Source organism: Leifsonia virtsii (genome assembly GCF_030433675.1).
In the GTDB taxonomy this organism is placed as follows: domain Bacteria; phylum Actinomycetota; class Actinomycetes; order Actinomycetales; family Microbacteriaceae; genus Leifsonia; species Leifsonia virtsii.
Genome location: NZ_JAROCB010000002.1, coordinates 1 through 113,178, shown reverse-complemented (window position 1 = coordinate 113,178; position 113,178 = coordinate 1). Strand labels below are relative to the sequence as shown.

Annotated in this window: 104 protein-coding genes, 1 tRNA gene and 1 pseudogene; 32 read left to right on the top strand and 74 right to left on the bottom strand. The window is 69.3% G+C overall.

Annotation, left to right across the window (positions count from 1 at the left end):
• Positions 1-64: 64 nt before the first annotated feature.
• The 5 genes from P5G59_RS06520 (at position 65) to P5G59_RS06500 (ending at position 5,190) form a co-directional block, all read left to right on the top strand.
• On the top strand, positions 65-826 hold the full coding sequence (locus tag P5G59_RS06520) for an SDR family oxidoreductase (RefSeq protein ID WP_301217141.1): 762 nt from the start codon (positions 65-67) through the stop codon (positions 824-826).
• Positions 827-836: 10 nt separating this feature from the next.
• A complete protein-coding gene (locus P5G59_RS06515; RefSeq protein WP_301217139.1) occupies positions 837-1,730 on the top strand; it encodes an RNA polymerase sigma-70 factor in 894 nt (297 codons plus the stop codon).
• A gap of 82 nt (positions 1,731-1,812) precedes the next feature.
• Positions 1,813-3,183 (top strand): NAD(P)/FAD-dependent oxidoreductase, encoded by a 1,371-nt coding sequence (locus P5G59_RS06510; RefSeq protein ID WP_301218780.1) that lies wholly within the window; start codon positions 1,813-1,815, stop codon positions 3,181-3,183.
• Positions 3,180-4,832, top strand: a complete 1,653-nt coding sequence (gene qcrB, locus P5G59_RS06505; RefSeq protein WP_301217137.1) for a cytochrome bc1 complex cytochrome b subunit — start codon at positions 3,180-3,182, stop codon at positions 4,830-4,832. The genes P5G59_RS06510 and qcrB overlap by 4 nt, the downstream gene beginning before the upstream one ends.
• The gene (locus P5G59_RS06500) at positions 4,795-5,190 is read left to right on the top strand and encodes a sigma-70 family RNA polymerase sigma factor family protein (RefSeq protein WP_301217136.1); all 396 of its coding nucleotides are present in this window, start codon (positions 4,795-4,797) and stop codon (positions 5,188-5,190) included. The genes qcrB and P5G59_RS06500 overlap by 38 nt, the downstream gene beginning before the upstream one ends.
• Positions 5,191-5,266: 76 nt before the next feature.
• Here P5G59_RS06500 and P5G59_RS06495 read toward each other — a convergent pair whose 3' ends face one another.
• From P5G59_RS06495 to P5G59_RS06475, 5 genes are read right to left on the bottom strand one after another with little or no spacing between them, the layout of a single operon-like run.
• A complete protein-coding gene (locus P5G59_RS06495) occupies positions 5,267-6,025 on the bottom strand; it encodes an SDR family NAD(P)-dependent oxidoreductase (protein WP_301217135.1) in 759 nt (252 codons plus the stop codon).
• Positions 6,016-7,191 carry an ATP-NAD kinase family protein gene (locus P5G59_RS06490; protein WP_301217134.1) on the bottom strand — a complete coding sequence of 392 codons (1,176 nt, stop codon included), beginning with the start codon at positions 7,189-7,191 and terminating at the stop codon, positions 6,016-6,018. The genes P5G59_RS06495 and P5G59_RS06490 overlap by 10 nt, the downstream gene beginning before the upstream one ends.
• On the bottom strand, positions 7,175-8,791 hold the full coding sequence (gene gcvPB, locus P5G59_RS06485; protein ID WP_301217133.1) for an aminomethyl-transferring glycine dehydrogenase subunit GcvPB: 1,617 nt from the start codon (positions 8,789-8,791) through the stop codon (positions 7,175-7,177). The genes P5G59_RS06490 and gcvPB overlap by 17 nt, the downstream gene beginning before the upstream one ends.
• Entirely contained in the window at positions 8,788-10,176 is a 1,389-nt protein-coding gene (gene gcvPA, locus P5G59_RS06480) for an aminomethyl-transferring glycine dehydrogenase subunit GcvPA (protein WP_301217132.1), read from the bottom strand. The genes gcvPB and gcvPA overlap by 4 nt, the downstream gene beginning before the upstream one ends.
• Entirely contained in the window at positions 10,173-12,215 is a 2,043-nt protein-coding gene (locus tag P5G59_RS06475) for a beta-galactosidase (protein ID WP_301217131.1), read from the bottom strand. The genes gcvPA and P5G59_RS06475 overlap by 4 nt, the downstream gene beginning before the upstream one ends.
• 151 nt (positions 12,216-12,366) lie before the next feature.
• Between P5G59_RS06475 and P5G59_RS06470 the strand changes: the two genes are divergently transcribed.
• Positions 12,367-13,026, top strand: a complete 660-nt coding sequence (locus P5G59_RS06470; RefSeq protein ID WP_301217130.1) for a GntR family transcriptional regulator — start codon at positions 12,367-12,369, stop codon at positions 13,024-13,026.
• Between the two features lie 10 nt (positions 13,027-13,036).
• On the opposite strand, the gene P5G59_RS06465 is transcribed toward P5G59_RS06470, so the two are convergent.
• From P5G59_RS06465 to P5G59_RS06405, 13 genes are all read right to left on the bottom strand, one after another.
• Positions 13,037-14,668, bottom strand: coding sequence for an amylo-alpha-1,6-glucosidase (locus P5G59_RS06465; RefSeq protein WP_301217129.1), 1,632 nt, complete (start codon positions 14,666-14,668; stop codon positions 13,037-13,039).
• Positions 14,665-15,579: a carbohydrate ABC transporter permease gene (locus P5G59_RS06460; RefSeq protein ID WP_301217128.1), complete on the bottom strand. Its 915-nt coding sequence runs from the start codon at positions 15,577-15,579 to the stop codon at positions 14,665-14,667. The genes P5G59_RS06465 and P5G59_RS06460 overlap by 4 nt, the downstream gene beginning before the upstream one ends.
• Entirely contained in the window at positions 15,576-16,541 is a 966-nt protein-coding gene (locus P5G59_RS06455; protein ID WP_301217127.1) for a carbohydrate ABC transporter permease, read from the bottom strand. Before P5G59_RS06455 ends, P5G59_RS06460 begins: the two co-directional genes overlap by 4 nt.
• Positions 16,542-16,551: 10 nt before the next feature.
• Positions 16,552-17,850, bottom strand: a complete 1,299-nt coding sequence (locus P5G59_RS06450; RefSeq protein ID WP_301217126.1) for an ABC transporter substrate-binding protein — start codon at positions 17,848-17,850, stop codon at positions 16,552-16,554.
• 110 nt (positions 17,851-17,960) lie between these two features.
• Positions 17,961-19,199 (bottom strand): RNA polymerase sigma factor, encoded by a 1,239-nt coding sequence (locus P5G59_RS06445; RefSeq protein ID WP_301217125.1) that lies wholly within the window; start codon positions 19,197-19,199, stop codon positions 17,961-17,963.
• A complete protein-coding gene (locus P5G59_RS06440) occupies positions 19,199-19,522 on the bottom strand; it encodes a YciI family protein (RefSeq protein ID WP_301217124.1) in 324 nt (107 codons plus the stop codon). The genes P5G59_RS06445 and P5G59_RS06440 overlap by 1 nt, the downstream gene beginning before the upstream one ends.
• Before the next feature lie 17 nt (positions 19,523-19,539).
• The gene (locus P5G59_RS06435) at positions 19,540-20,163 is read right to left on the bottom strand and encodes a dihydrofolate reductase family protein (RefSeq protein ID WP_301217123.1); all 624 of its coding nucleotides are present in this window, start codon (positions 20,161-20,163) and stop codon (positions 19,540-19,542) included.
• A 172-nt stretch (positions 20,164-20,335) separates the two neighbouring features.
• Positions 20,336-20,509 carry a CsbD family protein gene (locus tag P5G59_RS06430; protein WP_175336944.1) on the bottom strand — a complete coding sequence of 58 codons (174 nt, stop codon included), beginning with the start codon at positions 20,507-20,509 and terminating at the stop codon, positions 20,336-20,338.
• Between the two features lie 44 nt (positions 20,510-20,553).
• Positions 20,554-21,183 carry a hypothetical protein gene (locus P5G59_RS06425; protein ID WP_301217122.1) on the bottom strand — a complete coding sequence of 210 codons (630 nt, stop codon included), beginning with the start codon at positions 21,181-21,183 and terminating at the stop codon, positions 20,554-20,556.
• Positions 21,180-21,752: a hypothetical protein gene (locus tag P5G59_RS06420; RefSeq protein ID WP_301217120.1), complete on the bottom strand. Its 573-nt coding sequence runs from the start codon at positions 21,750-21,752 to the stop codon at positions 21,180-21,182. Before P5G59_RS06420 ends, P5G59_RS06425 begins: the two co-directional genes overlap by 4 nt.
• Positions 21,749-22,066: a hypothetical protein gene (locus P5G59_RS06415; protein ID WP_301217119.1), complete on the bottom strand. Its 318-nt coding sequence runs from the start codon at positions 22,064-22,066 to the stop codon at positions 21,749-21,751. The genes P5G59_RS06420 and P5G59_RS06415 overlap by 4 nt, the downstream gene beginning before the upstream one ends.
• Positions 22,063-22,254, bottom strand: coding sequence for a hypothetical protein (locus P5G59_RS06410; protein ID WP_301217117.1), 192 nt, complete (start codon positions 22,252-22,254; stop codon positions 22,063-22,065). The genes P5G59_RS06415 and P5G59_RS06410 overlap by 4 nt, the downstream gene beginning before the upstream one ends.
• Positions 22,251-22,670: an Asp23/Gls24 family envelope stress response protein gene (locus P5G59_RS06405; protein WP_301217115.1), complete on the bottom strand. Its 420-nt coding sequence runs from the start codon at positions 22,668-22,670 to the stop codon at positions 22,251-22,253. Before P5G59_RS06405 ends, P5G59_RS06410 begins: the two co-directional genes overlap by 4 nt.
• 202 nt (positions 22,671-22,872) lie before the next feature.
• Here P5G59_RS06405 and P5G59_RS06400 point away from each other — a divergent pair, with 202 nt between their 5' ends.
• From P5G59_RS06400 to P5G59_RS06385, 4 genes are all read left to right on the top strand, one after another.
• Positions 22,873-23,436: an RNA polymerase sigma factor gene (locus P5G59_RS06400; protein WP_301217113.1), complete on the top strand. Its 564-nt coding sequence runs from the start codon at positions 22,873-22,875 to the stop codon at positions 23,434-23,436.
• Positions 23,433-24,029: an Asp23/Gls24 family envelope stress response protein gene (locus P5G59_RS06395; protein ID WP_301217111.1), complete on the top strand. Its 597-nt coding sequence runs from the start codon at positions 23,433-23,435 to the stop codon at positions 24,027-24,029. The genes P5G59_RS06400 and P5G59_RS06395 overlap by 4 nt, the downstream gene beginning before the upstream one ends.
• Positions 24,026-24,346: a hypothetical protein gene (locus tag P5G59_RS06390; protein ID WP_301217109.1), complete on the top strand. Its 321-nt coding sequence runs from the start codon at positions 24,026-24,028 to the stop codon at positions 24,344-24,346. Before P5G59_RS06395 ends, P5G59_RS06390 begins: the two co-directional genes overlap by 4 nt.
• Before the next feature lie 190 nt (positions 24,347-24,536).
• Positions 24,537-25,565 carry a TerC/Alx family metal homeostasis membrane protein gene (locus tag P5G59_RS06385; RefSeq protein WP_301217107.1) on the top strand — a complete coding sequence of 343 codons (1,029 nt, stop codon included), beginning with the start codon at positions 24,537-24,539 and terminating at the stop codon, positions 25,563-25,565.
• On the opposite strand, the gene P5G59_RS06380 is transcribed toward P5G59_RS06385, so the two are convergent.
• Positions 25,537-26,871, bottom strand: a complete 1,335-nt coding sequence (locus P5G59_RS06380; protein ID WP_301217105.1) for a low temperature requirement protein A — start codon at positions 26,869-26,871, stop codon at positions 25,537-25,539. The genes P5G59_RS06385 and P5G59_RS06380 overlap by 29 nt on opposite strands.
• Before the next feature lie 71 nt (positions 26,872-26,942).
• Complete coding sequence (locus tag P5G59_RS06375) at positions 26,943-27,818, bottom strand: LysR family transcriptional regulator (RefSeq protein ID WP_301217103.1); 876 nt, start codon at positions 27,816-27,818, stop codon at positions 26,943-26,945.
• Between the two features lie 78 nt (positions 27,819-27,896).
• Here P5G59_RS06375 and P5G59_RS06370 point away from each other — a divergent pair, with 78 nt between their 5' ends.
• On the top strand, positions 27,897-29,132 hold the full coding sequence (locus P5G59_RS06370) for an MFS transporter (RefSeq protein WP_301217102.1): 1,236 nt from the start codon (positions 27,897-27,899) through the stop codon (positions 29,130-29,132).
• A gap of 70 nt (positions 29,133-29,202) precedes the next feature.
• Here P5G59_RS06370 and P5G59_RS06365 read toward each other — a convergent pair whose 3' ends face one another.
• The 6 genes from P5G59_RS06365 to P5G59_RS06340 form a co-directional block, all read right to left on the bottom strand.
• Positions 29,203-30,225, bottom strand: coding sequence for a BtrH N-terminal domain-containing protein (locus tag P5G59_RS06365; RefSeq protein WP_301217100.1), 1,023 nt, complete (start codon positions 30,223-30,225; stop codon positions 29,203-29,205).
• Positions 30,222-30,746, bottom strand: coding sequence for a PadR family transcriptional regulator (locus P5G59_RS06360; protein ID WP_301217099.1), 525 nt, complete (start codon positions 30,744-30,746; stop codon positions 30,222-30,224). Before P5G59_RS06360 ends, P5G59_RS06365 begins: the two co-directional genes overlap by 4 nt.
• Positions 30,747-30,839: 93 nt before the next feature.
• Positions 30,840-32,357, bottom strand: a complete 1,518-nt coding sequence (araA, locus tag P5G59_RS06355) for an L-arabinose isomerase (RefSeq protein WP_301217098.1) — start codon at positions 32,355-32,357, stop codon at positions 30,840-30,842.
• Positions 32,357-33,055, bottom strand: coding sequence for an L-ribulose-5-phosphate 4-epimerase (locus P5G59_RS06350; protein ID WP_301217097.1), 699 nt, complete (start codon positions 33,053-33,055; stop codon positions 32,357-32,359). Before P5G59_RS06350 ends, araA begins: the two co-directional genes overlap by 1 nt.
• Positions 33,052-34,707: a xylulokinase gene (locus tag P5G59_RS06345; RefSeq protein WP_301217095.1), complete on the bottom strand. Its 1,656-nt coding sequence runs from the start codon at positions 34,705-34,707 to the stop codon at positions 33,052-33,054. The genes P5G59_RS06350 and P5G59_RS06345 overlap by 4 nt, the downstream gene beginning before the upstream one ends.
• Before the next feature lie 108 nt (positions 34,708-34,815).
• Positions 34,816-35,814, bottom strand: a complete 999-nt coding sequence (locus tag P5G59_RS06340; RefSeq protein ID WP_301217093.1) for a LacI family DNA-binding transcriptional regulator — start codon at positions 35,812-35,814, stop codon at positions 34,816-34,818.
• Between the two features lie 132 nt (positions 35,815-35,946).
• On the opposite strand from P5G59_RS06340, the gene P5G59_RS06335 reads away from it, so the two are divergent.
• Entirely contained in the window at positions 35,947-36,636 is a 690-nt protein-coding gene (locus tag P5G59_RS06335) for an SDR family oxidoreductase (RefSeq protein ID WP_301217091.1), read from the top strand.
• Positions 36,637-36,716: 80 nt separating this feature from the next.
• On the opposite strand, the gene P5G59_RS06330 is transcribed toward P5G59_RS06335, so the two are convergent.
• Entirely contained in the window at positions 36,717-36,839 is a 123-nt protein-coding gene (locus P5G59_RS06330) for a hypothetical protein (protein ID WP_301217089.1), read from the bottom strand.
• Positions 36,840-37,018: 179 nt separating this feature from the next.
• Between P5G59_RS06330 and P5G59_RS06325 the strand changes: the two genes are divergently transcribed.
• Together P5G59_RS06325 and P5G59_RS06320 are read left to right on the top strand one after the other, a co-directional pair.
• Positions 37,019-38,308 (top strand): APC family permease, encoded by a 1,290-nt coding sequence (locus tag P5G59_RS06325; protein WP_301217087.1) that lies wholly within the window; start codon positions 37,019-37,021, stop codon positions 38,306-38,308.
• Positions 38,305-38,667 carry a UBP-type zinc finger domain-containing protein gene (locus P5G59_RS06320; protein WP_301217085.1) on the top strand — a complete coding sequence of 121 codons (363 nt, stop codon included), beginning with the start codon at positions 38,305-38,307 and terminating at the stop codon, positions 38,665-38,667. Before P5G59_RS06325 ends, P5G59_RS06320 begins: the two co-directional genes overlap by 4 nt.
• Before the next feature lie 87 nt (positions 38,668-38,754).
• Here P5G59_RS06320 and P5G59_RS06315 read toward each other — a convergent pair whose 3' ends face one another.
• Genes P5G59_RS06315 through P5G59_RS06295 form a run of 5 tightly spaced genes read right to left on the bottom strand, consistent with a single transcriptional unit; the run spans position 38,755 to position 45,382 of the window.
• Positions 38,755-40,179, bottom strand: a complete 1,425-nt coding sequence (locus P5G59_RS06315; protein WP_301217083.1) for an NtaA/DmoA family FMN-dependent monooxygenase — start codon at positions 40,177-40,179, stop codon at positions 38,755-38,757.
• On the bottom strand, positions 40,176-41,885 hold the full coding sequence (locus P5G59_RS06310) for a dipeptide ABC transporter ATP-binding protein (RefSeq protein WP_301217082.1): 1,710 nt from the start codon (positions 41,883-41,885) through the stop codon (positions 40,176-40,178). The genes P5G59_RS06315 and P5G59_RS06310 overlap by 4 nt, the downstream gene beginning before the upstream one ends.
• Positions 41,885-42,754 carry an ABC transporter permease gene (locus tag P5G59_RS06305; protein ID WP_301217081.1) on the bottom strand — a complete coding sequence of 290 codons (870 nt, stop codon included), beginning with the start codon at positions 42,752-42,754 and terminating at the stop codon, positions 41,885-41,887. Before P5G59_RS06305 ends, P5G59_RS06310 begins: the two co-directional genes overlap by 1 nt.
• Complete coding sequence (locus tag P5G59_RS06300; protein ID WP_301217080.1) at positions 42,751-43,764, bottom strand: ABC transporter permease; 1,014 nt, start codon at positions 43,762-43,764, stop codon at positions 42,751-42,753. Before P5G59_RS06300 ends, P5G59_RS06305 begins: the two co-directional genes overlap by 4 nt.
• Positions 43,742-45,382: an ABC transporter substrate-binding protein gene (locus tag P5G59_RS06295; protein WP_301217079.1), complete on the bottom strand. Its 1,641-nt coding sequence runs from the start codon at positions 45,380-45,382 to the stop codon at positions 43,742-43,744. The genes P5G59_RS06300 and P5G59_RS06295 overlap by 23 nt, the downstream gene beginning before the upstream one ends.
• Before the next feature lie 296 nt (positions 45,383-45,678).
• Between P5G59_RS06295 and P5G59_RS06290 the strand changes: the two genes are divergently transcribed.
• Both P5G59_RS06290 and P5G59_RS06285 read left to right on the top strand, forming a co-directional pair.
• Entirely contained in the window at positions 45,679-46,914 is a 1,236-nt protein-coding gene (locus tag P5G59_RS06290; RefSeq protein ID WP_301217078.1) for a DNA polymerase domain-containing protein, read from the top strand.
• Positions 46,911-47,435 carry a DUF2127 domain-containing protein gene (locus tag P5G59_RS06285; RefSeq protein ID WP_301217077.1) on the top strand — a complete coding sequence of 175 codons (525 nt, stop codon included), beginning with the start codon at positions 46,911-46,913 and terminating at the stop codon, positions 47,433-47,435. Before P5G59_RS06290 ends, P5G59_RS06285 begins: the two co-directional genes overlap by 4 nt.
• A 9-nt stretch (positions 47,436-47,444) precedes the next feature.
• On the opposite strand, the gene P5G59_RS06280 is transcribed toward P5G59_RS06285, so the two are convergent.
• The 4 genes from P5G59_RS06280 to P5G59_RS06265 all read right to left on the bottom strand — a co-directional run bounded on the left by P5G59_RS06280 (position 47,445) and on the right by P5G59_RS06265 (position 52,531).
• On the bottom strand, positions 47,445-48,587 hold the full coding sequence (locus P5G59_RS06280) for an epoxide hydrolase family protein (protein ID WP_301217076.1): 1,143 nt from the start codon (positions 48,585-48,587) through the stop codon (positions 47,445-47,447).
• A gap of 119 nt (positions 48,588-48,706) precedes the next feature.
• Complete coding sequence (locus P5G59_RS06275; RefSeq protein WP_301217075.1) at positions 48,707-49,939, bottom strand: ATP-binding protein; 1,233 nt, start codon at positions 49,937-49,939, stop codon at positions 48,707-48,709.
• Between the two features lie 73 nt (positions 49,940-50,012).
• Positions 50,013-50,519: a hypothetical protein gene (locus tag P5G59_RS06270; RefSeq protein ID WP_301217074.1), complete on the bottom strand. Its 507-nt coding sequence runs from the start codon at positions 50,517-50,519 to the stop codon at positions 50,013-50,015.
• Between the two features lie 35 nt (positions 50,520-50,554).
• A complete protein-coding gene (locus P5G59_RS06265; RefSeq protein WP_301217073.1) occupies positions 50,555-52,531 on the bottom strand; it encodes a bifunctional lysylphosphatidylglycerol flippase/synthetase MprF in 1,977 nt (658 codons plus the stop codon).
• Positions 52,532-52,693: 162 nt separating this feature from the next.
• Between P5G59_RS06265 and P5G59_RS06260 the strand changes: the two genes are divergently transcribed.
• The 3 genes from P5G59_RS06260 (at position 52,694) to P5G59_RS06250 (ending at position 55,923) form a co-directional block, all read left to right on the top strand.
• On the top strand, positions 52,694-53,356 hold the full coding sequence (locus P5G59_RS06260) for a response regulator (RefSeq protein ID WP_301217072.1): 663 nt from the start codon (positions 52,694-52,696) through the stop codon (positions 53,354-53,356).
• Positions 53,353-54,468 (top strand): sensor histidine kinase, encoded by a 1,116-nt coding sequence (locus P5G59_RS06255; RefSeq protein WP_301217071.1) that lies wholly within the window; start codon positions 53,353-53,355, stop codon positions 54,466-54,468. Before P5G59_RS06260 ends, P5G59_RS06255 begins: the two co-directional genes overlap by 4 nt.
• Positions 54,469-54,624: 156 nt before the next feature.
• Entirely contained in the window at positions 54,625-55,923 is a 1,299-nt protein-coding gene (locus P5G59_RS06250; RefSeq protein WP_301217070.1) for an alpha/beta hydrolase, read from the top strand.
• Positions 55,924-55,928: 5 nt separating this feature from the next.
• On the opposite strand, the gene P5G59_RS06245 is transcribed toward P5G59_RS06250, so the two are convergent.
• The 3 genes from P5G59_RS06245 to P5G59_RS06235 all read right to left on the bottom strand — a co-directional run bounded on the left by P5G59_RS06245 (position 55,929) and on the right by P5G59_RS06235 (position 62,309).
• Positions 55,929-56,375 carry a MarR family winged helix-turn-helix transcriptional regulator gene (locus tag P5G59_RS06245; protein WP_301217069.1) on the bottom strand — a complete coding sequence of 149 codons (447 nt, stop codon included), beginning with the start codon at positions 56,373-56,375 and terminating at the stop codon, positions 55,929-55,931.
• Between the two features lies 1 nt (position 56,376).
• Positions 56,377-57,135: an SDR family NAD(P)-dependent oxidoreductase gene (locus tag P5G59_RS06240; protein ID WP_301217068.1), complete on the bottom strand. Its 759-nt coding sequence runs from the start codon at positions 57,133-57,135 to the stop codon at positions 56,377-56,379.
• Between the two features lie 122 nt (positions 57,136-57,257).
• A complete protein-coding gene (locus tag P5G59_RS06235; RefSeq protein ID WP_301217067.1) occupies positions 57,258-62,309 on the bottom strand; it encodes a beta strand repeat-containing protein in 5,052 nt (1,683 codons plus the stop codon).
• 340 nt (positions 62,310-62,649) lie between these two features.
• On the opposite strand from P5G59_RS06235, the gene P5G59_RS06230 reads away from it, so the two are divergent.
• Positions 62,650-64,125: a helix-turn-helix transcriptional regulator gene (locus tag P5G59_RS06230; RefSeq protein ID WP_301217066.1), complete on the top strand. Its 1,476-nt coding sequence runs from the start codon at positions 62,650-62,652 to the stop codon at positions 64,123-64,125.
• An 8-nt stretch (positions 64,126-64,133) separates the two neighbouring features.
• Here P5G59_RS06230 and P5G59_RS06225 read toward each other — a convergent pair whose 3' ends face one another.
• From P5G59_RS06225 to P5G59_RS06200, 6 genes are all read right to left on the bottom strand, one after another.
• A complete protein-coding gene (locus tag P5G59_RS06225) occupies positions 64,134-65,399 on the bottom strand; it encodes a sodium:proton exchanger (RefSeq protein ID WP_301217065.1) in 1,266 nt (421 codons plus the stop codon).
• 260 nt (positions 65,400-65,659) lie between these two features.
• Complete coding sequence (locus tag P5G59_RS06220; RefSeq protein ID WP_301217064.1) at positions 65,660-66,268, bottom strand: cation efflux transmembrane domain-containing protein; 609 nt, start codon at positions 66,266-66,268, stop codon at positions 65,660-65,662.
• Complete coding sequence (locus tag P5G59_RS06215; protein WP_301217063.1) at positions 66,265-67,296, bottom strand: cation diffusion facilitator family transporter; 1,032 nt, start codon at positions 67,294-67,296, stop codon at positions 66,265-66,267. The genes P5G59_RS06220 and P5G59_RS06215 overlap by 4 nt, the downstream gene beginning before the upstream one ends.
• Positions 67,293-67,673: an ArsR/SmtB family transcription factor gene (locus tag P5G59_RS06210; RefSeq protein WP_175336977.1), complete on the bottom strand. Its 381-nt coding sequence runs from the start codon at positions 67,671-67,673 to the stop codon at positions 67,293-67,295. The genes P5G59_RS06215 and P5G59_RS06210 overlap by 4 nt, the downstream gene beginning before the upstream one ends.
• Before the next feature lie 30 nt (positions 67,674-67,703).
• Positions 67,704-68,507: an alpha/beta hydrolase gene (locus P5G59_RS06205; RefSeq protein WP_301217062.1), complete on the bottom strand. Its 804-nt coding sequence runs from the start codon at positions 68,505-68,507 to the stop codon at positions 67,704-67,706.
• Positions 68,508-68,560: 53 nt separating this feature from the next.
• Positions 68,561-69,355 carry an SDR family NAD(P)-dependent oxidoreductase gene (locus P5G59_RS06200; RefSeq protein WP_301217061.1) on the bottom strand — a complete coding sequence of 265 codons (795 nt, stop codon included), beginning with the start codon at positions 69,353-69,355 and terminating at the stop codon, positions 68,561-68,563.
• A gap of 266 nt (positions 69,356-69,621) precedes the next feature.
• On the opposite strand from P5G59_RS06200, the gene P5G59_RS06195 reads away from it, so the two are divergent.
• A complete protein-coding gene (locus tag P5G59_RS06195; protein WP_301217060.1) occupies positions 69,622-70,074 on the top strand; it encodes a hypothetical protein in 453 nt (150 codons plus the stop codon).
• Between the two features lie 4 nt (positions 70,075-70,078).
• Here P5G59_RS06195 and P5G59_RS06190 read toward each other — a convergent pair whose 3' ends face one another.
• A complete protein-coding gene (locus P5G59_RS06190) occupies positions 70,079-70,801 on the bottom strand; it encodes a TetR/AcrR family transcriptional regulator (protein ID WP_301217059.1) in 723 nt (240 codons plus the stop codon).
• 140 nt (positions 70,802-70,941) lie between these two features.
• Here P5G59_RS06190 and P5G59_RS06185 point away from each other — a divergent pair, with 140 nt between their 5' ends.
• On the top strand, positions 70,942-72,444 hold the full coding sequence (locus tag P5G59_RS06185) for an MFS transporter (RefSeq protein ID WP_301217058.1): 1,503 nt from the start codon (positions 70,942-70,944) through the stop codon (positions 72,442-72,444).
• Here the strand turns inward: P5G59_RS06185 and P5G59_RS06180 are convergent.
• Positions 72,417-73,199: a hypothetical protein gene (locus P5G59_RS06180; RefSeq protein WP_301217057.1), complete on the bottom strand. Its 783-nt coding sequence runs from the start codon at positions 73,197-73,199 to the stop codon at positions 72,417-72,419. The two genes, P5G59_RS06185 and P5G59_RS06180, sit on opposite strands and share 28 nt — an antisense overlap.
• A gap of 59 nt (positions 73,200-73,258) precedes the next feature.
• On the opposite strand from P5G59_RS06180, the gene P5G59_RS06175 reads away from it, so the two are divergent.
• The gene (locus tag P5G59_RS06175; protein WP_301217056.1) at positions 73,259-73,747 is read left to right on the top strand and encodes a hypothetical protein; all 489 of its coding nucleotides are present in this window, start codon (positions 73,259-73,261) and stop codon (positions 73,745-73,747) included.
• Here the strand turns inward: P5G59_RS06175 and P5G59_RS06170 are convergent.
• The 13 genes and pseudogenes from P5G59_RS06170 to P5G59_RS06110 form a co-directional block, all read right to left on the bottom strand.
• Positions 73,744-75,195 (bottom strand): alpha/beta hydrolase, encoded by a 1,452-nt coding sequence (locus P5G59_RS06170; RefSeq protein WP_301217055.1) that lies wholly within the window; start codon positions 75,193-75,195, stop codon positions 73,744-73,746. The genes P5G59_RS06175 and P5G59_RS06170 overlap by 4 nt on opposite strands.
• Positions 75,123-77,963: an HAD-IC family P-type ATPase gene (locus tag P5G59_RS06165; protein ID WP_301217054.1), complete on the bottom strand. Its 2,841-nt coding sequence runs from the start codon at positions 77,961-77,963 to the stop codon at positions 75,123-75,125. Before P5G59_RS06165 ends, P5G59_RS06170 begins: the two co-directional genes overlap by 73 nt.
• Before the next feature lie 126 nt (positions 77,964-78,089).
• Positions 78,090-78,383 (bottom strand): putative quinol monooxygenase, encoded by a 294-nt coding sequence (locus P5G59_RS06160; protein ID WP_301217053.1) that lies wholly within the window; start codon positions 78,381-78,383, stop codon positions 78,090-78,092.
• 472 nt (positions 78,384-78,855) lie between these two features.
• Positions 78,856-79,710 (bottom strand): Ntn hydrolase family protein, encoded by an 855-nt coding sequence (locus P5G59_RS06155; protein ID WP_301217052.1) that lies wholly within the window; start codon positions 79,708-79,710, stop codon positions 78,856-78,858.
• A 1,114-nt stretch (positions 79,711-80,824) separates the two neighbouring features.
• On the bottom strand, positions 80,825-81,472 hold the full coding sequence (locus tag P5G59_RS06150; protein WP_301217051.1) for a DUF4145 domain-containing protein: 648 nt from the start codon (positions 81,470-81,472) through the stop codon (positions 80,825-80,827).
• A gap of 184 nt (positions 81,473-81,656) precedes the next feature.
• The gene (locus P5G59_RS06145) at positions 81,657-82,379 is read right to left on the bottom strand and encodes a hypothetical protein (protein ID WP_301217050.1); all 723 of its coding nucleotides are present in this window, start codon (positions 82,377-82,379) and stop codon (positions 81,657-81,659) included.
• Entirely contained in the window at positions 82,376-82,789 is a 414-nt protein-coding gene (locus P5G59_RS06140; RefSeq protein WP_301217049.1) for a hypothetical protein, read from the bottom strand. The genes P5G59_RS06145 and P5G59_RS06140 overlap by 4 nt, the downstream gene beginning before the upstream one ends.
• Positions 82,790-83,207: 418 nt before the next feature.
• Entirely contained in the window at positions 83,208-83,831 is a 624-nt protein-coding gene (locus tag P5G59_RS06135; RefSeq protein WP_301217048.1) for a hypothetical protein, read from the bottom strand.
• A 229-nt stretch (positions 83,832-84,060) separates the two neighbouring features.
• Positions 84,061-84,150: transfer RNA gene (locus P5G59_RS06130), tRNA-Ser, on the bottom strand.
• 382 nt (positions 84,151-84,532) lie between these two features.
• Positions 84,533-85,752, bottom strand: a pseudogene (locus P5G59_RS06125) (integrase core domain-containing protein).
• A gap of 129 nt (positions 85,753-85,881) precedes the next feature.
• Entirely contained in the window at positions 85,882-86,829 is a 948-nt protein-coding gene (locus tag P5G59_RS06120; protein ID WP_301217046.1) for an IS481 family transposase, read from the bottom strand.
• Between the two features lie 251 nt (positions 86,830-87,080).
• Entirely contained in the window at positions 87,081-87,494 is a 414-nt protein-coding gene (locus tag P5G59_RS06115; RefSeq protein ID WP_301217044.1) for a PAS domain-containing protein, read from the bottom strand.
• Positions 87,495-87,496: 2 nt separating this feature from the next.
• Entirely contained in the window at positions 87,497-87,709 is a 213-nt protein-coding gene (locus tag P5G59_RS06110) for a ketopantoate reductase family protein (protein WP_301217043.1), read from the bottom strand.
• A 378-nt stretch (positions 87,710-88,087) separates the two neighbouring features.
• On the opposite strand from P5G59_RS06110, the gene P5G59_RS06105 reads away from it, so the two are divergent.
• Positions 88,088-88,909 (top strand): pyruvate, water dikinase regulatory protein, encoded by an 822-nt coding sequence (locus tag P5G59_RS06105; protein ID WP_301217041.1) that lies wholly within the window; start codon positions 88,088-88,090, stop codon positions 88,907-88,909.
• Between the two features lie 20 nt (positions 88,910-88,929).
• Positions 88,930-91,308, top strand: coding sequence for a phosphoenolpyruvate synthase (gene ppsA / locus P5G59_RS06100; RefSeq protein WP_301217039.1), 2,379 nt, complete (start codon positions 88,930-88,932; stop codon positions 91,306-91,308).
• A 72-nt stretch (positions 91,309-91,380) separates the two neighbouring features.
• Here ppsA and P5G59_RS06095 read toward each other — a convergent pair whose 3' ends face one another.
• The 4 genes from P5G59_RS06095 to P5G59_RS06080 all read right to left on the bottom strand — a co-directional run bounded on the left by P5G59_RS06095 (position 91,381) and on the right by P5G59_RS06080 (position 93,471).
• Complete coding sequence (locus P5G59_RS06095; protein ID WP_301217037.1) at positions 91,381-91,671, bottom strand: MDR/zinc-dependent alcohol dehydrogenase-like family protein; 291 nt, start codon at positions 91,669-91,671, stop codon at positions 91,381-91,383.
• Between the two features lie 543 nt (positions 91,672-92,214).
• On the bottom strand, positions 92,215-92,634 hold the full coding sequence (locus P5G59_RS06090; protein WP_301217035.1) for a PAS domain-containing protein: 420 nt from the start codon (positions 92,632-92,634) through the stop codon (positions 92,215-92,217).
• A 120-nt stretch (positions 92,635-92,754) separates the two neighbouring features.
• Positions 92,755-93,084 carry a hypothetical protein gene (locus P5G59_RS06085; RefSeq protein ID WP_301217033.1) on the bottom strand — a complete coding sequence of 110 codons (330 nt, stop codon included), beginning with the start codon at positions 93,082-93,084 and terminating at the stop codon, positions 92,755-92,757.
• A 102-nt stretch (positions 93,085-93,186) separates the two neighbouring features.
• A complete protein-coding gene (locus tag P5G59_RS06080; protein WP_301217031.1) occupies positions 93,187-93,471 on the bottom strand; it encodes a winged helix-turn-helix transcriptional regulator in 285 nt (94 codons plus the stop codon).
• Positions 93,472-93,737: 266 nt separating this feature from the next.
• On the opposite strand from P5G59_RS06080, the gene P5G59_RS06075 reads away from it, so the two are divergent.
• A complete protein-coding gene (locus P5G59_RS06075; RefSeq protein WP_301217029.1) occupies positions 93,738-95,432 on the top strand; it encodes a helix-turn-helix domain-containing protein in 1,695 nt (564 codons plus the stop codon).
• A gap of 6 nt (positions 95,433-95,438) precedes the next feature.
• On the opposite strand, the gene P5G59_RS06070 is transcribed toward P5G59_RS06075, so the two are convergent.
• The 10 genes from P5G59_RS06070 to P5G59_RS06025 all read right to left on the bottom strand — a co-directional run bounded on the left by P5G59_RS06070 (position 95,439) and on the right by P5G59_RS06025 (position 106,796).
• A complete protein-coding gene (locus P5G59_RS06070) occupies positions 95,439-97,115 on the bottom strand; it encodes a diflavin oxidoreductase (RefSeq protein ID WP_301217028.1) in 1,677 nt (558 codons plus the stop codon).
• Positions 97,112-98,482 carry an aldehyde dehydrogenase family protein gene (locus P5G59_RS06065; RefSeq protein WP_301217027.1) on the bottom strand — a complete coding sequence of 457 codons (1,371 nt, stop codon included), beginning with the start codon at positions 98,480-98,482 and terminating at the stop codon, positions 97,112-97,114. The genes P5G59_RS06070 and P5G59_RS06065 overlap by 4 nt, the downstream gene beginning before the upstream one ends.
• A 149-nt stretch (positions 98,483-98,631) precedes the next feature.
• The gene (locus P5G59_RS06060; protein ID WP_301217026.1) at positions 98,632-99,777 is read right to left on the bottom strand and encodes an NAD(P)/FAD-dependent oxidoreductase; all 1,146 of its coding nucleotides are present in this window, start codon (positions 99,775-99,777) and stop codon (positions 98,632-98,634) included.
• On the bottom strand, positions 99,774-99,983 hold the full coding sequence (locus tag P5G59_RS06055) for a ferredoxin (protein WP_301217025.1): 210 nt from the start codon (positions 99,981-99,983) through the stop codon (positions 99,774-99,776). The genes P5G59_RS06060 and P5G59_RS06055 overlap by 4 nt, the downstream gene beginning before the upstream one ends.
• Position 99,984: 1 nt before the next feature.
• On the bottom strand, positions 99,985-101,160 hold the full coding sequence (locus P5G59_RS06050) for a cytochrome P450 (RefSeq protein WP_301217024.1): 1,176 nt from the start codon (positions 101,158-101,160) through the stop codon (positions 99,985-99,987).
• Positions 101,153-101,872, bottom strand: a complete 720-nt coding sequence (locus tag P5G59_RS06045) for a gamma-glutamyl-gamma-aminobutyrate hydrolase family protein (RefSeq protein ID WP_301217023.1) — start codon at positions 101,870-101,872, stop codon at positions 101,153-101,155. Before P5G59_RS06045 ends, P5G59_RS06050 begins: the two co-directional genes overlap by 8 nt.
• Entirely contained in the window at positions 101,872-102,636 is a 765-nt protein-coding gene (locus P5G59_RS06040) for an SDR family NAD(P)-dependent oxidoreductase (protein ID WP_301217022.1), read from the bottom strand. The genes P5G59_RS06045 and P5G59_RS06040 overlap by 1 nt, the downstream gene beginning before the upstream one ends.
• A gap of 31 nt (positions 102,637-102,667) precedes the next feature.
• Complete coding sequence (locus P5G59_RS06035) at positions 102,668-104,056, bottom strand: glutamine synthetase family protein (protein ID WP_301217021.1); 1,389 nt, start codon at positions 104,054-104,056, stop codon at positions 102,668-102,670.
• 213 nt (positions 104,057-104,269) lie between these two features.
• Positions 104,270-105,856 (bottom strand): APC family permease, encoded by a 1,587-nt coding sequence (locus P5G59_RS06030; protein WP_301217020.1) that lies wholly within the window; start codon positions 105,854-105,856, stop codon positions 104,270-104,272.
• A gap of 133 nt (positions 105,857-105,989) precedes the next feature.
• A complete protein-coding gene (locus P5G59_RS06025; RefSeq protein ID WP_301217019.1) occupies positions 105,990-106,796 on the bottom strand; it encodes a type 1 glutamine amidotransferase in 807 nt (268 codons plus the stop codon).
• 133 nt (positions 106,797-106,929) lie between these two features.
• On the opposite strand from P5G59_RS06025, the gene P5G59_RS06020 reads away from it, so the two are divergent.
• The 6 genes from P5G59_RS06020 (at position 106,930) to P5G59_RS05995 (ending at position 112,783) form a co-directional block, all read left to right on the top strand.
• The gene (locus tag P5G59_RS06020) at positions 106,930-108,042 is read left to right on the top strand and encodes a Zn-dependent alcohol dehydrogenase (RefSeq protein ID WP_301217018.1); all 1,113 of its coding nucleotides are present in this window, start codon (positions 106,930-106,932) and stop codon (positions 108,040-108,042) included.
• On the top strand, positions 108,039-109,502 hold the full coding sequence (locus P5G59_RS06015) for an aldehyde dehydrogenase family protein (RefSeq protein WP_301217017.1): 1,464 nt from the start codon (positions 108,039-108,041) through the stop codon (positions 109,500-109,502). Before P5G59_RS06020 ends, P5G59_RS06015 begins: the two co-directional genes overlap by 4 nt.
• A gap of 45 nt (positions 109,503-109,547) precedes the next feature.
• The gene (gene ald / locus P5G59_RS06010; protein WP_301217016.1) at positions 109,548-110,666 is read left to right on the top strand and encodes an alanine dehydrogenase; all 1,119 of its coding nucleotides are present in this window, start codon (positions 109,548-109,550) and stop codon (positions 110,664-110,666) included.
• Positions 110,667-110,737: 71 nt separating this feature from the next.
• Complete coding sequence (locus tag P5G59_RS06005; RefSeq protein WP_301217015.1) at positions 110,738-111,235, top strand: HtaA domain-containing protein; 498 nt, start codon at positions 110,738-110,740, stop codon at positions 111,233-111,235.
• Positions 111,232-111,987, top strand: coding sequence for an aminotransferase class III-fold pyridoxal phosphate-dependent enzyme (locus tag P5G59_RS06000; protein WP_301217014.1), 756 nt, complete (start codon positions 111,232-111,234; stop codon positions 111,985-111,987). The genes P5G59_RS06005 and P5G59_RS06000 overlap by 4 nt, the downstream gene beginning before the upstream one ends.
• A gap of 127 nt (positions 111,988-112,114) precedes the next feature.
• Positions 112,115-112,783: an ArdC-like ssDNA-binding domain-containing protein gene (locus tag P5G59_RS05995; protein WP_301217013.1), complete on the top strand. Its 669-nt coding sequence runs from the start codon at positions 112,115-112,117 to the stop codon at positions 112,781-112,783.
• Positions 112,784-113,178: the final 395 nt, after the last annotated feature.

Genomic DNA, 113,178 nt, shown 5'->3' with positions numbered 1-113,178 from the left:
CGCGGGGCTCTCCGGTCAGAGCTGATGTGCGCGTGGATCGTCCGCGCGCGGAACGGAGGATCGCATGAAGATCGTCGTCATCGGCGGGACCGGCCTGATCGGCCGGAGGGCCGTCGAGCTGCTGCAGCAGGCCGGCCACGAGGTGCTCGCCGCCTCGCCGTCGACCGGGGTCGACGCCGTCACCGGCCACGGCCTGGCCGGCGCGCTGCGCGGGGCCGACGTGGTCGTCGACGTTCCGAACGCGCCGTCGTTCGCGGACGACGCGGTGCGGGAGTTCTTCGAGCGCTCAGCCACCAACCTCGTCGCCGCAGAGAAGGAGGCCGGCGTGCGGCACCACGTCGTCCTGTCGATCGTCGGAGCCGACCGGATGCCCGACATCGGGTACATGCGGGCCAAGGTGCTCCAGGAGGGCATCGTCCGGGAGTCCGGTGTGCCGTTCACGATCGTGCGGGCCACGCAGTTCTTCGAGTTCATCGGCGCCCTGGCCGACGGTGCGACGCGGGACGGCACGGCCGTGCTCTCCGACGTGCTCATGCAGCCGATCGCGGCCGCCGACGTCTCCGCTGCGCTGGCGGAGGTCGCGGTCGCCGAGCCGCTGAACGACGTCGTCGAGGTGGCCGGTCCGGAGCAGCTGCGGCTCGACGACCTCGCCCGACGCCTGTTCGCCGCCCGCGGGGACAGCCGGGGGGTGCGCACCGACCCGTCGGCCGGCTACTACGGCGGGACGGTCGACGACCGCTCCCTCACCCCCGGCAACGACCCGCGGGTCACGCGCCAGCAGTACGGGAGCACGACGTACTCCCGCTGGCTGGAGCAGGACCGGTAGCATTCGGCCGATGCCGGGACGCGCTCCAGAGCACGAGGACCTCGACACCGCCGCGACCGAGTTCGCGGCGGTGCGTCCCCGCCTGTTCGGGATCGCGTACCGGATGCTCGGCACGGTGGCCGACGCCGAGGACATCGTGCAGGACACCTGGGAGCGCTGGCAGCGCACCGACCGCTCCGTGGTGCGCGAGCCCGCCGCGTTCCTCGCGACCACGGCGACGCGGCTCGCCATCAACCACGCGACGTCGGCCCGCGCCCGCCGCGAGAGCTACGTCGGTCCGTGGCTGCCGGAGCCGGTCGACACGAGCGCCGACCCGGCACTGGGAGCGGAGCGCGGAGAGGCGCTCGAGTTCGCCGTGCTCGTGCTGCTGGAGAAGCTGACGCCGACGGAACGCGCCGCCTACGTGCTGCGGGAGGCGTTCGACTACCCCTACGCGCAGATCGCGGAGGTGGTGCAGGGGTCTGAGGCGTCCGCCCGGCAGCTGGTCAGCCGCGCCCGCAAGCACCTCGCCGAGGAGCGCGACGTGCACGAGGTCGGCCACACCGAGCAGCGCAGGATGCTCGACGCCTTCCTCGAGGCCGCGCAGTCCGGCGACATCGCCGAGCTGGAGAAGCTGTTCGCGGCCGACATCGTCAGCTACTCGGACGGCGGCGGCCTCGCCCGCGCGTCCCGCATCCCGGTGTTCACCCGGGAGACCGTGGCGAAGTACGTGCACGCCTTCCACACCCGGTTCTGGGACGGGACGGTGCACGTCGTCGAAGCGAACGGCGCTCCGGCCGCGGTGCTCGTCCGCGACGGCGCCGTCGTGGCGTTCATCGCGCTCGACGTGACCGAGGCCGGCATCCGCCGGCTGCAGTGGGTGCTCAACCCGGAGAAGCTGGAGCGCCTGCCCGTCCCCGCCTGAATCCCGCCGACCTGTCACATTCCGAGGCGCTGTCTTGTCTTAGCTGATGAGAGCACCTTTCGGTGAGACAGGAGGCAGCACGATGCGCCGGATCCTCGTGGTGGGCGGCGGCTATGCCGGGTTCTACACGGCCTGGAACCTGGAGAAGAAGCTCAGGAGGGACGAGGCCGAGATCGTCGTCGTCGACCCGCGCCCGTACATGACCTACCAGCCGTTCCTGCCGGAGGTCGCGGCCGGCTCCATCGAGGCCAGGCACGCCGCCGTCGCGCTGCGCAGCCACCTGAAACGGGCCCGTCTCATCCACGCGTCCGTCACCCGCATCGACCACGCCTCGAAGACCGTCACCGTCGCCCCGGAGGACGGCGAGCCGTTCGACCTCGGCTACGACATTGTCGTGGTGACCGCGGGCGCCGTGACGCGCACGTTCCCGATCCCCGGGGTGAAGGAGCACGCGATCGGCATGAAGCATGTGGAGGAGGCGGTGGCGATCCGCGACCGCCTGCTGGACGCGTTCGACCGTGCCTCCGTGCTGCCTCCGGGACCGGAGCGCACGCGCGTGCTGACCGTCGCATTCGTCGGCGGCGGCTTCTCGGGCGTCGAAGGCTTCGGCGAGACGCTGTCGCTCGCGACCGCTCTGCTCCGGCAGTATCCCGAGTTGCGCTTCTCGGACCTGTCGTTCCACCTGATCGAGGCGCGCGACCGCATCCTGCCCGAGGTCACCGACGGACCGGGCCGCTGGGTCGTGCGGTCGCTGGAGCAGCGCGGCGCGCACATCCACCTGGACACCCAGCTGGTGTCGGCTGAGGGCGGCCATCTGGTGCTGTCGACAGGCGAGAAGTTCGACGCGCACACCATCGTCTGGACGGCCGGCAACGGCGCCAACCCGGTCGTCGCGCGCAACACCGACCTGCCGGTGACGTCCCGCGGCTCGGTGATGGTGCGGGCGGACCTGCGGGTGGGGACGCCGGAGGATGTCGTCCCGGACGCGTGGGCGGCCGGCGACGACGCCGCCGTGCCCGACCTGGCGTCGCCGATCGCGGGAGCGGTCACCGTGCCGAACGCACAGCACGCGGTCCGCCAGGGGCGCCTGCTGGCGAAGAACATCGTCGCGACGCTGCGCGGGCGCGAGCCGAAGGACTACGTGCACCACAGCCTCGGCGTGGTCGCGACCCTCGGGCTCGGCAAGGGCATCTTCCAGTGGAAGGGCATCGTCATCACCGGGTTCCTCGCGTGGGTGATGCATCGCGGCTACCACGTGCTCGCCATCCCGACGTGGGAGCGGAAGGTGCGGGTGCTGCTGGTGTGGGCGACCGCCGTGCTCTTCGGACGCGACATCGTGTCGCTGCTGTCGGTGCAGCATCCGCGGCGCGCGTTCGTCGGCGGGGAGGCGCCGCGGGCGATGCACAAGGCGGTGCCCGAGGCGCAGCGCGAGCCGGCCGGGAGCGTGCGATGAGCGTCGACCGGAGGCCGCGGCCCTCGTTCACCGCGCGCGCCTCGCGCCTGCTCGCGAACACGGCGGCCGGCCGGCGCGCGGCGGCCCTGACCGCCGAGCTGCGGACGCGACGTGTGCCGCTGCACTGGACGAACCTGTTCGGCGTGGTCGCGCTCGCCTCCGTCGTCGTACTGTTCGCCACCGGGTTCCTGCTGATGTTCTGGTACACGCCATCGGGGACGCGGGTCGTCTACGACGGCCCGTATCTGCCGCTCGCCGGAGCGGAGATGTCGAAGGCGCTGCGGTCGACGCTCGCGATCTCGTTCGAGGTGCCCGGCGGTCTGCTCCTCCGGCAGGCGCACCACTGGGCGGGGCTGCTGCTGCCCGCGGCGCTGCTCCTGCAGCTGGCGGTCACCTTCTTCACCGGCGCGTTCCGCCGTCCGCGCCGGCTGTCGTGGCTGCTGCTTTTCGGGCTCGGCCTGACGGCGCTGCTCGGCGGCTGGAGCGGGTACGCCCTCCCCGACGACATGCTCTCGGGCACGGGCCTGCGGATCGTGGAGGGCATCGTCCTCGGCATCCCGGTGGTCGGGACCTGGCTGTCGGCGCTGCTGTTCGGCGGCGAGTTCCCCGGCCGGATCATCGAGAACCTGTACCCGATCCACGTCGCGGTCGTGCCGGTGCTGCTCGTGCTGCTGCTCGCCGCGCGCTGGCGGAGCGCCTACGTGAACCGGCCGGCGCAGTTCGCCGGCCCCGGGCGGACCGAGGAACGCATCGTCGGCGTGCCCGTGCTGCCGAACCTGGCCGCGCGGGCAGGCGGCCTGTTCGCCATCGTGACGGCGGCCATCCTGCTCGTCGGCGCGACGGTGACGATCAGCCCGGTCTGGCTGTACGGTCCGTCGTCGCCCGGCGACGCCTCCGCCGGCAGCCAGCCGGACTGGTACACCGGGTTCCTCGACGGCGCGCTGCGGCTCATCCCGCCGGGGTGGGAGGTGGAATGGCTGGGGCGCACCTGGACGCTCGCCGTCCTCGTCCCGCTGGCCGTCGTCGGCCTGTTCCTGCTCGCTGTCGCGGTCTACCCGTTCGTCGAGGAGTGGATCACCGGCGACCACCGCGACCACCACCTGCTCGACCGGCCGAGGAACGAGCCGACCCGGACCGGCATCGGCGTGGCCGGGCTCCTCTTCTACGGCGTGCTCTGGGGAGCGGCCAGCGCCGACCTCGTCGCCACGCACTTCCACGTGGCCGTCGAGTCGGTCGTCGCCGCCTACCAGGTGCTCGCCGTCGCCGGTCCCCCGCTCGCGTTCTGGGTGACCCGCCGGGTCTGCCTCGCGCTGCGGAAGCGCGACCGCGACATCCTGCTGCACGGCTACGAGACGGGCCGGATCGTGCGGCTGCCCGGCGGCGAGTACGTCGAGCTGCATGCCCGGGTGGATACGGACGAGCAGGTCAGGCTCGCGGGCCCTGCCGCCGCGCATCCCGCTGACGCCCGGCCCGATCAGGACGGCCGGCTGCGGCTCTCCGAACGGCTGAGGGCGGCGCTGTCGAGGGTGTACTTCGAGGACCGGCTGGAGCCGGTGCCGCCCGGGGAGCAGCGGGAGGAACACGACGGCCAGGTCGGCGGAGGGCGGACGGATGAGGCGATCGCGCAGGAGCGGGCGGGCGCGGCGTGAGGCGGAGACGGGTCCGCTCGCGGCGCTGGTCGCCGCGTTCCGCGACGCGTACCTCTCCGGCGACCCGGTCCGCCTGGGGCTCCTGCTGGCGCCCCAGGTGCAGGTCGTCGTGGACTCCGGTGGCGTCGCCGGCCGCGCGCACGGCCCGGCCGACGGCGTCACCGCGGCGCTGACGCTCCTCGCGGTCACGCTCGGCGCACCGGACGGCCTGCGCCTCGACGCGTGCTCGGTCAACGGCCGCCCCGGCCTGCGGGCCTCGCGAGCAGGCGTCCCCGTCGCGGTGATCGCCCTCGATGGCCGCACGTGCGTCGACCGTGCCTGGCTGGTCACCAACCCCGACAAGCTCCGCCACTGGTGACCGCGGCGCGCGATTCGTCACGAACGGCGGGGATTCGTCACGAATCGCGTCGATTCGTGACGAGTCGCGACGGCCGTCAGGCGATGCCGCCGCCGTCGACCACGAGCGCCGAGCCCGTGACGTAGGAGGACTCGTCGCTCGCAAGCCAGACGACGGCCGCCGCGATCTCGGTCGGCTGCCCCATCCGGCGCAGCGGTCGGTCTGCGGCCTCCGCGAGGAACGACCCGGTCTCCTGACCGAGCTGCCGGGCTTCGTCGCGCAGCATGCCCGTGTCCACATCCCCCGGGTTCACCGAGTTCACGCGGATGCCCTGCGGCCCGTGGTCGATCGCCAGCGCCCTGGTCATGTTCACGACCGCGCCCTTCGACGCGCAGTACGAGATGGCCTGGCCGCCGCCCTTGAGGCCCCAGCCGCTGCCCGTGTTGATGATGGATCCGGCGCCCGCCTCGGCCATGACCGGCACCACGTGCTTGCACATGAGGAAGATGCCGCGCACGTTCACGCCGAACACGCGGTCCCACTCCTCGACTGTCGTCTCCACCGCGGTCGTGCGCCGGATGATGCCCGCGTTGTTGAAGGCGACGTCGATGCCGCCGAACGCCTCGACTGTTGCGGCGACGGCCGCCTGGACGTCCGGCTCGGACGACACGTCGGCCGCGATGGCGATCGCCTCGCCGCCGGCCGCGCGGATCTCGTCGGCGACGGCCTCCGCCGCCTCCTGCTGCAGGTCGACGACGGCGACGCGCGCGCCCTCGGCGGCGAAGGCGAGAGAGGTGGCACGGCCGATGCCGCCGGCCCCTCCCGTGACGATGGCGGTTCTGCCGGCTAGACGCATTCGGATGCTCCTTCTCTGGGGGCCGCCGCGGTGGCGACGGCAGTGACAGGGTAGATGCTCGACGTCGCGGGACCGGTGACCACGGTCACGTGGCCGGCCAGCCGCGCGTCGAGCGCAGGGTCGCCGGTGTCGACCAGCAGGGGCCGGCCGGCGAGGTCGATGAGCTTCTGCTCGGTGGCGACGACGAGCAGGGGATGCTCGCCCAGCGCCGCGAGCACGCGCGCGGAGAGCTGCTGGTTGCCGCGGCCGAGCAGGAAGCCCTGGCCGCCGATCACGGTCACGACCGCCCGAGCCGGACGGGCGACCACGGCGTCGTACGCCTGCTGCTCGGTGACGTCGCGCGCGAGCAGGCGGCCGTCCTGGACGACGTCCACGCCGAGCGGAGTGGTGTCGAGTCCGAGGAGGCGGCCGAGCGCGCGCGTCGTGCCGCCCGGACCGAGGAGGTAGCGGACGCCCGGCTCCATGCGCGCGGCAGCGCCTGCGGCGGCGCGCTGGACGGCCTCGCCTTCGGTCGCGGGCGTCGCCGCCTTGCGGGCCTGCGTGCGTCCGGCGGCGACCGGGACGGGCACGATGGCGAAGAGCCGCGGGTCGGGCCGACCCGCGCGCAGCAGCGACTCGTCGAGGTCGAGCACCTCGGCGTCCGCCGTCGGCACCGGCCGGCCGGACATCCACTCGGCGGCGAGCGCACCGGCCGCGGCGGCCCCGACGGCGAAGCAGGCCGAGTACATCTTGACGCCCGCCGGGATGCCGAGCACCGGTGTGCCCGACGGCACGCCGCGCGCGACGTCGCGTGCCGTGCCGTCGCCGCCCGCGAACAGCACGAGCGAGGCGCCCGCGGCACGCACCGCGGCCGCGGCCCGTGCAGTGTCGTCCGGGGTGGACGGCTGCGAGGGCCGGTGGACGACGCGCGGTGTGAGCCCGGCGGCGAGCACCGCGTCCTCTCCCATCGCCCCGGCGGCGGTGAGCACGGCGGCGCCGGGATGCGCTGCCGCGACCACCAGCAGCGCCTCGGCCGCGCGCTGTCCCGACCGCGGACGGGAACCGCGCCGCAGCGCCTCCCGCTGCACGTCCGCCCCGTCGCTCCCGGCGAGGCCGGCGGGGCCGCCGACGCCCGCGAACGGGTTCACGACGAGACCGAGCGTCACCGGGTCACGCCGCTTCCTCATCGGAGGCCGACGCCGACGCGACGCCGGACGCTGCACTCTCGCCGAAGTACTTCCGCCGGTACGCGCGCCACGTCACCGCCCAGCGCTCCGGGTCGTCGAGGTCGTCGTGGTGGGTGTGGTGCACAGTCTGGTTGTGCGGTGCGGTGCGGACGACCTCCGGGGTCTCCCGCGCCTCGCGCGCCACCTCGGCCAGCACGTCGGCGTACTCGTCCAGTTCGGCCTTGGAGTAGGACTCCGTCGGCTCCAGCGTGAACGGCTGCGGCACCACGTACGGGTGGTGGCTGGTCCAGTAGTGCATCCCGAAGTCCGCGGCGCGGACACCGATCTCCTCCGAGCTGATGCCGGTCTCCTCGAACAGCTGCTGCCACGAGTAGCGCACCTGCTCGATCCGGCGGCGACCCGTCGCGTACGGGGCGCTCGCTCCGGGGATGGAGAGGATGCGCTTCATCAGGTAGTTGTTGTTCAGCACCGCGGTCTCCGCCACCGCGCGCAGGCCAGGGGCGCCGAGGGCCCGGATCCACGCGTACGTGCGGACGATGTTCGGCACCACGCCGTAGAACGGCGCGACCGAGCCGATCGACTGCGGCCGGTCGGCGTCGAGCACGAAGCGGTCGCCGACCTTCTCGACCACGGGGCCGGGCAGGAACGGCACCAGCGCCTCCGACACCGCGTTCGCCCCGGAGCCGGGGCCGCCGCAGCCGTGCGGCGTACCGAACGTCTTGTGCAGGTTGAAGTGGCAGACGTCGAACCCGGCGTCGCGCGCCCGGGTGATGCCGAGGATGCCGTTAGCGTTCGCCTGGTCGTACGACGCCAGAGCGCCGACGGCGTGCGCGGCCTCCACCCACTCGCGGATGCGCGGGTTGTAGATGCCGGTGTCCTCCGGGTTGGTGACCATGATCGCCGCGGTGCGCGGCGACAGGGCGGCGCGCAGCGCATCCAGGTCGGGGTAGCCGTCGGCGTCGGGGAAGATCGTGATGACCTTGTAGCCGGCCATCTTCGCGGCGGCGGCGTTCGACGGGTGCGAGAAGATCGTGGTGATCACCTCGTCGCGCTGCTCGCCCTCCCCGCGGGACGCATGGTAGGCGCGGATCATGGAGATGTTGGCCCAGATCGCCTCCGACCCCCCGCCGGTCTGCAGGGAGACCCGGCTCATGCCGGAGATCTCGGCGAGCATCCGCTCGGTGCGCCAGATGATCTCCAGCACGCCCTGTGCAGAGTCCTGATCCTGCAGCGGGTGCAGCTCCGAGAGGTCCGGGGTACGCACGATCGTCTCGTTCACCTTCGGGGCGTACTTCATGGTGCACGTGCCCTGGCCGACGTCGACATTCAGGTCGGCGCCGAGATTCTCCTGGCTGAGGCGCAGGTAGTGCTTGAGCACACGCATCTGGCCGACCTCGGGCAGAGCCGGCGGGGCCTCGCGACGGAGGGTGCCGGGCAGCGCGGCGACGACGTCGCCGACCAGGGCGCGCACCCCCTCCTCCGCACGCGACGGCAGCACGCCACGCTCGCCGGGGGTGTGCAGCTCGAACACGATCGGCTCGTCCCACCGTGCCTGGTGGAACCGCCGGAGGGCGGGCTTCTCAGCGATCGGCAGGCTCACGCGGTCTTCTCCTTCTCAGCGTTCGCGAGCGCGGCGGCGAACGCCGCGGCGAGGTCGTCGATGTCGGTCTGGGTGTTCTGCTCGGTGACGCACACGAGCAGACGGTGGTCGTCGAGCGCGAGCCCGGGCTCGAAGCCGTCGAGGCGCAACGCCGTCACGAGCGCCGGAGCGGTGAGGGAGGCGGCCGACAGGTCGAGCACGAACTCCCGGATGTGCACGGCGCCGTCGGCGTCGGCCACGCCCGGCAGCGCGGTGAGCGTGCGCCGCGCGTACTCGGTGCGCGCGAGCAGCGTCTCCCCCAGCTCGGCCATGCCCTGCGGGCCCATCAGCGCGAGGTAGACGCCGGCGGCGATACCCCACAGCGCTGCCGCGGTGCCCACCCACTCCTTGCCCTCCTCGCGCAGCGCGAAGGAGGTGCGGTCGTAGGCGACGTCGCCGAAGCCGTACTCGCCGGGGACGTCCGTCGACGCGAGCCCGAACAGACGGGAGGGCAGCTCCATGACGAGCCGCGGGTCGTCGGCGACGGCGATGAAACCGGCGTGGGCGCCGCCGAACCACGGGTGCAGGCCGAGCGACTGGATGTCGCCGTGCACGATGTCCGCGCCGAGGTCCGCGGGCGACGCGATCACGCCGAGGGTGATCGGGTCGGTGCCGACGACGAGCAGGGCGCCTGCCCGGTGCGCGGCCTCCGCGAGCTGCGGGAGGCGGGTCTCGAGCGCGCCGTGGAAGCTCGGCGACTCGACCCAGACGGCCGCGGTTCGCTCTCCGATGTGCGCGAGCGCCGCGTCCACGTCCGCCTCCGCGCCGGCGCCGGGCACGACCGTCAGGTCGGCGATCGGGCGGAGGTAGTCGCGCACCTTCGACAGCTTGTCTGGGTGGACGTCGCTGACCAGGACGATGCCGCGCCGACCGGTGATGCGGGTCGCCATCGCGAGCGACGTCGCCGCAGCCTGATAGCCGTCGTAGGTCGGGACGTTGACGACGTCCAGGTTCAGCAGCTCGCCCATCAGCGACTGGTACTGGAACAGCGCCTGGAAGCGGCCGTGGTCCTCGTACGGCTCTCCCGCGTACGCGGTGAGGAACTCGCTGCGGTTGATGATCTCGTCCACCACGGCCGGAACCGCGTGCAGATAGGTGCCGGCGCCCAGGAACAGTCGCCCGGGGTCGACCGCGCGGTTGCGCCGCAGCAGACCGCCGACGTGGCGCACCAGCTCCTGCTCGGCGATCAGCGGCTCGGGCAGGTCGAGGTCGCGGCCGAGGCGCAGGTCGGCGGGGATGTCCGCGTAGAACTCGTCGACGCTCTCCGCGCCCACCGCTTCCAGCATCGCCTGCCGCGACGCCGGCGCCGTGTTCGGCACGTAGGGATGGATGAAGGGGTCGGTCATGCTTGCCTCTCGTTCGCGTGCTGTGCGGGATGCTCGATCACGGCCGCGCCGAACGAGCCGAGCGCCAGGCCCGCCCCGGCGTCCGCGCCGGTGACCAGGTCGATGCCGCCCGGGATGCGCGGGGCCGTCCGGGCCTCGCGGCCGTGGTTGAGCACGAAGGTGAAGTCGGTGGTGCCGTCGGTCCGGGTGACGACCTCGAGCGCGGTGTCCGGAACCCGGAGCGGGAGACCGGCGGCAGTGAGGACGGCGGAGAGCACGGCGCGCATCCCCTCTTCATCGAGACCGGCCGCGAGGTACCAGGCGGAGCCGGCGCCGTGGGCGCGGCGGGTGAGCGCAGGCATCCCGGCGAGGTCGCCATCGGCGAAGCGGGCGAGGATCTCGGTGCCGTCGTGCGGCTCGATCCACTCGCCCCAGACCCGGGTGGAGTGCACGCGCCCGGCGAGCTCGACCGTGCGGTGGCCGTCTGCGGGAAGCGGCCACCACTCGTCGACCTCGACGCCGAGCAGGTCGCGCAGCGGCCCCGGCGCGCCTCCCTCGTGCACCTGCTCGCGGTGGTCCACGACGCCGGAGAACGGCCCGACGACGAGCTGCCCGCCGCCCTCGACGAACGCGGCGAGCGCCTCGGCCTGCTCGACGGTCGCGGCGTACAGGTTGGGGACGAGCACCACGCGGTGGTCGCCGAAGGGCCCGCCCGCGCGCGCGACGTCGACCGGCTGGCCCAGGGCGAACGCGGCGGCGTGCCAGGCGCGGGCCTCGGTGAGCCAGTCGAGGCGCTGCGAGGGCATGGACTCGGTCTGGGTCACGCCCCACCAGGCGTCCCAGTCGGCGACCAGGGCGACGGACGAGCGCACCCGCGTCCCGCGCACGGGCTCGAGCTTCTTCAGCTCCGCGCCGAACGCCTTCGTCTCGCGGAAGGTGCGGCTGCGCTCCCCGCGGTGGCCGAGCATCGCCGAGTGGAACTTCTCCGGGCCGAACTTCGCCTGGCGCCACTGGAAGAACATCACGCCGTCGGAGCCGTGCGCGATCGCCTGCAGGCTGCCGAGACGCATCTGCCCCGGCGCCTTGGGGACGTTCACGTCGCGCCAGCTGACGGCGCTCGGCGCCTGCTCGAGGAGGAGCCAGGGCCTGCCGTCCTTGAGGCTGCGCATCAGCCCGTAGTTGAGCGCGGCCCCGACGTGCGCGGACGGGTCGGCCGGGTCGGGGTAGGCGTCGTCGGTGACGACGTCCTCCGCCGCGGCGAAGTCCCAGTAGTCGAGCTCCCGGAACAGGCTCATGAAGTTGGTGGTGACCGGGATTTCGGGCGTGACCTCGCGCAGCACCTCCACCTCCGCCTGGAAGAGCTCGAGCAGCGCGTCGGACGAGAAGCGCTCGAAGTCGACCAGCTGCGCCGGGTTGATCGGCCCCGTCGCGGTGCGCGGTGGCTCGATCTGCTCGAAGCCGAGGTAGTTCTGGCCCCAGCAGCTGGTGCCCCACGCTTCGTTGAGCCCCGCGATGTCGCCGTAGCGGCCCTCCAGCCAGCGGCGGAAGTGGCGGGCGGACTCCGGGCACCAGCAGCGCGCGACGTGGTCGCCGTACTCGTTGGACACATGCCACAGCGCGAGGGCGGGATGCTCGCCGTAGCGCTCCGCGAGCGCGCGGGTCAGGCGCAGCGCCGCCCCCCGGAACACCGGGGAGCTCGGGCAGTACGACTGCCGCGATCCGAACTCCAGTCGCACGCCGTCCGCGTTCCACGGCAGGACCTCGGGATGCTCACGCACGAGCCACGCCGGCGGCGTCGCCGTGGCGGTGGCCAGGTCGACCTTGATGCCGTTCTCCCAGAGCAGGTCGACGATGCGGTCGAGACCTCCGAAGTCCCACACACCGGGTTCCGGCTCGAGCAGGGGCCAGGAGAAGACCGGCAGTGTGACCAGGTTGACCCCCGCCTCCACCATGAGCCGCACATCCTCGGCCCAGACCGCCTCCGGCCACTGGTCGGGGTTGTAGTCGCCGCCGTAGGCGAGCGCGTCGAGCCGGATGCTGCGCGGCGCGGGGATCGTCATCGGTCTCCTCGGTGTCGGTCGTCGTGCGAACGTCGACGGTTGTCTTCAGACCCTGTCGACTGTATTCTGTATACAGTAACGCTATGGCGTTCGCCAGCCGGGGTCAACCCCTAAGCTGGCCAAGCGCGGTCCGGCTGGAGGGGTTTCCGATATGGCGATTGAGCGCAAGAACCTGCGTTCCCAGGTGCGCGAAGAGCTGATCGCGCGCATGCGCGCAGGCGCGGTGCGGCCGGGCGAGAGCATCAACGAGGTGCAGCTCGCGGCCGAGCTCGGCGTCAGCCGCACGCCGCTCCGCGAGGCCCTCATCGCCCTCGAGAGCGAAGGCCAGATCGAGAGCGAGAACGGCAAGGGCTTCCGCTTCGTGCCCCTCAGCGCGCAGGAGTTCGAGGAGCTCTGCCCGATCATCGTCACCCTCGAAGGCCTGGCGCTCGACCTCACCCCCGTCGACGAGCTCGCCGCCCTCGGCGAGCGCCTCGCATCGCTGGCCGCCGCCTTCACCGACGACCTGGCCGAGCACGCGGTCGTCAACCGCAAGGACGACGAGTGGCACAACCTCATGCTGAGCGCGTGCCCCAACCACACGCTTCTGGAGCAGATCACCCAGGTGCGCAGCGCCATCCACCGCTACGAGTCGCTGCTGGTCGGCGACGACGTGCTGGTGGAGCGCTCGGCCGAGGAGCACTCGGCCATCGCCGAGCACCTCATCCACCGCGACGTGCCGGCCGCGAAGGCCGCCCTCGCGGCGAACTGGACCAACGGCATGCGCCGCCTCCTCGCCGACGCCGGCATCAAGTGGGAGCGCTTGAGCTAGCACCCGTCGGTCAGGCCGAGGCCCGCACGGCGAGGTCGACGAAGAGGGCGGCGGACCAGCCGAACGCGGTCGTCGCGGTTCGCGCCTTTCGGCCGGTCGTCGGCGTGAAGTACTCGTGCGGACCGCCGGCGTGGATGACGAGGCGCAGCGTCTGCTCGACGAGCTCGCGCGCTCGGGCCGGCTGACCGGAGACGGCGAGACCCTCGGCGAGCAGCGCGTTGACGTTCACCCACACCGGGCCGCGCCACATCCGCTCCTCCGAGAAGGACGGGTCACGGCGCGCGACCGTCGGGACGGCCCACGGGGTGGCGAAGCGGTCGGGGTCGTCGAGTGCGGCGAGGATGCCGGCGACGTACCGGCCCGGAAGCCTCCCGGTCAGCAGCGGGAGCAGCGAGACAGCCGTCTCCGCATCCACCGGCACGCCGGCGCCGGAGGACCGGAAGTACCCCGCCTCCTCGTCCCACATCCGCTCCAGCAGCTCCAGAGTGCGGGCGGACCGGGCCGCGTGCCGTGCCGCCGCGTCCTCGTCGCCGATCTCCCTGGCGCGGGCCGCGAGGAGGTCGTCCTGCAGGATCAGGTATGCGGCCAGGTCCGGCGACGCGACCGGCAGCTCTGCGTCGAAGACGGGGCTGTCGTCGAGGCCCGACGAGTACGGGTGGCCGTACTCGGGCATCCCGTCGCCGTCGAGATCCGAGTGGGCGAACCACCACTCCTGGCTGCGCGCGACCGTCTTCCACGCCGCGTCGAACCAGGCGGGGTCGTCCACCAGGCCCTCCAGCCGACGCAGCGCCCAGGCGGCGAGCGGCGGTTTGGTGAGCGGGATGGGCGCGGACGGGTCGGCGATGGCGGAGCCCGCCCGGCGCAGGTTCTCGCGGTCGCCCGGCGGGAGGTCGTCGCTCGAGGCCAGCACGCCCTCGTCGTGCACGACGTCCGGAAGCTGCCCGTCGGCGGTCGGGAAGGCGAAGGCGAGCTCCAGCTGTTCCCGCGCCAGCTCCGGGTCCCCGTGGCGCAGGCCCGCGGCGATGAAGTACGCATCCCACTGCCAGAGACCGACGTACCCGATCTTCGACGGCACGACGGCGCGGGCGCCACGGCCGGGCAGCGAGACGATGTTGGCGCCGAGCACCCACCAGCAGAAGGCGGTCATGTCGGCGAGGTCGTCGCGCACCACGGGGGTGCGGGCGAACCACTCGTCCCAGACCCGGGCCGTCTCCGCCAGGGCAGAACCGTGCTCCGCGGCCGGGATGCGGGTGACGCCGTCCGGGGAGAGACGCACCGCACCGTCGGCCGACGACACGCGCACCGGGGGCCCGTCGACGGGTTCGACCTCCGCCTCCCAGTCCCCCTCTCCGCCCAGCGTCAGCGCATCGGGCCCGTCGAAGGTCAGCGCGACGCCCGCGGCGCCGAACTCGATGCGGTCCGGACGGACGACCGAGACCGGCGCGAGCGAACCGTCGGCCCCGCGGACCCGCAGCGCGCGCACGACCACGCACTCGTCGAGGGGGCGCTCGTACTCGGCGCGACGCACGGTCAGCGCGTCGCCGTCGCGGAGCACGAGGATGCGCGAGCCCGGCAGCGTGAAGGGCGCGGCCACGAGGTCCAGGAAGCGCGAGACCCGCGACGCCGGCGACCGGCCGCTCACCGGCCGCCCAGCCCGGACGCCGCCATGCTGCCGATGATGCGGCGCTGGCCGATCACGAAGGCGATGAGCATCGGGATGGTCGCGATCGCCGACGCCGCCATAATCAGCCCGTAGTTCACCGACCCGAACTGGCCGCGGAAGCTCTGCAGCAGCAGCGGCACGGTGAACAGCTCCTGCGAGTTGAGGATGACGAGCGGCAGGAGGAAGTTGTTCCAGGTGCTGAGCGCGACGATGATCGCGAGCGCACCGAGACCCGGACGGAGGTTCGGCAGGATGACGCTCCAGAAGATCCGCCAGCGACCGGCGCCGTCGACGATCGCCGCCTCCTCCAGCTCCTTCGGCAGCGACAGCACGAACTGGCGCATCAGGAACACCGCGAACGGGTTCGCGAGCGCCGCCGGCACGATCAGCGCCAGGTGGGAGTCGACCCATCCCAGTCTCGCCATCAGGAAGTAGAAGGGGATGAGGGTCACCTGCATCGGGATCATCTGCGTCGCCAGGAACAGGACGAAGAGCACCCTGCTGCCGCGGAACGGGATGCGCGCGAACGCGTACCCGGCCATCGCGGCCGTCACGAGCGTGCCGACGACGACGAGTACGGCGATGTAGATGGTGTTCCAGTACGCGTTGCCGAACGGGACGTCGTTCCAGGCGTCCGCATAGTTCTGCAGCGTGAACGGCTGCGGCCACAGCGAGAGCGGGTCGTTCAGCAGCTGGGGCAGCGTCTTGAACGAGGTCAGCAGCATCCAGAGGAAGGGGAAGACCATCAGGATGCCGCCGGCGAGCAGCGCCAGGTGCAGGATCGTCGTGCGCACGCGGGTCGTGCCGCGACCGGTGCGCGGCGGACGAACGGGTGCGGCTGCTCCTGCCGGGCCAGGTGCTGTGCGGGAGGGAGCGGGGGCGGCGGTCATGCTGCACCATCCTCGTAGTGGACGAACTTCTTCTGGGCGGCGAACTGGATGCCGGTGATGACCAGCGTGATGATCAGCAGGATGATCGAGGCCGCGCTCGCCGGCCCGAACTGGAACTTCCCGAAGCCGAGATCGTAGATGTGGTAGACGATCGTGCGGGTGGCGTTGTCCGGTCCCGCGTTCGCCGTGAGGATGAAGACGGTGTCGAAGGTCTGCAGCGAGCTGATGAACGCGATGACCGTCGAGAAGAAGATGATCGGCGACAGCAGCGGCAGCCGCACCCGGAAGAACAGGGTGAACGCCCCGGCGCCGTCGAGCCGCGCCGCCTCGATGACCGACGGCGAGATGTTCTGCAGGCCCGCGAGGAAGATGATGACGTTCAGGCCGACCGACGACCAGATGGTCACGATGCAGACGGCGATCAGCGCCAGATGCGGGTCGCCCAGCCAGTCCGGCGGCGCGATGTGGAAGACGTTCGCGATGAAGCCGCTGAGCACGCCGTCCTTGCGGAGGAGCTGCTGCCAGATCATGGCGACGGCGACGGAGGAGGTCACGACCGGCGCGAAGAAGAGGACGAGGTACAGCGTCCGCGTCTTCAGCCGCTCGAGCGCGACCGCCAGCACGACGGCGAGGCCGAGGCCGACCGGGACGGTGATCAGCGCGATCAGCAGGGTGTTGACGATCGAGCGTCCGAAGAGCGGGTCGGAGAGCTCTGTGCGGAAATTGTCGAAGCCGATCCAGCTCAGATCGTTGAGGCCGTCCCACTTCGCGAACGCCAGCACCAGGCTGGCGATGAACGGCACGACGACGAACAGCGTCATGCCGAGCAGCTGCGGTCCGACGAAGACGTAGCCCCAGCGGCGGTCGCGACGCCGCCAGGCGGACTCCTTGCGGAGCCCGCCCGGCGGCGCGGGGACGACCTCGGCCTCAGCGGCGACGGTTGCTTCCCCTAGTGCAGTCACGCGTGCCGCCTCACTTGCCGCCGGTCTTGTCGGCGATCATCTTGGCGACCTCGTCGAGCGTCTCCTTCGTGGACGCCTTGCCCTGGTAGAGCGCGAGCATCTTGTCGCTGATGTCGCTCGACAGACCGGGGACGGCCGCCTCGCTGGCGTAGTCCTCGAAGCCGATGTCGCGCATCTCCAGCAGCGTCTTGGCGTGCTCCGGGTAGCCGTCGAGCACCACCTTGTCGGCGCCCTTGATCGACGGCACGGCGTTGCCGCCGCCCTGCAGTCGCTGGGTCTGGCCCTCGGCGGAGAGGAAGTTCGTCCAGAACGTGAACGCGGCGTCCTTGTTCTTCGTCTTGGCGTTGATGGCGAGGTAGCTCACCGCGACACCGGTCGGCGCCGCCTTGCCCGACGGCGTCGGCCACGGGGCCACGTCGTAGTTCTCGGGGTCGCCGGCGGCCTTGACGGTGCCGATCGTGTAGCGGCCCTGGACGAAGAAGCCCGCCTTGTGCGTGACGAAGACGCTGTCCGCGCCTGCGCCCTCCGGGAGGGTGTCGGCGACGACGAAAGTGCCGTTCTGGAAGTTCTTGGCCAGCACATCCATCGCCTTGACGCTCGTCTGGTCGGTGTTCGCGACGAACGTGCCCGACTCGTCGAAGGCCTTCCCGCCCTGCGACGAGATCCAGCTGTAGTGGGTGCTCCAGTAGTTCCAGAACATGGAGCCGGTCAGGCCCGCCTTGTGCAGCTTCTCGTTCATGTCGAGGAAGGCGTCGGTCGTCCACTTGCCCTCGGCGGCGAGGGTCGCGGGGTCGTCGGTGACCCCGGCCTTCTTCAGCGCCGCCTTGTCGTACCAGAGCGCGTCAGGGTTGGAGTCGTTGGGCGCCGCGTAGTACTCGTCGCCCTTTTTGGTGGCTCCGAACAGGCCCTGCGCGAAGTCGTCGGGCTTGGTCTTGCTCGCCGACGACTCCATGAGCGAGGTCAGCGGCAGCAGGGCCTTCGAGTTGACGAACTGGCCGATCTTGTCGTCGCCGATGTAGAACACGTCCGGTGCCGTGCCGGAGGCGAGCTGCGCGAGGAGCTTCGTGTGGTAATCCCCGTAGTCGGCGACCGGCTGGAGCACGACCTTGATGTCGGGATGCTCCTTCATGAACTTCTGGTCGAATTCCTTGTAGCGGGTGAGCTCCTCCGGGGTGCCCCAGGTGGACCAGACGACGGTCTTGGTGCCGGAACCGCCTCCCGAGCCGGAGCAGGCCGCCATGCTGAGCGCGAGTGCGGCGGCCGCCGTGATGGCCAGCGCCCTTCTCACCGTTGAGTCGACGCGAGACATGAGTACCTCGATCCTTGAAGTGTCTCTGCTGTGTGGGTGGGTCTGTATTCTGTATACAGTAGGCAGACGCAGAGCGCAACAGCCGGGCACCGATCGCGGTGGGGGGAGTGTCAGCCGAGCCCGTCGCGCCGCCGCGCGAGAGCCGCAGCCTCGGCCGTGTTCCCCGAGAGGGCGATCGCGCGGGCGTATGCCTCCCGCGCCTCCGCCGTCCGGCCGAGCCGGCGGAGCAGGTCGGCCCGCGTCGCATGGAACGCGTGGTAGCCGTCGAGGTCGGCCGAAAGCGCCTCCACCTCGGCCAGCGCGACCTCCGGGCCTTCGAGCTCCGCGACCGCGATGGCCCGGTTCAGCCGCACGACGGGCGACGGGTCGATGGAGGCCAGCCGGTCGTACAGGGACACGATCTGCGACCAGTCGGTGTCCGCCATCGTCGGCGCCGAGGTGTGCACCGCGCCGATCGCGGCGAGCACCTGGTAGCGGCCGGGACGCGCACCCGCCCTGGCCGCGGCCAGGCGCTCCCGCACCAGGGCATGGCCCTCCGCGATCATCTCCGCGTCCCAGGCGCCGCGATCCTGGTCGGCGAGCGCGACCAGTTCGCCGTCCGACGAGACGCGGCCGGTCCTGCGCGCCTCGGTGAGCAGCATCAGGGCGAGCAGGCCGGTCGTCTCGCCGTCGTCGGGCAGCAGCCCGTGCACCAGGCGGGTGAGCCGGATGGCCTCCTCCGTCAGCTCGCCGCGCACCGGGTCCGTGTCCGGCCCGCTCGCCAGGTAGCCCTCGTTGAACACGAGGTACAGCACCGCCAGCACGCCGGACAGGCGCGCGGGCAGGTCGTCGGCCGAGGGCACACGGTACGGGATGCGCGCCGCTGCGATCTTCGCCTTCGCGCGCGTGATCCGCCGGCCCATGGCGGCCTCCTGCACGAAGAACGCCCGCGCGATCTCCGCGACGGTCAGACCGGCGACCAGGCGCAGGGTCAGCGCCACCCGCGCGGGCATCGCGAGCGCCGGGTGGCAGCAGGTGAACACCAGCCGCAGCCGGTCGTCGTCGACCGCGCCGACCGGCTCCGCAGGCTCGTCGTCGAGCACCAGCAGCGCCTCCCTGTGCTTGTCCGCCCGCCTGCTCTCGCGGCGGAGGCGGTCGATCGCCTTGCGGTTCGCCGTCGTCGTCAGCCACGCGCCGGGGTTGGGCGGCACGCCGTCGACGCGCCACCGCTCCACGGCGACGGCGAACGCCTCGGCCGCCGACTCCTCCGCGATGTCCAGGTCGCCGAAGCGCCGGGCGAGGGAGGCCACCACCCTGGCCCACTCCTCGTGGTGCGCCCAGGTGATCGCCCTCTCGACCGCCTCCCGCATCACAGGAACGGACGCACCTCCACCTTGCGGTTGCAGGCGCGGGAGCCCTCGGTCGCCAGGGCGAGGGCGACGTCCAGGTCGGGGGCTTCGATGATCCAGAAGCCGGCGAGGAACTCCTTCGACTCGACGAACGGTCCGTCGGTGATGAGCGGCTCGTCGCCGCGGTTGTCGATCACGGTGGCAGTGTCGGGCATGCCGAGGCCGCCCGCGAACACCCAGTAGCCCTCGGTCTGCAGGCGGTCGTTGAAGACGTCGATCGCGGCCTGCTCCTCCGGGACGGCGAGGCTGGGCCGGTCGTGGATGACGGACAGCAGATACTGCATCGGTCGATCATCCCGCATCATCGTGCCGCCGGGTACTGCGGACGGCCGTTCGGACGGAACACCTGGATGGTGACGCCCTTGCTGTCGACGTGCGAGTCGAGCAGCTCCAGCGCGATGTCCGGGCCGTCCTGCGGGAACAACCGGGTGCCCTGGCCGAGGATGACCGGCACGACCAGCAGCTCGAGCTCGTCGACGAGCCCGTTCGCCAGCAGCCAGCGGACCAGGGCGCCGCTCCCGTGCACCTGCAGCTCGCCGCCCGGCTGCGCCTTGAGCTCTGCGACGGCCGTCGCGAGGTCGCCGGAGAGGACGGTCGTCCCCTCCCACCGCGGCGAGGTGAGCGTCGTCGACGCGACGTACTTGGGGCGGGTGTTGAGGGGACGCCAGACGGACTCCCACCCGCGGACCTGGTCCGCGTCCCACGACCCCCACGAGCCGGCGAACACGTCGTAGGTGTGCCGGCCGAAGAGGAAGGCGTCGGCGCGCTCGTAGGTCTCGTTGATGTGGGCATGTGTGGATGCGTCGCCCAGCCCGAGCGCCCACCCGCCGCGGTCGAACCCGCTCCTGCGGTCCTCCTCCGTGGCTCCGCCGTTGCCCTGCATGACGCCGTCCAGCGTGACCTGGGTGACCGTCCTGAGCTTCATGTCGTCGTCCTCTCGTCGTGAGCCGCCCCGTCCGGGCGACCTCTCACCCCTGCTACGAACGCGACCGTTCCGATCCGACACCGTGGACGAAAAAAATCCGCGGCGAGTGGCGACACCTTGTCACCACTCGCCGCGGATAGGCACGATTAGTCACGAATCGAGCCCGGGGACGTCACTTCTTGAAGATGTCCTTGACGTCCTCGCCCAGGTTCTTGGTCTTGGCGGCGGCCTGGTCGGCCTTGCCCTCCGCGACCTTCTGGTCGTCGTCGGTCAGCTTGCCGATGGCCTCCTCGGCCTTGCCCTTCAGCTCCTGGGCGGTGTTCTTGATCTTGTCGGCAGCGCTCATGGCTGTCTCCTTTCTGTGGGGTTTTCGTTCGGTGTTTCGGGAGTTCACGAAGGCCGGGCGGCCCCCGTGGACGTTTCGATGCGGACGGCGGGGCGCAGGCGTGCGCGGAAGCCGCCGATCAGCTGGGTGAAGACGGGGAGCCGGATGCCGAGCGCCGTGTCGAGCAGCCCGACGGCCTCCTCCACCGCGTCCGCCACGATCCGCGGCGACGCTCCGCGGCGGCAGCGGACGGTCAGCCGGAGCGCCGGCTCGCGCCGCACGCGGTAGGCGCTCACGTCGACGCCGGCGACGCCGGGGACGGACTGGAGCCGGTCCCGCAGCAGCGCGGACGCCACGTCGGCGGCGACCTCGGTCGAGCCGTCGTCTCCGGCGGCGGTCACCACGGTGGAGGTCGAGCCGCGGCCCGCGCGGAGCACGAGTACGGCAAGCAGCACCACGAACACCACCGCGATGGCCAGTGCACCGACGGCTGCCAGGCTGAGGCTGGTCGAGGGCCAGAGCGGCCGGCCGAACGCGGCGTCGAGCGCGGGCACGACGGAGTGCGAGACCGAGGTCCACTGCTCACGTGCCGCCGGCGAGACGAGGAGGAGCACAGCCAGCCCGGAGGCCAGCAGGCACCCGATGCCCACCAGGGCGAGCAGCAGTCGGTTCACGACGCGGTTCGTGTCGTTCACGATCCCACCTTTCCGTTCGGGTCGACGAGCACGCCGAGCCGGATCGCCCGGCCGGCGCCCGCCTGGGCGAACTCCTCCGTCACGGCGTCGCGCACGCCGTCCCGGTCGACCCTGCGGCCGCTGACCGGGACGATGCGCACGACACCGCTGCGGCGGCCGAGGGACACGGTGACCGCATCCGGGGAGACCTCCGCCGTGCGGGCGGCGCGCCGGGCGAGCGCGGACGCGAGCATGTCGTCGTCCGCGACGATGGCGACCCGGTCGCCCGCGAGCACCCGCCGCGGGCGCCGCCCCGGGAGGCCGGCCAGCAGCACGAGCCACAGGCCGACCAGTCCGGAGAGCACAGCGGTCGCGAGAAGGAAGGTGGCCCCCGCGTCGGGGGCTGAGGCGAGGGCCACCAGCTGGGAGCGGGGCGACAGCAGCAGCGGGCGACGGCCCAGCAGCTGCAGCACGCCCTCCACGGAGAGCCAGGTCACGACGAGCGCGACGGCGACGGCCGTCGCCGAAGCGGCGACCGTGCGAGGCGAGTGCGTCTCGCGGCGCAGGATGCGCTTCTCGATCCGGTTCATCGGACCCTCCTCTCCGTGATGACCGCGCCGGTGGCGCGGAGGTCGACCCGGGCGACGTCGAGCCCGGTGAGCTCGGCGAGCCGAGCCCGGATGTGCCCGCCCGCGGCCGCCAGCCGATCGACCAGCGGGACGACGTCGGGCGACCCGAGCGGGGCGAGCGCGACCGGCGCGGTGACCCGGACGCCGAGGGCGCCGGACTCGTCCCGCACGCGGACCGACACCTCTCGGTAGCCGACCCGCAGCTCGTCCGCGGCGACCGCCCGGGCCAGGTGCTCGAGCGCGATGCCCGCGAACCGGTCCCGACCGGCGGTCATGACGACGAGCGCCGGCCGCGCAGGGCGTCGGCCACGCGGGCCAGGTCGACCTCGCCGCCGATCACCCGGGCGACCAGCCAGCCGACCAGGGCCGCGGCGGCCACGCCGACGAACACCCAGAAGCCGAAGGCCGCCCAGACGATGGCGAGACCGCCGCCGACGAGGACTCCGAAGCGCGCCGTGGTCACTGGACCCGCGCCTCCTGCTCGTTGTCGTCGTCGCTCGGCACGTGGACGTCGTTGATGGTGACGTTGACCTCGGTCACCTCGAGCCCGACGATCCGCTCGATCGCCTGGACGATGGAGGCGCGCACGTCGGAGGCCACCTTCTGCAGCGAGACGGGGTACTCGGCGACGATGGTGACGTCCGCCGCGACCTGCTTCTCGCCCACCTCGACGCTGATGCCCTGACCCAGGTCGGTGGCGTTGATCGCCTCGCGCAGCGCGCCGAGGGCGCGGGCCGCTCCGCCGCCGAGCGCGTAGACGCCGGGGACCTCGCGGGCCGCGATGCCGGCGACCTTGGCGACGACCGCGTCGTTGATGACGGTCTTGCCGAGCGCGGTCTCCGTGGGGGCCGAGCTGGTGGTTGCGGTGGTGTTGGCCATGTCGTGTCCTTCCGATCCGTTGGGCGGCCCGGTGGTGGGTCGCACTACTGTGACGGATCGACGGATCGGTTCGTCACGCCCGGAACCTGTGAGAATGCTCAATCAGCTAGCCAGGCTATTTACTTACCCTTCTAGCAGAATTCCGTCTACAATCAAGTGCCTGGCTGCTCTATGGCCTCACAGCTCGACGGAAGGGGGCCGCGTGACACGCATCGGCCTCGAGGCGCTGCAAGATGCCGCCGACGAGACCCTCGCCGGGCGCGCCGCCGACGGCGACACCGTCGCGTTCGAGGTGCTGGTGCGCCGCCACGGCCCGCTGATGCGTGCCTACGCCGCCCGCATGCTCGGTTCGACCTACGAGTCCGACGACGCAGTCCAGGAGACCTTCCTCACGGCCTGGAACCGGTTGCCGGAGCTGCAGGACGGCTCCACCGTGAAGGCCTGGCTCATGCGCATCCTGAGCCGCCGGTGCATCGACCGCATCCGCGCCAGGCGCGAGCACGACGATGTGACCGAGCTCGACGCCCCGGGCCCCGCCGACGAGGACCCCGGCCACATCGCCGAGGTGCGCACGGCGAACCAGGCCCTCGCCAGAGAACTCGACCGCCTTCCCGAACTGCAGAGGAGATGCTGGGTGCTCCGCGAAGTGGGACAGTACAGTTACGACGAGATCGCGCAGGAGCTCGACATCCCGGTGTCGACGGTCCGCGGCCAGCTCGCGCGCGGCAGGCGGAGACTGCTCGAGGCGATGGAGGACTGGCGATGACCGACCCGATCCTCCCCGGCGACGACCTGGTCGACGGCCACACGCTCGATGAGCTGAGCGACTATCTGGCGCGCGGCCGCACGCCGGCCGACCCGAGCATCGACGACTCCCCCGAGTGCCGCGCCGCCCTCGACGCGCTCGAGCAGCTGAGCCGCACCACGCGTGCAGCCCTCGAAGCGGAGGCCGCGCAGTCGCCCCTCGACGACGGCTGGGTGGGCAGGATCCTCGACGGGATCCGGCTCGACGTGCAGTCCGGAAGGCGGGTCCGCCTGGCGCACAGCGACCCGGGCGCCGACCTCGCCCTGACCGAGGGAGCCGTCCGCGCCCTCGTGCGCGGCGTCGGCGACGCGGTGGACGGCGTCATCGTCGGGCGCTGCCGGCTCGACGGCGACGTGGAGACCCCCGGCTCGCCGATCGCGGTGCACATCGACATCTCGGTGCGCTACGGCGACCCGCTCGCCCAGGTCGCGGCCCGGGTGCGCGAGCTGGTCGCCTCCGAGCTGGCCCGCCACGCGGAGCTGACCATCGCCTCCGTCGACGTGACGGTGACGGACGTGCGCGACCGCAGCGCACAGGACGGAGGACGGGCATGAGCACGAGCGACGCCGACACCACGACGGCCCTCGCGGGCGTTGTGGCCGCAGTGCCGGGGGTGGCCAGGCTGTACCCGTCGGGCGGCGTCCTTGGCCAGGTGTCCGCGGCCCTGACCTCCGCCATCACCGGTGGGCCCGCGGGAGGCGACATCGCCGTCGACGGCGGCCGCATCGCCATCCGCATCGGCGTCGGGCCGGAGCGCCCCGCGGCCGCGGTCTGCCGCGACGTCTACGCGGCGGCGCGCGTGTGGGCCGCCGCGAGCGGGATGCCGGACGCCGTCATCGAGGTGACCGCTGCCTCGGTCGAGCCCGCTTAGGGCGGATTGCCAGCCTCCCTCGCGCACTTCTCGGTAGGCTCGTGACAGCAAGGGGAGTACTCCCGCCGGCAGTGAGCCCGTCATTACGGATGCGCCATCGCATCCCGGGCCACTGGTCCCGTAGCCGAGTCCATCGGCCGGGGCGGAGGAGACCTTGGGCAGACGTTCCGCCTACCCCCTTGGAGTCCCGGTGCAGGTCACCCCGCTCATCTGGATCATCACCATCGCTGTGACGATCGCCTTCTTCGTCTACGAGTTCTTCGCCCACGTCCGCAAGCCGCACGAGCCGACGATCGGCGAGTCGGCGCGCTGGTCCGCGTTCTACATCGGCCTTGCGCTGCTCTTCGGCGTCGGGATCGGGATGGTGTCGGGCTGGGACTTCGGCGGCCAGTACTTCGCCGGCTACCTGACCGAGAAGGTGCTCTCGGTCGACAACCTGTTCGTGTTCCTGCTGCTGATGTCGGCCTTCGCCGTGCCGAAGGCGTACCAGCAGAAGGTGCTGATGATCGGCATCATCATCGCGCTGGTGCTGCGCGGCGCGTTCATCGCCGTCGGCGCGACGCTGATCGAGAACTTCTCCTGGGTGTTCTACCTCTTCGGTGCGCTGCTGCTGTTCCTGGCCTGGCGGCAGGCGTTCGCGTCGCATGACTCGGACCCAGCCGACAACCGGTTCATGCGCTTCCTGCGCCGTCACCTCGCCGTCACCGACGAGTACCACGGCGACCGCCTGACGGTCAGGAAGGACGGCCGCCGCTTCGTCACGCCGATGCTGCTGACGATCGTCGCGATCAGCCTGATCGACGTCGTCTTCGCGGTGGACTCCATCCCGGCGATCTACGGCCTGACCAGCGAGGCGTACATCGTCTTCACGGCCAACGCCTTCGCGCTGATGGGTCTCCGCCAGCTGTTCTTCCTCATCGGCGGCCTGCTGCAGCGTCTGGTCTACCTGACGCAGGGGCTCGCCGTGATCCTCGCGTTCATCGGCGTGAAGCTCGTCTTCCACGCGCTGCACGTCAACGAGCTGCCGTTCATCAACGGCGGCCACCCGGTCGAGTGGATCCCCGAGATCCCGACCTGGTTCTCGCTGACGTTCATCGGCGCCGTGATCGTGGTCGCCGCGGTCGCCAGCCTGGCGAAGACCAGGGGCGGCCGGGCGGGCGTCGCGGCGGAGGAGGCCGCCGACGCCGAGCTCACGAAGGACGCGCCTCCGGCGCACTGAGCGGTGGCCGCCCCTCGCCGTTCCGCCAGGCGCGGAGGGTGTGCCGGAAGCCCACCAGCTCGTGCCCGACGACCTCCACGACGGCGCCGAGGGCGACCAGCCCGATGACGACGCTCAGCGCGGTCAGCTCGCCGGGCTCCTCCAGGTCGATCGGCTCACCGGGATGGGTGAGCGCGCCGACCACGACGGCCACGGCGAGAGGCGCCAGGGTCACCAGCAGAAGCGGCAGGTGCGTGAGGTCGAACGAGCGCAGCAGCACGCTCCAGATCAGGAAGATCAGGACGATCGTGGTCGCCAACGGCACCGCGAGCGCCAGTGCGACGCCCAGCAACGACACGCCCCCGCCCTGCACGGCGATCGTGGTCAGGTGGAGGCCGGCGCCGATCGCCGCGATGGAGCCGAACAGGGCGAGGTGCGCGTACCGCCAGCCGAATGCGCGCTCCGGCCGCCGCTCCAGCACCAGCCGCGACGGGACGAGGAAGTACGTCCACCACACGGCCGCTGCCATCACGAGACCGCTCGACGCGATGAGCACGGCCTCCGGCGTCCATCCCTCCTCCACCGTGAGTGCGCCGACCGCGGAGGTGGTGGCGGCGATCACCTCGCCGATCGTGATGATCGTCAGCAGCGCGAACCGCTCGGCCAGATGCCCGGCGTTCCACGGCGAGAACCCGTACCGGCGGGTGGCGACGACCGGCGCCACCATCTCGGACAGCGCGATGACGACGAGGGCCGTCACCGTGACGCCGGTCGGCAGCGGGACGAGCGCGGTCAGCAGCCACAGCACCTGCGCGACCCAGATGATCAGCACGTACGAGAGGGCGTTCCTGCGGTGGTCCGGGTCCTCCCGCGCGGCGCGGATCCAGAGCAGGATCTGCGGGACCCGCATGATGACGTAGCCGATCACCATCAGCAGGTTATTCGGGCTCTCGCCGTGGGCGGCGCGCTCGAAGCTGACCGGGAGGCCGTAGGTCAGCACGATCACGCCGATCATCTGCACGATCGTCGCCAGCCGGAACAGCACGTCGTCGTTGCCGTAGGCCGACGCGAACCAGGTGAAGTTGAGCCACGCCCAGCTGACCGCCCAGATCGCGAACGCGTACGCGCCGAGGGCCGGGCCGACGTCGCCGTGGGCGAGCTGCTCCGCGAGCTGATCGGATGCTGCGGCGAACGCCACGACGTAGGTCAGGTCGTAGAGGAGCTCCAGCGGCGTGGTGGTGCGCCCGCGCTCGTGCGGGTCGCGCCCCCGCATCGGGCGGATGCGGTGGCGGAGCTCGTGCCGCAGCTCGTCGGTGAGGTCGGTCATCCGCTGCTCCTGCCTACTGTGGTGTGCGCGAGAGTCTCGCGCATCCGGCGGCGGGAGGGAAGCTTCCCGGCTCAGACGGAGCCGACGCGCTCGCTCAGCAGCTGCAGCATCGCCTCGGCCGCCCGGCCGGGCCGCTCCCGCGCGATGGCGCTGAGCCTCCACTCGATGGTGGGCCGCAGCGGCAGCACCACGGCGCCGTCGGCTGGGATGATCGTCAACTCGGGGAGGGCGGCGACGCCGAGACCGGACGCCACGAACCGCGGGATCTCGCCCAGGTCGGCGAGCTCGGTCGGCACCCGCCGGGTCAGTCCGAGGGCTGCGAAGGCGCGGTCGAGGGCGACCCTGTTGCCGAAGCCGGCGCGCGCATCCACCCACGGCTCCGACGCGAGGTCGGCGAGCGACACCGAAGACCGCCGGGCGAGTGGATGCGCCTCGGGCAGCACGGCACGGAACGGCGAGTCGGTCAGGTGCTGCACGACCAGGTCGGGCACCACGTCGGGGAGGCCGTGGAAGGCGATGTCGAGCCGGCCCTGCCGCACGTCCTCGATCAGGCCGGTCGATCCGCTCGGCGACGGGCCGAGCCGCAGGTCGACCCCGGGGTGCCTGCGGTGGAACTCGCCCATGATGCCGGGCAGGTCGACGCGCGTGAGGTTGGTGAAGATGCCGACCCGGACCGTGCCGCGGAGGGGGCCCTCCCGGTCGGCGAGGTCGCGCATCCGCTCGACCGACCGCAGGGATGCCCGCGCCTCGGCCAGTACGGCCTCGCCGACGTCGGTGAGGCGGACGCCGTGGGCGTCGCGCTCGAACAGTGCGGTGCCGAGCTCGCGCTCCAGGCTGCGGATGCCGGCCGAGACGGTCGACTGGGCGGCGTACACGCGTTCGGCGGCGCGCGTGAAGTTCAGCTCGTCGGCGACGGCGACGAAGTACTCCAGCTGCCGGGTGTCCATGCGGCAATCGTATCCATCGATGCTCAGCATCGGCTATTTCCGTTGGACTCGATTGCGGGTCCGGCGCATCATCGGAGCATGACCAGCACGCTCGACTCCCGTCGCATCTCCCGGCCGACCGACCGTCGCCCGTTCCGGCTCCGCCATGGCGCCGGCTTCTGGGTGATCGCGGCGGCGTTCCTCGCGGTGATGGCATTCTCCACCGTCCCGACCCCGCTGTACGCGTTCTACCAGGCGCGCGACGGCTTCCCGACCTGGGTCGTCACCGTCATCTTCGCCGCGTACGCCGTCGGCGTGATCGCGAGCCTGTTCCTGATCGGCCACCTCAGCGACTGGGCCGGGCGCCGCAGGATGGTGCTCATCGCGGTGCTGCTGGAGATAGTGTCCGCAGCCCTGTTCCTGGTCTGGAACGACGTCGCCGGACTCATCGTCGCCCGCACGATCTCGGGGATCGGCGTCGGCGCGCTGACGGCCAGCGCGACGGCACACCTCAGCGAGCTGCGGGCGGTGGCGCGGCCGCAGGAGGGTCCGCGGCTGGCCGGGACGGTGTCGACCGTCGTCAACACGGGCGGACTGGCTCTCGGTCCGCTGATCGGCGGCGCGTTCGCCCAGTTCCTGCCGGCGCCGCTGCTGCTGCCGTACGCGGTCTTCCTCGTGGTGCTCGCCGTGGCGGCGGTCGCGGTCGCGCTCGTGCCCGAGACGGTCGAGCGCGCGGAGGAGCGGCCCGCCTACCGGCCGCAGCGGATCTCGCTTCCGGCGTCGGCACGCGGCGCCTTCTCGGCCGCGGCCGTGGCCGCCTTCGCCGGCTTCGCCGTCTTCGGCCTCTTCACCTCGCTCGCGCCGAGCGTGCTGGCCGGGACGCTGCACCAGACCTCGCACCTGCTCGCGGGCTTCGTGCCCTTCGCGGTGTTCGCGGCCTCCGCACTGTCGCAGGTCGTGTTCGGACGACTCTCGACACGGTCGCAGCTGGTGCTCGCCCTCGTGCTGATGCTGGTCGGCCTCGCCGGGCTCGCCACCGGGGTGCTGATCGCGTCCCTCGCCGTCTTCCTCGTCAGCGGGGTGCTCGCCGGGGCAGGCGTCGGCCTCCAGTTCCGGTCGGCCATCGCGGTCGCCGCTTCGCTGGCGGCGCCGGAGCGGCGCGGCGAGGTGCTCGCGGCGATCTTCCTCATCGCCTACATCGGGCTGGCCCTGCCGGTGCTGCTGGTCGGCGTCGCGCTCATCCTGTGGCCGCTGGTCCCGGTGCTCGTAGTGTTCGTCGCCGCCGTCGCGGTCCTCTCCATCCCCGCCGGCCTCCGAATGCTCCGCCGCGCCTAGTTCCCCGCTGAGGTGCTCGTCGTTGCGCCCGACACGCCGTCGGGGCGCGCAACGACGAGCACCTCGCGGGTCAGGAGGCGAGTGAGCGCAGGGTGGACATGGCGTCGGTCTCGATCGCGGCGATGTCCTTCAGGCGGCGGCCGGCCTCGGCCAGGGGCTCCGGGTCGCCGGCCCTCCCTGCTGCGTCGATCAGGGCGGCCACGCGCGTCCAGAGCACGGCGGACTCGGCGTAGCCGTCTCGACCCTCGGCGATGCGCCTGGTGATGTCCTCCGGCAGTCCGAGCCCGACGCACTCGGCCAGGAAGTCGCGGTAGAGGTTCCGGAACAGCGCACCACCGGTGCCCGCGCGCTCCATGAGCATGGCGATGGTGGGCAGATCGCTCGCAGGATCAGCGACCCGCTCGAACCAGCCGGGCACCCGCTTCGCCGCGGTCAGGATGCCACGGTTTCCGATGTTCGCGATCGGAGGGGTCAGAAACGCCTCGGCGCAGTCCGCGATCGCCGCCGCCACCAGCTCGGGCACGCGGTCGCGCACATCCTGCGCCGGTTCGGGAAGCGCGACCGTGAACGAGCGGTTCCTCGCCGACATCGGTCCGCGCGCCGAGCGGGCGGTCGCCAGGCTCCCCAGGCTGGTCGAGACGGCACCGCCCTGCTGAGCGGTATCCACAAGGTAGGCGCGCTCGTCGTCGTAGCCGTACATCGCCACGACGTGACCGGCGAAGTGGACGCGCGAGCCGAAGTACTCCAGGTCGTGGCTGTCGAGCTGCAGGCCGACGGGCACACCGCTGCCGAGGGCCGAACGGACCTCCTCCCAGGCCTTCCGCTCCGAGGCCGTCTCGGAGACGTGCAGCTCCAGGCCCAACCGTGCGGCCAGGTTGGTGGTCAGCTCGAACGGCCTGACGCGTCCGCCGAGGAAGGGCAGCTCCTGCTGCTTCGAGTCCCAGTAGAGGAAGGACAGCCCGCCGCCGAGCCCGAACAGCATCGGCTCGGAGAGCTCCAGTCCGCGGTGCGCGAGCAGCACCCCGAGCGCGGTCGTCTCGCAGTGCGGCCCGCCCCCGGTCGGGAGCCCGTCGATCATCGTCGTGTGCGTCATGCAGGCACCTCGACCCGCTCCAGGAGCCACGACCTTTCCGCCTCCAGGAGACTGAGCGAGTACGAGAACACCTCGCGAGCCGCGGGCGGAAGCGGCGCCTGGGCGCGTTCCGCCTGCACGACGTCGTCGATGCGGGCCTCGATCTGCGCGAGCCTCGACCGCAGCGCCTCGTCATACACCCCAGCCGGGATCAGGGGGAGGTTGGCGAGCCCGACGAGGAACGGATGCGGCACCGGGCTCGCCTCCCGGACGAACGTCAGGGTCTGCTCGGCGGCGACGCGGCGTCCCTCGTCGGTCGCGCGGAACACCCGGCGCGACTTCGCGGCACCGGCGTGATCCTCCGCGGCGGCGGCGAGACCGCGGCCCTCGAGCTTGCCCAGCAGGTAGTAGATGGACGAGAAGCCGATGTCCGTCCAGCGCCGGATGCCGCGTCGTTCGATCACGCGCTCCAGGTCGTACCCGTGCCGCGGCTCCTCCACCAGGAGCCCGAGCACCGTCAACTCCGCAGCTGTCAGCGTCATGCCGGTTACTCTAGCACTAGAGTAACCGGCACGAACTGCACGTCGTGGTCGCTAATCCAGCGTGATAGCGACCACGACGTGCAACTCGGTGGGCTACAGGCCGCGGGCGAGGCGGTAGTAGGCGGCGTTCGACTCGAGGTCGCGGCGGAAGCCGCGCAGCGTGGTCTCGTCGTCGATCACGAGGAGCTCCGTGCGGAGCATGCGGGCGAAGTCCTCGAACACCTCGACGCCGACCGCGGTGCTCATCACGGTGTGGTGTGCGGCGCCCGCCTCCAGCCACGCCGTCGCCGACGTGGTGAAGTCGGGGGCCGGCTTCCACACGGCGCGGCCCACGGGGAGCTTCGGCAGCGGAGCGGTCGGCTCGACGACCTCGACCACGTTGGCGACCAGACGGAACCGGTCGCGCACATCCGACAGGGCCACGACGACGGCAGGGCCGGGGTCGGCGCTGAAGACCAGGCGCACCGGGTCGTCCTTGCCGCCGATGCCGAGCGGGTGCACCTCGAGCGTCGGATGCGCGGAGGTCAGCGACGGGCTCACCTCGAGCATGTGCGCGCCGAGGATGCGCTCGTCACCGGGCGTCAGGTCGTACGTGTAGTCCTCCATGAGGGATGCCCCGCCCGGCAGGCCCGCCCCCATCACGTTCGCCGCGCGCACCAGGATCGCGGTCTTCCAGTCGCCCTCCGCGCCGAAGCCGTAGCCCTCGGCCATCAGCCGCTGGACGGCGAGGCCGGGCAGCTGCTTGAGCGCGCCGAGGTCTTCGAAACTGGTGGTGAACGCACCGAAGCCGCCCTCCTCCAGGAACGACCGCAGCCCCAGCTCGATGGCCGCGCCGTCGCGCAGCGAGCCGTGGCGGTCGCCGCCGCGGCGGAGCTCGGGCACGACGTCGTAGAGGTCCTCGTACTCGGCGACCAGCGCGTCCACGTCGGACGCCGACGCCGCTGCCACCGCCTCGGCCAGCTCGTTCACGCCCCAGGTGTTCACCTGTACGCCGAAGACGTGCTCCGCCTCCGTCTTGTCACCCTCGGTGACGGCGACGAAGCGCATGTTGTCGCCGAAACGGGCCAGCTTCAGGGTGCGGGTGGCCGCGTGACCGGCCGCCGCCCGCATCCACGTGCCGACGCGCGAGGAGACCGCCGGATTCGAGACGTGTCCCGCCACCGTGGTTCGCGGGACGCCGAGCCGGGTGAGGATGTACCCGAACTCCCGATCGCCGTGCGCGGCCTGGTTGAGGTTCATGAAGTCGAAGTCGATGTCTGCCCATGGCAGCTCGACATTGGCCTGGGTGTGCAGGTGCAGCAGCGGCTTCTGCAGGGCGTCGAGTCCGGCGATCCACATCTTGGCGGGGCTGAAGGTGTGCATCCACGCGATCAGGCCGATCACGGCGTCTTCGGCGTTGGCCTCGAGCACGGTGCGGCGGATGGCGTCGGAGTCGGTCAGGACCGGCTTCCAGACGATCCGGACCGGGACGTCGGGAGCCGCGCCGAGCTCGTCGGCGATGGCGCGCGACTGCTCGGCGACCTGCGCGAGGGTCTCCGGGCCGTACAGGTGCTGGCTCCCGGTGAGGAACCAGACCTCGTACACGTCGAGGGAGGTGGTGAGCTTCGGCATCAGCGGAGGGATCCTTCCGGGTTCTGTCCGTACACGTTCTGGTAGCGGTCGAAGAGGCTGTCGATGGCGTCCTGCGGGATGGGGACGATCTCGCCGCCCTGGCGGGCGATGTGCATGGTGCGGGCGACGTCCTCGGCCATGACGGCGGCCTTCACGGCATCCCGCGCGTCGCGGCCGATGGTGAAGACGCCGTGGTTCTGCATGAGCACGGCCCGGCTGCGGTGGCCGGTCAGCGTCTGCACGATGCCGCGGCCGATCGAGTCGTCGCCGATGATGGCGAAGGGACCCACCGGGATGTCGCCGCCGAACTCGTCGGCCATCGCGGTGATGGCGCACGGGATGGGCTCAGCGCGGGCGGCCCACGCGGTCGCGTACGTGGAGTGCGTGTGGACGACTCCGCCCACCTCCGGCATGTTGCGGTACACGTAGGCGTGCGCGGCGGTGTCGGACGACGGCGACCGCTCCGAGCCCAGCGACCCGGGGACGACCTCGCCGTCGAGGGTGCACAGGATCATGTTCTCCGGTGCGAGGTCGTCGTAGTCGACGCCGCTCGGCTTGATGACGAAGAGGTCCTCGCCCGGGACGCGGCCGGAGACGTTGCCGCCGGTCCAGACGACCAGGCCGTAGCGGACCAGCTCGGCGTGCAGGGCGGCGACGCGCTCGCGCACGGCGCGGACGGCGGCGGATTCGGCGGTCACGGGGTGGCTCCTTCTGTGGCGGGGGCGGATGCGTCGGGCAGCGCGGTCACGGCCGCGCGCTCCACCGCGAGGCCGTCGCGGTAGCGGTCGACGTAGGAGGCGAACCCGGCGACGTCGGCCGGGTCGGGCTCCGCCGTGTCGAAGACGACCGAGCGGAAGACCCGGTCGCCCAGGTACGCGTCGAGGCCGGAGTCGTCGCCGCCGGAGCGGGCCCGGCTGAACGCCGCGAGCACGGCGATGCCCCAGGCCCCTCCCTCCGAGGCGGTCGCCGCCACCGAGACGGGGGCGTCCAGCGCGCCGGCGAGCAGGCGCTGCGCCACTCCGGCAGTGCGGAAAACGCCGCCGTGGGCGAGCAGCCGGTCGACCGCGACGCCCTCGTCGGCGAGCACGCGCATCCCGAGCGCCAGAGTCGCGAAGACCCCGTTGACCTGCGCGCGCATGACGTTGGCCAGGGTGAAGCGGCTGCCCGGGGTGCGGACGGTCAGCGGGCGGCCCTCGGAGAGCCCGGCGATCGGCTCGCCGGCGAGGTGGTTGTAGGCGAGGACGCCGCCGGCGTCGGCGTCGCCCTCCAGCGCCTCGCGGAGCAGCGTCTCGAACACCGCGTCCGGGTCGGCCGGGCGTCCCGACGCCTCCGCGAAGCGGGAGAACAGCCCGGCGAACGCGGCCAGCTCGCTGGCGCCGTTGTTGCAGTGGACCATCGCCACCGGGTCGCCGGCGGGCGTCGTGACGACGTCGAGCTCCTCGTGCACCGCGCCGAGCGGGCGCTCCAGCACGACCATGGCGAAGATGCTGGTGCCGGCGCTGACGTTGCCCGTGCGCGGCGCGACCGAGGCGGTCGCGACCATCCCGGTGCCGGCGTCGCCCTCCGGCGGGCAGGCGAGGGCGCCCGGCTGCAGCGCACCGGTCGGATCGAGCAGCGCGGCGCCCTCGGCGGTCAGCTCCCCCGCCGCGTCGCCGGCGACGAGGACCTCGGGCAGCAGGTCGAGCAGGGGCGGGATGCGGCCGGCGGCGAGTCCGTCGTACCGGGCGACCAGCTCGGCGTCGTAGCCGGCGGTGCTGGCGTCGATCGGGAACATCCCGGACGCGTCGCCGACCCCGAGCACGCGGCGGCCGGTCAGCCGCCAGTGCACGTACCCTGCGAGGGTAGTGACGAAGCGGATGTCGGGAACGTGCGGCTCGGCGCTCAGTACGGCCTGGTGCAGGTGCGCGATCGACCAGCGCAGCGGGATGTTGACCCCGAGCAGCTCGGTGAGCTCGCGCGCCGCCTCGCCGGTGTCGGTGTTCCGCCAGGTGCGGAACGGGACGAGCAGGCCGCCGTCGGCGTCGAACGCGAGGTAGCCGTGCATCATCGCCGAGACGCCGAAGGACCCGATGGTCGAAGGAGTCACGCCGTGCTGCTGCCGGGCGTCGGCGGCGAGGTCGGCGTAGGCGGCGGCGAGGCCGGTCCAGACGTCGTCGATGGCGTAGGTCCAGCGGCGGTCGACGTAGGCGTTCTCCCACTCGTGGGAGCCGACGGCGAGCACGCGGGACGGGTCGTCGGCATCCACCAGGCAGGCCTTGATGCGGGTCGAGCCGAGCTCGATGCCGAGCGCGGTGCGCCCGGCGGCGATCGCGTCGCGCGCGCCGGGGTCGGGTGCGGCGGGGGGCGTCACGGTGGCATCCACTCCTTCGTGTGACCGGTCACATTGTGTGCTGCGAGCATACGTCAGGGGCGGGAGGTCGCGCCAGTCGGGGCCCTGCGCATCGTCGCCGTCCAGCGCTCAGGACGACTCGCGCACCACCAGCACCGGCGCCACCGGCTCCTCGAACGCGAGGTCGCCGCCCTCGATCAACGCCACGAGCCGGGCGACGCAGCGGCGGCCCAGCTCGGCGAACTCCTGCCGCACGGTCGTCAGCGGCGGCGCGAAGAACGCGGCCTCCGGGATGTCGTCGAACCCGACCACGGCGAGGTCGCCCGGCACGTCGCGGCCGGCGAGCCTGGCCGCATGCAGCACGCCGAGCGCGAGCTGGTCGTTGGACGCGAACACGGCCGTGATGGACGCATCGGCCACCAGCTCGGCGCCGATCTCGGCGCCGGACGCGGCCGTCCAGTCGCCCTCCCGCGACACGACCGCGTCGGCGCCCGCGGCCTCCATCTCCGCCAGGAAGCCCTCGCGCCTCGCCCGCGCCTCCGACCAGTCGCCGGGACCGGCGAGGTGCGCGATACGGCGGTGGCCGCGCTCGAGCAGGTGGCGCGTCGCCAGGCGCGCTCCGCGCAGCTGGTCGACGAAGACGCCCTCGTCGGCGGCATCCCCTGCTCCGTGCAGGGTGACCGACGGGACCGTCAGGGCCAGGTGCGCCATCGCATCCTGGACCCGCTGCTGCGGAGCGATCACCACGACCCCCTCGACGGCCTGCGCGCGCAGGTGGTCGAGCGCGGCGCCGAGGTCGAACGGCTCGAGGGAGGCGGCGTGCGCCACGGTCACGGCGTAGCCGACCTCGCGCGCGGCGTCCTCCACCGCGTCGATGCTCGAGGCCGGGCCGAAGAGCGAGGAGGCGGACGACGCGAGCACGCCGATCGTGCGCGACCGCGCGGTGGTCAGCATCCGGGCGGCGCGGTTGGGCCGGAAGTCGAGCTCCTCCATCGCCGCCAGCACCCGGGCGCGGGTCTCCGGGCGGATGCTCGCGTGGTCGTTGAGCACCCGCGACACCGTCTGCCGGGACACGCCGGCCGCCGCCGCGACCTCCCGCACGCCCGGCGCGCGTCCCTCTGCCTGCACATCCACACCCTAGGGCACGCCGCGTGGGGCCCCGGCCGTGCGCGATTCGTGCCGAATGAGCGTTATTCGCGCCGAATAGCGCTCATTCGGCACGAATCACGGCCGTCCGACGCGGGCGCGTAGGGTCGAGGGATGGACAGACCCGTTGCCCTCGTGACCGGAGCCTCGCGCGGGATCGGCCGCGCGATCGCCGCCGACCTCGGCCGGACGCACCACATCCTGGTCGGCGGACGCGACGCCGACACCGTGGCCGCGGTCGTCGCCGAGCTGCCGTCGGCCGAGCCGTACGTGGCCGACCTCGTCGCCGACCTGACCGGCGAGACCCTCCCGCCGCTGCCCGACCGGCTCGACGTGCTCGTGCACTCGGCAGGGGTGGAGGACGGCGGCACCATCGCCGAGACCGACGCGGCGACCTGGGAGCACGTCTTCGCGGCCAACGTCTTCGCCGTCGCGGTACTCACCCGCTGCGCGCTCCCCGCGCTGCGCGCCGCGGGCGGTCTGGTGGTGGCGATCAACAGCGGCTCCGGGCTGGCGAGCGGCCAAGGCGGCGGGGTCTACGCCGGCTCGAAGTTCGCCCTCCGCGCCCTCACCGACGCCCTGCGCGAGGAGGAGCGGCCGAACGGCGTGCGCGTCACCAGCATCCACCCCGGCCGCGTGGACACCGACATGCAGCGCGCCCTCGTCGCCCGGGAGGGCCACGACTACGACGCCCGTTACACGATCACCCCCGAGATGGTCGCCGCCACGGTGCGCACCGCCGTCGACCTCCCGCCGACCGGCACCATCGAGTCCCTCAGCGTGCGCCCCTTCCACCGCCGCTGACGCCCTCCACCCACCATCGAGTACACGAAGACTGCACGCCCGGAGACCGGAAACGTGCAGTCTTCGCGTACTCGATGGGGTTACTTGTGCTCGTCGGGGCCGCCGCCCGAGACGGTGTCCTCGCCGGGCTCGGGGGCGCTGCCGTCCGAGCCGGAGCCGTCGGGCAGCTCATCGGCGTCGGGGCGGTCCTTCTCGTCGCTCATGCGTGTTCCTTCCGTTCTGTCCTGACCGCGCGGACGGTACGCCGTCGCGCCGCGCCCGTCCAGGGCGGTCGACGCGACACGTCTTCGTCACCGCGCTGCCTTACACTGCGACCGGCGAGCAGCAGCATCCCCCGCTGCTCCATCGCGAGACGACGACACGGAAGAAGGCCCACGAACCCGTGACCACGGCATCACCGACCCCGGACGGCGCGCTCGCACGGCGCCTCGGCCTCGGCGACGCGATCGCGATCGGCCTCGGCTCGATGATCGGCGCGGGCGTCTTCTCGGCGTTCTCGCCCGCAGCCGCGGCGGCCGGCGCCGGCCTGCTGATCGGACTGCTGGTCGCCGGCTTCATCGCCTTCTGCAACGCGACCTCGTCGGCGCAGCTCGCCGCACAGTACCCGACCTCGGGCGGGACGTACGTGTACGGCCGAGAGCGGCTGGGCGAGTGGCCGGGGTTCTTCGCCGGCTGGTCGTTCGTGATCGGCAAGACCGCGAGCTCCGCGGCCATGGCCCTGACCTTTGCGACGTATGCCGTGCCCGGGCCGTGGGTGAAGCCGGTGGCGGTGATCGCCGTCGCCGCGCTCACCGTGGTCAACACGCTCGGCGTCACGCGCACCGCGCTGCTGACGCGCATCCTGGTCGCCGTCTCGCTGGTCGCGCTGACCGTGGCCGTCGTCGTCGGGTTCACGCACACCGCGGCGAGCGCCGGGGAGCCGGGACCGGCCGTGAGCGCGTACGGCGTGCTGCAGTCGGCGGGGTTCCTGTTCTTCGCGTTCGCCGGCTACGCGCGCGTGGCGACGATGGGCGAGGAGGTGGTGGATCCGGCCCGCACCATCCCGCGAGCGATCACGACCGCGCTCTCGATCACGCTCGTCGTGTACGCCCTCGTCGCCCTATCGGCGCTGCACGCGATCGGCGCCGCCGGGCTCGCCCAGGTCGCCGCGCCCCTGACCGCGGTCGCGGACACCTCCGGCACCGCGTGGCCGGGCGGCGTCATCCGGGTCGGCGCGGCGGCGGCCGCCCTCGGTGCGCTGCTCGCCATGATCGCCGGAATCGGACGCACCAGCCTCGCGATGGCGCGCAACCGCGACATCCCGGGGTGGTTCTCGGCCGTGCACCCGCGATTCCGGGTGCCGTACCGGGCCGAACTGGTGCTCGGACTCGTCGTCTGCGTGCTCGTCGCCGTCACCGACCTGCGCGCCGCGATCGGCTTCTCGTCGTTCGGCGTGCTGCTCTACTACCTCATCGCGAACCTCTCCGCGTGGACGCAGGACCGCGCGCACCGGCGCTACCCGCGCGTCCTCGCCGTGGCCGGCGCGATCGGCTGCGTCGTGCTGGTGGCGACGCTGCCGCCCGGCGCGATCGGGGCCGGGGTCGTGGTGGTCGCCGTCGGGATCGGCTACCGTTTCGTGCGACTGCGGTTCGCCGCCCGCGCGACCGGAGGAGGGCACGGAGGAGAAGGATGAGCGCGCAGCAGGTGGAGGGGATCGACCCGAGCGTCCCGCCGTCGGGTCCAGGATGCGTCGAGTGCGGCCGGACGGGCAGCTGGTGGGTGCACCTGCGGCGCTGCGCGGAGTGCGGCCACGTCGGCTGCTGCGACGACTCCCTGAACACGCACGCGACCAAGCACGCCGCGGCGACCGGGCATCCGCTCATCCAGAGCTTCGAGCCGGGCGAGGACTGGTACTGGGACTACCGCACGCAGGCCTTCGCCACCGGTCCCGAGCTCGCCGCGCCGCACAGCCACCCCCTCGACCAGACCGTCCCTGGCCCGGCCGACCGCGTGCCGCGCGATTGGCAGCGCCTGCTGCAGGAGCGGGCCTAGCGTCCCAACCGCGACTGCGGCCGTTCGGAACATCTGCGGCTGCGCGCGCAGGCGCAGACGTTCCAAACGGCCGCAGTCGCGGGCGGGTCAGAACGAGGCGGCGTGCTCGAAGTCGAGGCGGAGGGGTTCCACTGGGGCGTCGAGGTTCGCCCCGCCCCGGTACCGCGCGCCGATGTGCCGCTCGGGCAGGCGGCTGCGGCCGGCGCCGAAGAGCCGCTCACGCAGTGTGCCCGAGACCTCGCCCTCCTGCGGCAGGCGGCCGCGGCGACGCAGCTCCGGGACGACCAGCTCGGCGAAGTCGCGGGCCGTATCGAACGAGTGGTATTGGCGTAGGTTGATGCCGTCGAGGCCGTCCTCGTCGAGCCAGCGCTCGATCTCGTCGGCGACCGTCTTCGGGTCTCCGACCACGAGGAAGCGCTCGTCTCGGCCCTGCTTGATGAAGTCGAGCGCGGCGCCGACGGTCGTGTCGAGCGGCAGGTAGGGCACCTTCGACGCGGGGAAGTCGGCGCGGGCGAGCGCCTCCCGCACGGTGATGTCGCGCGGGAACGCGGTCAGGTCGACCGGCAGGCTGCTGTGCGCGAGGATGCCGTCGAGACTGGCGTGCTCGCGGTAGAGCCGCCACTTGTCCTCGGCCTCCTCCTGCGTGCGCCCGACGATCACCCCGGCCATGGCGATGAACCGGATGTCGTCGCGCTCCCGGCCGTGCCGCTCTGCCGCATCCCGCATCCCGTCGGCGTTGCGGCGGAACTCGTCGCTCGTGCGGCCTCCGGTGAAGACAACCTCCGCGTGCCGGCCGGCGAACTCGATGCCCGCGGGCGACCCGGTCGCTTGGAACAGGGTGGGCGTGCGCTGCACCGACGGGTGGACGATGTGGGGACCTGCGACGCGGAACCGCTCTCCGACGTGGTCGATGTACCGCACCTTCGACGGGTCGGTGAAGACGCCGGACGCGCGGTCGGCGACCACGGCGTCGTCGTCCCACGACCCCTCCCACAGCTTGTAGAGCACGTCGAGGTACTCGTCGGCGTAGCGGTAGCGGACGTCGTGCGGAACCTCCCCGTCGAGGCCGAAGTTGCGCGCGGCGTTCGGCAGGTACGAGGTCACGATGTTCCAGCCGATGCGGCCCTTGGTGAGGTGGTCGAGCGTGGACATGCGCCGGGCGAACGCGAACGGCGGCTCGTAGGTCGTCGAGAAGGTGACGCCGAAGCCGAGCCGCTCGGTGACCGCGGCCATGGCGGGCACGAGCAGCAGCGGGTCGAGGTTCGGGCTCTGCAGTCCCTCCCTCAGCGCGGTCTCCGGTCCGCCGCGGAACACGTCGTACGCCCCGATCACGTCGGCCAGGAAGATGCCGTCGAAGCCGCCGTCCTCCAGCAGCTGCGCCAGCTCCAGCCAGTAGTCGAGGTCGGCGAACCGCTCCCGGTTGTTGCCGGGCAGTGGCCACAACCCGTGCGTGATGTGGCTCACGCAGGCCATCTCGAACAGGTTGACGAACAGCTGCTTCGGCTCGCTCATGCGGCGGTCTCGCTTTCGGGGGTGGATGCGGCCGCGACGGCCCGCGGGTCGAACTCCGGGATGGCGGCGATCAGGGCACGAGTATAGGCGTGCTGCGGGCGCTCGAACACGTCCTGCGGCGTCCCCTCCTCGACCACCACGCCGTCCTTCATCACGAGCACGCGGTCGCTGAGGTGGCTGATCACACCGAGGTCGTGGGAGATGAAGAGATAGGCGACGCCCGACTCCCGTTGCAGTACGGCGAGCAGGTCGAGGATCTGCGCCTGGATGGTGACATCCAGCGCCGACACGGCCTCATCGAGCACGATCACGTCGGGGCGGGGCGCGAGCGCCCGGGCGATGGCAACCCGCTGCCGCTGACCGCCGGAGAGCGTCAGCGGGAACCGCGGCAGCACGCTCTCGGGCAGGCCGACCTGCGCGAGCAGCCCGACGATGCGCGCACGGCGATCGCCGGGTGTCGCGAAACGCTCGGAACGGAGGGCATCGCTCAGGATGCGCTCCACCGTCCAGCGCGGGTCGAAGGAGCTGAGCGGGTCCTGGTAGACGACGGCGATGCGGCTGCGCAGCTCACGCCGGCGCGCCTCCGGCAGCGGAGCCCACGGCCGGTCGAGCAGGGTCACGGCGCCGCCGTCGAGCGACTCGAGCCCGAGCGCGAGGCGCGCTGTCGTGCTCTTGCCCGATCCGGACTCGCCGACGATGCCCAGCGTCTCGCCCGCCCGGAGGTCGAAGGAGACGTGGTCGACCGCGGTGGTCACGGTCCCGTCGGAGGTGTGGAACCGCTTCACCAGGTCCGTCGCGGTGAGCACGACCGCGCCGGGCTCGGGCTTCGCGGGCAGCGCGGCGGCTCCCGGGGTGAGCGCGTGCCCGCGGGTGGACTCGCTCGGCACCGCGGCGATCAGCGCCCGGGTGTACTCGTGCTGCGGGTCGCCGAGCACCTGTGCGGCCGTGCCCTGCTCCAGCACCTCGCCGCCGCGCATGACCAGGATCTGGTCGGCCAGCCGGGCGACGACGGACAGGTCGTGGCTGATGAGCACGACCGAGGCGCCGCGCTCCTTCATCCGCTCCAGCTGGTCGAGCACCTGCGCCTGCACGGTGACGTCGAGGGCGGTGGTGGGCTCGTCGGCGATCACGATGTCCGGATCGAGCGCGATCGCCGAGGCGATCAGGGCGCGCTGGCGCAGGCCGCCGGAGAGCTGGTCGGGACGCTGCTTCGCCCGCACCGCGGGGAACGGGACGCCGACGCGCGCAAGCAGGTCGAGCACGCGCTCGCGGCGCGCCTTCCTGTCGCCCCAGCCGTGCAGGCGCAGCGCCTCCTCGATCTCGCGGCCGACAGGCCGCAGCGGGTCGAGCGAGACCAGCGCGTCCTGGAGCACGAAGCCGAGGTCGCGCCCGCGGATTCGTTTCCACTGCCGCGCTGTGAAGCCGCGGACGTCCTCGTGGTGGATGCTCAGCTCGTCCGCCTGCACGGTCGCCGACCGCCCGGCGAGCCCGACGAGCGAGCGCGCCGTGACCGACTTGCCCGACCCGGACTCGCCGACGATCGCCACGCACTCCCCCGGCCGCAGGTCGAAGCTCACGCCGTGGACCACGGGACGCTGCACGCCGTCCACCCGGAATGACGTGCGCAGGTTGCGGACGCGCAGGCGCGTCGCCGGCCAGTCCAGCTGCTCCACGATCCCGTCGGCGTCGCGTTCGACGATGCTCATCACCGCTCTCCCTTCTCCAGGCGCGCCTGGATGTGCCGGCCGATGGTCGTCGCGGCGAGAGCCACGGCGACGATCACGAGTCCGGGGATGACGACCAGCCACCAGGCGGTCGTCAGGTACTGCCGGCCGGCGTCGAGCAGCGCTCCCCACTCCGACGCGGGCGGCGCGACGCCGAGCCCGAGGAACGACAGGCTCGACGCCCACACGATCGACTGCCCGATCGACAGCGCGAACACCGCGACCAGCGGGCGCAGGGCGTTCGGCAGGATGTGGGCGCGAACGATCCGCCAGCGCGAGTGCCCGAGCGCGGTCGCGGCCTCGACGTAGCCCGAGTCGCGCGCGCCGAGGATCTGCCCGCGGATCATGCGGGCGTAGCCGGGCGCCGTCCCGATCCCGACCGCGAGCACCTGCGTCGCCGCGCTGGGCCCGGCGATCGCGATGAGCAGCAGGGCGAGCAGCAGCGCCGGGAAGGCGAACAGGATCTCCACGAACCGGTCGATCACGACGGCCACCGGCTTGACGCCCAGCGCGGCGAGCGTGCCCAGGATGAGCGCGAGGCCGACGCCGACCGCCGCCGCGCCGAGCCCGATCGTGAGCGAGTCGCGGGCGCCCCAGACGACGCGCGTGTAGAGGTCGCGGCCCGACTCGTCGGTGCCGAACGGATGCGCGAGGCTCGGCGGCTGCAGCGCGGCCTGGTAGTCGATCGCTGTCGGGAGGTGGGTCGTCAGCGCCTGCGGGGCGACGACGGCGACCAGCAGTAGCGCGGCGAAGGCGATCGCGAGGTACAGCCCCCACGGCGCCCGCGCGAGGCGCGCACCGAGGGCGGTGGTGCGGGGCGCCGCGACCGGCGGCGTTCCGAGGGCGGTCATGTCAGCTCCAGCCGGGGGTCGATGACGGTGTAGACGACGTCCACGATGAGGTTCGCCGCGACGTAGACGACCGCGACGAGGGTGACGATCCCGGTGACGACCGGGAGGTCCTGCGAGTTGACGGCGGCGACGAGCACCGAGCCGATACCCGGACGGGAGAAGATCGACTCCACGATCACCGCACCCGACAGGGTCGCGCCGAGCGCCCAGCCCGACAGGGTCACCGCGGGGATGACCGCGTGCCGGAGCACGTGCCGGAGCCGGATGCCCCACTCGCCCATCCCGCGCATCCGCGCCGAGAGCACGAACGGCTGCTCCAGCGACCGCTCGAACTCGGAGCGGACGCTCTGCGACATGAACCCGGCCAGCGGGATGGCGAGGGTCAGCGCGGGCAGCACGATCCCGGCGGGCGAGGTGCCGCTGATGATGGGGAACCAGTGCAGCCCGAGGCCGAACACCAGCAGCAGGATGATGCCGAGCCAGTAGGCGGGAAGGCCCGCGGTCACCACATCCACCGTCGAGCCGACCCCGCCGACGCGCGGACCGCGGCCGGCCGTCAGGGTCACCCAGACCACCATGATCAGCCACGCGAACGCGATCGCGGTCAGCGACAGCGTGAGCGTCGCGCCCAGCTGCTCGCCGATGATCGCCGTCACCGGCCGATACTGCTGGTACGAGGTGCCGAAGTCGCCAGAGACCAGCCCGCGCAGGTAGTCGACGTACTGCACGATCACCGGGCGGGTGAGGCCGTACTGCTGGTTGATCTGCGCCAGCTCCTCCGGCGTCCTGGCCTGCGCCTGGCCGGCCCGGATGTTCAGGATGGTCGTCGCCCTGTCCCCCGGCAGCGCCAGCTGCGCGAAGAACGCGACGGTCGCGGCGCCCCACAGCACGACCAGGGCGGCGCCCACCTTGCGGAGGATCGTGACGCCGACGGTGCGGGCCCGGCGGGGCCGGATCGCGTTCTGCGCGATCGGCCCCGCGGTCAGCTCACTTGACGAAGTAGGCGTCATAGAACGTCGGTCCTCCCTGTGCGTGCTCCTGCCAGACGCCGTGGAGCTTGGTCGCGACCGCCAGGGTGCTCAGCCGGTCGTAGACGCCGATCGCCAGGGCGTGCTCGGCGATGTAGTCCTGCGCCTTCTCGTAGGAGGCGTTCTGGGCGTCGACGGTCGACGCCGAGTTGCCGTCGAGGATGTACTGCTCGAGCGTCTTGTCGTTGTAGAACGCGGCGTTCGAGTAATTGGGGTCGTCCGGGGTGGACGGGCGCCAGTTGATGTAGAGGATGCCCGCGGTGACCGCGGTCCAGTAGCCGGCGGCGAGGTCGTGCGTGTCGGGTGCCGCGTACTTGCCCGAGAAGAACTCGCTCTGCGGCACCGGCACCAGCTTCACGTCGAAGCCGACCTTGTCGGCCTGCTCCTTCACCCCCTGCAGGATCGCGGCGCCGTCGGCGTTGATGATCGAGCCGGCGCCGTACGGCAGCGAGACGGTCAGCTTCGTGCCGTTCTTCTCGCGGACTCCGGTGCTGCCGCTGCGGGTCCAGCCGGCGGCATCCAGCAGCGCGTTCGCCTTCTTGACGTCCTGGCTGTACCAGCCGGCCGCCTTCTCGCTGTAACCCGGCGTGGTCTGGCTGACTCCGCCGTTGCCCTCGAACGGGATGACGCCACGCCCGATCGTGTCGACGATCTGCTTGCGGTCGAGGCTGTAGGCGAAGGCCTGACGCACCTTCTCGTCGGTGAACGGTCCCTGCTGCGTGTTGAACGAGATCTGCTGCGGGCGGCCGGCGGTGACGTACTTCTCCAGCTGGTAGCCGCCGGACTTCAGCGTGTTCCACTGCACGGCCGGCACGTCGTAGATCGCGTCGACCTGGCCGCCCTGCAACGCGGCGACGCGGGTGGTCGGGTCGGCGACGAACTTCCAGTCGATCTCGTCCACGTAGGCGGGGCCGGTGTGCTTCGCGTTCGCGGGCGGCGAGGTGTAGCCCTTGTTCTTCTTCAGGATGATGTCCTGCCCGCGGTTCCACTTGTCCACGATGAAGGCGCCCGAGCCGATCGGCGCCTCGCAGTTCTGCTCCTTCGTGCGCGTCTCCAGCGCGTGCTGCGACTGGATGCCGAAGTAGCCCTGGGTCAGGTTGTCGGCGAGCCGCGGGTAGGGGCGGGAGAGGTCCACCTGGAGGGTCGTGTCGTCGACGGCCTTGGCGTCCTTGTAGTAACCGTCGAGCCAGACCTTGGCGGTGCTGTTGCCTCCCTTGACCCAGTAGTCGAAGTTGTAGGCGACGGCCGCGGCGGTGAGCGGCGTCCCGTCGGTGAACTTCACGCCCTTCTTGAGGTCGAAGGTCCAGGTGAGGCCGTCGGGGGACTGCTTCCAGGAGGTCGCGAGCCACGGGACCACCTTGTGGTCCTCGTCGAGGGAGGTGAGGTTGTCGAGCACCTGGTACGACAGGTACGCCTGCTCGATCCAGCCGCCGAAGACGCAGGCCGGCTCCTGCTGGTGGGCGTAGACGATGGTGCCGCCGGTGACCTTCTGGCCGCCGCCGCTCGCGGCGTCGGAACCGGAGGCGCAGGCCGACAGCGCGAGCGCGCCGGTCAGGACGACGGCCGCGGCGCCGAGGGAACGGGAGGTACGGGAACGCATGGGGACTCCTTGAGGCATCGGGGGTGCGCATCAGAATCCTGGAATCCGCAACCGGGGTCGACCTCGGATGACCTACTGTTTCGCGGGCGTCATGCGCGGTCACACGCGCTTGCCAGCGGCGCCGGGTGGCGGTAGTCGCGGGTCGCGGCCTCCCTTCATCAGCAGTCGAACGTTCGAATCTCCTGCTGGGCCGGCTGACGTCGGAGATTCGCAGGTTGAACGGCCGAATCTCCGACCGAACCGTGAGCATGTCGGCGGCACTGGCCCGGGAGGCGGTTGCCGGTTAGCGTGGCGGCATGAGTGCGGCGAGGGCAGAGGCGTTCGTGGAGGCGGGGGACCAGGAGGTCCGTGTCTCGCATCCCGACAAGGTCGTGTTCCCGGAGGTGGGGCTGACCAAGCTGGACCTCGCGAACTACTACGTCGCGGTCGCCGACGGCGCGCTCCGCGGCGCGGGCGGACGGCCGATGGTGCTGAAGCGCTTCGCCAAGGGGCTCGGGCAGGAGCCGTTCTTCCAGAAGCGCGTGCCCGAGAACCACCCGCCGTACGTCGGCACGGCGACCCTGCGCTACGCGAGCGGGACCTCGGCGGAGGAGGCGGTGCTGCGCGACGCCGCGGGCCTCGCCTGGGTGTCGAACCTCGGCTGTCTCGACCTCAACCCGCACGCCGTCCGCGCGGAGGATCTGGACCATCCGGACGAGCTGCGCGTCGACCTCGACCCGATGCCCGGCGTCGACTGGTCGCAGATCGTCGACGTGGCGTTCGTCGCCCGCGAGGTGCTCGAGGACAACGGGCTGGTCGGCTGGCCCAAGACGAGCGGCTCGCGCGGGCTGCACATCCTGGTCCGCATCCGCCCGGAGTGGGGCTTCTCCGACGTGCGCCTGGCGGCGGAGACGCTGGCGCGCGAGGTGGAGAACCGCGCGCCCGGGCTGGCGACGGCGCGCTGGTGGAAGGAGGAGCGCGGCGAGAGCGTCTTCGTCGACTTCAACCAGAACGCGAAGGACAGGACGGTCGCGTCGGCCTACTCCATCCGCCCGCTGCCCGACGCGCGGGTCTCGACGCCGCTCGACTGGGACGAGGTGCGCTCCCGCAGGCCGGAGGAGTTCACCGTGCCGACCGTGCTGGAGCGTTTCGCCGAACGCGGCGACCCCCACGCCGGCATCGACGACGCCGTCGGCTCGCTCGACGGCCTGCTCGCCCTCGCCCGCGAGCTCGGACCGGCGGAGAAGCCGCCGCGCGCGGGTGACGGCGCCGGCCGCCGGGTCTCGACCATGCCGCTCGTCGAGGTGGCCCGCACCCGGACCAAGCCCGAGGCGGTGGAGGCGCTCGAGCGCTGGAAGGCGGCGCATCCCGGCGTCGTGGAGCACCTCAGTCCCGCCGACGAGCTGGTCGACGGCATGCGCGGGTCGAGCTCGCTCTGGTACCGCGTGCGGGTGAACCTGCAGCACGTTCCCGAGGCGGAGCGCCCCGAGCAGGAGGCGCTCGTGGCCGACTACGACCCGTGGGCCGGCCGGGAGTGGGCCGGCCGGCCGTGAAGGAGCGCGTCCTCGACCTCGTGTTCCTCATCGGAGTCCTGTTCAAGGGCCTCGACGGGCTGCTCGAGCTGGTCGGCGGCGCGGTGCTGCTGTTCGTGACGCCCGGGCAGGTGCAGCGGGCCGCCGAGCGGGTGACCGCCCGCGAGCTGGCGGAGGACCCGCACGATCTGGTCGCCAACCTGGTGGTGCACGGCGCCGCCCACCTGCACGGTCGCTCGGTCTGGTTCGTCGCCGCCTACCTGCTCCTCCACGGCCTGGTGAAGCTGGCGATCGTGGTGGCGCTGCTGGTCGGGACCCGCCGCATCTACCCGTGGGCGATGGCGGCGCTCGGCGCGTTCCTCGCCTTCCAGCTGTACGAGCTCATCGTGCGGCCGTCCGTCGCGGTCGCCGTGCTCACGGTGCTCGACGCGGTCATCATCTGGCTCACCTGGCGGGAGTGGCGCCGCGGCAGGGAGCTCCGGACCACCTGGCGCCAGACCGTCGCCTGGGTCTTCCGGCGCCCCCAGCCGCGCGAGGCCTAGACACGAACCCTAGTCGGCGAGCCCGGCGAAGAACCCCCGCACGGCCTCCGCCGTGCGCTCGGGCTCCTCCAGCGCCATGAAGTGGCCGCCCGCCCCCGCGACCTCGACGCTGCGGAGGTCGGTCACGGCGCGCTCCGCCAGCGAGCGGGGGAAGCCCTCCAGCCACGGTTCGCGGCTGAGCAGCAGCGCGGTCGGGGCGGCGACCGCCGCGCGCGGCTCGTTGAACGACCAGTCGAAGTACTGCCGGAACGAGGTCGCGATCGTCCCCGTCGCCCAGTAAAGCGTGGCGACGCGGAAGAGGTCGGCGGGCTCGACCGCCGCCAGCCCGCCGTCGGCCCAGTCGTCCCACTTGTCGGCGATCCACGCCAGCAGGCCGGCGGGCGAGTCGGCCAGCGCGGCCGCGATGGTGTCCGGACGCGTGCCCATCATCGCGCTGTAGCCGCCGTCCTCCTCGTCGTACTCGGCGAGCGCGTCCAGGTAGGCGGCCTCCCGGTCGTCCTGCGGGCTGTCGTCGGCCGGGAACGGCGGATGGATCAGCTGGAGGCCGACGATCGCCTCCGGGTGCAGCGCGCCCAGCCAGCCCGCGGCGGCCCCTCCGATGTCGCCGCCGAACGCGCCGTAGCGGTCGAACCCGAGCACGACCGTCATTAGCTCGTGCAGGTCCTCGGCGATGGCAGCACGTGTGAGGGGCCCCTCCGGCAGCTCGGAGAAGACGAAGCCGGGCAGCGACGGCACGACGATGTCGAAGGCGAGGTCGTCGGCCGCCAACGCTGCGAGCGCGTCCGCCAGCGGCAGGTACTCGGTGAACGCGCTCGGCCAGCCGTGCAGCAGGAGCAGCGGGACGACACGCTCGGCCGACCGGGCCGGGCGCACGCGGACGAAGTGGATGCGGTGCCCGCGGACCGTCGCCGCGAACTGCTCGTAGCCCGCCAGCCTCGCCTCCTCCGCCCGCCAGTCGAACGCGAGCCAGGAGTCCACCAGCTCCTTCAGCCGCGGTCCGCCGAGGCCCGCGGGACGGCCGACGTCGGTGGGCGGGAGGTAGCGGGTGCGCTCCAGCCGCTGCCGGAGGTCGGCGAGCACCTCGTCGGGCAGGTGCAGGTGGAACGGTTCGGGGCGGGATGCTGCGTCGGTCGTGGCCCGGGTCTCGGACAAGCGGTCTCCTTCTGCGGGGATGTCGTGAGGCCTGCCATTCTTCCCGGCCCCCGCCCCCTTGCGGCAAGCCCCCGGGGCGACGGTACGGTGAGGATGGGGCACCGGAGCGTCCCGAACGGTCAGATCGCCGGCCAATCGCTGGTGAGGTAGGCCTCGACGGCCCGGTGCCGGAACGAATACGGGCGTCCGCGCTCGATGATCCCTCGCACGGTGTCCAATCGCTGTGACGTCGGGCCGGCATCCGTCGGCTTGGCCAGCCCCATGGCCGCGGCGATCTGCGTGAGCGATCGTTCGGCGGGCGGGAGCTGCGCCATCTCGTCGAGGAACTGCCGCTCGCGGCCGGGCAGACGTTCGAGGATCCTCTCGACATGGGCCGTCGCCTCGCGCTGCGCGCCCCGCCAGCCGGAGCGGACCTCGTCGGCACTGATCGTGTCGCCCCTGCCTGCGTACCACGCCTGCTCGCCCGCCAACTGGAACAGGAACGGTTCTCCGCAGCAGACCTGGATGATGGTCGCTGCAGCGGCCGGGTCCATGCGGACCCGAGCGGTCCCGCCATCGCCGTCCGCGACCTCCCAGCCCTCGAGGACGAACGGCTGCAGTGCCTCGGCCAGATCGTCGTCGGCGAGCGGCGCGAGGGTCGTGGTCTTGAAGCGACGCGCGAAGGTGGCTCCCTTTCGGGCGCCGGCCATGTCTTCGAAATCCGGCAGCCCGGTGAGATAGACCGCGATCGGCAGTGTCCTGCTGACGAACTCTCCGCCGGGGACGGCGACGTCGACCTCGTAGGTCAGCGCATCGCCCAGGGCGATGAGCAGTTGCGAGAGGGACTTCTCGTCCGTGATGTTCTGCACCTCGTCGATGTGGATGAGGGCCAGAACATCGCCGCGGTGGATGGCGGCGCGACCGACTTCGACGAGCAGCTCCGTCAACGCGGTATACGGCTCGGGTCCGTCCGAGGCACGGAGGGTCAGGGAGATGCCCGACACGGCGACGGCCTGGACCCGCTCGATGGCCTGCCGGATGCGCCGTTCGCGAGACGACGGGAGACCGGCACTCGCAGCGAGCTCGAGCACGGCGGCCGCCACCAGCTTCAGTGGGTCGGCACCGGACGGGATGCGCAGCTGCGGCGTCACCCAGTCCCCCCTGCTGCGCGCGTCCTGCGCGATGCGTCGCACGAGCGCCGACTTGCCGAGGCCGGGCTCGCCCAGGATCGTCCGTCCCCGCTCGGGGAGCCCCGCCACCCTGCGCGGACGGACGACATCCCGCCAGTCGCTCAACTGTTCTATCCGCCCCGCCCAGACCTCCGGGATGGAATCGGAGCCGGGATTGAAGGGGTTGTTGGGGCCGTTTCGCACGCGATAAGTTTATCAACGGCTCACACTGTTGGTAAAGTTATCAGGGGTGGCCGCCCCGCCTTCTCGCCGTGAGTCAGTCCCCCGCCGCCGCGGTCCGGAAGCGCCACACCACCTCCAGTGTCGCGCCGCGGGACAGCTCGAACCTCTCGCGCACGATCACGAGCCGCACCGACGGCGTGATCGGCACGCTGACGTGGACGCTGCCGGCGCGCGTCTCGATCATGCACCCGGTGCCGCCGAGGCAGTCGAACTGGTCGCCGCCGTCGACCGGCTCGCCGCGGGCGTCGGCACTCGAGAAGGTGCCCACCCGCAGATCCTCTGCCGGGTAGCCGCTCACGACGCGCATCCGCAGGCGGTGCGTCTGCCGCAGCTCGATGGTGGGCGGCTCGGCGTGCTCGCGGGCCGGACGGCGCGTCTTGTCGCCGACGCGGTAGACGACCTCGAACGGCTCGATCCTGTGCCCGCGGACCGACAGCGACGGGAGGCCGGAACGGTCGTCGGCACGCGCGTTCGGCCGAGGCAGCGCGAGGCTGCAGCCGGACAGCAGGGCCAGGAGCGCGATGCCTGCAGCGAGAGCCACGAGCGGCCGACGCCGACGCACCGGCCGGGCCCCTGTCACGCCGAGGCCCGCAGCGCGCCGACGACCCCGCGCAGCCGCAGGTCCGGCACGTAGACGCGCAGCAGCGCCGGAGCGATCCGGCCGAGCTGCATGGGCTGCGGGAAGCACATCCACAGCGGCTCCGGCGTCGCGCCGAATTTAGCCTTGAACCGTTCGAGGGAGGCGAATCCGTACGCCGGCTCGAGCAGCCGCCGCAGCCGGCCCGCGATGCGGCCGGTCGCCGCGCCCTCGTGCGCCGCGAGCGGTGTCCCGGAGAGGCTCACCACCGGCACGCCCTCCTCGGCCGCCCGGCGGATGGCGGAGACGATGGCGAACTCCATCGCCCCGGGCATGCCGGCGCGGTCGCGGCGCATCACATCCAGCGTCCAGCCCACCAGGGCGCCGTCGCGCAGCCGCGGCAGCCAGCTGGTGACGGCGTGGACGCGGCCGTCGGCCCCGAGCGCGACCATCAACCGGACCGCCGGGTCGTCGAGCTCGGCCAGGCCGCCGAGGGTGAACCCCATCTCGGGCAGGCGCTTGCCCTCGACCCATCCGGAGCAGAGGGCGTCGATCTGCTCGCGGACGGCCGGCTCGCAGTCGCGGTACGTCGTCCAGACCGCGGTCATGCCCTCGCGCTCCGCGCGGTTGACGGCGGTGCGGAGGTCCTGCCGCTTGCGGCCGGAGAGCGTGAAGCCGGCGGTGTCGACCACGGCCTCCGTGCCGACCGCCGTGCGCGTCCAGCCCGCCTGCTCCAGCGCCGCGGCGGCCGCGTCGTGGACGCTGTAGAACACCGGAGTCCAGCCGCGGCCCTCGCAGAACCGGGCGAACGCGCGTGCGGCCTCGTCCGGGCGCGGCCCGACCGGGTCGCCAAGGGTGAACGCCACCCCGTCGCGCACCCGATAGGCGACCACGGAGCCGGCCGGATCGAACCAGAGCGAGTTGCCCGCCCAGGTCGCCATGTGCGCGAACGTGCCGTCGCCGCTCCTACGGAGCACCGCGGCCAGCCGCTCCCTGTCCTCCACGGTCGGCTGCGGGACGGGCCGGCGAAGGGCCGCGCGGGCGCCGAGCGCGAACAGCAGCACGAGCAGCGCGGGGAGTCCGCCGGCGAGCAGCGCGACGAGCTGCCACTCCGCGTCGGCGCCGGTTAGCCCGCTCCAGTCGATGCCGCCGGTGAGCGCCGGGACGATGACGAGCCCGGAGAGCGCGGCGACCGCGACGACGACGAGCGCACCGCCGCCCACCAGCACGCCGACGAGCCGACCGGTGAGGATCAGGCCGGCGCCCACCGCGAGCAGCACGGCGACGAGGGGCGCGAACGCGGGGTCGACCACCGCACCCGTCCAGGCGAGCACGCCGGTCGCGTTGGGCGTCACCGACGCCAGGGCGACCGCGCTCGCGACGACGACGAGCGAGGACGCCAGGATGCTGCGCCAGCGGCCGCGGCTGCCGGGGCGCCACGCCTCCCCCGGCACCGCCCTCCGCACGACGACGCCGGCTGCGAGACCGGCGCCCGCCGCGAGGGCCCGCGCCACGTCGGAGGCGTGGCCGCTGGTGAGCAGCATGGCCACTACCGCCGTCCCGGTGACCCAGCGCATGCTGCTCCGCGCGGCGGGGCGCAGCGTGGTGGAGACGGCGAAGAGGAGCGCGGCGCTCGTGACGGACGGCGTCCACGCCTGGTACCGGACGGCCTCCTGGGACAGCGGCTCGCCCAGCGCCGCGAGCCCGGACAGCAGCGCCCATCCCAGCACGACCCCGACCGCGGTGGCGAGCGCTGCGACGGTCAGCGTGCGCCTGCTCCCGAACCTCCACTCGGCGGCGGCGAGCGAGCCGATGAGGATGAGCCAGGAGACGACGCTGAACGGAGCGCCCGCGAGCTCGACCTCCCCGGCCGAGACGACCTGCGCGACCGCGGCGCCCGCGCCGGCCGCCGAGACGACGAGCGTGAGCGGCAGGCGCGACGCGGCGCGCAGGAGACGGGAGAGCTGGACGGACATGATGCCAGTCCAGCGCCTCCTCCGCCTCGCGCGCGTCACCCGGTTGGCTGGACCGCATCCTCCGGTCGGCGGATATCTCCCCCTCCCACCGGCGGTGATGCCCGCTGGGCCGGGCGCGGCGCGGCTTCGTGCCCTAGCGTTCTGGTGAGGGAAGGAGTGCGGATGATCCGTGTCGTGATCGTGGACGACGAAGCGCTGGTGCGCAGCGGGTTCACCATGATCCTCAACGCGACCGAAGACATCCGCGTCGTCGGGACCGCCGCCGGGATCGACGCGCTCGACGTGATCCGGGCCGAGAAGCCGGACGTGCTCCTGCTCGATATCCGGATGCCGCAGGTCGACGGCCTGACCCTGCTCAGCGTGGTCGACACACTGCCCGACCGGCCCGCGATCGCGATGCTGACCACCTTCGACGCCGACGAGTACGTGATGGCCGCCCTCGGCTCGGGCGCCTCCGGCTTCCTGCTCAAGGACACCGAACCCGAGCAGCTCGCCCAGTACGTGCGGGCGCTGGCGGCGGGCGGCGTCGTGCTCTCCGCGCGCGCGTCCCGGACCCTCCTCGACAGCCATCCCGGGCTCGGCAGGACGGTGGACGCCGAGGCCGACCGAGTGTCCACGCTGACCGACCGGGAGCGCCAGGTGCTCACGCTCGTGGCCCACGGCCTCTCCAATGCGGAGATCGCCGGACGCCTCTACCTCGGCTCCGGCACGGTGAAGGACCACGTCAGCGCCATCCTGGCGAAGCTCGGCGTCGGGAGCCGGGTGCAGGCCGCGCTCGCCGCCCAGCGCGCGGGGCTCCTCGACGACCGGAACGTGGAGTCGTGAACCGCCTCGTCGCGCTGTGGCGCCGCATCCCGGCCTGGGCCGTCGACATCCTCGCGGTCGCGGTCGCGGCGGCGGACGCCTGGCTCTACACGACCGACGCCGACCCGCTCACGATCGGCCTCTGCGCCCTGGCCTGCGCGGCCCTGCTGATCCGTCGCCGGTGGCCGCTCGTCGCCTTCGCCCTGACGCTGCCCGCCGCCCTGGTCGCCAACATCCTCGCAGCGCCGGTGATCGCGCTGTTCGCGCTGGCGGTCCGCACCCGGCGGCGCTGGCTGCTGTTCGCGTGCGGAGCGCTCTTCGCGGCGGCCGAGGCCGTCGGCTGGCCGGTGACCACCCAGTTCACCGTCGACCAGAACTGGACGGCGGTGACGTTCGTCTACCAGCTCGCCACCGCGGCCGCGCCGATCCTGCTGGGCCAGCTGGTGCAGACGGCGGCGGACCTGCGCGCCCGGATCGCCGAGGTGGAGGCGACCAAGCGCCACGAGCGCGAGCTGTACACCCAGGCCGCGCTCGCCCGGGAGCGCAACCAGCTCGCCCGGGAGATGCACGACGTCGTCTCGCACCAGGTCAGCCTCATCTCCGTGCAGGCCGGCGCGCTGCAGGTGACGGCCGCCGACGACGACACCCGCAACGCTGCCGCTTCGATCCGGACGCTGAGCGCGACGACCCTGGAGGAGCTGCGCGACATGGTGATGCTGCTGCGCGCCGCCGGGACGCAGAGCCCCGGTCTCGCGCCGCAGCCGACGGTCTCCGACCTGGACGCCCTCGTCGCCACCAGCGGGCTCCCCGTGGTGGTGAGCGGCGCGCTGCCCGCCGACGCAAGCGCGCCCGTCCAGCGCGCCGTCTACCGCACGGTGCAGGAGGCGCTGACCAACGTCAGGAAGCATGCTCCCGGGTCTCCGATCTCCGTCCGCCTGTGGGCGGACGAGAAGTCCTGCGGCGTCACGGTCGTGAACGGGCGGGCGACCGAGCCGCCGCTCCGCCTGCCGAGTGCACGGCTCGGGCTGCTCGGTCTCCGCGAGCGCGCCGAGCTGCTCGGCGGCTCGCTGCGCTCCGGCCCCACCCACGACGGCTTCAGCGTCCACCTGTCCATTCCCCGTGCGCGTGCCTGACACGCCGGGGTCCGCCGGACGCGGGATGCCGGCCTCGCCCCGCTATAGTCGGAGCGTCCGAGGGGGACTCGCCTATCGGGGCGACTCGTCTGGTTCGATTTCCAGAGTCCTCCACCACGCCGCGACCCCGCACCGCTGAGGCCGAGAGGAACCCCGGTGTTTCACGCGCTCCTCGACCTCGACATCGTCGACGGACCCGTTCCTATCGTGGTCTTCACGCTCGCCGCGGTCCTCGCCGTCCTCGTGCTGTGGCGGCGGCACTCCGCCCGGCGACTCCTGGTGCTCGCGGCGGCCGCGGCCGTCGGCGGCCTGGCCGCCGTGGTCGCCTGGCTCGTCTGCGTGCGCTGGCTGAACCTCTTCGGCGAGTCGCTCGGCTACGGCAACTACCTCTGGATCGCGGCCGCGTTCGTCGCCGCCGCGGTGGCGCTGGCGAGCATCCGGCGCCGGCCGCGGTGGCGGACCGTGGTCGCGATCACCGCAGTGCCCGTCTTCGCGCTCGCCGCCGCGGTCGGCATCAACGCCAACTACGGCATCAACCGCACCCTCGGCAGTGCGCTGGCCGTCGCCTACTCGAAGCCGCTCACCCTGGCGCCTCCCGCCGGCGCGTCGGCCGGGTACGACCGCGAGCTCTGGAAGCACTGGTCGCCACCCGCCGACATGCCGGCGCACGGCGAGGTGGGTACGGCCGCCATCCCGGGCACGGTCAGCGGGTTCCGCGCCCGCGAGGCGGGTCTGTACCTGCCGCCGGCGGCGCTGGTGAAGCATCCGCCTGCACTGCCGCTACTGGTGATGATGATGGGTCAGCCCGGCAATCCCGATCCCGAGCCGATCGCCACGGTGCTCGACCGGTACGCCGCGAGCCACCACGGCCTCGCGCCTGTGGTGGTCGTGGCCGACCAGCTCGGCGACCCTTACACCGACACCCTCTGCCTGGACACGGCCCGCCTCGGTCATGTGGAGACCTACGTGACGCAGGACGTTCCCGCGTGGGCCGCCGCTCACCTGCCGGTCACCCGGGACCACCGGTTCTGGACGGCGGCCGGATACTCCAACGGCGGCCTCTGCGCGCTCTCGTTCTCGATCGACCATCCGGATGTGTTCGCCAACATCCTCGATGTCTCGGGAGAAGCCTTCCCGGGAGCCGAGCACCCGGATGCCACCCTCCGCGACGCGTTCCACGGCGACGCGGACGCCTACGAGGCGAGCAAGCCGTTCAACAAGCTGCGCCACTTCTCGCATGCCGGCATGACGGCGATCTTCACCGCCGCCCGCGACGACCCCGGGTTCCACCACGTCGCCCTGCAGGCGGAGTCCGCCGCAACGGGTGCGGGAATCGACACCGCTTTCGTCGACCTTCCCAACGGAGGCCACGGCCGCGGTGCGCTCATCGGGGGCCTGGATGCAGGGGCCGGGCTCCTGTTCCCGATCCTGGGTCTCGAACGGCCGAAGAGCTAGAGCGGTTACCGCCCGCGACTGAAATCGTGGGCCTGCACCTGGGCGATCGCGCGCTCCAGCACCCGGATCGCGGCGTCGATCTCGTCATGGTCGATGCCGGCGAGCGCGACCGCGCGCACCTCCTCGAACGGGTCCGGGAGACCGTCGAGCAGCTCGCGGCCGGACGGCGTCAGGACGAGCTCACGTCGCCGTTGATCGACCGCGGAGGTCAGCTGCTCGACGAAGCCCTTGCGCACCAGGGTCGACACGATGCCGCTGAGCGCTGCCCGTTCCGCGCCGATGACGCGGCCGAGGTCGCGCTGTGCGGTCGGTCCCGCCGCGGCGAGGTGGCGGAGGACCAGCCACTGGGTCGCGCCGACGCCGTGCGCTCTCAGCAGCGTCTCGACGGCCAGCCGATTCGCGTAGTAGTACCGCTTCGCCCACGTTCCGAGCGAATCCTTCACCTGATCCATGTCACCACGGAATGCTCTGGTTCTCCCACCGGGTGAAGGTGCCGCTCGGTCCGTCGGGGCCGAGCAGGCACACGCGCACCACCTCGCGTGAGCCGTCCTCCACGGATTCGGTCCCCGCGAACGAGTTCAGGTTCGTGGCGGTGAACGCCGGCGACACCAGGTTCACCTTGATGTCGGTGTCCTCGAGCTCGACCATGATCGCGAGGGTGATCGCGTTCTCCGCCGTCTTCGACGCCGGATACACAGCGCCGTACATGGAGTGGTACGGGTAGCTGGGGTCGGCGTTGGCCGCGAGGGACCCCACGCCGCTCGACACGTTCACGATGCGCGCATCGGACGACTCCCGCAGCAGCGGGAGCATCGCCTGGTACACCGCGAGGGTGCCGAAGACGTTCGTCTCCCAGACCGTGCGGATCTCATCCAGGGACGCGGTGCTGGCCTTGTTCGCTGCGGCGTAGCCCTCGAGGAAGTCGCCGTCGGGCCGGGCAGCACGCGAGATCCCGGCGTTGTTGACGAGGAGATCCAGCCGACCGAACTCGCGCTCGATCCGAGCCCGAGCCGCCTCGATCGAGGCCGTGTCGGTGATGTCGATCTGGATCGGGATGGCTCCGTCGCCGATCTCCCGGGCCGCGGCGACGCCCTTCGCCTCATCGCGCGAGCCCAGGAGAACCGTGACGCCGTTGGCCACGAGCTCCTTCGCGACCTGGAAGCCGACTCCTTGATTCGCCCCCGTGATCAGGGCGATGCGTTCGAACGTCATCATTCCGCCTTTCGTTCGGTACCGAATCACTTTCGCACGGTACCGAACGATCCGCAAGACCCGCCGCACACGACACAGGGCGGGCCGGCACTCGACTGCCGGCCCGCCCTGTGCGCTCCTCGTTACTCCGTCGCGCGGCGTCGGCGGATCAGCAGGAAGGCCGCTCCACCACCGAGCAGAAGCAGGGCGATGATCCCGGGTGCGACGATGTCGCTACCGGTGAAGGCCAGCCCGGTCCCCGGCGCGCCCGGGTCGATCGGCGTGCTGGTGTCGCAGCTGCCGGCCGGGTCGCACGAGCCGCCGTCCACGGCCGGGTCGACCGTGTTGATCAGACGGCCGTTGCCGCTGCCCGCGCTCTTGACCGTGACGGAGTAGGTGACCGTCAGAGTCTCCCCGACGGCGAGCGGGCCGGACCAGGACAGGACCGTCCCGTTCAGCGTCGCACCGTGGGTGGCGTCGCCGTTGTAGGTGGCGTCATCCAGCACGTCCTTCATCTCGTCGGTGAAGGAGGCCGGCGTGGCCGACGTGTAGGCGAACTGGCCGGTGTTGACGACGGTGATCGTGTACGACACCTTCGCACCCGGCTTGACCGCACTCGTGGTCGACACCGTCTTGTCGACCGTGTACGAGCCGACCGGGGTGTTGGTCAGGCAGTCGCCGGCGGTGTCACAGGCGCCACCGGGGCCGGTGGGCACGACGGCGTTGACGAGGTGGTGGTTGCCGGAGTCCTGCTTGCCCACCGTCACCGAGTACGTCACCTTCACCGCCTGGCCGGCCGCGAGCGGTCCCGACCACGACAGCATCGGAGCCGCGTAGGTCGCGCCGCCGGTGGCGTCATTGTTGTAGGTGGCGTCGTCCAGCACGTTCGTCAGGTCGTCGCGGAACGACGCCGGCTTCGCTGCGGTGTAGTCGGTCCTGCCGGTGTTCGTCACCGTCACCGTGTAGGTGATGGTGCCGCCCGGGGCGACCTCGGACTTGTCCGCGGTCTTGGCGACCGTGTACGAGCCCGACGGGATCGTGACCGCGCACTCGGCGTTGTCGGTGCCGGCCGGGCAGTCCCCGCCACCACCGGTGGGGGTGACCACCGTGTTCGGCATCACCTTGTCGCCGGTGTCCGGATCGTTCACCGTCACCGAGTAGGTCACCGTCACCGTCGCACCGACGGCGAGCGCCCCGGACCACGACAGCGTCGGCGCCGCGTACGTCGCGCCGCTGGTCGCGTCGTTGTTGTAGGTGGCGTCGTCCAGCAGGCCCGACAGGTCGTCGGTGAAGGACGCCGGAGCCGAGGCCGTGTAGTCGACCGTGCCGGTGTTGGTCACCGTCACCGTGTACGTGACCGTCTGACCGGGGGTGACCTCGGTCTGGTCGGCCGTCTTGGTCACGCTGAACGCCTGCACCGGCGTGGTCGTCGTGCAGTCGCCGGGGGTGACGCACGAGCCGCCCTTCGTGGGGTCGCCCGTGACCGTGTTGGTCAGGGTGCCGTCACCGGTGCCCGCCGGGCCGACGAGCACCTGGTAGGTGATCGTCTGGACGGCTGCGACCGCGAGCGGACCCGACCAGGTCAGGGTGTTCCCGGCCACGACGGCGCCGTTGGTGGCCGAACCCGCCACGTAGGTGGCGTCATCCAGCACCGCGGACAGGTCGTCGGTGATCGACGCCGGGTCGGTGGCGGTGTAGTCCGCTGCGCCGGTGTTCGTCACGGTCACCGTGTAGGTGACGGTGTCACCCGGGTGCGCAGGACCGGCCGACGCCGTCTTGGCGACCGTGTACGACCGCACCGGGTTCGTCGTGACGCACTCACCGGTCGCACACGCTCCGCCGCCGCCCGGCACGACACCGTTGGTGAGCGTGTGGTCTCCGGCATCCGGCGTGTTGACGGTCACGGAATAGGTAACCGTGACGCTCTCACCCGCGGCGACCGCACCGGACCACGACAGGGTCGGGGCCGCATACGTGGCACCGTTGGTGGCGTCGTTGTTGTACGTGGCGTCATCCAGCACCGCCGACAGGTCGTCGCTGAACGACGCAGGGTTCCCGGCGGTGAAGTCCGCGGTGCCCGTGTTCGTCACAGTCACCGTGTAGGTCACCTTCGCGCCCGGCGCGACGGCGCCGGCCGGGGACGACGACTTCGACACCGTGAACGAGCGGACGTCCGTGGTCGTCGAGCACGAGCCCGCGGGGTCGCACGAGCCGCCGGGCGAGTTCGGCCGGACCGTGTTGGTCATCACCTTGTCGCCGGTGTCCGGGTTGTTCACCTTCACCGCGTAGGTGACGACGACCGTGTCACCGGCCGCGAGGGCGCCGGACCAGGTCAGCGTGTTGCCGTTGACCGTGGCGCCGTTGTCCGGGCCGCTGACGATCGTCCCGTCGTCCAGCACGCGGGAGAGGTCGTCGGTGAAGGTCGCAGGGGCCTGCGCCGTGTAGTCGATCGCGCCGGTGTTCGTGACCGTGATCGTGTAGGTGACGGTGTCACCGGCGGTCACCTCGGTGGTCGAGGCGGCCTTCGCGACCGTGTACGAACCGGACGGGATGTTCACCGTACAGGCCGGGTTCCCCGCGTTCGTGTCGCAGTCGCCGCCGCTGCCCGGCGGGGTGACGACCGTGTTGTTCAGGTGCTGGTCGCCGGTGTCCGGGTCGTTCACCGTCACCGAGTAGGTGATCGTCGTGGTGTCGCCCGCGGCGAGTGCGCCCGACCACGACAGGGTCGGTGCGGTGTAGGTCGCGCCGCCGGTCGCGTCGTTGTTGTAGGTGGCATCGTCCAGCACCGCCGACAGGTCGTCGCTGAACGAGGCCGGCGCTGCCGCGGTGTATTCCACCGTGCCGGTGTTCTTTACCGTAACCGTGTACGTCACCTTCTGACCGGGCACCACCTCGGTGCGGTCGGCCGTCTTGGTCACCGAGAACGACTGCACCGGCGTGGTCGTCGTGCAGTCCGCCGCGGTCGCACAGCTGCCACCGTTCGTGCCCGGGGTCACCGCGTTGGTCAGGTTGTGGTCGCCGGTGTCCGGGGAATCGACCTTCACCGAGTAGGTGATCGTCGCCGTCTCACCGACCGCCAGCGGCCCGGACCAGGACAAGGTGGACCCCGTCACGGTCGGAGCCGCCGACGCCGACCCCGCAGAGAACGACACCGCCGCGTCGCCGTTGTACACGGCGTCATCCAGCACACCCGACAGGTTGTCGGAGATCGTCGCCGGGTTCGCCGCGGTGTACGAGATGTTGCCGGTGTTCTTCACCGTCACCGTGTAGGTCAGGTTGCCGCCCGGCTGCACGGTGGCCGCCGACGCGGTCTTCGCGACCGTGTATCCCGGGTTCGGGCAGAGCGCCGTGGAGGTGACCTCGGCGTCGAAACCCTCCGCGAGGTAGGCGCTGCTCACCTGCACGAGGATTGTGTTGAGGCCCGTCTTCCAGTTGCCCGCCATCGAGGTGGTCGCGGCGGAGTTGGCGCCGAAGCCGCCACCCATCCACGGGTTGCTGGGCGACTGGGGGAGGTTGGTGCCGGTCTGGGCGACGTCGTTGACCCAGACGCCGTTCACGCTGTTGTCTGCCAGCCACTTCATGTTCAACTCGAAGCTGGCCGGGTCGACCGTCGGGTCGAGGTTGAACTGGTACCGGTAGTACCAGTCGCCGTAGCCCTGCGCCTGATTCTGGCCGACGGCCGGGTCGACGTAGTTTGCGGAAATCCACTGCGACTTGCCCGATTGACTGTTCGCCCAGGCGTTGTTGACCTTGCCCGCCTGCGCCGGAGCGTATGTGGTGCCCGCCGGCGGCAGCGCCGGCGGGTGCGACTGGTTCGCGGGAGCCGTCGGGGTGTTCACGTAGTTCAGACCGGTGTAGCCGCCGGCGACCGTCCAACGCTGATCCGTCGCACCGTTGGCGATCTGGCCGCCAGTGGTGGCGTTGTAGCCGGTGTTGAAGATCGCAGGATCGGTCGTGCAGCCGATGTTCGGGATGGCGAGGTCGGAGAAGGTGACCGTGGTGTCGCCCGGCGGGTTCAGGCCGGTCTCGGTGACGTTGCCCGGACCGTTGGTGAAGCTGCCGGCGACCGGCGAGGTCACCTGCACGGTGATCGTGCAGGACGCCTGACCGGCCGTGAGGGTGCCGTTCGTGATGGCGATGGTCGTGCCGCCGGCGACGGCGGTCTTCGTCGCATTGCAGGTGCCGCCGACGGTGCCGTTGGCCAGGGTGAGCCCGGCGGGCAGCGTGTCGGTGAAGCCCCATCCGGTCTTCGAGGCGAGCTCGCTGGTGTTGGTCACCGTGAAGGTGAGGGTCGAGGTGCCGCCGGTCTGCACGGAGGTCGGGGTGAAGGCCTTGTCCAGCTGCGGGGTCACATCCAGGATGCGGATGTTGTCGAAGGCGGCGTCGTTGCCGCTGCCCGAACCGTTCGCGTTCTGCATCCGGATCCCGAGGGAGGAACCGCTGAACAGCAGCGAGCCGTTCGAGGTGTACGTACCGACATTGGCAGCGATCGCGGGGACCGAACCGTTCGCCGGCGTGTTCACCGTCTGTCCGGAGGAGCAGGCGTTGAGCTGCCCACCGACGTTGGTGGCGGTGCCCGCCTGGTTCAGGAAGGCGAACTGGTAGAGGGGTGCCGAAACCTGGCAGTTGATCGCTGCCGTGTCGACGCTGAAGGTCAGGAACCGGCCCGTCGAGGATGCCAGCGGGATGTTGCCCACCGTCTGGAACTCCGTTGCGTTCGCACCGGGGTTCCCCTCGGTGTAGGCCGCGACCACGTGATTCGCGCCCGGGGTGGCCGAGCCTGCGAACACACCGAGCGCGTAGGCCAGCTGGTTCAGCCTCGCGGCGTCGTTCTCGGTCTGACAGTTGCCGAGAGTGGTGGACGGGGTGTTGAAGTTGCGGACCTGGCCGTTGCAGTTGGTCAGCCAGACGTTGTCCGCGGTGTACTTCTGCCCACTCGCCCCGGTGTACGCCGTCAGGCCCACGGGCGTGTTGGCGACGCCGTTCTCGAAGTTCTCCTGGAACACGGTGGTCACCGCCTGAGGTGTTCCGGGGGTGCCGGGAGCCGCCTGCGCGGCGGTGGTGACGAGCGTCGTGGTCGCAACGACCGACAGCGTCAGTGCCAGCGCGCCGATCGACGCAACCAGCTGCATCCGCCGCGATCGGAGCTGCGGCATCAGGCCGACGCGCCCCTTCCCACCTTCGTGCTTGCCCACTGAGACCTCCCCGAATTCCAGAGGACAGACCGCCCCCATTTCGGGACTCAGCTAATCGGGCACGACACGCCGACTTCTCGCCGGAGGACGAAATAGACCCTTCCGGGGGCGGAACTTAACCCTTTTTGTCCCCCAGAGGGGGGTACATTCCGTACCGCGAGGGGGGGGCCGACGGACGTCCCCATTCGGGTTACACGCCTCGACGAGGCGCTGGGCCGCTGCCCTCGGCCCTCGAAAGTTTTCGAATCTGGCAATCTACTCTCGTGAATGCGCGATGACTTCGGACAGCACTGAGGACGAGAGCCACCCGAGCATCGACCCCAGACGGGATCCCCAACGATTGGCCGCAGCGGTCACGGCCGCGGCGAAGAAGGAGGGCTGGCGCCCCGCCGCCGCCCTCATCGAGAAGAACTGGGACGCCTTCGCGAACGAGGCGCCGCAGCACCTCCTCGCCGCGTTGAAGGCGCTGCCAGGGGAGGCGTTCGTGGAGACGCCCGGCCTCCTGGTCGCCGCCAGCTACCTCCAGCAGGTCACTGTCAACGGGGAGCCGTCCCGGTTCTTCCACGACGCCCGGCTCGAGCCGCAGCTGCGCGACGACGACAGCGGAGACCTGAACACCCTCATCCTGCTGACCGGGCAGGCGGCCTCCGCCCGCACCGCCGGCCGCCTGGACGAGGCGCGGTCGGCGGCCGAGCAGGCGAGGGACATGCTGCTCGCCATGCCCGCGGCGCAGCGGGCCCCCATGGTCGGCTCGCTGCCCCACCTGCGATTCCAGTGGGCTCGCACGCTGGATGTGACCGACGCTCCCGGCGCCCTCCCGGAGTACGAAGCCTCCTACGAGCTGGCGCGACTGACCGGGCAGTCGGTGATCGCCCGCCGGGCCGCGGGCCACATCGCCTGGCACCACGCCGAGCGCGGCAGGCTGCAGCGGGCGGAGCTCTGGCTCGCCCGCGCGAACGGCGAGCCCGCGACGAACAGCCGCTACGACGCGATCGTCTTCCTCACCTCCGCACTGCTCCGGTACGACCGCGGGGAGAAGGACGCCTCGCAGCACCTCGGCCGCGCCCTCGGCCTGCCCCTCGGGGAGCACCGGGCGGCCGCGACCTGGCTCGCCGCCATGCTCGCCCACACCCAGCACGCCGCATCCTCCGTGCACTCCGAGCTGGAGGCCGAGCTCGAACGCCACCCCGAGGTGCACGACCTTCGCGGCGCGAACGGCCGCTACATCAAGGCCGCGCGCGCCCGCCTCGCCCGCCTGCGGCCCCGGCTGCGGGTCGATCTCCCGCTCCCCGATCCCCCCGGCGCACTCGACCTGCTCCTCGCAGGGGTGCAGGCGTACCGCGGCGGCCGCCCGAGCGAGGCCATCGCGCGCAGCGAGGCTGCCACCGGCCTCACCGCTGCGCCCCGGGTGGAGGCGCCCGCCCACCTCATCGCCGCCGCCTCCCACCTCCTGCTCGGCCACACCGGCCTCGCGGTCGACTCCTTCCGCCTCGCCAACGCGATCATCGGCCGCGAGCGCCTCTTCTCGGCCTACGGCTTCATCCCGCCGGACGCCGCGTCGGCCCTCGCCGACCTGGCGGGCGAGACCCTGCACGGGACGGACAACGCGCCGAGCGACCCGAAGCTCCCCACGCTCACCAAGAGGGAGCGGGAGGTGCTCGACCTGCTGGCGACCGGCCTGCCGATGGGCCGCCTCGCCGCCCAGCTCTACATCAGTCCGAACACCCTGAAGGCGACCGTCCGCGCCCTGTACCGCAAGCTCGGCGTCACCTCCCGCCAGCAGGCGGTGGATGCGGCACGCCGCCGCCCGCGCTAGGGCGGCTCCTACTCTTTCGCGACCCGGCGGAACGGCGCCGCGAAGGTCTGCGGCAGCAGCGCCGCGCGGCGCGCGAACAGGGCGACGGCGAGGGCGGCGTAGACGCCCGAGACGATCCAGCGGGCCTCCGTCGAGGTGAAGACGAAGGAGGCCGCGAAGAGCACGAACAGCGCGGCCGCCCAGCGTCCGGAGAAGCGCAGGCCGATCAGCATGGCGACGCCGAGCAGGGTCTGGGTCGCGGTGAGGACGAACTCCTCGACCTGACGGCCGTCCATCGGGAGCGCCCAGCCGCCTCCGCCGATCAGGTGCGCGATCGGCAGGGTGCCGACCAGCGCCGTCCACTGGTTGACCTTGCTCGCGAGCTGGATGCCGACGCCCATCGCCGCCTTGCCGCGGGCGGCGAAGATGATCGCGATGACGAACTCGGGCGCCTCGGAGGCCAGCGGGGCCAGCCACTGCACGAGCAGGAAGTCGTCGATCCCGGCCGCCCGTCCCCCGGCGATCAGGCTGTGCGCGAAGGGCTCCGCGAGCAGCAGGATGACGACGGCCGCCAGCACGAAGATGCCGATGACGGTGACACGTCGCGCGACCGTCGGGAGCGACCCGATCGCCTGGGGAACGCCGACCAGCTCCGGCTCATCGCTCTCGCCGGTGGAGACCCGCCACAGGTAGTAGACGAACAGGGCGAGCAGCGCGACCCCGAGGAGCACGTGGATCTGCCCGGTCAGCGGGATGAGCAGCGTCAGCAGCGAGGCGATCAGCAGCAGCCCGAGCTCCACGCGGTTGTCGTCGGGGAGGCGGATGGCGAAGGGCCGCGTCCGCACGTCCGGGTCGACGCTCGCCTTCCGGCGGCGGGCTCCGCGGAACACGAGGTAGGCGACCAGGAGGATGAACGGCCAGCCGAAGCCGAGCAGCAGCCGGTTCGATCCCGTCATGTTGGCCGCAGCGTATTGAGCCTGGCTGGGGTCGGACCCGGCGGTGAAGGCGAAGTAGAGGTCGATGGCGTACTCGGGCAGGATCGCGATGATCGCCAGCAGGCCGACGGCCAGTCCGCCGGAGATGTCGACCTCCGCCGCCTCCCCGGCCCAGGCGAGCGCGAACGCCGCCGCGACGATAGCGAGCCCGTACATCACGATGCCGACGACCGGAGCCGGCTCGATGCCGCTCAGGCGCCGCGCGACGCCCTGGGCGACGACGAGGGCGACGATCCCCAGCGGGATGACGAGACGTCGGAGCGTTCGGGACTCGGGCGCGCGTGTCTCAGTGGTGGTCATGTGTCTTGCGGCCTCTCGGTCGAGGGCGCCGGACAGCATGCAGCAAGGAGAGTCCGGTCGCCGTGATGGGACCGAAGGTCTCGCTCGCCCGGATACGGGAGGCACGCCGGGCCGCACCGACGCGGCCAGTATGTCGACGTGCCCTCACGCCCGGGTGACCGGGCGCGGAGCTACTCCCCTTCGCGCGTCCATTCTCTCAATCCGCGCCCGGCGGCATCGGGCCGGCGGGCGGATTCCCAGTGTTCAGCGCGGGCTAACTCTCATGTCTGCCGGGCCGTGTCGCGGAAGATCTCGACGGCCTCCCGCACCGCGTAGTAGACGATGACGAGGGTGGCCGCCGAGTCGGCCCACCACCAGCCGAGGAGCGTGTTGAGGAGGACGCCGAGCAGCACGGCGCAGGCGAGCAGGCCGTCCACCATGGTCACCCGGCCCTCCTTCTGCAGCACCGGGTTGCCGAGCGCGCGACCGGTCCTGGCCTTCAGCGCCGCCAGCACGAACATCGCGACGGCGGTGACGCCGGTCCAGACGATCCCGCCGACGCTGCCGTCCGGTCGGTGGCCGGTGAGCAGGGCGACCGCCGTCTGCACGAGGAGGTAGGCGGCGAGGGCGACGAACGCGGCGCCGATGAGCCGGAGCGCGAGCCGCTGACGGTGCTCTCCGGTGCCGGACAGCTCCCAGATCACGACCGTGCTGGCGCCGATCTCGATCAGCGAGTCGAGGCCGAAGCCGGCCAGGGCGACCGACGCCGAGGTGGTGGCGAGGACAGCGAGCACGACGACGCCGACGACGTTCCAGCCGAGGGTGATCCACTCCAGCGTGAAGCCGGTGCGGAGGAGCGCGTGCCGTCGATCCGGCGCCAGGTCGGTCATCCGTGGCGCCCTGGGATAGGGGTGACGACGAAGTCGTCGAGGTTGCGCAGCTCGGCCCTGACGTGCTCCGAGGCGTGCTCGGCCACGTGCGCGGCGTCGCGCAGGCTCACAGCGTCCGTCGCGACGACCGCTGAGCCGAGGAGGCGGTGACCCACCCAGCGCAGCTTGACGTCACGCACGCCGGTGACCCCGTTCACATGCCCGAGTGCGTGCTCGACGCGGTCGAGCAGCTGGGGGTCGACCGCATCCATCAGGCGTGCGCCGACGGACTTCACGGTGCCCCAGAGCAGCACGAGGATCGAGATCGAGATGAGCAGACCGATGATGGGGTCGGCGATCGGGAAGCCGAGCAGCACGCCGATCGCGCCGAGCACGACCGAGAGCGACGTGATCCCGTCGAGCCGTGCGTGCACGCCGTCGGCGACGAGGGCGGCGGAGCCGATCCTGCGCCCGACCCGGATGCGGTAGATCGCGACCAGCTCGTTGCCGGCGAACCCGATGAGTCCCGCGGCGATCAGCCACCAGGCGTTCTCCACCGGCCGCGGGTGGATGAAGCGGTCGATCGCCTCCCATCCGGCGACCACCGCGGAGAGAGCAACGACGAAGACGATGAACAGCCCGGCCAGGTCTTCCGCGCGGCCGAACCCGAACGTGTAGCGACGAGTGGCGACGCGGCGGCCGAGGACGAAGGCGATCCAGAGCGGCACCGCCGTCAGCGCGTCCGCGAAGTTGTGGATGGTGTCGGCCAGCAGCGCGACGGACCCGGTCACCACGACGAAGAGCAGCTGCAGCAGCGTCGTGCCGAGCAGGATGAACATCGACACCTTGACCGCGGTGACCCCGGCCTTGCTCGCCTCCAGGGCGTCGTCCACCGAGTCGGCGGCGTCGTGCGTGTGCGGGACGAAGAGGTCGTAGAGGAAGCCCTTCACGCCGCCGTGCGGGTGCGGGTGGTCGTGGTCGTGGTCGTGCGCGTGCGGGCGGTCATGACCGTGCTCGTGCGCATGTTCGTGCGTGTGCGTCCCGCTCACGCCGTCGCCTCGTCCGTCGCCGCGGCCTCGGGGTGGTGGTGGCGCGGCGTCCCGCCGAGCGAGTGCTCCGCCTGGAAGATCGCGTCGGTCACCAGCCGGCTGGCGTGCTCGTTCTCGAGCCGGTAGAACACGCGCTGCCCGTCCTGCCGGGTGGAGACGATGCGGGCGAGGCGCAGCTTCGCCAGGTGTTGGGACACGGCCGACGGCTGCTTGTCCAGGATGTCCGCCAGGTGGTTCACGGAGAGCTCGCCCGCGTCCTTCAGCGCGAGCACGATCCGCACGCGGGTCGCGTCGGCCAGCATCCCGAACACCTCGACCGCGAGCTCGACGTACTGGCTGTCGGGAAGGCGGCCACAAATCGGCTTATCTGCATCCATACGCAGATACTAACCGACTGCGCCGGACGGTCACACGGCCGCGAACCCCTTCGCCGCGAACCAGTCGAGCACGTCCGTCGCCACGTCCTGCCAGCCGGAGTCCATCGTGAGCGAGTGCCCCTTGCCCTCGTACTCGTGGAACTCGGTCACCGACGATGTGTTGTCGGCGTACAGCTTCGCCACCGCGGCCGTCACCGACCTCGGCACCGTGTGGTCCTCCGTCCCCGAGCCGAGCAGCAGCGGGCCCCGAACCGCCGTGTGCGCGTCGACGGCGGCCGGCGAGTTGCGGACGAAGTTCGCGGTGGCGTCCTCAAAGAGCGGGCGGCCCGGTCCCGGGATGGTCCAGGCAGCGTGCAGGGCGTCCGACTCCTCTTCACTGATCGCATTGCCGAACGCGTAGCGGAACTGCTTGGCGTTCAGGGCGACGGTCCTGGATCGGTTGGCGGGGTTGGCGAGCACCGGGAACGCGGACTTCAGCTGCGCGAACGGCAGGATCTTGACGCCCTTGATCGGCGCCGGGTCGATCGCGGCGGCGGCCGCGACGAGGTCGTTGGCGAGCAGCTCCTGGGCGATGAGCCCGCCGAACGAGTGGCCGACGGCGATCGGCTTCTCGTCGAGATTCTCGATCAGATCGGCGTAGTGGTGGCAGATCTCCGCGATGCCCTGGTTGTTCAGGCCGTCCGGGTTCGCGCGCGTCGCCTCGACGGTCTCGAGGTCGCCCGGCCAGCCGGGTGCGGTGGTCGCGTATCCCTTGCTCTCGAACAGGTCCTGCCACGGTTTCCAGGCGCTGGAGTGGATCCAGAGCCCGTGGATGAAGACGACGTTGCGTGCCATGGTGCGCTCCTTGCGGGGTCGAACGGTTGAGTCGAACGGTTGATCGGGGTGGTTCAGAGGGTCTTGATGAGGCCGCCGTCGATGAGGAAGTCGGCGCCCGTGACGTTGCCCGCGCGGTTGCTTGCGAGCAGCAGCGCCAGGTCGGCGACCTCGGACGGCTGGGTGAAGCGTCCGGTCGAGAAGCCGCCCTGGCTGGCCACGACGCGGTCGCGGGCCGTGTCGAAGTCGACACCCATATTCCTGGCCGCCGTCGCGGCGACGCCGTCGTCTCCCAGCCAGAGCTGGGTCGCCACCGGACCGGGGCTGATGACGTTGAAACGGATGTTCTGCGGACCGAACTCCTTGGAGAGCGCCTTGGACAGGTTCCAGACCGCCGCCTTCGCCGCGGAGTAGTCGACCACCGGCGGGTCGGGGAGGAAGGCGTTGACCGATCCGATGGTGACGACGTTGCCGCCGCCGCGCTCCAGCAGCAGCGGGATCGCGGCCCGCGTGGTGCGGACGGCAGCAAGGAAGGTGAGGTTCAGGGAGTTGAGCCACTGCTCGTCGGTGATCGCGAGGAACCCCTCGAAGCGGAAGGTGAGCGCACCGACGTTGTTGACGAGGATGTCGAGCCCGCCCCACTCGGCGGAACGCGCGACCAGCCGCGCGGGGGCGTCCGGCTCGGTCAGGTCAACGCTCTCGAAGAGGACGCTCCCGCCGGCGACCAGTTCGTCGAGCTCAGAGGTCGAGGACCGGGCGCCTGCGACGACCCGGACCCCCTCCGCGACGAGGCCCTGCACGATGGCAAGCCCGATGCCTTTGCTCGCGCCGGTCACGACGGCGACTTTCCCCGAGAGTCCGAGATCCATGCCCAGACCGTAGGGGGTGAGGATGCCCTGCGGCCAGACCTGCGGGCGATCGAATTAACACCCCCAAACGGGTGTCAGCTTAAATGCCGACACGGTCCTACTATCGATCCAACCCTTACGAACCCGAAACTCGCTGGGCCACCGCAATCGCAGGCTGCACTCGCGGCCCGCACAACATCCCGAACCCGACCCGCTCGCGATCCGCCGGCCGCACCACTCACCCGACGCTTTGACGTGCAACCCGATGGAAAGTACCCGAAACTTCCATGCTCACGAAGCTGAACCCTGCCCTGTCCGCACCCCTGCTGTCCACCCTGAGCGCCGTCCGCTCCGGCCAGTGGATCGCCGTCACCTCGTTGCCCGTCGACGACCGCGCCGTCACGCGCGGTGACGGCTCGCTCGAAGAGGTCGCCGACGCGATCTTCTCGTTCCTCCCCGTCAGCCGCAACACATCGACGCCGCTGGTCGCCTGGCTCGGCGCCCCCGATGACGACGCCCACCTGGACGCGTTCTTCGCCTTCCAGGGCATCGTCCGGGACGCTGAACGCCGCACCCTCGAGATGGCGCGACTCGAAGAGCTGCCCGCCGGAGTCTTCGCCAGCGCGGCCGCCGTGGTCACCGTGCCGAGTACGACGGAGTTCGTGTTCTTCGTGTGCGTCGGCCAGGGCGAGCACGAGGCGGCGCCGCTCGTCGTGAGCGCGCGCGACCTCGCCGCCTGAGCGCCTACCGAGCCGATTCCGACTGCAGCCGGAGTCCGGCGAGGAGGAGATCGAGCCCGGCGGCGAACTGATCGCGGTCGTTGTGCCGCTCGAACTCGCCGACGATGTGGTTGATGAAGGGGTACGCGGTCGCATCGAGCGCGCGCCACTCGCCTGCGATACGTGCCAGGTACTCCTCGCGCGTCACCTCGCCTGACACGACGGCCGCGGGCGGCTCCTGCCCGAGGTCTGCGGCCGTCCCGATGACGAATCCGACGACGGCCGAGGTCGCGTGGAACACCTGCCGCGGCGTGAGCCCCAGGCGCATGACCTCCTCGCCGATGCGCTCGTAGAGCTGCAGCGAGTGGACCTGAAGCCCGGTATCCCGCAGCACGTACGCGCCGAGCCAGGGGCGGTCGACGATCGTGTCGAACATCGCCATGGCGATCGCGCGGAGGTCGTCGATCGGATCGTCCGAGCCGACGTCGGCGATCTGGTCGAAGATGCCGCCGAGCACGGAGTCTGCGGCGAGGTCGAGCAGCTCTTCGCGGCCCGACACATACCAGTAGACGCTCGCGACGCCTCCGCCGAGCCGGGCCGCCAGGGCTCGGATGGTCAGCCCTTGCGCCCCGGACTCATCGAGGATCTCGACGGCACCCGCCAGCACCGACTCCAGTGAGTGGGATGCGCGCGTGCGGGTGCGCGGCTGCCGCGGCCGGCCGGCGCTCTCGGTCCTCTGCTCTGCCATGGCTCCATCCCATCACGCGATCCGGTCGAGGACCCGCTTGCACCTTATCGAACATTGTTCTATTCTATCGAACTGTGTTCGAACACCGAACGCTGTTCGATTCGCCGTCCCTGTCCACCTCCGAGCGTTGGGAAGCCGCCATGAGCACGATCGCCGTCGGAAGAGCCCGTACGTACACCTCGATGAAAGCCGCATGGATGCCCCTGGCCGCGCTGTGCCTCGCCTTCTTCGTCGAGATGGTCGACAACACGCTGCTGTCGATCGCGCTGCCGACGATCGGGCGCGACCTCGGCGGAGACACGACCTCGCTCCAGTGGGTCACCGGCGCGTACTCGCTGACCTTCGGCGGCCTGCTGCTGACGGCCGGTTCCATCGCCGATCGCTTCGGCCGCCGCCGGGTGCTGCAGATCGGCCTCGGCCTCTTCGGCGCGATCAGCCTGGCCGTGCTGCTCGTGAGCACCACGTTCGAGCTGATCGCCCTGAGGGCCGCACTGGGAATCGCGGCAGCCGCGATGGCTCCCATCACCAACTCCCTGGTCTTCCGGCTCTTCGACGATGAGAAGCTCCGGATGCGCGCCATCACGCTGATGATGGTCGTCGGAATGTCGGGGTTCGTGCTCGGCCCCCTCCTCGGCGGCACGATGCTCGCCCACCTCCCCTGGCAGTGGCTGCTGCTGGTGAACGCGCCGATCGCCCTCATCGCCTGCGTCGGGGTCCGCTTGGGCGTGCCCGCAGACACGGCCGACGGCCTCACCCGCGACCGCCTGGACCTGCCGGGCGCGGCACTCAGCGTCCTGACGATCGGCCTGGCCTGCTACACGCTGACCAGCGGCATCCAGAACGGCTGGGTGTCGCCGATCACGATCGGCGTCGCCGTCGGCGCGGTGGTGTCCCTCGTGCTCTTCATCGTGCGGGAGCGCACGGCCGCCTCGCCCATGCTCGACCTGACGCTGTTCCGCCGCGGCACGGTGCAGGGCGCGGCGATCGCGCAGATCGGCACCTCCGTCGCCATGGCCGGCGTGATGTTCTCGCTGATCCTGCACTTCCAGTACGCGTGGGGCTGGTCACCGCTGCTGGCCGGGCTCGCCAACCTCCCGATCGTCCTCACGATGATCCTCGCGACCCCGCTCACCGAGTGGCTCGTCCGCCGGCTCGGCCATCGCTTCGCGTGTCTCGCCGGTGCACTCCTCCTCGCGGCGGGGCTCCTGCTCATGGCGTGGGCCGTGGAAAAGAACTACCTGGCGATCGCGGTCGCGATGGTCGTCATGACGATCGGTCTGCGAACCGTGATGACCATCTGCGCGGTCGCGCTCGTCGGCGCGATGCCCGAGAACCGCACCTCCATGGGCGCCGCGCTCAACGACGCCGCCCAGGAGGTCGGGACGAGCCTCGGAACCGCAGTCATCGGGACCCTGATCGCCGCACTCGTCACCACCGTGCTCCCCAGCGGAACCTGGACCTCCGCCCTGGCTGGGTCCTTCTTCCACGGAGAGCAGGTCGCCTTCCTCGTCCTGGCCGTGGCGGTCGGACTCATCTCGGGCGTCGGGGCCCTGACCCTGACGAACGCCCGAACCGTGGACGAGCACGCTCCCGCCGAGGAGGCCGCGGATGAGGGTCAGCGGCCCACGATCTCGGCGAGGTAGTCGGTCGCGAGCTTCTCCGCCGCGTCGCGACGATCGACAGGGTGCTGGCCGATCCAGCGTCGATAGAGCGCCACGGCTGCGAGCAGCGCCTCCGAAGCCTCGGCGACGGCGTACCCGCAGACTGTCGCCCTCAGTTCCGCCGCTTCGCCGGGGGCGACCTTCTCCAGACGCCGGACACCGCGGGGTTCCACCCCTGCGCGGAGCGCCGCCAACGGGCCGAAGACGACACTGCGCAGGAACGAGAGCGTGTCGAGGACCTCGAAGAGCTCACCCCGGCCGAGCTTCGTGGCGCCGTAGTGCACCCACACCCAGAACCGATCCTCGATCCACTGCAGATCCAGTGGCGCATCCTCCAGCGGATGCGCCACCAGCTCCCGCGCCAGAGCGCCCGTGGGATCCCAAAGCAGCCGCGGATCGCTCACACGCTCCGCGAAATCCGACACTCGCACGAACGTGAAGTCGACGTGCAGCACCGGCGGTCCCATCAGCGCGATGATCAGGCGCGGCTCCCCCACATGCTCGCCGGTGAACGCGACGGCCGGCGCCGACCACGATGCGATCAGACCCAGACGATCCGCCATCACCGACTCGTACTGGTCGTTGTGGATCGCGAGCACCAGGTCGACATCCGAGTACTGGTCCGACGCGCCGCTCGCGAGGGAGCCGCCCACCGCGATGCCCGCCACACGGCCATCCGCCGCGATCCGCGGAAACACCTGATCGAGGAACTCGTGCTGAATCGTGCCGTGCGCCATAGATGTTCTCCTGTCGAAGGAAAGTTCTCCAGGCTACAGGGACGGCTAGAGTGCAGTCGATGGCCAAGCGCAGATCCCGCAGGAAAGGCAACCCCGCCTCCACCGGGCGGTCGACCAGGCCGCCCGCGAAGCGTCCACCGCGCGGTTACCGACTGAGCACCCGAACCATCAGCCGGTGGACGCGCGTGCTGGTCTACACGACGCTCGGCGGCTACGCGATCGGCGCCGTCATCGCCATCATCGGCCTCTTCATGCAGGACGACACTCTGCCGGCCCTCGGGCTCGGCGTCGCCGTGCTGGTCACCGCTGTCGCGCTCGCCGGCGGAGCCTTCCTGGGCGGTCAGACGCTCGCCAGGTTCGGCGGGCTCATCGGGCTCGCGTTCCTCGCCGGAGCAGGACTCGCCATCGGCGGCGGCGCGATCGCGCCCTGGCTGCCTGCGCTCGGCGCCGCAATCGCCGTGCTCTCCATCATCGGACTCGTCCTGCTGGGCATCCGGCGCCGGGTGCCTATGTGGCTGGGCGCCCGCAACGACGGCAGCCCCGACTAACCCGGGCCCGTTCGACTTGCGGCGCCGCTGAGCAGTTCGGGGAGCAACGCCGTTCCAGATGGGCCCGACGGACCGCCCGGCGTCGGGCGCGTGCCGGCAGTGACGATTCCGACCTGCTGCAGCGACTGGGTGCCGCGGTCGAGGTAGCCGTGCTCGGCGAGGTGCTCGCGGTAGGCGGCTTCGCGCGCCTTCACGGACGCGATGACCGTCCACACCGGTGTGGCGATGTCGTCGTTGTAGCTGGAGTGCAGGATCGGGGCGTGCCCGGTGACGGCGCTCAAGCCGGCCGCCGCGTCGCCGTCCACGGCGAGGACGCGGGCGCCGAAAGACGGGTTCCGCGGGTCGACGCGGCTGAACCGACCGAGTGCGGCCTCCTCGTCGGCGGTCGCCTCGCCGGCGTAGACCGCGTCGGCATGGAGGACGGCCGCGTCGCGGATGGTCTCCTCGATGCCCGCCGATCCGAGGAGGACCATCGTGCCGATCCCGAGCGGGCTGTCGGCCAGGGCATCGGCGGCCATCGTCGTCCCGTAGGAGTGCGCGACGACGTTCAAGACCGGCAGACGATCCGCCCGCACGGCACGAACGCCCCGGATCGCCTCGGTCAGCAGGGGAGCTCCCCTGGCGGCGTACTCGCCGAGGGCGGCATCGATGCCGACCGGCGGGACCACGTACCCCATCCACGCGATCACCGCATGGTCGGCCGGCGCCCCGGCGTCCCGCTGCGCCGCCCACACGTTCTGCGCCGCCAGCGTCCACAGCTGCATGTCGGTGGTGTACGTGCCCATGCCCGGGATGACCCAGGTGATCATGGACGCCGTGTCCAGGTTCCCGATGGCGATCGCGGCGGTGGGGCGCGCCCCCGGCACGAACTCCACCAGGTGCCTCGCCGGGTGGCTCTTCACGGTCACGGCGGCCCGGATCGCCTTGTAGGCGGCGAGCGCCAGCACGTTCCCCGTATCCGACGGGCGAGACACCACCGCGGCCTGCGCCGAGGCGAGTCGCTGCTGCAGCACCTGCTTGTTCGCCCTGTCCCGCGTCGCGTACGGGACCCCGTCGAAGTTCCCGACGAAGCCGGGCAGGAGTCGCTCGAGCTGCGCACGTTCCCCCTTCGGCACACGCGGCCATTCCCGGGCCGTCTCCTCCGGGTTCGCGTTCGCGAGCTCCAGGAGCCGGGCGGGATCCGCCCGGACCACCGCCTCGATCTGCGCCGCGTCCAGCCGTGCCAGTCGCTGAAGCTGCGCAGCCGTGGACGCCCGCACCCCGGCGGGGGCGATGAGGGCTCCGATCGTCGCGCAGGCCGCCAGAACCGCGATGAGGGACCACCGGCGCAGACCGGCCCGTCGCCTACGGGAGCCGCCCCGCGGCGTCCGCGCCATCATCCGGCCGTCGGCGCTCTCCGCCCCGGCGAGCCGGAGCGGCGGAAGAAGCGGGCGGCCCTCCCCGTCCACAGCACGACGATCACGGCGACGCTGATGGCGAGATCCAGCAGCCGGAAGGCCGTCACGGCCCCGTCCGTGAGGAGGACCACGACACTCAGCGCTGCGGACGCGGCGAACAGCACTGTGAGCAGCACGCGCGCCTCCCGTCTGCCCCTGGTCAGCCCGGAGCCGAGCGAGATCACCAGAAGGCCGAGCAGGATCGTGATCGCTCCGACGACGGTGATGACGAGACGCTCCAGCGCGTCGAGGCCGTCCCCGTAGCGCACGAACAGCAGCAGGATGCCCGCGAGGATCTCCGCGACGCCCGCGATGTAGCAGATCACGACGGCGCCGATCAGTTCGGCCGGCGGACGGACGCGGCCGTCGACGACGGCGCTGCCGACGGACGGCGGCGCATGGGCGGCCGTGTGCCTGTGCACGAACCGCCGGTGCACGAACCGCACGATCTCGATGAGTCCGACGCAGGCGGCCGAGAACACCAGCACCAGAAGCGCGGTGGCCGCGGAGACCTCGGTCAGCTGGAGGAAGTCCCGTGCGATCGGGACGGAGTACACGAGGATCAGCCCGACCATCATCGACCCGATGATGATCACCTTCCAGCCGTCGATCGGACGCGACAGCACGGTCAGCACCCAGAGGCCCACGATGGTGAGGATCAGGGTGGAGCCAGTCCGCAGCTCGGGCTGGCCGATGCCGAACGACGTGGCCGACCAGGAGTAGACGAGCAGCGTGAGGGCGATCACCGCGCCGGCGGGGACCGCGAACGAGAGCGAGCGCACCAGGAACCCGGGGATGTAGCGCCGGGCGTTCGGCATCAGGGCGAGGAAGAAGCTGGGCAGCCCGATCGTCAGACCGTCGATCACCGACAGCTGACGCGGCAGGAAGGGGAACTGCAGCACGAAGGCGCCGAACAGCACGGCGAGCGCGGTCGCGTACGCCGTCTTGGTGAGGAACAGCATGGACACGCGCTCGATGTTCGCGATGACCTGACGCCCTTCGGAGACCACGCTCGGGAGGTGCGAGAACCGGCCGTCGAGCAGCACGATCCGGGCGACCGCTTTGGTGGCGGCCGCGCCGGACTCCATCGCGATCCCGATGTCCGCCTGCTTGATCGCGAGCGCGTCGTTCACGCCGTCGCCGGTCATCGCCACCGTGTGCCCGCTGGACTGCAGGGCGACGACGATCGCCTTCTTCTGGTCGGGGGTCACCCGCCCGAAGACGGTGTTGCGCTCCACGACCTCGGCCAGCTCGACCGGGTCGTCCGGCAACGCGCGGGCGTCGAAGCCCTGCGGCGCGTCGAGCCCCACCTGACGGGCGATGGCGGCGACCGTCTGCGGGTTGTCGCCGGAGATCACCCGGACGGCGACGCCCTGGTCGGCGAAGTACTGCAGCGTCTCGGCCGCGTCGGAGCGGATGCGCTCGCGGAAAGTGAGGACGGCGACCGGCTCCAGGTCCGCCGGCAGGCGCTCCTCGTCGGGCAGTGGCCGGGGAGAGTGGGCGAGCACGAGCGTCCGGCGGCCGGATGCGGCGAGCTGCGCCGTCCGGTCCGCCAGCCGGTTGTCGGGGAACACCATCTCGGGTCCGCCGAGCACCCAGCTCCCCGGCGCCTCCGCGCCGAACGAGACCGCGCTCCACTTTCGTGCGGACGAGAAGGGGATGCGCCCGGTCGGCCCACCCGCGACCGGTCGCGAGTACGGCACCGCCAGGCACCGCGCCGTGGCGTTCGCGTCCGGGTCGGCGCCGTACCAGGCGAGCACCTCCCGCCACCCGTCGGGGCCGTCGCCGAGCGGGTACTCGGCGTCGAACTCGATGTCCCCTTCGGTGAGCGTGCCGGTCTTGTCGAGGCAGATCAGGTCCACCCGGGCGAGCCCTTCGACCGCCGCGAGCTCCTGCGCCAGCACCTGCTGGCGCGCCAGCTTGACCGCCCCGACGGCGAACGCGATGCTCGTCATCAGCACGAGACCGAGCGGGATCATCGCCACCACCGCGGCGATCGTGTTCACCGCCGCCTGACGCCACGACCCTGACGACACCGTGTCCGCCCAGCCGCCCAGCGCGATGACCTGCGCGTTGAAGACGAGCAGCGCGATCGGTCCGACCACCCAGGTGACCCAGCGCAGCACCCGGTCGATGGAGGAGCGCAGCTCGCTGGCGACGAGGGAGAACTTCTTCGCCTCGGCCGAGAGCCTGTTGGCGAAGGACGCGGCGCCCACGCGCTCCACGCGGGCGAGCCCCTCTCCGCCGACCACCACCGACCCGGAGAGCACCTCGTCGCCCGGCGACTTGTCGACGGGATCGGACTCCCCGGTGAGCAGGGACTCGTCCAGCTGCAGGTGTCCGCCCGTGACGACCACGGCGTCCGCCGGGACCTGGTCTCCGGCGCGGAGGGCGAGGATGTCGTCGAGCACGACGTCGGCCACCGAGATCTGGCTCTGGCTGCCGTCGCGCACCACGCGCGCGTTCGGCGCGTGCAGCACGGCCAGCCGGTCCAGCGCGGCCTTCGCCCGGAACTCCTGGACCGAGCCGATGATCGTGTTCGCCAGCGCGCTCAAGCCGAAGAGCGCATCCTGCCACCGCCCCAGCAGCAGGAGCACGAGGAAGCACGCCGCGATGATGCCGTTGAAGAGCGTCAGCGCGTTCGCCCTCAGGATGCTGCCCGCGCTGCGGCTGGCATCCTGCCGGTAGGCGTTCGTCCGGCCGTCGGCGACCCGCTCGGCGACCTCCGCGGCCGAGAGCCCCCGCCCGGCGTCGGTGGGGACGGATTCGTCGAGCGGCACACCGGCCGGTCTTCCGCTTCCCGCCATGACCGCCCCCGCTCGCCGTCCCTGTCGACAACGTAGCGGTTCACTGACTAGCCGAGCTAGCTTTTGCGCGGAATCGGGCGAACGCCGGCGGTCGCAAGCTCAGAGCGAGGCGCCATCGGTGAACCGCGTAAGCGTCGGCGGTCCGGCCAGGTAGTCGCCGAGGCCCGAAGCGCCCGGCCCGGCGCGCCAGGCGCGGTACGCCTCGTCATGCTCGAGCGACTCCCAGTGCTCGACCGCGACCACATGGGTAGGGTCCGTGACATCCGTGACGATCTGCACACCGAGGCAGCCGTCGAACGCCCGCGTGTCCTCGAGGATGGCGACCAGCGCGGGCGGCCCGTCCTCGAGGTGTTCGGCGGCGAAGCGCATGTCGAGGAGGGAGGTGACAGTCATGGGGGCGACGCTAGCACTCGGGGGACGTCGGGATGCCGTTCCGGCCTCCTCGATGGTCGTTGGTGTCGGTGGATCGGTCCTCCGCCGATGCCGGCCACGGCCCCGACTGAACGGAAGAACCCGAAATCGCGGGGATTGCGGGGGTTCGATCGGCGGAGACGGGCGGGATTTGAGCCCTGACGCGGCCCGAAGCGACGCTAACAAAGCGGAAAGCCGCGGGATTTTGCCTTGCCTCCGGCCACGGACCCCGCCGTGCGCCCAAGCCAGGTGAGTGCTGGACGCTACTTCCGCTTTGCGGCCTTTGCGCTGCTAGTTTGCGAGTGCGCACGGAGTATGCGTCCAAGATCGCGCGGCGCCGACGCCGCCTGACCCTTGTTGACGACGGTGGACCCTGAGGACATTTGCGATGCCCCGGCAGCAGCCCCAGTCGCGCCGGCTCTGTAGACGTTGGCACCCGGGTAATTCTGCATGGTCATATTATCTCCGACGCTGGGTTGAGCCTTGCCTGGAAGTAATGCTTGCGCGCTACCCACTTGAAGCCTTCGTGCTTCGTGATCGTAGCAATCTCGATCGGGCCGCCAACAGTAGCCCCGCCGGGCGAAAAGCGGACGTACTGAATGGTTGCGTGCACCAGGAATTCCGCGAGGTCGATCGCGTCCTGAATCGGCATAGCGTCGACGACAAGTTGAGTCTGGACTTGCTGCTGTATCGCCGAAGCCGTCTGATGCGCTTGCGGGAGGGGGACACCGAGGTTGGTCAGCGCGACTGCGGTGTCCAAGCTTGTGCCGGTGAGAATGCGCTGGATGGCTTCGGGCTGCCCCCACCACGCAGCGCCCGTATCGCCTGCAAGAATCTCGGTCGGCTTGCCTGCGTTTGGGCCGGTTGAGCTGATCACGAACACTCGAGGCTGGTCCGCCCCGCTCGAATAGCCGCCGACCAGGTATCCCAGATCCGGACCAGTGTTCCCACCGTCGTTCCCATAGAGGGGAACGAAGTGGTCATTGTAGAAGAACTCGGCGGCCTGAGCTGCCACGGCCTCGATGTCATAGGAGGCTCTATCAATGGCCCAGGGTCCAGAGCTCTGTTCCTGAAACTTGGCTCGCAAGTCCTTGCTTAACGTCGAGATGGAAGCTGGCCCGATGTTACCCAAACCCCAAGTCATTGCACCGATGGGGAGGCCCTTATGAAGGTTGAACACCTTGTTCGCATTGTTATAGATATTCATGATGGACATGGATCCATCCGGGTTCGCGGCGGTGAGCGTCGATGCACTATCCGCCGCAAGGACGACGCCATCGTGCACCTTGATCAGCAGCGCGATAGTCACGTTTTGACGCTTCCATACGCACTTGGCGCAGGCGAGGGCATCGCTCACCCCAACAAGGGGGACATGGATCCCAGCCCGGGACGATTGCGGTTCCGGAGAGCAATTGGCCAACTGGATTGGTATCCCGTCGTAGCCGCGCTATCAACGGATCTCGGCGGACTCTCGGGGCGACTCGGGCAGCCGACGCAAGCCGACGATCCGCCGCGGAGGGGCCGCCTCCCCATGCCGAATCGGGGACACCGCTCAGCGCTCAGCGCGCTGCACACAGACGGGCTGCTTTGGGTGGTCGAAGGACTTCGAACCCACCGCGGCACTACTTCCACGCCGCCTCGTGAACTGCGGCACTCACGGTTGGACCTTCCTCGTCACAGGCTTGCGGGCTAACTGGTCGTCCGGAGCGGAAACGCTAATCTGGCGCCATGAGCCGCATTATTCAAGAACCGTCCGGGCGCCCGGGGAACCACCAGGATGACCAGGAGTTGACGGTTCGTATAGTCTGCGACACGTGCGGCGTTCCGATCAGGGACGCGCAGTTGCACGTCGTCTTTGATCGCGTTCCATACGGGGTGCCGGCCGAGATTCGCTTCGTGCATGCAGCTTGCGATAACAAGCCGTCCGCCGACCCATGGATGCCCTACGCGGCATTCATAGCGAAGACCCGTTGACCGGCAAGTTCGTATCTGGGTTCGACGAGGGATACCTCACACGAGAGGCTGCAAGCCCGAGTGACGAAGAAGCAGTCGCGGACGCTTTGGGCATGCTCGCGACCAATCTAGGACACCGTCACCCCAATTGCGCGGGCTCGACTATCGCCAGAGCTAAGCAACAATGCGAGCCGTGGGTGAACCGTGAGGTTTCCATCGGACTCGAGGCAATTCTGTTCGCTGGAATTACCCCTGACCAGCACTCTGGAAGGCGCGGAACTTCGCTTCTCTTCACTACCAAGTGCAATCTAGGCTGACCACGATCGTGGGGCCTTTGTGGAGGCTCGGCTTCATAAAGGGAGCACCCCGTGCCGCTCGCATGGTGCTCCGCTGCTCCCGTGTACTTGATGTTTGGAGCTCTCCAGTCTTGTCAAAGTGTTGTCATTCTTGTGGACGCGACCCCTAGTCCCTCAATCAGGAGCCTCCGACTGTCGCTTAGCTCGAATGCGTTCGAGCCTCGCGGGCCCCTGGAAGACCTCGCTCAGCACTTCCGCCATGAGCGCTAGAAGCTCTTCCGAATCGGTTGCATCCACGGCAGCATCAATATCTCCGTGCGCCATGTCGTTACCGGCAAACCGAACTTCATGCGCCTGCTCAGCAATAGCGGGGCGAATCAACCCTTCCCGCTGCATCGAGTTGATCTTTGATGCGAGAGTGCCATCGCTGATTCCCTTGCTTTTGGCAGTAGCCTCGACAACCGTGCGAGCCATGAGGATGGCTGCCATGTGATTTCCTACGCTGGCCGACGAATAGGCTTCGCGAGCAGCTCGAGCGATAGAGGCCGGCACATCTTCGACTGCGGGCGCGGCCCCCACTTTGGGCCACCACTCCAGTGTCTTCCTAGTCTCGGCCTCAGCGGCAGTCTTTCGGACAAAGCCGAGGTCCGTGGTAACGCCGCCGTAATTTCCATTGACATTGCGGCCTCGAGCGATCGACAGGGCCTCGCAGAAGTCACAGGTGGCCGCGAACTTGACCTCTGCATGCGGATCATCTAGCTGACCCCATTTGATAGTCATGTTGGCGTAGCGCTCGCAAAACGGACACGTAGTCGATGGCATACGTTGGACTATATCGACGCCCTGCGACACCGGGCCCAGCGCTGCGCACCGCCTACCGTCAAGGGTCGACCCACGACCCTGCGCGCACGACCGTCAGCCTCGCCGTCTCCGCCGCCGCCAACGTCAAAGCAGTCCCACGGATACTCGCCCAGGCCCCGATCCAAAGGGTCGTTACCGGCGCCCCCTAGTCGACGGCGGGTCCCCGCCGTCTTTGAATGAATCGATCAATGCTCACGACAGCATCGACAGCTTCGTCTGCCGGTACGTCTTCTCCATGGATGGCTCGATTTGCCGTACCAATCGAATGGCGGAGTCGGCGCGCCTCGTTCTCAGACACAAGACCAGCCCTTTCAGCTACAACCACAAGCTGACCCGCACCACCTCGGGTGGGGCGCCCTGCGCTCGTCACCGACTCGATGGACTCACTGTTCAGCAGCGCAAAGAGCTCCTGTTCGAGAATGCGCCTCATTCTTGCTAACGCGTTCCAGGCTTCGCCATTACCAATATCTCGAAGGGCTCGCAAACCATCTGCCGTGAAACCCGTATCTGCCCAATGCGGTTCTGAACTCTGCCATGGAGGCTCTGTATTCGTATCGTTGTCGGAGGCCTCTTCGAGTGGTTCACCGAGGAAGCCTCTCGCGGCATTGAATGCATGCCTGAATCGCACGCGTATTTCAGTGTCGCGGACATAGTCGGGCATGGAGGTCGAGCCAAGGTCGCGAACGATGAGGTCACCCACCGACTTGAGGGTCGCCTCTCCTAACACAGCGTCGACGTGGATTCGCTCGAGGGTCGCCCGCTGGAGTTCAGACTCGGCGCGGTTGCCGATAAACACAAGCCCGGCGATAACCGTGGTGACTGCGGTTATTACCGCTGAAGAGAGGCCTATGAAGAGTTCGAAGCTCAAAGTCGGCCGTCCTGCGCACGATAGCGCCGAATGAACGCCCTGATCTCGACAAGCTCACCTAAGAGGGCTTGAGCCGCGACGAACTCAGCATGCAGTCGACGAGCGAACGAGAAGGCAATGATTCCGATTGCAATCAGGACCGATGCGGCCACCCAGGCCGCGATTAGCCACCCCCAACCGATGCTCTTGGTCGAGTCCACCTGAATGAGGGGGACCAACGTTGCGAGGGCCACCGCCGAACCGGCCCCAGCTAGCGCTTTTGCCGTGGTCGCCATGTGGTCTGCCTTCCAGCCGTAAAGGGCCGTGAGCAAAGAGTACGGATCGTCGAGCTCGACCGTCGCAAGGTCGACCAGATCTGCGACCGTAACCGGCCGCCCGATGTAGTTCACCGCCCATGACTTCAAGGTCATGCGACGAATCTAGCGAGGCATCCACGTATTCGCCGCGGTACGCTCCGGCACGTCGGGGTGGAATCGCTGCTATGGAGCGGTCGGAGTAGACCGGCAGGTGACTTGTAGCCGGATAGCGACTCAAGGGCTCGCTCTTGCGAGAGGCACGGGTAGCTGAGGGCCTCGTACCGTAACACTGCAAGGATGGAGAACGGCTCTCTCACTACTGTCAGCCAAACGGTCCCCAACGGCAGCTTTTCGCGCGCGGATGCGCTCAAGTGTCGATGCTTTTCGATCTCTCGTGGCGCTGGGGGCCGCGTTCGACCAGCTGTTTGAGGAGCTGAGGGTGAAGCAAGATGACGTCAGCGGTCGCCCACTTTCGCCCTCACCGACGCAGTCCGAGTGGGCCCGCCGCTCGAGGAGTGGTGTCGGCTTCCTCTTAGTGCGGGTCCGCGTCGTCCAAATCAGCGGATGCATCGTCACCGAAACCTAGGTCGCGCCAACGCCTAAACGGAGGCCAGTCAGGCTCGTGAGGAGAGAAAGCTCGGTAGATGCGAATTGTCGACGCCGTAACGCGATCAAACTCGTCCGCCAGGCGATCCACGTCCGCTACGGTCATCGCTTGCTCTTCGAAGGATCTGCGCTGACGATCGCGAGACACCCAATAGACGCGATCAGAATCGGCTGTGCTTCCCCATGGCCGAGAGATCGGTTCCTCGGCAAAAGGAACGTTGCTCCACGTTCCGTGGACAACTCTGTTCCGGAGCACACGCAGGGAGTTGGCCCGGTCAAGGTTTCGCAGGATGTCGGCGTGAAAATCGACGGTGAAACTGTCGTTGTATGGGTCCGTTATCTTGAGAAGGGTACGGCAGGTCTGGATCAGCCACTCAGTGTTTTGCCCAGAGACAAAAACCCAGGCTTCTACGCCGCCGGCCAACGTTTCCGCAAACTCACCTAACATCGCGTCCAGCAAGGCTGATGAGTGCGCGACTCGGCCAATCACGCGGTAAAGCGGTTCGGGCAGACTCGTATGCCACGTAATGTCCTGAGCCAACTCATCCATAGCCCGAGCGTACTTGGGGACACCCGACTTCCTCCGTCCCGACTGCCGGCGGAGCACGAGTGACCGGTCCCTGCCCTCTACCCCGGGCGAATTCCCGGAGCCGCTCATTCGATGACCTCGACACACCATTTCGATTGGGCGCGATGACGCCGCAGCGAGATCAGCTGTGGGACATTGGGGGGGTGGCGATGCTTGAGCGGCATAAACCGGCCCTGACCACCACATCTAGTGGCGGAGACGGAGGGATTTGAACCCTCGGTCCCCTTACGGGGACTCCACCTTAGCAGGGTCGAGTAACCCGGCCGAGCACCGCATTTCCGCGCATCGCGTGCAACAAATGCACCGCTCTGCACAACGCGGAGTTGATTGCAACTGTCCCCTGGCTGTCCCGGTTTCAGGCTCGCCGACACCCAGCCAAAGAGGGTTCTTGAAGCATTCATGGTCGCGAGTCGAGAGCGTGGGATTCGAACTCTATCCGGGGACCTTTGGGCATCCCGCCGTCGACATGAAACCGCAGAAAATCAACGATCCACGGGCTCGACTAACTCTCTACGACCTCTCATGACCCCACCCAGTTGTGCGCAAAATGTGCGCAGATCGCGGCGTGCCGTCAGATTGGCCGATGTGATGTCTCAAGACATCGGTAACAGTTCTGCCTCAGGACATCGGTAACACTTTATGTCTCAGGACATCGGTAACAGTTAGCGGGTTTTGCGTGGTCCACGGGGTCCGCGGGGTTGGCCGTTGCCGACGTATTTGGTGCCCGGTTCGGGCCACGGGTATTCGGCCAAGAGGGTGCCCTGGGCGCCGAAGATGAGGAGGTGGTCGTCTTCCTCGATCCGGTAGGCGATGCTGCCGGCGAGGGTGCGGCTGACTTGGAACTTGGCGCCGCGGGCATAGACGGTGCCGTTGTCGTGGATCCGGGTCATTCGCAGGCCATCGTCCGCGAGCGGGGCCGCCAGCTGCGGAACCGGCCGAGGCGGCTCGACCACCGGCGTCGCCGCCCAGGCCAGCGTCGGAGTGATCCGGCCCGGCAATCCTTGGTGCGGTCGCTCAGTGTTATAGATCAGATCGAATGCATCGACCTGGGCTTGCAACTGCTCAAGGGTCTCGGCGAGCGGTTGCTTGTCGAGGAACCGGAACAGGGTCTGGTGGAAGCGCTCATTCTTCCCCTGCGTGGTCGGCTTATAGGGCTTGCCGGTGATCGGCTCAACGCCGAGCGAGCGCAGATAGACGACCAACTGGCCCAGCACTCCCCGCCGCGACGGGTTCAACGCCGCCCCGTTATCTGACAGCAGCCGTTGCGGGACGCCATGTGCTGCGATCCCCTTGCTGACCACTGCGATCGCCCCTTCGGAGGTCTCACCCCAGGAGACGTGGGAGGCCACCGCAAGCCGGGAGTGATCGTCGATGAGCTGGAAGATCACGCACTTGCGACCACCGGTCAGAACGTATTCGGTGCCGTCGAGTTGCCAGCACGCGTTCGGCGCCGGATAAACGAACCGGCGATAGGACGCCCGCGGCTTCTTCTTCGGCTCGAGTCGAGCGACGCCAGCGTCGCGGAAGATCCGCGCTAACGACGACACCGCGGGGACTGGTTCCATCCGGAGGGCGCGCATCTTCTCGTGAACACTGATCGGCCCGTGATCCAACCCTGACTGCTCCAGCGCCGCACGAACCCCGATCGCCTGAGCCTTCACCTCGTCGGAGATCCGGTTCTGGATCATCGACGGCCGGCGGGTGCGTGGCTCAAGTGCCGCAGCCTGTCCCTCCGACCGCGCTCGATTGCGGATCGCATAGAACGTCTTTCGGGCGATCCCGTGCTCAAGACAGAACGTCGTCACCGACCCCGCGGCGCATCATCAGGCCACTGGGCGATCGCGAGACGGACACGAGGATCAACAGGCTCAACACGACTCATCCCTCAAAGATCGAGGACAAGTGTCACCACCAAGACAGCCCCAAGCGTTACCGATCTATTGAGGCAGGTTCGTTACGGATGCGCTGAGACATAACACGTCAGATTGGCCGATGTGCAACTGACAAAGGCCTATGACAGCGGGTCCTGTGTTTTCTGCTTGAGTCGCTCGTAAGGAGTCTGGCCTGCGAGGGCTCCGTGTGGTCGATCGTAGTTGTAGTAGTCCTCCCATTGTTGGAGGCGGTCGTTGAAGAGGTTGACGTCGTCGATGACCTGCCCCTCCAGGAGCCGGTAGAACTCCTCCGCGTCGATCCGGTGCGAGCGCTCGATCTTGCCGTTCAGCCGCGGCGTGGCAGGTCTGATGCGGATGTGGTCGATGCCCTTGTCCAGCAGGTGCCAGTGGAAGGACTGGCCGCTGCCGTTGTCGGTTTGGACCTTCTCGACTTTGAACGGCAGCTTGGAGAGGACGTGGTCGATGAAGCGGATCGCGGTCTTCTGATCGTGGGTCGGGTAGGCCTTGAGCACGCGCAGACGGGTGCAGTCATCGATGGCGGTGTATTGGTAGTAGCGCTTCTTTTTGCCGGTCTGGCCCAAAGGTTCGATGAACTTCACATCCACCTGCAGCGCATGGCCGGGGCGCTGCTTCTCGTAGCGCTTCCACCGGATCTCCCGACGTTTGTAACGCTGCGAAGCCGGCAACCGGTTCGGGCCGACCTCCTTGAGGATCCGCCAGACTCCGGAGACGCTGATCGTGATGTCGTGATATCGCTTCAAATACATCGCGATCTTCTCCGGCCCGAAGTGATACTGCTGGCGCAGCCAGAGGATCTTCTCGATCACCTCCGCATCGGTCGCGGCCGGTGAGTGATGCGGGGCGCTAGAGCGATCCTTGAGCCCCTCGAACCCTTCCGCCTCGTAGCGCTTGAGCCAGTGGTAGTAGGCCTGCCGGCTCACGCCGTAGTAGCGGCAGCTCGCGGCGATGTTGCCGCTGACTTCCTCAACATGCCGCAGCACCGCGAGCTTGTGATTCGCCCGCCGTTCAATCGCCCGCTGGGCCGAGGCGGAGAGTTCTCGTGTCATGCAGTCTTCCTCCCAAGTGGAAGACCCGACTGTCAACAACCTCCGTCAGTTTTATACGTCAGATTGGCCGATGTGATGAATCAGGACATCTCCGATGACGCGGCCAGTCGGTTCGGTGATCGTAGTTTGTGCTGATTAACTCCCGGAATTGCGTTACGGCGGATACTCCTGATCTTCCGGTTAAGCCCAACGACGCGGTGCGAGGGCGGCGACAGCCTCCGCACCGCGTCCGCTCGAGTGGCGGGACGACCCTATTCGGTCATCACCGCGGTGACGTCGACGGCTCCGTGCAGCACGTAGCGCACGTCGCCGTCGTCTCCGAAGGCGGGGAGGAAGGTCGGCTTCCAATAGCGCACCTCGAAGGACCCGTCCGGTTGCTCCATGTCATACCGCTGCGGGGGCAGGTCGAGGCTCACCTTGTCTTCGATGACGTCCTCGATCGCTCCCTTCAGTACAGCGGTGCCGTTCGCCATCGGGTCGTCGGGGTTGTCCGGGAAGACGTCCAGGATGTCCCGTCCGATGCAGTCGCGGCCCACCCCGGTGCTGGCCAGGAACGAGTCGGTCGCGGCGACGATGGTACGGTCGCCGTCGACGACGACGTACGGCTCCGGCAGCGCATCGAAAATGCGGGTGAGGTCCGAGAGGGCCAGGAGGTCGTTCATCATGATCAGTGTCCTTTCGTGGTCGTTCGAGCGGTCGCGTCCGCCAGCTGCGCGAGGGACAGGGCGTCGACGATGCGCCGGTAGGCGGGCATCTCCACGCCGGCGCTGGTGCCCAGCGCGAGCACATCCATGATCTGCGCCTTGACCTCGGTCGGCCGGCCCTTGTCGTGGTCTTCTTTGAGGGAGGTGCGGTAGCTCGGCGGGATCGACGCCACCATGGCGCCGCGACGATCACAGCCCACAGCGCACCGGCATCCGATCTGGTCGCCGCAGACCTCGTCGCCGGCTACCGGGGCAGCTTGCTCGTGGCCGCCGCCGTCCTTCTCGGAGCTGCAGTGCTGGCGCTCGTCATGGTTCGCAAACGAGACGAGCGACAACTCGCGACCGACTGACAAGCCGTCAAGCGTTTGAGATGATCCAGGCGTAGCCGGGGCCGTCCGCTATTGAGCGGACGGCCCTTCCATGTTGTGGCGACTTCTTAAGGGCCCGCCATCGATGGCGGGCCGATGCTGCACAGCTGGCACCGGGATGACGTGCGGAAAGCACATGCTCTGCAGTCGTGACGCTGCGATTGTGAGCGTCGAGGTGATGCATCAATGTCGACGCCACAGCCGCGACGCGCGGTCTACTTCGTGTCCGACAGCACGGGCATCACTGCTGAGACCCTAGGCAACGCGCTACTCTCCAACTTCCCTGGGCTGACGTTCCTCCGCCACACGATCCCGTTCGTCGACAGTGTCGGAGGGGCCCGCGATGTCGTCCGGGGTATTGCGGACGCGCACGCGGCGGGGCTTGATCCGATCCTGTTCACCACCACGAAGGACGCCTCGGTCAGCGATGCCCTCGCCGCCGCGCCCGCTACGCGCATCGACCTTCTGCAGGGCCATCTAACCGAGCTCGAGAACTGCCTCGCGACGACTGCTACCGAGCAGCTCGGGCGGTTCCACACCGTAGGCGACCCGGAACAGTACTTCCGGCGGATGCGAGCGGTCGAATATGCCATCGAGCACGACGACGGACAAAGCATGCGCGCCCTGGACATCGCGGATGTCATCATCGTCGCGCCGAGTCGGTGCGGGAAAACACCGACGACCATGTACTTGGCGCTGCAGTACAGGCTCCTGGTTGCAAACTACCCGCTGACCGACGACGACGATCCCGGCGATGGGCTCCCTCGAGACGTCGCTCGGTACGCATCCCGTTGCTTCGGTCTGACAACCACTCCGCTGCGATTGAGTCAGGTCCGCCACGAACGACGACCGTCATCGCGGTACTCGAGTCTCGCCCAATGCACTCGGGAACTTCGGCGAGCCGAAATCCTCTATCGCGCGACTGGCATCCCTTACCTCAACTCCTCGACGAAGAGCGTCGAAGAGATGTCCGCCGTGATCTTGCAGACATTGAAGCTGCGCCCCTGATTCCAAGAAAAGGAGAGCTCATGAGTAACGTCCTCTGGTTCGACCACATCGATATGAGCGACATCGACGCGGTCGGAGGAAAGAACGCTTCCCTCGGCGAAATGGTGTCCAACCTGACCCGGCTCGGCGTCCGCGTCCCACTGGGATTCGCGACCACAGCAGACGCCTATCGACGCTTCCTGGCTCACGACGACCTCCGTGGTCGCATCGCCGCGGCATTAGCGGCTACAGACGTCGACGATGTCGCCCAGCTCATCGGCACTGGTGCGGAGATTCGCCGGTGGATCGAGGAGCATCCGCTCCCGTCGGATGTCGAAGCCGACATCCGGGCGGCATTCGCGGAACTGACGAAACAGGACGGCGACACTGGCAGCACCTGGGCGGTCCGATCGAGCGCCACCGCGGAGGACCTCCCGGACGCGTCGTTCGCGGGCCAGCAGGAGACTTTCCTCAACATCGGCGGGATCGAGAACGTCCTCAGCGCAATCCGTCGCGTCTACGCCTCGCTCTACAACGACCGCGCCATCGCATACCGCAACCATCAGGGCTACGACCACGACGAGGTCGCTCTCTCTGCGGGCGTACAACGGATGGTACGTTCCGACATCGGCGCATCGGGTGTCATGTTCACTTTGGACACGGAATCGGGCTTCGACCAAGCTGTCTTCGTCACCAGCTCGTACGGTCTCGGAGAGTCGGTCGTGCAGGGCGCGGTGAACCCGGATGAGTTCTATGTTTCAAAGATGGCGCTGCGTTCGGGTCGGCCGGCGGTGCTGAAGCGTTCGGTCGGCGAGAAAGCGATCGCCATGCGTTACACCCACAGCCGTGCTGCCGGCGCGAGCACAACATTCGTTGATGTCCCCGAGGCTGAACGGCAGATGCTGTCCCTCACTGACGTTGAGGTCGAGGAGCTGGCAAGGCTGGCCTTGATCATCGAGGAACATTACGGGCGAGCGATGGACATCGAATGGGCCAAGGACGGTCTTGACGGAACCTTGTCTATCGTGCAGGCCAGGCCAGAGACCGTCGCATCCCGGGCCAGTGGAAACGTGATCCGTCGATTCCGGCTACGTGAAGAGGGAACGGTACTGGTCGAAGGCAGAGCCATCGGACAGCGGATCGGGGCGGGACCTGTGCGAGTGCTCTCCCACCTGGACCAGATGAGCAGCTTCTCCCCCGGAGATGTGCTTGTTGCCGATATGACGGACCCGGATTGGGAACCGATCATGAAGCGAGCGTCTGCGATTGTGACGAATCGCGGGGGCCGAACCTGTCACGCCGCTATCATCGCGCGTGAGCTCGGGATCCCTGCAGTGGTCGGCACTGGCACGGCAACGCGCGACCTCGAAGAGGGCCGCCTCGTGACAGTCTCGTGCGCGAACGGCGACACGGGCCTGGTGCTCGCCGAGCTCCTCGATTTCGTGGAGGAGGAGACGCCGCTCGACACCATGCCGACACCTCCCGTGAAGATCATGATGAACGTGGGAGCGCCCGATCAGGCGTTCGCGTTCTCTCGCCTGCCGAACGCCGGCGTGGGCCTTGCCCGGCTCGAGTTCCTTATTAACCGGCAGGTTGGCATTCACCCGCGAGCACTGGTGGAGCCGGATCGGCTCCCGGAGGACGTCCGCCGAGAGATCGCGTGCCGCACCGTGGCCTACGGAAGTCCGCGCGAGTACTTCGTGAAGAGAGTTGCGGAGGGCGTATCCATGATCGCCGCAGCCTTCGCCCCCCAGCCGGTGATCGTGCGGCTCTCCGACTTCAAATCGAACGAGTACGCCAACATGCTCGGCGGCGACAGGTTCGAACCGGACGAGGAGAACCCGATGATCGGCTACCGGGGAGCCTCAAGGTACCTATCGCCCGAGTTCCGGGAGTGCTTCCGCATGGAGTGCGAAGCGTTGCGATTCGTCCGCGACGAGATGGGGTTCACCAACGTTCAGGTGATGATTCCGTTCGTCCGCACGATAGAAGAGGCGGCAGCAGTGGTTGAACTCCTCGGCGAGAACGGGCTCCGTCGAGGAGAAAACGGTTTGAAGATCATCATGATGTGCGAGATTCCAAGCAACGCATTGCTCGCCGACGACTTCCTCCCGTACTTCGACGGCTTCTCGATCGGCTCCAATGACCTGACGCAACTCGCGCTTGGTTTGGATCGCGACAGTGCTGACGTCGCTCACCGGTTCGATGAGCGCGACCCTGCGGTGCTGGCTCTGCTCTCCCTCGCTATCGCGGCATGTCGGCGCCACGGTAAGTACGTGGGTATCTGCGGCCAAGGCCCCAGCGATCACCCCGACCTCGCGGAGTGGCTGGTCGCCAACGGCATCGAGTCGGTGTCGCTGAACCCGGACACCGTACTCGACACATGGATGCGTTTGAGCGCGACAGAACAGCCAGCCTGATTCGGAGAAGGGCCACCGACCGGGAAGTCGGTGGCCCTTCTCCTGCGACGGGACGAGATGCGATGGGATGTATCAGGCGTCGAAGGTCTTCGACTCCCCCGGCTGCAGCGCGATGATCGCGTCGCCGAGGCCGGCGTTCTCGAACAAGCCGCGAATCCCCTCAGCGTCCTGGCTGAAGTGCGCCCAGGAGTCCTCGTGGACGGCGATCACCTTCGTGGCGCCAAGAGTCTTGGCCGCCTCGAGAGCGCGCTCGTTGCTGAGCGTGATGTACTGACCGTCGGCGATGACGTCGAACTTTGCGCCGCCCACGAACAGGATCGCCACGTCAACCGACGGATACCTCGCAGCGATGTCCTCGACCACGGCGAGCTCGGAGTTATCGCCGCTGACGTAGACCGTCGGATGTCCTTCCGCTTCGAGGATGACCCGATCACCGGTCCGAGCGCCTCCGCGACCTCGTCGGGTCCGTGCTGAGCGGGCACGGCAGTGATCTTCAGTTCGCCGCCCTCGGGGAGCGCTACAGTTGCCGACTCGTACTCGGTGAGGCCGGTGACATTCGGTCCGAACTGATCCGCCACCTGCGAGGTGGTGAACGCGTTGGGGACCATCGTCAGGAAACCCCGGCCGGACACGTCGAGGTTGTCGATGTGCTCGTGTGAAGCGAGCGCCACGTCGACAGTGCCGAGTTGCTCCGGGGTGAATGCCGGTCCGGTCTTCTTGACCACAGGACCTGCAATGGGGTGGTGGTAGACCTGCGGTGCGTCGAAGGCGGGGATCGGTGACGATGCGGAGGCCGGCGAGGTCGAGGACCGCCGTTGGGCCTCCGACGAGGGTGACAGTGATTGACATGTCGCTAGTCGATCCCATCTGCCGTTTTGTGAATAGTGCAGGATCTGTACCGCATCATCAGGCGCCCGTCATCTGAGCCGTCACGTCCTCGGCTCCGTGCAGGACGAAGACGATCTCACCGTCGGCATCGAAGACAGGCGCGTTCAACGGCTGCCAGTAGCGCACCTCGAAGGATCCGTCGGAGATCTCCATGTCATAGCGCTGCGGGCGCAGGATGTCGATCTCCTTGGTGGCGAGGACGCGTTCGATGGATTCTCTCAGCACCGTTGTGCCGTTCGCGGTCGGGTCCTCCGGGTTGTTCGGGAACACGTCGAGGATGTCGCGTCCGACGATGCGGTCGCGCTCCTTGAGCGTTGCGGCGAGGAAGGTGTCCGTCGCTGCGACGACGGTTCGGTTCGGGTCGACGACGATGTACTGGTTGGGAAGCGCTTCGAACAAGCGCCGGAAGTCCACGTCGGAAGGTGTGTTGTCGGCCATCGGGCGTCCTCTCTGGGAAGGGGCACGCCATTTGGCGGCCCCGCATGCTTTCCGCTAGTCGAGCAGGAGGGGCCGGTTCCTTCCAGTCCAGTTTCTGTACTGGGAGCGCTGGGGCCGGGTTCAGGCCGAGAGCGACCTTGGTCGGAACCAGGTCGGGTATGCCCGGGCGAGTTCGGGGGAACCTTCGAATCCGACGTCGCCTGTTGCGATCGCTGCCGCACAGGCACGTTTGCCCCACCCGAGGTCGTTCAGCACGAGCGGCTCGACGATCACGGTCAGGTCCGGTTCCCGGTCTGGAACCCCGATGCAGGCGCCGGAGCTGGTAGGGCTCACGTAGATATATGCCGATGTTGGTTTCGCGCGAGGAAACCGGAAGGCGAGTTGCAGATCCTCTTTGGGCAGCACATCCCGGTTGAGACCTTGGTACATCTGCCACATGAGCGATGTCACCGAGAGCTCGGCGTCAGCATGTGGCGGCACCTTCCAGTCGAGGGCCCAAGCACCTAGCGCCTCGAGGACGGGGCGCAGGGCAAGCCCGGAGTCTGTCAGCCGCTATTCGCCTCGGGCGCTGGACGGGTCAGCATATACGTGCTCGACGACGCCGATTCTTTCAAGATATTGAAGCCGGGTGGAGAGTAGGGATCGCGACATCGCGGGCAATGCGCGGTGAATGGCGTTGAAGCGGGTGACCCCGACGAGGATCTCTCGAACGATCAGCATGGTCCAGCGGTCGGCAATGAGGCGCGCGCCGATGGATACCGGACAGAACTCCGTCGGCGGTATCCAGCCGTCGTTCTGTCCGGCAAGGTGTGGAAGCGCATCGCGTGTGCCGGTCATCTGACCCCAATCATCGTTAATTGAGTAGGCACGAGTTTGTCTGCTTGAACGTCGCAAGGCAACTGGAGAAGAGGATCCCACAACAACGGACGACTACTGTGTGCATGTGGCACATTCGTGCGGATCGCGCAGTGAGGCCAGCACAGACCCCGACTCGGCTGCCCGCCTAAAGTCGCGGAAGGGTTAGACGACGGCCGCCAAAGGCACGAAGGGATGACATAGTGCCGACAGATAGGCAGGATGTGCTTGCGGAACGACGGGCTGCAGTGCTCTCGCAGCTTGTGGTTCTCTTCGCTGAGGGCAGCGACCCGGTCGCGCTGGCGAAGGATGCCGTCGAACTGGTCGGCCGCGCAACCGACACCGCGGCGGTCTTCGTCTACCTCTGGGATTCCGAGGAGGAGCGGCTCGTCCTGCGTGTGGCGACAGCTGTTCCGCAGCGAGCTGGCATCAACGAGATCAAGCTGCGCCTCGGCGAGGGCATCGCCGGCTGGGCGGCCCTGCGAGAGCGTTCAGTCATCATCGAACGGGACCTCCAGGACGATCCTCGATTCATGGGATTCGACGCCATCGATGAGAACGAGTTCCAGAGCGTGCTGGCCGTCCCCATCGCCGACGAACAGAATCAGTTGCGTGGCGTTTTCGCGCTGTATTCGATGGATGAAGCAGCCTTCGGGGAGGATGAGCTGGCGATCGCCGTCGAGGTCGGCCGCTTGCTTGCCAGCGGGCTCGTCCGAGCTGAGACGGTCGACAACCTCGCCCGGCAGTCGGCGAGCGCTCATTTCCTTCTCGACTTCCCGACCGCCACGCGAACTGCGCTCGTTCCGTGTCTGCAATTTGCGGCTCGTCGGCTCGTAGACCTCCTCGACGCGGAGGTCTGCGTCTTGGAGTACATGAGCCAGCGCGAAAGCGGAGCCGCTCCGATCATGTTCGCTTTCCGCGGCGACAACGATGAACACCGGGTCTGGTCGACGCACTCCCGCGCCGCGGCGCAGGCCAGCATCGACCAGCATTGCGTCGGGATGGAGCACACCTCGGTGTCGCTGGGGATGGGCGCTTCCCGTGGAATCCTCTCCTGCTACCGCACCGCCCGTTTCCGAGCACAGGACTTCGAGCGCATCAGCGCACTCGCGATGCAGCTGGGCGTACTTCTGGAAGCAGTCGACCTCAACTCCGTCGGCTCGTCACTTGCCACGCGGCTCCGTTTCACCCATGACGACGCGGAAGCGGGTCGCGTACTGCGGGAGCTGGGGATGGAGGGGCCGGTGTGCCCGGTGCTGATCCGCGTACATGGCGTACGGAGCGACTGGGAAACCACCAGCCGGTCACTCAAGGAAGCGCTCACCGCGGCCGCCGGCGCGCGCGCGGTCGTCCTGCTTCATTCAACCTGGGGCATGATTCTCGCGGACGCGCCCGGAGGACGTGTCTCCGCCGAGCTGAGCAGCCATCTGCTGGCAGCAGTGCAGCGGCTCTCGGAGGACGTGGGGCTCCAAGCCGCCATCGGCGTGGGGAACGTCGCCGCGACACCGGCGCAGATGAGGCAAGCGATGGCGAATGCGCAGAAAGCCCTGGAATGGGCTGAATCCTATGACCGAGAGCAGCCGGTCACTATCGCCTCGTACTCTGACATCCGCAACGTTCTCCCACTCTCGGACGTAGTCCGCGGCATGGTTCCTGACGTCGTCCGACTGGTAGAAGTGCTGGAGCCCCTGGTCCGTTACGACGTGGAGCAGGGAGCTCAGCTCGTCCGGACGCTGTCAGTCCTCGCCAGCTGTGGTGGGTCGGTGAACGAGACCACCGTGCGGCTGGTGATTCATCGCAACACGTTGCGTCAGCGGATGCAGCGGATCGAGCAGGTTCTGGGCATCTCGCTTGATGCAGCGTCCGATTGGCCGGCGCTTACAATGGCGACGCGCGTAGCGGCGGACCGAGTAGATCGTCTTCGGCCCGCCGCTCGTCGTTGATGGTTGTCAGTAGACGTCCTTGACGTAGCGTCCCTCTGCTTTGAGCGCAGCCAGGGCGGCATGCGCGTCGGTCTCCGATCCTGTCGCCCGGGTAAGGACCGTGGTCAGCGCGCGATCGACGTCGGGCGCCATCCGGTTCTTGTCACCGCAGACGAAGATGTACGCGCCTCGGTTGATCCACTCGTTGATCTCGTCGCCGTGGCGGAGGATCTCGTCCTGCACGTAGTGCTTCTCCGCCTGGTCCCGGGAGAACGCGACGTTCAGTCTGGTGAGGGCGCCCTTATCCTGAAGGTCGCTGAGTTCTTCCTCGTACAGCCAGTCGAAGGCTCGATGCTGATCACCGAAGAACAGCCAGTTGTCCGCTTCCCCGGCCCCTGCCTGCCGCTGGCGAAGGAATGCACGGAACGGTGCGACCCCCACCCCCGGGCCGATCATCACGACGGGCACGTCGCTCGCTGGTAGCTGGAACTCGTGTGCAGGGAGCCGACGGACAGAGAAGGGTGCGCCGTCTTGTGCTCGGGCCGCAAGGAAGTCGGTTGCCGTGCCGGCATACCTGCCGCGGGCCCCCTCGTATGCGACGCCGTTGACCGTGAGGTGGACGCGCCCCTCGTCCAGGGCTGGGCTTGATGCGATGGAGTAGTCGCGGTGTTGCAGCGGCCTCATCTCGTCGAGGATGTCTTCGATCGGCAGGTCGAGGCAGTCGAGGTCCGTGAGGACGTCGAGGACGTCGCGACCCCAGAGCCACGCGTCGAGCTCCTCCCGGTCACCGGACTGGATCAAGGCGATGATCCGCTGCACCGCCGCACTGCCCGGCTTCAGGCGCGAGAGTCCGACGACAAGTCCGGGGTGAGTAAGCCGAAGTTCGACATCCTCCCGCAGCACGCTACGCAGTGACCGCGGCTCCTCGTGAACAACGACTTCGGGGTTGCCGAATACAGCAATCCACTCGTCCACCAGGCTTTCGGGGTTGGTGGGAAATACTGCAAGGGAGTCGCCCGGCTGGTACTCGAAATCATCGTCGAAGGCGAGCTCATAGTGAACCACCGACTTCGCGGATCCCGGCTTCGACAGCTTCTGCGCGTGCACGATCCTCGCCGTCCGAACGCGCTCCCCAGTACCGCCGGTCTGCGCCTCGACGTCGGACGGTCCGGCCGATGCCGTCGTCCCACTCCACGGCTCAGCCGCCAGGAGCTGCTCGACAGCCGGGCCGGACCACTTCCCGGCGCTGAACTCGAAGTCGATGTCGCAGTCGATTCCTTCCACCACCCGCACGGCCCCGAGCGCCTCCAGCTGGCCGTCGATGTCGTGGCCGGCCTTGCAGAAGTCGTCATACATGGAGTCGCCGATGGAGAGGACGGCGTACGGCAGAGCGTCGAGAGCTCCAGGTTCCTGCCCCTGCAGCCAGTCCCAGAACTCCGCAGCGTTGTCGGGCATGTGCCCGTTGTCGTGAGTGGACGTGACTATCAGCAGGCGCTTCGTTGATGGAGGGCCCGCGTGCAGCCATTCCTCAAGTGAGAAGAGATCCACGTGCTGGCCGCTCTTGGCCGCTTTCTGGTGGATCTGATGCGCAAGGTACTCGGCGTTGCCGGTCTGGCTGCCGAAGAGGATGGTCAGCTCGGCCGCGTCGGTGGAGCTAGTCCCTTCCTGCTCGCCCTGGGCGTTCATCTCGAGTGTCATGGTCATGATGCGGTGTTGATGAAGACGGACTTGTGCTCGGTGAACCCGCGGACGCCTTCCATTCCGAGTTCGCGGCCCATTCCGGACTGCTTGAACCCGCCGAACGGAACCTGAACGCGAACGGAGGAGTTGGAGTTGACGGAGAGGGTGCCGCTTTCGATCCCGCGAGCAACGCGAAGGGCCCGGCCGATGTCATTGGTCCAGATGGAGCCGCTCAGGCCGTAGATCGAGTCGTTCGCCAGTCGGACCGCCTCCTCCTCAGTATCGAACGGGATGACGACGGCAACCGGGCCGAAGATCTCTTCCCGTGCCGCACGCGTCGCGCCGGACGGATCGATCGCGATGTGAGGTGCCATCCAGAAGCCCGCGGCGTCCGGCTCTTCACCGCGGTAGACGACCTCCAGTTCGTCGTCGAGGAACGAGCGGACAGTGTCGCGGTGCTCGGCAGAGACCAGCGGCCCGAGGTCAGTGTCGTGCGAGGAGGGGTCTCCGATCCTCATGGATCGAGTCGCGTCTACAAACGCGTCCATGAACGCATCAAGGGCGGATCGTTGCACCAGCACGCGGCTGCGGGCGCAGCAGTCCTGACCGGTGTTGTCGAACACTGCCCAGGGCGCGGCGGTCGCCGCTTTCTCGATGTCGGCATCGGCGAAGACGACGTTCGCGGACTTACCGCCAAGCTCGAGGGTGACTCGCTTCATCGTTGCCGCGCTGGACGTCAAGATGGAGCGTCCGACTTCCGTGGACCCGGTGAAGCTGATCTTGCCGACTCGCGGGTCGTCGATCAGGGTCGATCCGACCGCGGCACCGCTGCCGGTCACGACCTGGAGAAGATCCGGTATCGGAGAGACGGCGGCGGCGAGCTCGCCGAGGCGCCGAGTCGACAACGGCGTCATGCTGGCCGGCTTCGCGATGACCGAGTTGCCCGCGGCGAGGGCGGGGGCGATGCTCCAGCTGGCGATCGGAAGCGGAAAGTTCCACGGGGTGATGACCCCGACAACGCCAATCGGCTCCCGGAACGTCAGCGCCACGCCGCCGTCGACGGGGATGGTGTCGCCGGTGAGCTTGTCGATAACCCCGCCGTAGTAGCGGAACACCCCGGCGACGCTTTCAGCTTCAGCCAGCGCAGCGCGAATGGGCTTGCCGACATCCTGCGACTCGAGGCGTGCTAGCTCCTCCCGGTGCTCCATGATCGCGTCGGCGAGATCGAACATGAACTGCTGACGGCGGTTGATGGGCAGCCGCACCCAGCGCTTCTGCGCCTCCACGGCGCGCGCGACAACGTCGTTGACCTCGTCCTTCGAGAAAGCGCGGACAGAATCGATCTGGGCTTCCGTGGCGGGGTTCCACACGGGAATTGTCTGGTTCGTCATCGATCCTCGTTTCGACAGGGGGCACCGGTGCGCCGCCGTTTCGCCCCACTTTCCAACACTCCAGGCGTGCGTTTGGAGTGCGCGCAGCACGCAAAGCTGAAGGGGCATGTGCAGCACGCACATGCCCCTTCAGCAGTCGGATCGGCTGGTCAGGCCCCCATCAGGATTCTCGCTATCCGTGGCTGCGCGTTCACGCCGATGAACGCCTCGTCCTCGCCGGCGCCCGCCGCCCGGTAGAGGGCGGATCGCCTCTCTGGGTTCGCGGTTTCCAGCACCAGCTCATCGTCGGGGCTCAGAGAACCGACAACCTGGACCATTCGGCCGGCGACCTCTGTCCAGAAGTAGGGCTTAGGCGCCGTACCGCGCTGAGCACCGCACAGGTCCTCGGCGAGCTGGGTCGCATGCTGCCGAGCGGCCGCCCAGCTCTCGGTGCGTTGCAGGGACCCGTCGTCGTGTCGACGAGTCACCACGTCGCCGATGGCGAAGACCTCGCCGCGCGGCTGGTCTTCGACGACGACCCTGCCCGCCTCATCGGCGATGAGGGCACCGTCGGTGAGCAGACCGCTGCCCTGCAGCCACGCGACAGCGGGTCGAGCGCCGACCGCGCTGACCAGAAGGTCGGCTCGCAACGTCTCCTCACCTCGGAGTTCGACGGTCCAGCCGTCGCCCGCATGCTCGATGGCCGCGATGTCGGCTTTCCAGACGCACCGCACCCCGGCGGACTCCAGCCACTCCGTTGTCTCGGCGGAGAGGTGGCCGGCGAGGAGCCGCTCGAGCGGTCCGGCTGCGCGATCAACCAAAGTCGCGGTGCATCCGCGCGCAGCGAGGGACGACGCCAACTCGACCCCGATCGCGCCCGCGCCGATGATGATGACTGACCGACCCCCTTCCGTGTGCATCCGGAGCCGACGCGCATCGTCAGCGCTTCGCAGCACCAGCGTGTCCGGCGGCTCGATGGGAAGACGGGCCGGGATGGCCCCGGTGGCGATCACGAGGTTCTCGAAGGGGATGCTCCGACTCATCCCCGCCTCCTCGATCAGCAGCAGCTTCGCCGACGGGTCCACCCCTGTTGCGTGGGCGCGGACGAGGGAGACGTCAAGGTCGCTCCAGTCCACGGCGATGTCGCTCGAGTCCGCCTCCACCAGGTAGTGCTTGGAGACGGGAGGCCGGTCGTATGGCGCATCGGGGTCGCTGTCGACGACGGTGATCGGCTCCCGGTTCCCGAGTTCACGTATCCGTTCGATGAGCGCCGTCGCGGCGACCGATGCACCCACGACGACCAACTGCCCGCTCATGATTCCCCGTCAGCTCCGAGGATTTTGATCGCACGCTCGGGACAGGTGCGGATCGCCTTGCGGACGTGCTCCTCCTCGTACGAGCTTTCACGGCCCTCGATCACGTGGGCGTAGCCCTCGTCATCGATCCGGAAGGTGTCCGGTGCGATCATGTAGCACCGCGCGTGTCCCTGGCAGCGTGCGGGGTCGACCCACAGCTCAGCCATGTCAGTTGCCTCCCGTCAGTCGGATACGGAGGGACCCGACCCCGTGCCACGGCGCGTCCTCCGCGAGCTCGAACTCCGGGATGGTCGCAAGGAAGTGCTCCAGCGAGATCACCAGCTCCTTGCGGCCCAGGTTCGACCCGAGGCAGCGGTGGATGCCACCGCCGAAGGCGAGATGGCGGTTGTTTTCGCGCGTGATGTCGATGTCGTTGGGCTTCTCGTACACCTCGGGGTCGCGGTTGCCCGCGCCGAACACCAGCACGACACGCTCGCCAGCCTTGATCTCCTGACCGCTGACGGTGGTGTCCTGTTTGCAGGTGCGGGCCATCGCTTGGACGGGCGAGAGAGTGCGGAGGAACTCCTCCGCAGCGTCAGGGATGCGGTCCGACTCCTTTCGCAGCAGCTGCTGCGCTTCTTTGTTCCCAGCGAGGTACCAGAGCGAGGAGCGGATGGCCCAGGCGGTGGTGTCGAGCCCGGCGAGGAACAGGAGGTACCCGTAAGAGATCAGTTCATCGTCGGTAAGCGGCCGGCCGTCGACCTGCGCATCGAGCAGTTCTCCCATGATGCCGTGGCCGCTTCCACCATTGCGCATGTCAGCGATCAGGCGCTGGACGTAAGCGATGAGGTCGTCGCCGGCAGCCTCTGCCTTCTCCGGCGACTTGGTGCGCTCGTAGATGATGTCGTCGATCCACTGGTCGAACATCGGCCAGTCCGCCTCGGGGTAGCCGGCGAGGCGACTGAAGATGATCGTTGGGTAGGGGCGAGCGAAGGCAGCCGAGACATCGACGACGTCGTTCTGCTGGAACGCCGTCTGCACCTCGCCGGCAAGCTGCTCCGCTGTGGTGTGCATGCCCGGTTCCAGCTTGTTGATCGCCATCGGAGTGAACATCGGGAGCAGCAGCTTGCGGAAGCCGGCATGCGCTGGCGGGTCGATGTCGATCGGGATGAGCGGCATGGACGTGCCGAAGGACGGCAGCAGCATCGACGGCCCGACTGCCCATGTGTCCGGGTCCTGCTCGGCGTTGAAGATGTCGTCGCTCTTCGAGATGTACCAGAAGCCGCCGTATTTGGAGCTGTGCCCAACCGGCTTCGACTCGTGCATCGTCTCGTAGTCGTCGAAGATCGTATCCAGTGCCTTGCCGTGGAAGTCGAATTCCGCGAGGTCGTGTCGATCAGACATTAGCCAGTTTCCTTTCTTTGTGGGCGCTGGCCCGGGCGACCAGGTCGTCGAAGAGCGCATGGTTGTCGGCCGAGGTGCTGAACAGGTGCTCGGGATGCCACTGCACCGCGATCAGGTCATTCTCGGGGTCCTCGAAGGCTTCCACCACCTCGCCGGAGCGAGCCGTGACCCGAAGACCCTGCCCGAGCGTTGCCGCCGCCTGATGGTGGTAGCTGTTGACGGCCATGACCGTCCCACCGATGACCTCGGCGAGCCGTGAGCCGGCGTCGACGGCGATTTCGTGGTCCGGCTCGTGGGAGGGCCGTGTCTGCCAGTGCCCCTCAAGGTTCTGGATGAGTGTGCCGCCGCGGAGGACGTTGATCAGCTGCAGCCCACGACAAATGGCGAGGATCGGCAGTCCTCGCTGCTGGGCCTCAGCCACCAGCGCTGTCTCGAACCGGTCTCGGAACACGCTGACGCCGTAGACGGAGTCATCGGGCTCCTGGCCGTACATCTCCGGGGACAGGTCTCCACCTCCGGTCAGGAGGAGTCCGTCGAATCCCTCCAGTAGATCGGAGGGGACCGTCTCGGTGGCGGGCAGGATGGCTGGGCGCCCGCCAGCCGACACGACGGCGTCGGCGTAGTTGAGCACCTGGAGGGTGGAATCGCGGGGGCCGAACGCGGAGCGCTGCTCGCTGCGCTCGGCGCTGACGGCGATGAGCGGCGCGGGCATCAGTAGATCGTCCAGCCGCCGTCGACGAACAGCGTGGTGCCGGTGACCCAGCTCGCCTCGTCGGAAGCAAGGAAGGCGACACCGTTGGCGACGTCTTCCGGCTTGCCGATGCGTCCCAGCGGGGTGCGCTCGAGCAGCCAGTTGCGCACGTCCTCGTTGCCGAGCGCCTCAGCGGTGAAGGGCGTCTCGATGAAGCCGGGTGCAACGGCGTTCACGCGGATACCGGAGGCAGCCGCCTCCACAGCGAGCGCGCGGGTCAGCTGAAGCAGCGCACCCTTCGACGCGTTGTAGTGGATCTGCGGGTGTCCGCTGCTCGAGATGACGATGTGGGCTTCGACGGAGGTGATGTTTACGATTGCTCGCGTGTGGTCGCCGTCTCCGGCGCGCAGCAACCCGTAAGCCTCGCGCGAGACCAGGAACGGCCCGGTCGAGTTCACTGCGAAGACCTGGTCCCATTCGGCGCGGGAGAGCTCCTCGAACGTGCCGAACTTGACGATGCCGGCGTTGTTCACCAGGACGTCGAGCCGGCCGAATGCGTCTGCGATCTGGGCGAAGCCGGCCTTGACCGAGTCCTCGTCGGCGACGTTCGCCTGTACCTGCAGGACTTCGGGGCGGTCGCCGAAGACGCTGTTCAGTGCATCGGCGTTGAGGTCGATGGCGGCCAGGGTGGCGCCGTCGGCCAGCAGCTTCTCGGCGATGGCGCGGCCGTTGCCGGAAGCGGCGCCCGTGACGGCGGCGTAACGGCCTTCGAGTCGGTTGCTCATGTGTTATTCCTTCGTGCTCGGATCGGTTTGGTTAGATGTGCTCGAGGTAGCGGGCGACTTCCCAGTCGGTGACCGCGGTGTGGAACTGGCGAACCTCCCACCGGCGCGTCTCCGCGTAGTGGCGGACGAACTCCTCGCCGAAGTACTCCTTCGCCAGGGCGCTCTCCGCGAAGACCTCCGTGGCCGGCTCCAACGAGTTCGGCAGCCGCAGGGAGGCGTCGGTGTCCTTCTCGTACGCGTTGCCGATGACAGCCGGCGGTGGCGTCAGTTTCTGCTCGATGCCGCTGAGCCCGGAGGCGATGTTCGCCGCCAGGACGAGGTATGGGTTCGCGTCCGCGCCTGCGACTCGGTTTTCGACCCGGGCAGCGGGGCCGGCGGACGGGATGCTGCGGATGGCGACGGTCCGGTTGTCGAGGCCCCAGGTGGAGCTGGATCCGGCCCATTGGCCGCCCTCGACTCGCTTGTAGGAGTTGATGGTGGGCAGGTAGATGGCGGTGAGATCGCGGGTGCCGGAGACCAGGCCGGCCAGGTAGGCCATACCCAGCTCGCTGAGCTCAGCGGGGTTGCCTGGATTGGCGAAGAGCGCCTCACCGCCAGCTTCGCTCACGAGGCTCTGGTGGACGTGCCCGGAGGAACCGGCGTGGTTCTTGTTCACCTTCGCCATGAACGATGCGGTCAGCCCGTGCTGGGCCGCGATCTCCTTGACGGTGTTCTTCAACACGAGGGCGCTGTCGGCTGCCCGCAGAGCGTCGCCGTAGTGGATGTTGACCTCGAACTGACCCGCTCCGTGCTCGCTGTTGCTGGCCTCGATGAAGACGCCCTGATCGGCGAGCCTGTCACGGATCAGCCCGATGACGTGATCGGAGCCGGTGTCTCGGTAGACGCTGTACGTGTGGTTGCCGGTCGAGATCGGCTCGAGGTCACGCCAGGAGCGACGCGAGAGTTCACGCGCGGTTCCCTCAAACAGGTAGAACTCGAACTCGTAGGCGCAGATCGGGGCGTAACCCAGATTGTTCGAGCGTTCCACGACCCGCTGCAGTACCTGCCGGGGCGAGATGGGCAGCAGTGATCCGTCGGGCTGGTAGATGTCGCAGATGACGGACGCTACGCCGGGCTCGCCGGGAACCGTGCGGAGGGTGGAGAGGTCGGGGCGAAGGTTCACATCCGGGTAGCCGGTGTGCCATCCGGTGAACGTGAGGTCCGAGATCGATGCGTCCTCGATGTCCCAGCCGAAAAGGATGTTGCAGATGTTCGTGCCTGCGGAGTACGCCGCTTCGACGAAGTACTGGGCTGAGAGCCGCTTGCCGCGCCACAATCCGTCGATGTCCACCGCACCGAGCTTGATGACCTTGATGTCGTGCTCTTTGACGAATGATTCGACGTAGCGCTTCGGGTCGTCGATCAGAACCTCTTTGTTCATAGATGCAGCCTTTCTTTCCGGCTTCAGTGTCGCGGTTGTTCCAAAGGTGAATCGTTAGTGAAGCTACGGCGGGCGCCGACCGACGTTGTGTGCGTGATGCACACGCTTGGGAGCGGTCCGGTGCAGCGCCGACCCCGTTCAGTCTCTCCGACGCGAAGGCCCGGGTGCGCGTTCTGCACACCCGGGCCTTCTAGGACGTGGGATATAGCGACGTCAGGCGGTCGGTTCGGGATCCCGCTCCACGAGCGGTACGGCGAGCGCGTCCGGCTGCTCCTCCTCGTCGTAGATCTTGCCGATCCGTGCATATCTCTCGGGGCTGCGGCGGCGGAGGTATAGGGCGAACGCAACGCCCGCGATTCCGATCAGCGCCACGTACAGCGGTATGAGGTTCACGACGAGCACGTCGGCCCCGGCAAGGAACGGGATGTAGATGATGAGCAAGACAAGGACACCAGCCTGCGCAAGCACGCCGATGACCGGCGCAATGAGCGTCTTCCAGACCTCACCGGGCCCGGAACGGCCCACCCTGTTGAAGTACCTGATGACTGCGATGGAGACCAGCAGCTGCACGAACACCACCCCGGCAGTGCAGAAGATGGGCAGCCAACCACCCAGCTGAAGGAGCGGGTCGGCGCCGGCGAGTGCGAAGAGGGCAATCACGACGATCGCAACAATGCCCTGGACAGCGTTGGCGACGTACGGTGACCGGTGCACAGGGTGAGTGCGTCCCAAACTCGCGGGAAGGATGTGGTCTCGGCCCATCGAGAACAGGTAACGGGACGCGTTGTTGTGGAAAGCGAACGCGCAAGCGAAGAAGCTCGTAACGACCAGGAAGTCCAGAACGTCTTGGAAGAAGAGCCCCGCGAAACGACCCGCCATTTCGAAGAAATAGTTGGCGCCGAGCTCCTGAGCCTGTTTGACCGTGTCCTTCCCGAAGCCGACGATCCCGGCGTAAGCGACGAAGGTGTAGAACACGCCCAGGGTAATCACGGCGATGTAGGTCGCGCGTGGGACGGCCCGCTTCGGGTCCGACGTCTCCTCGCCGTAGATCGCTGTGGTCTCGAATCCGATCCACGACCAGAAGGCGAAGAAGAGCCCGATGCCGATGGCGGGGGCCGCTACGAACGTTGCGGGGTTGAACGCCTCAGGCATCTGGCCCTCGCTGCCGCCCTTCACGACCGTGAGCAACGCCACGATGAAGATGATGATGATCTCTAGCCCGAGCGCTACACCCAGCACACGACCGGCCATCGTCACCTTGAAGTACGACAGCAGCCACATCAACGCGACTCCGACGATGGAGCAGATCCACCACGGGACGGACCACCCGAGGTACTTGTCGAGCAGCGACGAGAGGTAGAACCCGAGTCCGCCGCTGATGGCCGGGACGATCATGCTGTAAGCGACCATGATCGTCCACCCGGCACCGAGGCCCACAGGCTTCCCCAGCCCCTGGGTGGTGAAGTTGTAGAAGGCTCCCGAGGCGGTGATGCGTTTCGCCATCTGGGCGAACCCGACAGAGAACACCAGCAGGATGATGGTCGCCGCCGCGTACGTGAGGGCCGTGGAGAACCCGGATCCGTAGGCGTAGGAGATCGGGATGTAGGTCGAGACCACGACCAGCGGAGCCGCCGCTGCTGTCACCATCAGCACGATCGTCAGGAACCGTATGGAGCCCTTCAGAAGGCCCGTTGACGCCTCCGCTGTTCCCCGCTTTCGGGTTGTGTTTGTCGCCATTTCTAGGTATCGCCTCTCAGTGCTTACTGCATCAGTAGGTCGCCCTGGATCGAGCTGGAGCAACGTCGATCGAAAGCTCGCCCTCGAACTATCGGGATTGCGGCAAACTAGCGACTTGACGCTCACCCGCCGATGTGAAGTCTGACCATGATCCGGTCCCCGTGTGTGCACCTGGACCATGATCGGTCCGCGGCGATCAGCCCAGTCGCACTCCCCCGGCGTTGCGCCCTCGGATGATGTGTCCGAAACGAAGGGTCAGCGCGCGTGCACTTGAAACCAAGAGCTTGTCGGACTCGGCCACGCGCTGTGCCTGGCGGTCGTAACCGGCGCGCTCTGCCGGACTGGTCTCGGTTCGCCACGCGGCGAAGCGTTCCGGGGTCACCTCCGGGTGGAACTGGACCCCCCATGCGGCATCACCGACGCGGAACACCTGATGCGCGTACGCCATGCCGGTACCGAGGAGTGCAGCATTGGAGGGCAGCCGGTCGATGACGTCGTAGTGCATGGTGGCAGCTGAGAAACGCTGCCCCAGCGAGGAGACAAGGGGATCCGATCTCCCGGCGTCAAGCCAGCGCACCTCCACGACGCCGCATTCCAACCCCGCGCGGCCACGCTGGACCGTCCCGCCGGCAGCAAGTGCCAGAAGCTGCGCACCAAGGCAGACTCCCAACGTGGGGACGGATCTTGCGAGCGCGTCCCTCAGCAACTCACGCACGTCGAGCAACCACGGGTGCAAGTGGTCGTCGGTAGCCGCCATGCTGCCGCCGAGCACGAGCAACGCGTCCGCGTCCACTTGCGCGGGTACCGTCTCCCCGAGATAAGGGCGGATCGTCCTGAGCTCGAATCCGTCCTCTGCAAGCCACGGCGCCATCCGGCCGAGATCGTCCTTCTCGTCCGGCTGGATGATCAGGATGACCCGTCTTGCCGCTCCCGGTTCGACCATGTGTCCCACCCTTTCGTCAATCTCGTCGACGGCTTCTAGCTCGCAGTTCAAGACGACCACCTCGTCAGGTTGACCCCATGTGAGGCGGGCACATGCTGCGCCACAACAACGTGCAGCGTGCACTCCACCCGGCTTCGACAGCCGGAGAGTATGCCATGACAGTCACTGCGCCGATGGAGGACGGAAGGAAGAGATGGCTCGCATTCCGATCACCGCCGCCGTCCTCGAGACGCCGGGAGAGCCCCTCCGTGCGACAACGGTCTATCTGGACGAGCCCGGACCTGGGGAAGTGCTTGTGCGCACTGAGGCAGCAGGGCTGTGCCACAGCGACCTCCACTACCTCAACGGTTCACTTGCAATCGTCACACCCGTCGTGCTGGGTCACGAAGTCGTCGGGCGCGTGGACCAGGTCGGAACCGGCGTGACCCGGCTGCGGCCCGGGGACAGGGTGGTCGCCACCGTCACACCGAGCTGCGGTGCGTGTTCGCAGTGCGTGTCGGGTCATCCGACCCAGTGCCTTCGGGTCGGTGAGCTTCGCGAGCGTGCGGAGCCGCTGATCGTCGACGCCGACGGCGTCGAGGTTGGATCACTCGCCGGTATCGGCGCATTCGCGGAAGCCTTTGTCGTCCGGGAGGCGGCGCTTGCCCTCGTGACCGATGATGTCGACCCTCTGGCGGCCTGTCTGCTCGGCTGTTGCATCAGCACCGGCGTCGGCGCGGTGGTCCACGGCGCTGCGGTCTCGGCAAGCGACACAGTGCTGGTCATCGGCTGCGGCGGCGTGGGCATGGCAGCCATTCAGGGCGCACGGATCTGCGGCGCCCGCCGCATCGTCGCCGTCGACCTCCACCCGGAGAAGCTCGAACTGGCCCGCCAGCTCGGGGCCACAGATGTGATCCTCGCATCGGACGACGTTCGCGGAAGGGTCGACACGATCGCGCCGAACGGGGTCACGCGGGCTTTCGAAGCCGTCGGACGCCCGGCGACCGCGGAGCTCGCATTCTCACTGCTAGCGCCCGGCGGAGTGGCGACCATCCTCGGCCTCATGCCCGAGGGCAGCCGCATCAACGTGGACGCGTCCGCCCTGATCGAAGGGGACCGCAAACTCCAGGGCGCCTACATGGGAGGCAACCGCTTCCTCGCCGACATCGACCTGTTGACGGATCACCACCGCACCGGTCGACTTGACCTCGAATCGATGGTTACCGGCGTCGTCAGCCTGAACGACATCAACGATGGATTCGACGCGATGCGAGACCCCCAGTCCATCCGCACCGTCGTCGACTTTCGAGGAAAGGTCCCCGCATGATCGACGTCCCCGTCCTGCCGACCCGCTCGTACGTCGACGGCGTTTGGCGCATGCCTGCGGAGCAGATCGGTGTGCTCTGCGACCCGAATACCGGCCGAACCCGCCAACCTCAGCTCAGCACCGAACTTCCTCGCGTCGAGGACGCCTTGGCCGCCGCTCAGCGCACCTTCGAAACCGGGGTACTGGAACATGCCGGCACAGCCACCCGGGTCGAGGTTCTGCGTGCATGGGCGCTGCGCCTCGACACCCGCGCTGAGGACATCGCACTGCAAGACGCAATCGCTACAGGCAATCCGCTGACCACCACCCGAGTCCTTGCAGGCTCTCTTGGCGACCGAGTCCGTGGAATCGCTGACCAGGCCGCCGCTGTTGGCGACGACAAAGTGCTCGATGAGCGCTACCGCGTGCGGCTCCTAAACCGGCCGCTCGGGCCGACCCTGGTCCTTGCGCCCTGGAACGCTCCCACGTTCGTAGCGGTGTCAAAGCTGGCGGCCGCGTTCGGAGCAGGTTCCCCCGTCCTTCTCAAGCCGTCCGAATGGACTCCAGGCGGCGTACAGATCGCTTTTGAAGAACTGACCGACACCCTGACCGATTTCGCCATCACCGGTTCCGTCGCCCAGCTTCTTCACGGAGGAGCTGCAGTTGGCGCAGCGCTGTCGTCCGACGAACGGATCAGGGTCATCACCTTCACTGGCGGCCTCACTGCTGGCAGGGCGGTAGCTCGTGCCGCGGCGGAGACGCTGGCGGTGACACAACTGGAGCTGGGGTCGAACAACCCAGCCATCGTGCTCGCTGATGCCGACGCCGCGGAAACCGCCCGCCTGATCGTTGCCGGAGCAACCCGGCTCAACGGTCAGTGGTGTGAAGCGCCCGGAAAGATCCTCGTCTCGGCTGAACTCCACGACGAGCTCGTCGACGCGCTGGTCGCCGAAGCTGAACGACTGCGAATCGAGAACTGCCTCGAGCAGGACTGCGATCTTGGTCCGCTCGCCTACGAAATGCACCGCGACCGGCTCGTCGGTCAGCTCGCGGCCTACGAGGCTGAAGGCGGCACCGTGCATCGAGCAGGCCGGATGCCTTCGCTGGACGGATGGTTCTTCAACCCGTCCTTCGTCACAGGGCTGGCGGCCGATCAAGCATCCGACGAGATGTTCGGCCCCGCATTGACCATCCATCGGACGGCGTCCGTGGAAGACGCTGTCCGCGCGGCCAATCGCGCCGGGGGCGGCTTAGACGGCTTCGTCTTCGGGGTCGATGAAGACGAAGCGCTCCGCGTGGGTGCTCGCATCCGCGCGGGCGAAGTCCGGATCAACGGCGCCCACATGGCCGACCTCGCGGACGGATCCGAACAGACGTTCTGGGACGCGTCCGGAGTCGGCGGGCATGGCCCCGCCCAGGGCGTCGCGTTCTACCAGGGCCGCCGCGTCGTCGGTGTCGATAACCCCGCCCTCCCGATTTAGCACCCTCCCCCGGCCGACGGCCGACCTACGAGAAAGCAGGAAAACATGATCATCGGAGTTCCCGCCGAGGTGAAGAACAACGAGAACAGGGTCGCCGCGACCCCCGCAGGCGTCGCCGAGCTCGTGTCGCACGGCCACCGCGTGGTGGTTCAGCGCGGTGCCGGCGAAGGCAGCGCGTTCTCCGACGACGAGTACATCGCCGCCGGCGGACTCGTGGTGCCGACAGCGGAAGTCGTCTGGAGCGACGCCGACCTCATCCTGAAGGTCAAGGAGCCGGTGCGTAGCGAATACTCGCTCATGCGCGAAGACCAGGTGCTCTTCACCTACCTGCACCTGGCAGCCGACGCTGCACTGACAGAAGCCCTGCTGAACAGTCGTACGACCGCCATCGCCTACGAGACGGTGCAGCTGCCCGACCGCACGCTCCCGCTCCTTTCACCCATGTCGGAGGTCGCCGGCCGACTCTCCGGACAGGTTGGAGCGAACCAGCTCATGAAGACCCAGGGCGGCCGCGGGCTCCTCCTCGGAGGCGTGCCCGGCGCCCCGAAGGGCAAAGTCGTCGTGATCGGCGGTGGCGTTGCCGGCGAGCACGCCGCCGCGATGACCGTTGGGCTCGGGGCCGATGTCACGATCCTCGACGTCAACCTCCCGCGCCTCCGCGCCCTCGACGCCCGCTTCGATGGACGAATCACGACCTTGCGCTCAAACCCGTACACAATCGCGGAGGCACTTGCCGACGCGGACCTCGTCATCGGTTCCGTGCTGATCCCCGGTGCCGCCGCTCCTAAGCTCGTTACCGACGACATGGTGGCCGCAATGCGTCCCGGATCGGTTCTGGTTGACATCGCGATCGATCAGGGCGGCTGCTTCGAGGGATCACGACCCACCACCCACGACGACCCCACCTTCGCCGTGCACGACGCGATCTACTACTGCGTTGCGAACATGCCCGGTGCTGTCCCGCGCACTTCCACCATTTCGCTGACCAACGCAACGCTCCCCTACGCTCTTGCCCTGGCGGACCGCGGCTGGCGGGAGGCGCTGAACGCTGACGCCGCTCTGGCGAAGGGGCTCAACGCACTCGGTGGAGTGCTGACCAACGCCCCCGTGGGTGCGGCCCTCGGCCGCGAGGCTTCCAGCGTCGAAGAGGCCATCGCGGCTTGACGTTCGGGCGGCACTACGAGCGCTTCGCTCGTGGTGCCGCCTCCAGTGGCACACAGAGCAGAAGGACACTGATGACCCCCACGCCGTTCACCGCTCGCGCCGACCTCGGGTTCGCCTGGAGCGTGAAGGATTCCTTCCTGCAGTACATCCGCGGCATGCACGACGGTGACATCAGCTGGCGCGACGGAGCCGCCGTCACCGACGCCGGCCAGTTCTACTTCCCGCTAACCCAGGTGAGGGGCGTCGACGGAACCACCGAACTCGGTTTCCGTGGCGAGGTCCGCTTCACCGCCCACCGCGGGCTGCTGTCCGTCTCCATCAAGGACCCGGTCATCCGCATCACGCATGACCGGGCTGAACTGGCGGTCCGCGTCGGCGACGCGGAGGAGCACATCGCTGAACTCGACCTGCCTGCCCGCATCATCGACAACGACGTCGCGATGTGGCTCGATGCCCGGTCGAAACTCGCCGGCAGCGGCCCCGAGATGTTCGGTGGCACTTACCCCGACGGTGAACCGCTCGCACCGCTCACCATCCGGATTCCTGAAGCAGCGGCGCCCGTTCGATGACGGCGCACGCCTCCCATCAAGAAGTGCCGAGCGCTCTGCTCAAGCAGAACATCGCTGGCTCCTATCCGACCGCGGTGCGTGGCCTGGGCGTGTACCTCTACGACGAAGACGACCGCGAGTATCTCGACGGTGCCAGCGGAGCCATGACGGCGAGCGTCGGTCACGGCATTCCCGAGGTCTCGCAGGCGATGCGACGTCAGGCGGAACTGCTCGCTTTCACCTATCGCACGCAGTTCACGAATGAACCGGCTGAAGAGCTGGCCCGACGTGTTACCGCTTGGGCACCCGGCGATCTGAACACCGCCTTCTTCGTCAACAGCGGGTCGGAGGCCACTGAGTACGCCATCCGCGCCCCGGTGAGTTACTGGGCGACGAAAGGACAACCCGCGAAGGTCAAGATACTGTCGCGTCAGATCAGCTACCACGGCATGACTATGGGCGCCCTGTCTTTGTCCGGGCACTCGGCCCGACGGCCAGACTATGGCAGCCTTCTGCATCCTTTCCCCGTCGCTCCGCCCGCATACTTCTACCTCCAGCGGCTACGTGCCCGGGCCTTCGCTATTTGCAGACTTCGCTCGCTGCGCTCGCTTCGCTTAGCAACCGCTACCACCCGGGCGCTGCGCCGCCTCCGCCCCTTCTTGATCCTCGTGCCGGAACGGCCAGAAGAACGATCAGGAGGTAACGGGACATGGGCACCACAAAGCAGACCCGAAGCGCAAGGGAGCAACAGGCGGAGGCACTGCACGCGTTGATCGTCACGCAAGTCCAACAGCTCGCCGACAGCGGCCAATGGCGGGCGTACCTAGAGTTCGCCCGCTCCTTCCACAACTACAGTCTCAACAACCTCCTGTTGATCCTGTCCCAGACCCCGACGCGACGATGGTTGCCGGCTTCCGACAGTGGCAGGCCAAGGGACGTCAGGTCCGTAAAGGTGAGAAGTCAATCAAGATCTTCGGGTACCGCCAGAAGAAGGTTGCTCGCGAAGACGGCAGCAAGGAGGCGCCGGAACAGCTTGAGCGAGTGGTGCGTTACTTCCCCACCCTGTCGGTTTTTGATGTCGGGCAGATGGACGCGATCGAGGGGGCTGACCCCCTCCCCGCAGATCCAACCCGCCGCCTGGCCGGCGACAATGACCACGGCATCATCACTCCGCTGACCACACACCTCGAGGGCCACGGGTGGAGAATCCACCGCTCACCGCTCAGCAGCGCGAGCGGATACACCGACCCAGAATCGCATCAAGTGGCTCTGGCCGAGCACCTTGCGCTCGAACAGGAGGCCAAGACGCTTGTCCACGAGACTGCGCACATCGAACTCCGACACATCGACGACGTCGCTGAGTATCGCGCCCACCGCGGTCGGATGGAGGTAGAAGCCGAATCGGTCGCCTACATCGTCGCCGGCCTATCCGGCCTCGACACCAGCGCATACAGCATCGGCTACATCGCCGGGTGGGCTGATGAGGATACAGTTGTCATCCGCGAGACCGCGCAACGGGTACTGAGAGCAGCGCACACGATCGCGGAGATCATCGATCCCCGCGACTAGACAACCGCCACATCGAGGCAAGAGCCCTGACCCTACTGGGCCGGGGCTCTCTCATGGCTGCAACGCAACCGAGTAACGACCGGGCGAGAGACCGTTTGCGGAGCGAGTCATGGGAGCGACGCAAGAGAGAAAGGCGACCCGAGAATGAACCGAGGAACCGAAACGGAGGCGGAAGGGACGAGGGATAGAGAGACGTGATACACGGACACACGAGATTCAAGCAGCGGACGGGACAAGGCAAAAGGAGCGAATGCACGCAGGCACTTAAGTGAACGGGCCCCAGCTGGGCACGCTCTTTGGCTCCCGTCGACGACTAATTGTAGTGCCCAGGGACGTTGTTTGATCTGGTTGTCGTGACATGGCGAGAACCTCCGGTCAGAGTGGAGCTGCTTAGA

What these genes read in the sequence shown, in the direction of transcription:
- P5G59_RS06520 (WP_301217141.1), top strand. Translation starts at nt 65, where the DNA reads ATGAAGATCGTCGTCATCGGCGGGACCGGCCTGATCGGCCGGAGGGCC.
- P5G59_RS06515 (WP_301217139.1), top strand. Translation starts at nt 837, where the DNA reads ATGCCGGGACGCGCTCCAGAGCACGAGGACCTCGACACCGCCGCGACC.
- P5G59_RS06510 (WP_301218780.1), top strand. Translation starts at nt 1,813, where the DNA reads ATGCGCCGGATCCTCGTGGTGGGCGGCGGCTATGCCGGGTTCTACACG.
- qcrB (WP_301217137.1), top strand. Translation starts at nt 3,180, where the DNA reads ATGAGCGTCGACCGGAGGCCGCGGCCCTCGTTCACCGCGCGCGCCTCG.
- P5G59_RS06500 (WP_301217136.1), top strand. Translation starts at nt 4,795, where the DNA reads ATGAGGCGATCGCGCAGGAGCGGGCGGGCGCGGCGTGAGGCGGAGACG.
- P5G59_RS06495 (WP_301217135.1), bottom strand. Translation starts at nt 6,025, where the DNA reads ATGCGTCTAGCCGGCAGAACCGCCATCGTCACGGGAGGGGCCGGCGGC.
- P5G59_RS06490 (WP_301217134.1), bottom strand. Translation starts at nt 7,191, where the DNA reads ATGAGGAAGCGGCGTGACCCGGTGACGCTCGGTCTCGTCGTGAACCCG.
- gcvPA (WP_301217132.1), bottom strand. Translation starts at nt 10,176, where the DNA reads ATGACCGACCCCTTCATCCATCCCTACGTGCCGAACACGGCGCCGGCG.
- P5G59_RS06475 (WP_301217131.1), bottom strand. Translation starts at nt 12,215, where the DNA reads ATGACGATCCCCGCGCCGCGCAGCATCCGGCTCGACGCGCTCGCCTAC.
- P5G59_RS06470 (WP_301217130.1), top strand. Translation starts at nt 12,367, where the DNA reads ATGGCGATTGAGCGCAAGAACCTGCGTTCCCAGGTGCGCGAAGAGCTG.
- P5G59_RS06460 (WP_301217128.1), bottom strand. Translation starts at nt 15,579, where the DNA reads ATGACCGCCGCCCCCGCTCCCTCCCGCACAGCACCTGGCCCGGCAGGA.
- P5G59_RS06450 (WP_301217126.1), bottom strand. Translation starts at nt 17,850, where the DNA reads ATGTCTCGCGTCGACTCAACGGTGAGAAGGGCGCTGGCCATCACGGCG.
- P5G59_RS06445 (WP_301217125.1), bottom strand. Translation starts at nt 19,199, where the DNA reads ATGCGGGAGGCGGTCGAGAGGGCGATCACCTGGGCGCACCACGAGGAG.
- P5G59_RS06440 (WP_301217124.1), bottom strand. Translation starts at nt 19,522, where the DNA reads ATGCAGTATCTGCTGTCCGTCATCCACGACCGGCCCAGCCTCGCCGTC.
- P5G59_RS06435 (WP_301217123.1), bottom strand. Translation starts at nt 20,163, where the DNA reads ATGAAGCTCAGGACGGTCACCCAGGTCACGCTGGACGGCGTCATGCAG.
- P5G59_RS06430 (WP_175336944.1), bottom strand. Translation starts at nt 20,509, where the DNA reads ATGAGCGCTGCCGACAAGATCAAGAACACCGCCCAGGAGCTGAAGGGC.
- P5G59_RS06420 (WP_301217120.1), bottom strand. Translation starts at nt 21,752, where the DNA reads ATGAACCGGATCGAGAAGCGCATCCTGCGCCGCGAGACGCACTCGCCT.
- P5G59_RS06415 (WP_301217119.1), bottom strand. Translation starts at nt 22,066, where the DNA reads ATGACCGCCGGTCGGGACCGGTTCGCGGGCATCGCGCTCGAGCACCTG.
- P5G59_RS06405 (WP_301217115.1), bottom strand. Translation starts at nt 22,670, where the DNA reads ATGGCCAACACCACCGCAACCACCAGCTCGGCCCCCACGGAGACCGCG.
- P5G59_RS06395 (WP_301217111.1), top strand. Translation starts at nt 23,433, where the DNA reads ATGACCGACCCGATCCTCCCCGGCGACGACCTGGTCGACGGCCACACG.
- P5G59_RS06390 (WP_301217109.1), top strand. Translation starts at nt 24,026, where the DNA reads ATGAGCACGAGCGACGCCGACACCACGACGGCCCTCGCGGGCGTTGTG.
- P5G59_RS06380 (WP_301217105.1), bottom strand. Translation starts at nt 26,871, where the DNA reads ATGACCGACCTCACCGACGAGCTGCGGCACGAGCTCCGCCACCGCATC.
- P5G59_RS06375 (WP_301217103.1), bottom strand. Translation starts at nt 27,818, where the DNA reads ATGGACACCCGGCAGCTGGAGTACTTCGTCGCCGTCGCCGACGAGCTG.
- P5G59_RS06370 (WP_301217102.1), top strand. Translation starts at nt 27,897, where the DNA reads ATGACCAGCACGCTCGACTCCCGTCGCATCTCCCGGCCGACCGACCGT.
- P5G59_RS06365 (WP_301217100.1), bottom strand. Translation starts at nt 30,225, where the DNA reads ATGACGCACACGACGATGATCGACGGGCTCCCGACCGGGGGCGGGCCG.
- P5G59_RS06360 (WP_301217099.1), bottom strand. Translation starts at nt 30,746, where the DNA reads ATGACGCTGACAGCTGCGGAGTTGACGGTGCTCGGGCTCCTGGTGGAG.
- araA (WP_301217098.1), bottom strand. Translation starts at nt 32,357, where the DNA reads ATGCCGAAGCTCACCACCTCCCTCGACGTGTACGAGGTCTGGTTCCTC.
- P5G59_RS06335 (WP_301217091.1), top strand. Translation starts at nt 35,947, where the DNA reads ATGGACAGACCCGTTGCCCTCGTGACCGGAGCCTCGCGCGGGATCGGC.
- P5G59_RS06330 (WP_301217089.1), bottom strand. Translation starts at nt 36,839, where the DNA reads ATGAGCGACGAGAAGGACCGCCCCGACGCCGATGAGCTGCCCGACGGC.
- P5G59_RS06320 (WP_301217085.1), top strand. Translation starts at nt 38,305, where the DNA reads ATGAGCGCGCAGCAGGTGGAGGGGATCGACCCGAGCGTCCCGCCGTCG.
- P5G59_RS06315 (WP_301217083.1), bottom strand. Translation starts at nt 40,179, where the DNA reads ATGAGCGAGCCGAAGCAGCTGTTCGTCAACCTGTTCGAGATGGCCTGC.
- P5G59_RS06310 (WP_301217082.1), bottom strand. Translation starts at nt 41,885, where the DNA reads ATGAGCATCGTCGAACGCGACGCCGACGGGATCGTGGAGCAGCTGGAC.
- P5G59_RS06305 (WP_301217081.1), bottom strand. Translation starts at nt 42,754, where the DNA reads ATGACCGCCCTCGGAACGCCGCCGGTCGCGGCGCCCCGCACCACCGCC.
- P5G59_RS06300 (WP_301217080.1), bottom strand. Translation starts at nt 43,764, where the DNA reads ATGACGCCTACTTCGTCAAGTGAGCTGACCGCGGGGCCGATCGCGCAG.
- P5G59_RS06295 (WP_301217079.1), bottom strand. Translation starts at nt 45,382, where the DNA reads ATGCGTTCCCGTACCTCCCGTTCCCTCGGCGCCGCGGCCGTCGTCCTG.
- P5G59_RS06290 (WP_301217078.1), top strand. Translation starts at nt 45,679, where the DNA reads ATGAGTGCGGCGAGGGCAGAGGCGTTCGTGGAGGCGGGGGACCAGGAG.
- P5G59_RS06265 (WP_301217073.1), bottom strand. Translation starts at nt 52,531, where the DNA reads ATGTCCGTCCAGCTCTCCCGTCTCCTGCGCGCCGCGTCGCGCCTGCCG.
- P5G59_RS06260 (WP_301217072.1), top strand. Translation starts at nt 52,694, where the DNA reads ATGATCCGTGTCGTGATCGTGGACGACGAAGCGCTGGTGCGCAGCGGG.
- P5G59_RS06245 (WP_301217069.1), bottom strand. Translation starts at nt 56,375, where the DNA reads ATGGATCAGGTGAAGGATTCGCTCGGAACGTGGGCGAAGCGGTACTAC.
- P5G59_RS06240 (WP_301217068.1), bottom strand. Translation starts at nt 57,135, where the DNA reads ATGACGTTCGAACGCATCGCCCTGATCACGGGGGCGAATCAAGGAGTC.
- P5G59_RS06225 (WP_301217065.1), bottom strand. Translation starts at nt 65,399, where the DNA reads ATGACCACCACTGAGACACGCGCGCCCGAGTCCCGAACGCTCCGACGT.
- P5G59_RS06220 (WP_301217064.1), bottom strand. Translation starts at nt 66,268, where the DNA reads ATGACCGACCTGGCGCCGGATCGACGGCACGCGCTCCTCCGCACCGGC.
- P5G59_RS06210 (WP_175336977.1), bottom strand. Translation starts at nt 67,673, where the DNA reads ATGGATGCAGATAAGCCGATTTGTGGCCGCCTTCCCGACAGCCAGTAC.
- P5G59_RS06205 (WP_301217062.1), bottom strand. Translation starts at nt 68,507, where the DNA reads ATGGCACGCAACGTCGTCTTCATCCACGGGCTCTGGATCCACTCCAGC.
- P5G59_RS06200 (WP_301217061.1), bottom strand. Translation starts at nt 69,355, where the DNA reads ATGGATCTCGGACTCTCGGGGAAAGTCGCCGTCGTGACCGGCGCGAGC.
- P5G59_RS06195 (WP_301217060.1), top strand. Translation starts at nt 69,622, where the DNA reads ATGCTCACGAAGCTGAACCCTGCCCTGTCCGCACCCCTGCTGTCCACC.
- P5G59_RS06190 (WP_301217059.1), bottom strand. Translation starts at nt 70,801, where the DNA reads ATGGCAGAGCAGAGGACCGAGAGCGCCGGCCGGCCGCGGCAGCCGCGC.
- P5G59_RS06185 (WP_301217058.1), top strand. Translation starts at nt 70,942, where the DNA reads ATGAGCACGATCGCCGTCGGAAGAGCCCGTACGTACACCTCGATGAAA.
- P5G59_RS06180 (WP_301217057.1), bottom strand. Translation starts at nt 73,199, where the DNA reads ATGGCGCACGGCACGATTCAGCACGAGTTCCTCGATCAGGTGTTTCCG.
- P5G59_RS06175 (WP_301217056.1), top strand. Translation starts at nt 73,259, where the DNA reads ATGGCCAAGCGCAGATCCCGCAGGAAAGGCAACCCCGCCTCCACCGGG.
- P5G59_RS06160 (WP_301217053.1), bottom strand. Translation starts at nt 78,383, where the DNA reads ATGACTGTCACCTCCCTCCTCGACATGCGCTTCGCCGCCGAACACCTC.
- P5G59_RS06150 (WP_301217051.1), bottom strand. Translation starts at nt 81,472, where the DNA reads ATGCCATCGACTACGTGTCCGTTTTGCGAGCGCTACGCCAACATGACT.
- P5G59_RS06140 (WP_301217049.1), bottom strand. Translation starts at nt 82,789, where the DNA reads ATGACCTTGAAGTCATGGGCGGTGAACTACATCGGGCGGCCGGTTACG.
- P5G59_RS06135 (WP_301217048.1), bottom strand. Translation starts at nt 83,831, where the DNA reads ATGGATGAGTTGGCTCAGGACATTACGTGGCATACGAGTCTGCCCGAA.
- P5G59_RS06120 (WP_301217046.1), bottom strand. Translation starts at nt 86,829, where the DNA reads ATGACACGAGAACTCTCCGCCTCGGCCCAGCGGGCGATTGAACGGCGG.
- P5G59_RS06115 (WP_301217044.1), bottom strand. Translation starts at nt 87,494, where the DNA reads ATGATGAACGACCTCCTGGCCCTCTCGGACCTCACCCGCATTTTCGAT.
- P5G59_RS06110 (WP_301217043.1), bottom strand. Translation starts at nt 87,709, where the DNA reads ATGGTGGCGTCGATCCCGCCGAGCTACCGCACCTCCCTCAAAGAAGAC.
- P5G59_RS06105 (WP_301217041.1), top strand. Translation starts at nt 88,088, where the DNA reads ATGTCGACGCCACAGCCGCGACGCGCGGTCTACTTCGTGTCCGACAGC.
- ppsA (WP_301217039.1), top strand. Translation starts at nt 88,930, where the DNA reads ATGAGTAACGTCCTCTGGTTCGACCACATCGATATGAGCGACATCGAC.
- P5G59_RS06090 (WP_301217035.1), bottom strand. Translation starts at nt 92,634, where the DNA reads ATGGCCGACAACACACCTTCCGACGTGGACTTCCGGCGCTTGTTCGAA.
- P5G59_RS06080 (WP_301217031.1), bottom strand. Translation starts at nt 93,471, where the DNA reads ATGACCGGCACACGCGATGCGCTTCCACACCTTGCCGGACAGAACGAC.
- P5G59_RS06070 (WP_301217028.1), bottom strand. Translation starts at nt 97,115, where the DNA reads ATGACCATGACACTCGAGATGAACGCCCAGGGCGAGCAGGAAGGGACT.
- P5G59_RS06065 (WP_301217027.1), bottom strand. Translation starts at nt 98,482, where the DNA reads ATGACGAACCAGACAATTCCCGTGTGGAACCCCGCCACGGAAGCCCAG.
- P5G59_RS06060 (WP_301217026.1), bottom strand. Translation starts at nt 99,777, where the DNA reads ATGAGCGGGCAGTTGGTCGTCGTGGGTGCATCGGTCGCCGCGACGGCG.
- P5G59_RS06055 (WP_301217025.1), bottom strand. Translation starts at nt 99,983, where the DNA reads ATGGCTGAGCTGTGGGTCGACCCCGCACGCTGCCAGGGACACGCGCGG.
- P5G59_RS06050 (WP_301217024.1), bottom strand. Translation starts at nt 101,160, where the DNA reads ATGTCTGATCGACACGACCTCGCGGAATTCGACTTCCACGGCAAGGCA.
- P5G59_RS06045 (WP_301217023.1), bottom strand. Translation starts at nt 101,872, where the DNA reads ATGCCCGCGCCGCTCATCGCCGTCAGCGCCGAGCGCAGCGAGCAGCGC.
- P5G59_RS06040 (WP_301217022.1), bottom strand. Translation starts at nt 102,636, where the DNA reads ATGAGCAACCGACTCGAAGGCCGTTACGCCGCCGTCACGGGCGCCGCT.
- P5G59_RS06035 (WP_301217021.1), bottom strand. Translation starts at nt 104,056, where the DNA reads ATGAACAAAGAGGTTCTGATCGACGACCCGAAGCGCTACGTCGAATCA.
- P5G59_RS06020 (WP_301217018.1), top strand. Translation starts at nt 106,930, where the DNA reads ATGGCTCGCATTCCGATCACCGCCGCCGTCCTCGAGACGCCGGGAGAG.
- P5G59_RS06015 (WP_301217017.1), top strand. Translation starts at nt 108,039, where the DNA reads ATGATCGACGTCCCCGTCCTGCCGACCCGCTCGTACGTCGACGGCGTT.
- ald (WP_301217016.1), top strand. Translation starts at nt 109,548, where the DNA reads ATGATCATCGGAGTTCCCGCCGAGGTGAAGAACAACGAGAACAGGGTC.
- P5G59_RS06005 (WP_301217015.1), top strand. Translation starts at nt 110,738, where the DNA reads ATGACCCCCACGCCGTTCACCGCTCGCGCCGACCTCGGGTTCGCCTGG.
- P5G59_RS06000 (WP_301217014.1), top strand. Translation starts at nt 111,232, where the DNA reads ATGACGGCGCACGCCTCCCATCAAGAAGTGCCGAGCGCTCTGCTCAAG.
- P5G59_RS05995 (WP_301217013.1), top strand. Translation starts at nt 112,115, where the DNA reads ATGGTTGCCGGCTTCCGACAGTGGCAGGCCAAGGGACGTCAGGTCCGT.